Source organism: Streptomyces sp. NPDC058664, assembly GCF_042716635.1.
Classification (GTDB): Bacteria; Actinomycetota; Actinomycetes; order Streptomycetales; family Streptomycetaceae; genus Streptomyces.
This window is the reverse complement of record NZ_JBHXRW010000001.1, coordinates 1-110,717: the sequence shown is the minus strand read 5'-3', so window position 1 is coordinate 110,717 and position 110,717 is coordinate 1. Positions and strand designations below refer to the sequence as shown.

The following is a 110,717-nucleotide window of genomic DNA, read 5'->3' as shown; positions in this document are numbered from 1 at the left end:
ACGCCCCCGAGACGCTGTACGCGGGGGTGACCAGCGTCGAGTCGTACGTACCGGAGAAGGTCTTGTCGGCCCACTCGTCGGAGTCGGCGACGGCGAAGACGCCCCGGGCGCGCACGTTCAGCTCGCGGGACTGGTCGCGCTGGGTGCGGGACCAGAACTCGTCGGTGGCGAAGGACCAGCCGCGCCACTCGGTCATGCCGCCGGTGCCCATGGCGCTGTTGATGACGGACCAGCCGCTGGGCGCGGTGTGGGTGAAGCCGAGGACGCCGACGGGGATGCCGGTCTCGTCGACGCGGCCGGAGAGGGATCCGTAGAGCGCGTCGAAGGGGTCGGTGGAGCGTTGCTGTATCGGCTTGCCGTCGAGGCCCCAGGACGGGTCGGGGGTGATGCCGAGCTGGTGGAAGACGGTGGCGGCGACGTCGACGAGCCGGGTGTCGATGGGGCGGAGGCCCGCGGCGATGCCGGGGCCCTGGGCGAGGACGAAGGTGCGGCGCTCCTCGATGGCGGAGCCGCCGTGGCCGCCGGCGTCGGTGTGGCCGTGGTCGGTGGTGACGATGACGGTCCACCGCTCGGTGGCGTACCCGGGGCGGGCCTTGATCGCGGTGAGGAGCCGGCCGAGGTAGGCGTCCTGGACGTCGATGGCGTCGAGGTACTTCTGGCTGGCGGCGCCGTAGTTGTGGCCGATCTCGTCCGTCTCGCCGAAGTAGACGAAGAGGACGTCCGGGTTCTGGTTGCGCAGGATGTCCTCGGTGATGTCGGTGATCACGAGGTCGTTGACGACGTAGTTGTTGTTGTAGACGATCTTGGCGTCGGCGCCGGCGGTGACGGTGCCGTGGGTGTCGAGCTCGGGCCAGTCCACGGCGGCGAAGAGGGAGAGCCCGGGGCGGATCTGGTGCAGCCGGGCGAGGAAGCCGGGGTACTGGCCGTAGTTCTTGCCGGTGAAGCTGTTGTCCTTGACGCCGTGCTTGTCGGGCCAGACGCCGGTGGAGATCGTGGACCATCCGGGGCCGGAGGAGGTCGCGGCCATCGGGTTGGCGTAGAGCAGGGAGCGGCCGTAGGTGCCGTTCGCCATCAGGGACTTGAGGTTCGGGGCCTTGGCGGCGTCGATCCGGTCGTACCGCAGGCCGTCCATGCCGACGACGAGCACCTTGTCCTTGCTGGTGCCGACCGGAAGCGTGGGCGAGGCGGCCGCCCGGGCGGCGGGGGCGGTGGCGAGTCCGGTGGCGGCGACGGCCGCGGTGGCACCGGCGGCGGCGAGCACGGTGCGGCGGGAGATGCCGGTGATCGGCATGTCGGAGTCCTCCGTGGAAGTCCGTGTACGGAAAGGGAAAGGGGGTGCAGGCACGGCAACGCCCCTGATTTCTCAGGGGCGTTGGTCCGTACCCGTTATCCTTCCGCGATGTACGGAGGTGTTCCAGAGTCGTGCGGTGAACTCTTGGTGCCGATCAGCCGATCAGCCGATCAACCGATCAGCTTCCGGTCGCGGACTTCCAGGCGTCCACGTACGTCTTGAGGTTCTTGTCGATGTCGGCCCAGTCCGGCTCGAAGACCTCGACGCCCTCCATCAGCTCGGCGAGTTCGATGGCGTTGGCGTCGGTGGCCTTGACGTCCTTGCGGGCCGGGAAGCCGCCGCCGATCGCGCTGACCTCGCGCTGGGCGCCCTCGCTCAGCATGAAGTCGAGGAGCTTCTTGCCGTTCTCGGTGTGCGGGGCCTTGTCCACCAGGCCGGCCGCGTACGGCAGGGCGAAGGTGGTCGGCCTGCCCGTGCCCTTGGCCGGGAACCAGATGCCGAGGTTCGGCATGGACTTGGACTGGGCGAAGTTCATCTGGACGTCGCCGTTGGCGACGAGGAGTTCGCCCTTGTCCACCTTGGGGGCCAGCTTGGAGGTGGAGGACGACGGGCCGACGTTGTTGGCCTGGAGCTTCTTCAGGTACTCCATGGCCGGCTCCTGGCCGCCGAAGTCGTGCATCGCCTTGATGAGGACGGCGGTGCCGTCGCCCGCGACACCGGGGGTGGAGTACTGGAGCTTGTTCTTGAACGTGGCGTCGAGCAGCTCCTCCCAGCTCTTCGGGGCCGTGGGGAGCTCCTTCTTGTTGTGGATGAAGCCGAAGTAGTTGTTGACGACGGAGGTCCACTTTCCGTCGCCGGACTTGTCACCGCCGTCGACCTGGTCGGCGCCCTGGGGCTCGTACTTCTGGAGCAGGCCCTTGGAGTCCGCCTGCTGGATGAACGGCGGCAGGGTCACGATCACGTCGGCCTGGGTGTTGCTCTTCTCGCGGAGGGCGCGCTGCACCATCTCCCCGGAGCCGCCCTCGACGTACTTGACCTTGATGCCGGTCTTCTTCTCGAAGTCGGCGAAGACCTTGTCGTACCAGCCGTCCCCCGCCTCGCCCTTGAGGCCGTCGGCGCTGTAGACGGTGACGGTCTTCTCGTCGGAGGCGGCGGAGGAGCCGCCGCAGGCGGTGAGGGTGGCGGCGAGGGCGAGGGAGCCGGTGACGGCGGCGATCGGCTTGGCGTACGTGCGCATGACGTCGTTTTCTCCTGGCGGAAGGAAGCGGAAGGGAAGCAGGGGCTCTAGCGGTACGAGGCCTTGGTACGGATGCGGGAGACGGCGAGCAGCGCGAGGAGGGTCGCGGCCATGAGGACCACGGCGAGCGCCGAGCCGGTGAACAGGGAGCCCCGGTCGGTGGCGGTGAAGATCAGCACCGGAAGCGGCAGCCAGTCCGGCGGGTAGAGCATCATCGTGGCGCTCAGCTCACCCATGGACAGGGCGAAGCAGAGCCCGGCGGCGGCGTTCAGGGACGGCAGCAGGAGCGGCAGCTTCACCCGGAGCAGGACGTACGAGGGGCGGGCGCCGAGGCCGGCCGCCGCCTGCTCGTACATCGGGTCGAGCCGCGTGACGGCGGCCGAGACCGACTGGTGGGCGAAGGCCGTGACCAGGACGGTGTGGGCGAGGATCACGATCCAGCGGGTGCCGTTGAGGAGCACCGGCGGCTGTGAGTACGCGACGAGGACGGCGAGGCCGACGACCACGGACGGCACGGCGACCGGCAGCATGAACAGGGCGTCGAGGACCCGCTTGCCCCGCTTCCCCAGGGCGGCCCCGGCGAGCGCGGCCCAGGTGCCGACGGTCAGCGCGATCAGGCTGGCGGTGACGGCGGTGACCAGGCTGGTGGTGAGCGCCTGCAGGGACTCCCCGCGTACGGCCGCCGTGTAGTGCTCGGTCGTCGGCCCGGAGGGGAAGGCGCCGGACCAGTTCGTGGAGAACGAGGCGGCGACGATGACGAGGAGCGGCAGGGCGAAGAGCGGGACGGAGAGGACGGCGAACCCGGCCCACGCCGTCCACCTGCCCGTACGGCTATGCACCAGCACGGCGGCTCACCCCCCGGTAGAGGACGTAGAGGCCCACGGAGAGCGCGACGTTGACGACGGCGACGACACAGGCGGCGGCGTAGTCGGATTCGAGGATCGCCTTGCCGTAGACGAGCATCGGAAGGGTCGTGACCCCCTTGGCGCCGGTGAAGAGGACGATCCCGAACTCGTTGAGGCACATGACGAGGACGAGGCTGCCGCCGGCGGCGAGCGCGGGCAGCGCCTCGGGCAGGATCACCTGCCGGACGATCCGCAGCGGCCTGGCGCCGAGCGAGGACGCCACCTCCAGCTGGGCCGTCTCCATCTGCGAGAAGGCGGCGAGGAGCGGCCGCATCACGAACGGGGTGAAGTACGTGATCTCGGCGAGGAGGACGCCCCACGGGGTGGTGAGGAACTGGAAGGGGCCCGAGGGGTCGCCGGTGACGTCCGTCCAGACGCCGTTGGCCATGCCGACCGTGCCGTAGAGGAAGAGCAGGGCGAGCGTGATCAGGAAGGACGGGAAGGAGAGGAAGACGTCGATGAACTTCGACACCGCCTTCCCGCCGGGGAACGGCACGAACGCGATCACGACCGCCAGCACGAAGCCGAGGACCAGACAGCCGGCGGTGGACGCGACGGCGAGCCACACGGTGGTGACGAGGGCCTCGCGGAAGGACGTGGAGGCGAGGACGTCGGCGTAGGCGCCGGGGGCCAGGGACTCCTGGACGACGAGGGCGAGCGGATAGAGGAAGACGACGGCGAGGACGGCGACGGGCGGCAGGGCCCACACCCAGGTGGGGACCGCGCGTCGCGCCTCCGGGGCGGGCGTCGGCTCCTCCGGGGCGGAGCCGGTGGGCAGGACGCCCGGTGCGGGGTGCTCCTCGACGAGAGCCGGGGCTCGACTAGCCATCGGTCACCCCCGCGGCGAGCAGCACGGCGTCGTCCGGCGCGAAGTGCAGCGTCACCTCGGCCCCGAGCCGCGGCGTCTCCCGCAGCTCCCGGACGTCCGCCTTCACCCGGTGCCCGCCGACCTCGACGTACAGCCGGTGCGTGGAGCCCCGCCACTGGACCTCGGCGATCCGGCCGCGCAGCGCGTTCGGGCCCTCGCCGAGGCCGACCAGGTGCGGGCGTACGCACAGGGTGGCGCTCGCACCGGAGGCGACACCGTCCGTGGCGACCTTCAGCTCGGTCCCCTCGAAGGCGACGCCGTCCGTGCCGACCGTCACCGGCAGCAGGTTGGCGTTGCCGACGAACGACGCCGTGAACTCCGTACGCGGCCTGCGGTACAGGTCCTGCGGGGTGCCGCAGTCCTGGAGCCGGGCCTTGTCCATGACGGCGATCCGGTCGGCGAGGGTCAGCGCCTCGACCTGGTCGTGCGTGACGTACAGGATCGACACGTCCGGCAGCTCCCGGTGCAGACGCGCCAGTTCGGCCAGCATCCCGGAGCGCAGCTGGGCGTCGAGCGCGGAGAGCGGCTCGTCGAGGAGGAGGACCTCGGGCCGGATGGCGAGCGCCCGCGCGATGGCGACGCGCTGCTGCTGACCGCCGGAGAGCTCCCGGGGGTACCGGTGGGCGTAGGCCGCCATGCCGGTCATCTCCAGGGCCTCGGCGACCCGGCCGGGGATCTCGTCCTTCGGCGCCTTCCGGGCCTTCAGGCCGAAGGCGACGTTCGCCTCGACCCGCAGGTGGGGGAAGAGGGCGTACTGCTGGACGACCATCCCGATCCCCCGCTTGTACGGCGGGAGACCGGTGACGTCGCGGTCGCCGATGAGCACCCGCCCGGAGACCGGCCGCACGAATCCGGCGACGGCCCGCAGCGCGGTCGTCTTGCCGGAGCCCGAGGGCCCGAGGAGGGCCATCACCTCGCCGGGTTCGACGGTCAGGTCGAGACGGTCGAGGACGGTGGTGCCGCCGTACGCGACGGACACGGCGTCGAAGCGGATGCCGCTGGTCATGCCTCGTACTCCTGGAGCAGCGCGGGAAGTGCGGCGACGGAGGCGAGGACGCGGTCGGCGCCGTGCTCGGCGAGCGCGGTCTCGCCGTGGGCGCCGGTCAGGACGCCCGCCACGAGCCCGGCACCGGCGCGGACGCCGCTGAGCATGTCGTACGAGGTGTCGCCCGCGACCACGATCCGGCGGACGTCGTCGACGGCGCCGGTGCGGAGGAAGGCGGCGAGGACCATGTCGGGGTACGGGCGGCCCCGGCCGCCGGCGTCGGCCGGGCAGAGGGTGAGGCCGACGAGGTCGCGCCAGCCGAGGGCGTCGAGGATGGCGTCCTGGGTGACCCGGGCGAAGCCGGTGGTGAGGACGACGGTCCTGCCCTGCTCCTCGAGCGCGGCGATGGTCTCGGCGGCGCCGGGGATCGGGGCGATGCGGCCGTCGGCGACGAGTTCGCCGTACGCCTCCTCGAAGGCGAGGTTGGCCTGCCGGGCCCGGTCCTCGTCGCCGCCGAGGAGGTGGCGGAAGACGGAGATCTTGGACTCGCCCATGGTGGCGCGGACGTGGTCGATCATCGTGGCGGGGTCTTCGCCGAGGCGCTCGGCGGCGACGGTGAAGGCCTGCTCGACGAGACCGTCGTCGGCGACGGTGGTGCCGGCCATGTCGAGGACGACGAGGTCGTGCGTGCGCTTGCTCGTGTTCGTGTTCGTGGAGGTCATGTGGTTCACCAGCCCAGTTCGTTCGCGGTCGTCTCGGCGACGGCGGGCGAGCAGGTCATGCCCCGGCCGCCGGGCCCGGTCACCAGCCACACGCCGTCGCGGACCCGCTGGCGGTGCACGACCCGGCTGGTGTCGACGCACTGCGCGTACACCCCGGCCCAGCGCCGCCTGACCTTCGGCAGCGGGCGGCCGAGGAAGGACTCGACGACACGGGTGAGGTGCTCGTAGGGGTCTTCGAGGGTGTCGAAGGCGAAGGGGTGCTCGTACTCGTGGGTGTCGCCGATGGTCAGTCCGCCGTCGAGGCGCTGCACCATGAGCAGCTGCATCTTGTGGGCGGCGGCGGTGGGGTCCTGCGGCTGCCCTGCCCGGAGCGCGTCGAGCGCCTCGGAGGCGTAGGCCGGGTAGTAGCGGAAGGAGTCGGCGTCGGCGACGGAGGTGGTGAGCGGCTCGCCGAGGGGCTCGGTCTGCATCATCTGGAGCCGGACGCGGCGGACGGGTATCTCGCCGGCGACCTCGCGGACGAGGCCGGAGAGCCAGGCGCCGGTGCACAGGACGACGGCGTCGCCGGTATGGACCTCGCCCCGGTCGTCGCGGACGGCGTTCTCTCCGACGACGTCCCGCACCTCGCGGTTCGGCAGGAAGGTGTACTTGCCGGTGGCGAGGAGCGCCTCGCGGAGGGCGAGCTGCGCGAGGCGCGGCTCGACGGCCGCGTCCCGCTCGCACCAGAGCGCGGCCTCGAACGCGCCCCGCAGGGCCGGGTTGACCGCGCGGGCCTCGTCGGCCGTGAGCAGCTTGTAGCCACGGGCGGCGGCGTCGGGACGGGCGACGGCGGCCTCGGCGACGGCGAGCTCCAGCTCGTTCCGTACGGGGGTGAGGGAGCCGATGGGCCGGAAGCCGAGACCGGGGACGCGGGCCCCGATGCCCTCCCAGAGTTCGCGGGCGCGCAGGGCGGTGTCGAGTTCCTCCCCGCCCGCCCGTCCGCTCACCCAGATCTGGCCGAAGTTGCGGAGGGAGGCTCCGCGTGCCTCGGCCTCGCGCTCGATGTGTACGACCTCATGGCCGCGTTCCACTGCGTGCCAGGCGTGCATGGTTCCCACCACGCCGGCTCCTACGACGATCACCTTCATGCCGTCGACGGTCGCGGCGACGGGTGACCCGGACGGGGCGCGTGAGCGACGGGACGGTGAACGAACCGACAAACTTGGCCCAGACCCGTTACCAATCTGTTACCACACGGGGTTCGGGACGGCTTCCTCCTCGTCAGCCCTGCTCCCCCAGACGGGCGGTGAAGCTGAAGCGGTCCCCCCGGTAGAGGGTGCGGACCCGCTCGAGCGGGCGCCCCGAGGTGTCCCGGGAGACACGGTGGAGCAACAGCATCGGGAGCGCGGGCGGAGTACCGATGAGCAGGGCCTCGCGCGGGGTCGCGAGCACCGTCTCGATGCGCTCGTCGGCGGTGCCGAACGAGATGCCGAGCCGGTCGTGGAGATAGGCGTAGAAGGAGGAGTCCGGGTCGAACTCGGCGTCCAGGCGCGGGGCGCGGGCCTCGGAGACGTACGTGCTCTCCAGGCCGACCCGCTCGTCGTCGGCGAGCAGCACCCGCTCCATGTGCCAGACGGGATCACCCGGTTCGGCGCCGACCTCGGGGGCGAGCGGCTCCGGGCAGGGGAAACGGTCGAGGGAGATCAGGCTGCGGCCGGGACGGCGGCCCTGACGGCGTACCCCCTCCGTGTAACTCGCGAGCGAGAGGGGCTGTTCGAGCTTCGGGCCCGCGACGACCGTGCCCCGGCCCTGGCGGCGCAGCCGCCCCTCCAGGAGGAGTTCGCGCAGCGCCTGCCGGACGGTCTCGCGGGACACCTCGTGGCGGGCGGCGAGGTCGCGCTCGGTGGGCAGCAGCCCGCCCTCTCCCAACTCGTCGATCAGCACCGCCAGTTTCGCCTTGACGGCGTAGTACTTGGGCACGCGGCCGTGCTCCGGGACGCCGGAGCGGACGGGGGCGCCGGGGGTGTTCTGGTAGTTCACCGGGGGATGGTCCCAGACGGGGATGAACGGGAAGGTGTACGTGGCATGACTCAGCGGTGCCGGGGCCTGCGGGTCCGGTGCGCCTGGGCCCGGTGTGCCTAGGCCCGGTGTCCGGGCTCGATTCGCCTGGGCCCGGTGCGCCTAGGCCCGGCGCGTCCTGGCCCGGCGCGCCCTGGCGAGGACGGCGCCGAGGTGTCCGGACCGGCGGCTCCGCACGAGGACGGCGCCGAGGAGGACGAGTGCGGCGGCGAGCGGGGCGAGGCGCTGCGCGTACGCCTCCGACTCCCTTCCGGTGCTGGCCAGTTCCCGGCCGGGCGGGTGGGCGCCGGGGTCCCTCGGGTCGGCGGTGAAACCGGGCGGACGCGGGACGGTGCCGGGCGGCCGGGAGGGGGCCGCCGGGGCGGACACGGAGGGTTCGCCGGGCTCGGCGGGGACGACGGGCCCGGTCGGCTCGGCGGGGACGACGGGCTCGGCAGGCTCGGCGCTTTCGGCCGGGGTCTCGGAGCCGGCCGGCCCGACGGTCAGACGGTAGTCGCCGGATTCCCCGACCCAGTCGCCGTCGGCACCGCGGCGCTGCACGACGGCGGCGTTGACGACGACCTCGTCGGGGACGGTCCCGGCGCGGAAGGCCAGCCGTACGGGCACGGTGAGGGTCTGGCCGGCGGGCACGGCGAAGCCGCCGAACCCGGTGAACGCGCCCACGTTCTCCGCCTCCTCGGTCACCTCGAAGGCCACCGGCCGCCAGCGCGCGGACCCGGCGTCGTAGAACTCGAACCGGATCTGCTCCGGGCGCAGCGCCCGCTCGCGGTCGGTGAGGACGAGCACCGGGTGAATGCCGGAGCAGGGCGCGGCGGTGGTGTTGGTGAGGTCGAGCTTCCACTCCTGCGGGGGTCCGCCGGCGGGGTAGTCGGCGGGGCCCCCGTGGAGCCGGGTGTCGAGGGGGAAGGCGGGTCCGGACGGGGTGCCGCAGGTGGGGGTGGGGGGATCGGGCGCGGGCGCGCGGGGGGCGGCGGCGGGGGTGGTGGCGACGACGGCGAGGGCCGGGGCGGCGGACGCGAGCCGCGGGAACGCGGACGGCGCTTCGGCCGCCAGGGCCGGGTTCGCCAAGGCCGGGTTCGCCAGGGCCAGGGTCGCCAGGGCCAGGTGGGCCGTGGCGGTGGCCGCCGTCGTCAGGGTGCGGGCGCTGCGCGGTCGCAGGGGGGCGGATGCCATGGGGCGGGGCCTTTGCTGCTCGCGGGCGTACGGGTCGGCCGCGACGCTGCCACGCCGGAGGGGGCGGGCCGGGCAGCGACACCGTGCGCGCCCCGAACGACCCGTCCGATCCGCCCGATCAGCCTATTTTCCGAAGATCGGAGCGAGGATGAGCCAGGCGGCCCCCACGGCCACCGCGTCCGTGTCGGTGGCCGCCTCCACCTCCGTGCTCGCCTCCACCTCCGCGTCCACTCCCACGTTCGTCCCCGCCGCAATACCCACCGGCGTCGGCAGACCGAGCCCCGCCAGGACCTCCCGCACCCCGTCCGCGAACGCCTCCGGCGCCGCGAGCACCACCCGCCCGCCCAGGAGGACCTGGTCGATGTCGAGGAGCCGTACGAGGTTGGCGGCGCCCGCGCCGAGGATGCGGGCGGCCACGGCGAGTTCGCCGCGCCCGACCGCCGCGAGGCACAGGACCTCCAGGCAACCGCGCCCGCCGCAGTCGCACGGGTCCCCGTCGAGCTGCACGGTCTGGTGGCCGAGCTCCCCCGCGCCCGTCCTGTCCCCGCGCAGCGGCGCGCCGCCGAGGACGAGACCGGCGCCCAGGCCCGTACCGAGGTGGACGTAGGCGAAGGAGCCGGGGGCGGACGGCCGGAGGGCGAGGCCGAGGGCGGCGGCGTTGGTGTCCTTGTCGAGGACGACGGGCAGTCCGATGCGCCGGGTCAGCTCCTCGCGGACGGGGTGACCGTCCCACTGCGGGAATCCGGTCACCCGGCCGGGCACGCCCGCGCGGTGGTCCAGGGGGCCGGGCATGGCGACCCCGACGCCGAGAACGCCCCGGGCGCCGCCCGCGCCCCCAGTGCCGGCCGCACCGCCCGTGTCGGCCCCTCCGCCCATGAGGAGGCGTACCTCCTCCGCCACCGCGTCGAGCACCGTCCCCGTCCCCGCCCCCAGGTCGAGCGGGCGGCGGCGCAGGGCCACCACCGTGCCCGCGAGGTCCGTGAGGAGCGTGGTCAGCTCGTCGCGGTCGAGGTGGACGCCGACGGCGTACCCGGCGGAGGGGACGAGGCGCAGGACCGTACGCGGCTTGCCGCCGGTCGAGGCGCGGTGGCCGGCCTCCGTGGCGAGGCCCTCCGCCCGGAGCCGGGCGGTGATCTTGCTGACGGCCTGCGGGGTGAGCCCGGTCCGCTCGGCCAGTTCGAGGCGGCTGATGCCCGGCTTCCCCGCCGTGCGCAGCAGGTCGAGCACGAGCGCCGCGTTGTGGCTGCGCAAGGCCGGTACGTTCACTCCACCCAGGTCCGTCTTCACCCGCCCATTGTGGCGGTCGCTTGCACTTTGGCAACACCGTTGCTTAAGTGGGCGGCATGACTGGCACCGGTCCCCGTACCCCCCTCCGCGTCGGACTCGTCGGCTACGGCCTCGCGGGCTCCGTCTTCCACGCCCCGCTGATCGCCTCCTCCGAGGACCTCGTCCTCGCCGCCGTCACCACCGGCAACCCCGAGCGGGCCGCCGAGGCCCGCGCCGCCCACCCCGGGGTCCGGGTCGTCGCCACTCCCGAGGAGCTGTGGGAGGAAGGGGCGGACGGTCTCGACCTGATCGTCGTCGCCTCCCCCAACAAGACGCACGTCCCGATCGCCACCGCCGCCCTGGAGGCCGGCCTCCCGGTCGTCGTCGACAAGCCGCTGGCCGGGACCGCCGCCGAGGCCCGCGCCCTCGCCGCCCTCGCCGAGGAGCGCGGCCTGCTGCTCTCGGTCTTCCAGAACCGCCGCTGGGACAACGACTTCCGCACCCTCCGCCGCCTCCTCGACGAGGACGCGCTCGGCGAGGTCCTGCGCTTCGAGTCGCGTTTCGAGCGGTGGCGGCCGCTCCCCAAGGGCGGCTGGCGCGAGTCCGGCGCGGCCGGGGAGATCGGTGGTCTCCTCTACGACCTGGGCAGCCACGTCGTCGACCAGGCCCTCGTCCTCTTCGGCCCGGTGGTCTCGGTGTACGCCGAGTCGGACGTGCGCCGGCCGGGCGCCGAGGCGGACGACGACACCTTCCTCGCGCTCACCCACGCGAACGGCGTCCGCTCGCATCTGTACGTGAGCGCCACCACCGCCCAGCTCGGCCCCCGCTTCCGGGTGCTCGGGCGGAACGCCGGCTTCGTGAAGTACGGGCTCGACCCCCAGGAGGCCGACCTGCGCGAGGGGCTGCGACCCGTACCGGGCGCGGCGTGGGGCGTGGAACCGGAGAGGCTGTGGGGCCGGATCGGCGCCGGCGAGTCGCCGCTGACCGGCGGCGGCACCCCGGTGGAGTCGCTGCCGGGTGACTACCCGGCGTACTACGCCGCCGTCACCGCCGCCCTGCGCGGCAACGGCGAGAACCCGGTCACGGCGTACGAGGCGGCGGCCGCGCTCGACGTCCTGGAGGCGGCGAAGCGGTCGGCCCACGAGAGGATCACGGTGACGCTGTGAGCAACGGAGAGATCTCCGAACTGGAGGCCCAGGAAGCACGCCTGGTCCTCCCCCGGTTCACGTACGAGGACGCCTGGACGCTCGGCACCCTGCTCGTCGGCATGGCCCGCGAGCGCGGGGCGCCCGTCGCGATCGACATCCGGCGGGGGCCGCAGCAGCTCTTCCACTGCGCGCTGCCCGGGTCGAGCGCGGACAACGACGCCTGGATCGACCGCAAGCGACGGGTCGTCGAGCGGTACGGCGTGAGCTCGTTCCTGGTCGGCGCCCGCTTCCGCGCCAAGGGGACGACCTTCGAGGCGTCCTCGCGCCTCGACTCCGACCGGTACGCCGCGCACGGCGGCGCGTTCCCGGTCGCGGTCGAGGGCGTGGGCGTGATCGGCTCGGTCACGGTCTCGGGGCTGCCGCAGGCCGAGGACCACGCCATGGTCGTCGAGGCGCTGGAGCGCCTGCTCGGCTCGTACGCCTCCGCCTCCACCGCCGGCTGAAAGACACGGGCGCGCCGCCGCCGGAGTCTCCGGGACCGGCAGAAGGGGCGGCGCCCCACGCGGGGCGCCGCCCCTTTCACCCACAGGCGTCCTGCCGGGATCAGGCGCCCTTCAGTTCCTGCCGCTGCCGGCCGAGACCGTCGACCTCCAGCTCGACGACGTCACCGGGGCGCAGGTACGGCTTGGGCTCCGGCTGCCCCATGGCGACGCCGGCCGGGGTGCCGGTGTTGATGATGTCGCCCGGGTACAGGGTCATGAACCGGCTGACGTACCGGACGACCTCCGCGACGGGGAAGATCTGGTCGGAGGTGTGGCCGTCCTGCCTGAGTTCGCCGTTGACCCAGAGCCGGAGGCCGAGGGCCTGCGGGTCGGGCACCTCGTCGGCGGTGACCAGCCAGGGGCCGAGCGGGTTGAAGGTCTCGCAGTTCTTGCCCTTGTCCCAGGTGCCGCCGCGCTCGATCTGGAACTCGCGCTCGGAGACGTCGTGGGCGACGGCGTACCCGGCGACGTGCGCGAGCGCCTGCTCGTCGGTCTCCAGGTAGCGGGCGGTGCGCCCGATGACGATGGCGAGTTCCACCTCCCAGTCGGTCTTCACGGAACCGCGCGGTACGAGCACGGTGTCGTCCGGGCCGACGACGGTGTCGGCGGCCTTGAGGAAGACGACGGGCTCGGCGGGGGTGGCCTGGCCGGTCTCGGCGGCGTGGCCGTGGTAGTTCAGCCCGATGCACACGACCTTGCCGATCCGGGCGACGGGCGGGCCGACGCGCAGCCCGGTGGCGTCGAGCGCGGGCAGCACACCGGCACCGGCGGCGGCCCTGATCCGGTCGAGGGCGGAGGCGTCGGCGAGCAGACTGCCGTCGATGTCGTCGACGAGGGCGGACAGGTCGCGGAGCGTCCCGTCCTGGTCGAGCAGGGCGGGACGCTCGGCTCCGGGCGGACCGACACGCAGCAGCTTCATGGACTTCTCCCTGTGGTCGAGGCGGGCCCGGTAAGGGCCCTGAGGTACCCCGGCCGATGGAGTGCGGCCATCGGAGGATTGGCCGATCCTCCAAGACAACGGGTCACTCTGCAAGACCCCGTTCACGCAGTGGACCCTTACGCGCGAGTAGCAACGGGCTCGGGGCCCTTCTCCTCGCGGAAGAGGAAGGCACGCTCGGCGGCGGCCCAGGTGGTGCTGGTGACCACGTAGAGGGCGGCGGCGAGCGGGACGACGGCGACGGTGATCAGGGTGGCGAAGGAGAGCAACGGCATGACCTTGGCGACGGCTCCGGCGCCCGGGGTGGGCTGCCCGAGGTCGAGGGGCTGGGCGGCGAGCTGCCGCTTCGTACGCCGGTACGTGAACGTGGCGACGGCGGCGACGAGCGCGAAGAGGACGAGGTAGACCGTCCCGGCCGGGCCGAGGACGCCGCCGTGGGCGAGGGCGTCGGCCCATCGGTCGCCGAGCGGGGCGGCGAGGAGGGTGTGCCCGGCCATCCGGCCGTCGGTGAACAGGTGGTACATGAGCAGGAACGCGGGCGCCTGGAGGAGGGCGGGCAGGATGCCGGCGAAGGGCGAGACCTTCTCCCGCGCGTGCAGCTCGGTGATCGCCTTCCTCAGCCGCTCGGGGTTCTTGGCGTGCTTCTTCCGCAGCGCGGCGAGCTGCGGCGCGATCCGGGTGCGGGCCTTCTGGCCACGGGCGGAGGCCCGGGACAGCGGATGGATCGCGAGCCGGACGAGCAGGGTGAAGAGGACGATCGCGGCGGCTGTGGCGGTGGTGCCGAAGAGCGGCTGGAGCAGGTCGGCGAGCCGCTCGACCAGGGAAGCGAAGACGGACAGGAAGTCGGACAAGGGGAGCCCTCCGTGGGTCTCGTCGTGCCGGGGAGATGGGGTTTCTCGGCATGACGGATCCGCGTGAGGAGCCTGAAGGGTTGCGCGGGGTTCCCCCGGAGGCGCTCGGGGTGTCCGGAGCGTCCGGTGTGGTGTGTGCGGGTGCTCCCTACGCGGCCGTCGGGAGGGGACGGCCGGGAGCGCGGGGTCTGCGCCGGCCGGCGGCGTCGGGGTCGCGCTGGGGCAGGAAGGCGGTGCGCCGCTCGCGGTCGCGGATGGCCGTACGGACGGCGGTGGGCGGCACGGCCGGGGCCGTACGGGCTCCGAACAGGGCGCAGACGACGGTGGTGGCGGCGAGGGCGAAGGCGGCGGAGACGCCACCGCCGTCGGAGAGGAGCAGGTCGGCGAGGGCGAGCAGGAAGAACAGCGGCGCGACGAACCGCAGGACCAGGGCCCTGACCGTCATACCGCCACCTCCCCCGCCGTGCGCGTCGCGCGGTCTCTCACCGGATCACGCGGTCTCTCACCGACTTGGACGCGCGGGCCCCCTCAGGAGTTCCCGCCCCTCAGAGGCTCTTGTCGGGCGACGGGTCGTGGAGGGGTACGAGGAGGCGGCGGGCCCCGAGGAGCGCGCGGCCGACCGGATCGCCGGGGTCCCGGTCGAGCCCGGCGCCGGGGCGCATCTCGACGTCGGCGGGCGGGACGGGGACGCGGCAGGCCGGGCATTCGCCGTACGGGCCGAGTTCGGTGCCGCAGTCGGCGTGGTGGAAGTGGCGTGCCGGTACGGCTCCGGGGACCTCGGCCCCGCCCCAGGCGCCGAGCGAACGCAGCACGGGCCAGAGGGCGAGACCGCGTTCGGTGAGGACGTACTCGTCGCGCGGGGGCGACTCCTGGTAGCGCCGCCGGTCGAGGACACCGGCCTCGACGAGGGCCTGGAGGCGGGCGGCGAGGACGGCGCGGGGGGCGCCGAGGTGGACGAGGAAGTCGTTGTAGCGGCGGACGCCGTAGAAGGCGTCGCGGACGACGAGCAGGGTCCAGCGTTCGCCGACGACTTCGAGCGCGCGGGCGACGGAGCACTGCTGGTGGGCGTAGTCCTTGCCGAGGGCCATGGGGCCCATCGTACCCACCCAAGGTTCACTGACCGAACCCACCTGCTACGGTGACCGCCTACTCACTGAGTTCATTCACCGAACCGACAGGTGGAGGTTTCCGCCGTTCCCCAGCTCGCACCCGCCGCCCACTCCTCCGCCCCACCCCGCGGCGCCCGCCCAGGGGCCGCCCTCGCCGTCACCGCCGCGGCCACCGCCGTCGCGCTGATGAACTACACGGCCCCCATGCTCACCCTCCCCGACATGGCCGCCGCCTTCGCGACCCCGGCCTCCGCCCAGGCCTGGCTCCTCAACGGCACCCCGCTCGGCCTCGCCGTCCTCCTCCTGATCGCCGGCAGCCTCGCCGACGCGCACGGACGCCGCCGGGTCTTCCTCCTCGGCACCCTCGCCCTCGGCCTCACCACCGCCCTCGGCGCCCTCGCGGGCTCCACGCTCACCTTCACCGCGGCGCGGATCGCCCAGGGCGCGGCGAGCGCGGCGGTCCTCGCGGGCAGCCTGGGCCTCCTCGCCCACGCGTACCCGGCGGGCCGGGACCGGATCAGGGCCACCGGGATCTGGGGCGCGTCCGTCAGCGGCGGCATCGCCCTCGGCCCGCTGCTGGCGGGCGTGCTGAGCCTGGCGGACTGGCGGCTCGCGTACGGGGTGCTGGGAGCGGCTGCACTGGTGACGGCGGCGGCGGGAACGAGGCTGCTGCCGGACGACGGGCCGAAAGAGAAGCCCCATCCCCGCCCCGACATAGCGGGAGCGGCGGCTCTCGGCCTGGCCCTGGCGGCGCTGCTCACCGCACTCACCCTGGGCAGGGACGGCTGGCTGCGCCCCCCGGTGGGCCTCCTCCTTCTGACCTCCGCGGCCCTCACGGCGGTGTTCGTGGCGGTCGAGCGCCGGAGCCGTACGCCCATGGTGGACCTGGCGCTGCTGCGGCGGCCGGCGTTCCTGGCGTCGACGCTGGGGGCGCTGTTCACGGGCCTGGCGGTGATCGGACTGTTCAGCGTGGTGCCGGCGCTGCTCCAGGGCGGGGCCGGAATGTCACCGCTGGGGGCGGCCTGGCTGTTCGTGCTCTGGTCGGGCACGGCGTTCGTGGTGGCCCTCCAGGCGCGCCGCCTCCCGGGCCGGCTCTCGGCCCCGTACCAGCTGGCGCTGGGATTCGCCCTGTCGGCGGCGGGGACCCTGGCCCTGCTCGGAGGCGTGGAGGAGGGCCCCTGGCCCCGTCTTCTCCCCGGCCTCCTCGTGGCGGGCGCGGGCAGCGGGCTCCTGAACGCGGCGCTGCCCCGGCTCGCGGTCGACTCCGTCCCGCCGGAGCGCGCGGCGATGGGCTCGGGCGCCAACAACACCGCGCGCTACATCGGCTCGTCGGCGGGCGTGGCCCTGACGCTGGCGCTGACGCCGGCGGGACCGGACACGGCGGTGCTGGCCTCGGCGGGCCTGGCGCTGACCGGGGCCGTGCTCATCCTCGTACTGGCGCGGGGTCACCGGTCGGGGACGAGCCTGGCCCAGACGACGAGCCGGTAGGCGCTGCTGAACTCGGGGGTGCAGGTGGTGAGGGTGAGGTAGGCGCCGGGAGTGTCGTACCCGTACGAGGGCTTGACGACGGACCGGGGGACGGCCCGGATGACCCCCACGTCACGGGGCGCGGTACGGGGCAGGACCTGGTCGACGCGATAGGTGTACGTGGCGTCCCGGGTCCGTACGGAGATCTCGTCCCCGGGCACGAGCCGGTTGATGTACCGGAAGGGCTCGCCGTGGGTGTTCCGGTGCCCGGCGAGGGCGAAGTTCCCGGCCCGGCCGGGGGCTGCGGTGCCGGGGTACTGCCCGACGTACCCCTTGTCGAGGACGGACCGCTTGGAGACGCCGTGGGCGACGGGCGCGGTGAGACCGATCCGGGGGACGCGAAGAACGGCGAAGGCGGCGGAGGGCTCGGGGGCGGCGGGCCGGGGGCGGCTCGGCACGGGGGAACGACCACCGTCGGACGACACACCACCGGAACCGCCCGAGCCGCCGCCGGAAGGAGCGACGGAGGGACCAGAGGAAGGCTCGGAGGGAGGCCCGGCAGTCACGGAGGCGGGGGGAGAGATGCCCCACTCACGCTCGAGGACCCGCACCTGTTGACGGGCCTCGGCACGGGCCTGCTGATTGGTCCACCACAGCTGGTGGACGACGAGGAGCAACAGGACGACGCCACAGGTGACGACGGTCTCGGCCCCCGCCCACAGCACCCGGGCACTCCTGCGGCGCCGCCCCCGCGACTGGACGACGACCGGCACCCGAAGCCCCCGCCGTCGCACCCGCTGCCCCACCCTGGCCCGCACGCGGGGCACGATAAGCGCTGGGGCGCCAACTCTCCAGGCTCGCACCGCAGTACGGTGGAGCGCATGCGCCCCGACACGCCTGCCGCCCACACCGCCGAAGCCGAGCGCCTGCTGCGCACCGCCGCGCAGTACCCGGAGGACCGGGAGCCCCTGCTCCTCCAGGCCGCGGCCCATCTGGAACTGGCGGGCGACCGCCCCGCGGCGACGGCCCTCTACGACTCCCTCCTGTCCCCGGCGCCGGCGAACCCGCACCTGATCAGGGCGCTGAAGGCGGCGAACCTGTGGGAGTACGGGCACGAGGCCGAGGCCCGGGCGATCATCGACGGCCTCCGCGGCGCGCGGCCCTCGGACGCGGCCCCGTGGGAGATCACGGCGGAGACGCTGGAGGCCCACGACGAGCTGGAGGCGGCGGAGTCGACGCTGACGGAGGCGGCGGAACTCCTGGCCACGTCGGAGGACCTCCCCCACGCGACCCAGTCCCTCCTGATCACCCGCCACCGGGTCCGCAGGATGCTGGCGCTGCCGCACGACGACTGGGACGTACTGGCGGACCGGCTGCACAGCGGGGCCGTCCCCCTGGACGAACTCCACGACCCGAAGCGCCTGTGGTCGCTGGGCTCCGAGGACCCGGCGGAGCTCCAGGCGGAGATCGACCGGCTCCGCTCGGAACTGGGCACCTACCGCACGGCCCTGTCCCGCCCGTTCCCGGTGGCGGTCCTGCACTGGCCCGAACCGGAACTGGACGAACTGCTGGCCGCGTACCCGGAACTGGAGGCCGAGTACCCCACGTACCGCGCCCACCTGACGGACATCGAGGCCTCCCTCCGCGAACTCTCCCAGGCCGGCACCCCCAACCTGGGCATCGTCCGCGCGACGGTCCCCTCCTACGAAGCCTTCGCCGCCTCGGAATCCACCCACCCGTCGAACGCGGACCTCCTCCCCCAGTACGCCACCACGCTGGCGGCCAGGGGTCGGGCGGCGGCTTGGCCGCCGGCACGTACCTCCCCCTGCTGGTGCGGGTCTTCTCGTAGCTACGGGGAGTGCCACGGGGGCGACTCCACCTAACCCGGCGCTACTCCGTCGTCATCCCCCAGTCCCGCGCACTGGGGGAACCCCCCCACCCGCCATCGGACCGCCAGACCGAAGCAATCCCCTGCTCCTCCAGGTACGGGGCGTACACGCCGATCTCCTCGGAGAAGAGGCCTACGAGGAAGGGCTCCGGCTGTTTCCGATAGAGGAAGTGACGGTACTCGTAGAGCTGCCCTAGAGCCTCGCGCACCGCCACCGTCGGGTTCCCGTGGCGGACAATCTTCGCTTCGACAAGCCACTCGTTTCCCGGCCCCTCAGAGACGTGCTGCTGTCGCAGAACCAGGTCTTTTGGGTGCTGTAGCCGCGTTATGGGGCTGTATCCACGATCTGCAACGTAGAGGCCGAAGTCCCTGACAAGGTCCTCGTGGCTTCGCTGCTTGACCTGTTGGCGGGCGCTGATCTGCGCCGTGTACTCACCGCTGTCCTTCGGCTGGAAGTCAGCGAGCGGATCGAAGTCAGCCACGGATTCAGTGGCCTGTCGAGCGTGGCTGCTCAGGTCGTAGGCAAGCTCGAGAGCGTCAGTGTCGTTACTCATCCACCAAACGCGATCGAACTCCTCAGCCCGCCGCAGAGATTGGATGCCGAGCAAGAGGTCTTCCAACAGCGCAACATCGCTCGGCAAGGCGGCGGTGTCGTACACCTTGGCAATCACGCTGGCCGCCTCATACGCCCTCGGGCGCGCCGCCGCATCCCTGAGGTCCGGTTCGTCTACCCAATCGAGGTTTTCCTGCCTCCTCACGGCCCGGCGGAGCCTCGCCGCGTGATGGCGAAGGTGCTCCTCGCGCGCTCTACCTTTCCCCAGCGCGTCTTCTAGCCAGGTAATCCCTTGCTGCAAGGTCAGGGTCACATTCTTCAGGTCAGCGCTGAAGATGTAGGCGAGATACAAGCCCTTCTTAGGGTCTCGCATCCCTTGCTCGTCAAAGACGCCGATCCACGGCGTCGCTGCCGGAGTGGTCTGACCTCCATGCCCCTTGGCTCTGAAACCCGGCGGAAGGGCGAGGTCCGTACGCCTCGCGACCCCCCGCAGCACCTGCTGCCCCTTGACTTCACGCCCCGAACCAGCCTTACGGTCGTACGTGCTTGCGACCTCGTTCAGCAAGTCTCGAATCCCCATGCGGAGAATCTAGATCAGAACGCCTCGTCGCAGATACGAGATCGTGCTACCTCGTCACGTTGCCCACGACGCTCACGCACCAGCCTCAAAGCGCACCTGGGCCGCATCCAGGGCATCATCGACGTCATACCCGTGGGCACCCATCCAGTGCAGGAGATCGACGATCACATCGATCGCGGCATCCTTGGCCACAGCCGTAGCGAGCCGACTCGCGTTGACCGCCCGGGGAGAAGCAATGGTGCCGTAGAGAGAGATCATGGCTTCCGCCCGCGTGACACGCATGCCACCACTGTGGCCATTGGGTGTCGTGAGGTCGGTCGCAATCTCACACCATGTGACCTTGCGGTCTGCTCCGAGCAGGACACCCCACCGATCCGTGATCCCGTCGACCAATGCCAAACCTCTGCCGGACTCGGCCTCAGGCCCAACGGTGGACATCGTCGGCAGCATGCGACATTCCGGATCGCAGACCTCGATCCGCAAGTAGGTGCCGTTCATCAACAGGCGGAGCGACGTCGGGGTGCCCACCCCCACGTGGCGAATCACGTTCGTGACCAGTTCAGTGACGCAGAGCTGAGCAGCTTCGATCTGCCGCACCAGTCCCCATAGCTTCAGGTGGAGTCTCACAACACGGCGAAGCCCAACCACTTCCTGCGGTTCCGCCAGGAACGAAAGCTCCCACGGCTTGCGCACCATGCATCCGTCATCGTTCACACCAACCTCCCAGATTCCCAAGCTTCTTGACATCCAGTGACGGATCATCAGAGTGGCGTCTACACATCCCTTCCTGCAATGTGCACAGAGAGATTCCCACTATCGAGCGATTGGCGGGCCACCGTCTGGTACGCAGACTGGACATCCGCTAGCGAGAGGAGATGGACATGGCTGGCTCACCCACCGCTCGCCGTCGACGACTATCGATCGAGCTGAAGAGGCTCCGCGAGGCGAGTGACTTCACCTGCGCGCAGGTCGGAGAGGCCCTGGACTGGAGTGGATCCAAGGTCAACCGCATGGAAACAGGCAGCGGCCGGGTCCAACCTTCCGACGTGGAAGCCCTCTGCCGGTTCTACGAAGTAGACGACGAAGTAAGGGACTTCCTCAAATCTCTGGCGAAGCAAGCCAAACAGAAGGGCTGGTGGCAATTTCATGGAAGCGGAGTTCCTTCCTGGTTCTCCAGCTACATCGGCTTGGAACAAGATGCCTCTACGTTTCGCCAGTACCAGAACGAGTTCATCCCTGGCCTCATGCAGACACCCACGTACGCGAGCGAGCTACATCGCGCGACCAACCACATGAGCGGTGAAGACATCCAGCGGGCCGTACAGGTCCGGATGGAACGCCAGGAAAGGCTTCGATCGCTCCAAGCACCAGATGCCTGGTTCGTGGTGCACGAGAGCGCGCTCCGGACCATCGTTGGAGACCATTCCCTCATGCGTGAGCAGTTGGAGGCCTTGCTCGAGACCGGTGAGCTTCCCAACGTCACTCTTCAGGTCATGCCCTTCGACGCTGGCCCCTACCCTGCAACAGGCGCCTTCACCATGCTGGGCTTCCCCGACCCCGAGGACCCGGACCTCGTGTATCGAGATGGCATCACCGACGCGATCTACATGGAAGGGCTCGAAGAGGTACGCGCGTACGCCAGAGCCTTCGACAATCTGCGAGCGGCGGCTGCAAGCCCGCACCGATCGATCCAGCTGATCAAAACCCTCATAAAGGAGAACGTGAGATGAAGAGCGTTACGAGCAAAACGTCCCCTCACCTTCACTGGAACAAGTCGTCCTACAGCAACGGCTCGGGCGGCGAATGCCTAGAGTGCGCACAAACAGAGACGAAGATTTTCATACGCGACTCAAAATCGATACAAGGACCCGCCATCTCTATGCACCCTGCCCCCTGGCAGACCTTCGTCGACTCGCTGTCCGCCCAAGAGTGAGCGACCTGACGGCCCGACGGAGGTAGACGCCCCAGGAAGCCGGCAATCTCGGGGACGGCACCATGCGGGCACATCTGGCTTCTGAGGTCCTTGGGGTGGGGGTGCCGTGTGGGCTTCTGGTGGGGCCGGGGTCACCGGATGCCCGGGCAGTGGTCGGGGTCGTCATGGGCCTGACCGGTTGGTGGGTGAGGGCTGGGTTCGCGGCGAGGGCCGGTGGGTGCGGTTCCCTCGCCTCGGGGTGCGCGGTCGTTGCAGGGGCGGCCGGGCTCCGGCTCGGCGTCTCATGGTCGGCTGATTGCCGGGCTTCAGGCCCCGCCGGTCACTCCCGGTGGGGGAAGGGTCGCGAGGGGCGGGTGCGTGGAGATAACTCCGCCCTACCGCTGGTAACACCCCTCGACAGAACGAATGAAAGGGATGAATCACCCTCGTTGGGCTATCGAGGTGCACGAAACCTTCGCCACCATCACCCCACCACCCACCGGCAATGACTAGCGGGGCCTGAAGCCAAGCCACCCCACCTCCGCAACTCGCCAAGCCCTGCCAGGCCGCCCCATGCAACAACCGCACACCCCGACTCGACCGAACCGCGCCCACCGGTCCCGACCGCGAACCCAGCCCCCACCCACCAGCCCGTCGGACGCTCTCCGACCCCGGACACTGCCCGGGCCCCCGTGGCCACGCCCCCGGCCGCCCTCCGAGTGCGAAAAGGCGGCCTCCACCGCCGCGTTAAGGGTGGGCGCAGCCCATCGCGCAGCGACACGACCGCAGGGAGCGCCCTTGACGCGGCGGCGGAGGCCGCCACACTCGGAAAGAGGGCGGCCGCGCCAGAAACTCGCCCGCTCCCCAACCCTGTTGGGCCTGCCCGTCACCCACATGAGCGCTCTTTACTCAAAGTGACCACTCGGACACAACCCGTACGGTACGTTCACGCAAAACGGCCCCCGTCGATGGCTGCAACCGTCAACGAGGGCCTGAACCACTAGTGGAAGCAACGGTCCACCGTGATCTACCGGCACTTTAACGCGCCCTCGCGCGCCTTCAGCCAGTTCTCGCACGAGCTCATCCGGCACCCCCGGCTCAGCTCCGACGCCGTCCGGCTCCTGACCTGGCAGCTCTCCCTGCCCCGGAGCGCGAGCGAATCCCTCTCCCGCACCGCCGAACGCGCCCGGATCGGGTCATGCGCCTTCGCCCGCGCCAAGCGGCAGCTCAAGGACGAAGGGTTTGTGCACGAGCGGCGTGTCCAGGGAGCCGGCGGCCGCTGGATCACCCAACAGCTCGTCTCCTCAACCCCGTTGACCACCGACCAGGCCGCCAAGCTCCTCGCCGGTGGCCCCGCGACCCCGCAGGCCGTACCGAGTCCCCGCAAACCGGCCGCCGGTCAGCCAACCACCCCGCCCACCGGCCGTCATCCAAAGAAACACCCGAAGGGAGACACCTCCAACCTTCCGGCGGAGACGGACGAGGCGGGCCAAGCCGTCGATCTCAACGGCCAAGCCGGGTCCGCCGACGCGACCGGATCCATCGACACGAACGAGCCCGCCGACCTCACGCCCACCAGCCCCCACCTCGAAGAAGCCCGCGCACTCGTCGGCACCCTGCACCTCCTCTCCCCCGCCCTCCGCCACATCCCGCCCGGCATGCGCGACGAACTCACCCGCCTCGCCACCCGCTGGCTCGACGCCGGACACACCCCCGCCGACATCCATGAGCACGTTCAGCGCGGCCTGCCCGGTGCGGGGACGCCCGTCCACCGGCCCGGCGGGCTTCTGCGCTACCTGCTCCGGGACGTACCGCCCCTCACCCTCCCGACCGCAGCCCCCGCCACCACCCCCGACCAGCTCTCCCCCCGCCTCCGAGGCACCCGCGAATGCGCAAGCAGCACCCACACCCAACCCATGCTCTTCCGGCCCCACACCGACGAAACCCTCTGCCCCGAATGCGCCGTGTCGGTGCCCGGCAGGGAGTTCGTACGCGTCCCCTCGTAGGCTCGGAGGAACGACCCGTACACACCAGGAAGGCCCGCCCCATGCCCCGTATCCCCTCCCCCGCCGTCGCCGCCGTCGGGCTCGTCGGTGGGTATGCCGTTGCCCGGTGGACCAAGAAGCGGCCCCTCGGTGGGGTCGTGCTCGCCGCGGCCGGGGGCGTGGCCGGTCGGGAGTGGCAGCGGGTGGGTGGGGGGAAGGTGGCCGCCGGGCTCGGTGCCGCCTATGTCGCCGCGTTCGCCGGGTCCCATCCGCTCGCCAAGAAGATCGGGGCCTGGCCCGCCGTGTTCTCCGTGGCGGGAGGGATGGCTGTCGCCTCCTGGGCCGTCACCCGTACCAAGGGCTGATCCTCAGCCGCCCACCCCGTGGCTCACCGTGTGGATCAGCAGGCCCGCCAGCGCTCCCACCACCGTTCCGTTGATGCGGATGAACTGCAGGTCGCGGCCGATGTTGGCCTCGATCTTCTTCGAGGTCTGGGTGGCGTCCCAGCCGGCGACCGTGTCGGTGATCAGGGACGTGATCTCGTGGCGGTACGTCGTGACCACGTACGCCGCCGCGTCCTCCGCCCAGCCCTCGACCTTGCCCTGGAGGCGGGAGTCCGTCGCCAGGCGGTTGCCCAGCGAGATCAGGGAGGCGCGGGCACGGAGGCGGAGCTGGCTGCGGTCGTCCTCGGCCGCCGCGATGATCAGGTTGCGGATCGAGGACCACGCCGAGGCGATGATGTCCTGGATCTCCGGGCGGGCCAGGAGGTCCGCTTTCAGGCGCTCCACGCGGGCGCGGGTGTCCGTGTCGGCCTGGAGGTCGGCGGCGAAGTCGGTGAGGAAACGGTCGATCGCGCCGCGCGCGGGGTGGCCCGGCATGTCCCGCATCTCGGTCACGAAGCGGAGCAGCTCCTTGTAGACGCGTTCGCCGATGCGGCGGTCCACGAAGCGGGGCGTCCAGCCGGGCGCTCCGCCCTGCACCGCGTCCATCACCGAGTCGCCGTGGGTGACCAGCCAGTCGTGGGCGCGGGTGCAGATCAGGTCGACGGCCCGGTGGTGCGCCCCGTCGGAGACGATCTTCTCCAGGGTCTTGCCCAGGCCCGGCGCGATCTCCACCGCCTCGGCCCGCCGGGTGATCGCCTCCCCGACGACCGCCTGGACGTCCGAGTCCCGGAGGACCGTCAGTGCGCCTCGCAGCGCCGTCGACGCCTCCGCCGTGACGCGGTCGGCGTGCGCCGGGTCCGCGAGCCACGCCCCGAGCCGGCCGCCGATGCCGAAGGCGTGCAGCCTGCCCCGTACGACGTCGGCGGAGAGGAAGTTCTCACCCACGAAGGTGCCCAGCGAGGCACCCAGCTGGTCCTTCTTCTTCGGGATGATCGCCGTGTGCGGGATCGGCAGGCCGAGCGGGTGCCGGAAGAGGGCCGTGACCGCGAACCAGTCGGCGAGCGCGCCGACCATCCCGGCCTCGGCCGCCGCCGCGACATAGCCCGCCCAGGTCCCCCAGCCCGCGTTCTCCGCCCAGGTGGCCAGGGCGTAGATCACGGCGACCACCGCGAGCAGGGACGTCGCCAGCGTCTTCATCCGCCGGACGCCCCTGCTCTTCTCCTCGTCGGCAGCCGTGTACGAGAAACTCACCATCAGTCGACCTCCTACCTCAGGGACTCCCGGCGCTCGTCCCGAGTTCCCCCGTACATCTTCGCGATCACCGACTCGATGTCCGGCTCCCGCACCGAGAGGTCGAGAAGCGGGTACTTCGCGGCCACCGCCGCCACCAGGGGCGCCGCCGATGCCGTGGCCGGGAAGGCGAGCCACTGGCGAGGCCCCTCCGACCGTACGTGACGCGCTCCCGGCACGTCGGCGATCGGCGGCAGCTCGCGCTCCAGGTCCACCACCAGGAGGCGTTCGCTCTCGCCCACGGCGTGCAGGCCGGCCAGCTCGCCGTCGTGCATGAGGCGTCCGTGGTCGATGACCATGACCCGTGAGCAGAGCTGTTCGATGTCCGTGAGGTCATGGGTGGTCAGGAGGACCGTGGTGCCCCGGGAGGTGTTCAGGTCGCGGAGGAACTCCCGCACCCTGGCCTTCGAGACGACGTCCAGACCGATCGTCGGCTCGTCGAGGTACAGCACCTCCGGATCGTGCAGCAGCGCCGCCGCGATGTCCCCGCGCATCCGCTGGCCGAGGGAGAGCTGCCGGACCGGTACGTCGAGCAGCTCGCCGAGCTCCAGGAGCTCCACGCAGCGGGCAAGGTTCTCGCGGTAGCGGGCATCCGGGATGCGGTACATGCGGTGCATCAGTCGGTACGAGTCCTTCAGCGGCAGGTCCCACCAGAGCGTCGTCCGCTGTCCGAAGACCACCCCCATCCGCTGGGCGAGCCGGGTCCGCTCGCGCGCCGGGTCGATGCCCGCGACCCGCAGCCGGCCGCCGCTGGGCGTGAGGATGCCGGTCAGCATCTTGATCGTCGTCGACTTCCCGGCGCCGTTCGGGCCGATGTAGCCGACCATCTCGCCCCGCTCGACGCCGAAGCTGATGCCGTCGACCGCCCGGACCTCCTTCTTCTCCCGACGGAACAGGCCTGCCTTCCGGCGGACCGTGAACGTCTTCTCCAGTGAATCCAGTTCGATGAACGGCACGGCCCTCTCCCTCAGCTTCCTGTCGAGCGGTACGAGCGGATCCCGGCCCGCCACGCACAGCCCGCCACCACGCAGCAGACCGCCGCCACCAGCGGCGAGGCGAACGCCGCCCACTCCGGCACGCCCGCCGGGGCCGGCCGGCCGAGCACGTAGAGGGCGGGCAGCCAGTTCACGAACGCCAGCGGTACGACGTACACGACACCCCGCACCAGCTCCTGCGCGAAGATCGTCGGCGGGTACCCGAGGAGGGTGTTCCCGCCGTACGTGAACGAGCTCGTCACCTCCGCCGCGTCCTGCATCCAGAAGAGCGCCGACGCGCCCAGCACCATCACGGCGGCGAAGATCACCGCCCCGCAGACCAGCGTCACCGGCAGCAGCACCACCTTCACCGGCGTCCACGCCACGTCGAGCAGGAGCAGGCCCCAGACGAGGACGAACAGGCCCTGCGCGACCCGGCCGAACCGCCGCAGCGCGAACTTGTCCGCCGCGACCTGGGCGAGGAGCGGCGCCGGGCGCAGCAGGAACATGTCGAGCGAGCCGTCCCTGACCCGCTTCCCCATCCGCTGCAGCGAGCCCATCGTGAGGTCCGCGATCCCGAACGACGTGCCCGCCGTCCCGTACAGGAGGGCGACCTCCGCGAAGGCGAAGCCGCCGAGGCCCTTCACCTGACCGAACATCAGGAGGATGACGACGAAGTCGAAGAAGGTGACGCAGAAGCTGGTGACGAGCGTGAGCACGAAGGACGAGCGGTACGTCAGGGTGGACCGGATCCACATGCCCGCGACCATCCGGTACGTGCGCCAGGAGTCGCCCAGCGGCTCGTACGCGCGCCCGTAGCCGCGTCTTCCCCGGGTACCTCTCTCATGGATACCGCCGGAATCCATACGGTGGATACCGCCGGACTCCATACCGCCGGAATCCGCGCCCACCCGAGTCGTCTCAGCCACCCTGCACCACCACCTTCCGCGTCGCCGCCGCCTGCACCAGCCGGCCCGCACCGAGCAGCGCCAGCGCCCAGCCGCCCTGGAAGGCGTACGCCCCCGCCAGCTCCCAGCCCTCGTACCTCCCCAGGTACACATCGGCGGGCACCTGGAGCAGCGACGCCCAGGGCAGCATCCGCGCGATCTCGCCGAGCGCGCCCGGGAACACGGTCAGCGGCAGCAGCATCCCCGAGAAGAACAGGCCGCTCAGCCACACCACCTGCACCACCCCCTGGCCGTCGAGCAGCCAGAACGCGCTCATCGCCGCCAGGTACCAGACCGCGAAGCCGACCGTCGAGCCGAGCGCCACCGACACCAGGAAGGCGAGCCAGGCGCCCGGCCCCGACGGCAGCGTGAAGCGGAAGGCCAGCGCCCCGACCACCATCGGAACGACCCCGCGGCCGAGCAGCTGGAAGGCGGACCTGCCCGCGTCGGCCGAGAACCACCAGAGCTGGAGGTCGGCCGGGCGGTACAGGTCGACGGCGATGTCCCCGGTCCTGATCCGCTCGATCAGCTCGTCCTCGAAGCCGCCGCCCATCAGCCCGCAGACGGCGATCAGCGCCTGTCCGATCCACACATAGGCGAGGGCGTCGTCCATCGAGTAACCGCCGAGCCGCGGCCGTTCGTCCCAGAGGGCGATGTAGGTGTACGACAGGATGAAGCCGAAGACGCTGTTGGTGAACACCCCCGCCGCCGTCGCCACCCGGTACGTGGCGTGGCGCCGGAAGCCGCCCGCGGCCACCGTCGCGTACAGCCGCAGCATGGGGCTCCCTTTCCGGCACGGATGACCGGCACGAATGACCCGGCACAGATGACAGCGAAGCGCACGACCCTAGCGGGGCGCGGCTCCGCACCGCGAGGGGATTTCTCGTCAGATTCGGGTCGCATACGGGACTTCGCTCACATTCCGGGCAATATGGGATGCCATGTCCCCTTCCACCGGCACGAGCGACGTTCCGAGCGACACCCCCCGGCCACCCCGCCCGGGCCCGGAGACAAGCTGGCAACCGAGGGACCCCACCCTCCCCCCGCCCCGCACGTCACGCGCGACCCGACGGTCCCGTCCCCGCCGCGTCCTGCGCGCCCTCCTCGGGCTGACCCTGCTCGGCACCCTGCTGCTCGCCGGCGCCCTCGTCGCCGGCTACCTCCTGGTGGACATCCCGCCCGCCAACGCCGCCGCCGTCGCCCAGTCCAACGTCTACCTCTACCGGGACGGCACCCCCCTCGCCCGCGACGGCGAGGTCAACCGCGAGAACGTCCGGCTCGACCGCGTCCCGCTCACCGTCCGGCAGGCCGTCCTCGCCGCCGAGGACCGCGACTTCCACACCTCCCGCGCCGTCGACCCCAAGGCGATGCTCCGCGCCGCCTGGAACACCGTCACCGGCAAGGGCCGCCAGTCCGGCTCCACCATCACCCAGCAGTACGTCAAGAACTACTACCTCGGCCAGGAGCAGACCCTCACCCGCAAGGCCAAGGAGTTCTTCATCGCGATCAGGCTCGGCCGCGAGAAGAGCAAGGAGGAGATCCTCCAGGGCTACCTGAACACCAGCTACTTCGGCCGGAACGCGTACGGCCTCCAGGCCGCCGCCCGCGCCTACTACGGCAAGGAGGTCGAACACCTCGACACCGCCGAGGGCGCCTACCTCGCCTCCCTCCTCAAAGCGCCCAGCGCCTACGACGTCACCACCCACCCCGAGAACCGCGCCAAGGCCCTCGCCCGCTGGAACTACGTCCTCGACGGCATGGTCACCGAGGGCTGGCTGACCCCCGTCGAACGCGCCGCCGCCCGCTTCCCCGTCCCGCAGACCGCCCGCCCCGCCACCGGCCTCTCCGGCCAGCGCGGCTACCTCGTCCAGGCCGTCGAGGAGTACCTGACCAGCCACGGCATCGTCGACGAGAAGACCCTCGCCGGCGGCGGCTTCCACATCACCACCACCCTGGAACCCGCCAAGCAGGACGCCCTCGTCCAGGCCGTCGAGGACCGCGTCACCTCCCGCCTCGACCCCGCGCGCGTCCCCGCCGACCGGTACGTCCGGGTCGGAGCGGCGGCCGTCGACCCGGCCACCGGCAAGGTCCTCGCCCTGTACGGCGGCGTCGACTACACCCGGCAGTACGTCAACAACGCCACCCGCCGGGACTACCAGGTCGGCTCCACCTTCAAACCCTTCGTCTTCACGGCGGCCGTGCAGAGCGGCGCGCAGACCCAGTACGGCGAACCGATCACCCCGTACACGCTGTACGACGGCAGCAACCGGCGCCCGGTCGAAGGCTGGACCGGCGCCCCGTACGACCCCGCCAACGAGGACGACGAGAGCTACGGGGAGATCGCCGTCGGCACCGCCACCGACCTCTCCGTGAACACCGTGTACGCCCAGATGGCCGTCGACGTCGGCCCCGGCCACGTACGCCGCACCGCCATCGCCCTCGGCCTGCCCGGCTCCACCCCCGACCTCACCCCCTCCCCCTCCATCGCGCTCGGCCCGGCCACCGCCAGCGTCCTCGACATGGCGACGGCGTACGCCACCCTCGCCGCGCACGGCCGGCACGGCGGGTACACCCTCGTCGAGCACGTCAGCAGGGACGGCCACGAACTCGCACCACCGGCCGCCCCCGCCCGGCAGGCGGTGAGCAGGGAGGCCGCCGACACGACCACGTCGATCCTGCGGAACGTCGTCGAGGCGGGCACCGGAACGGCCGCGCAGACCGCCGGACGCCCCGCCGCCGGCAAGACGGGCACCGCGGAGGACGACAAGGCGGCCTGGTTCGCCGGCTACACCCCGGAGCTCGCGACCGTCGTCGCGCTGATGGGCCAGGACCCCGAGTCGGGACGCCAGGAACCGCTGTACGGGGCTCTGGGACGCCCCCGGATCAACGGGGGCGGGCCGCCCGCCGAGATCTGGGGCCAGTTCACCCGGGAGGCACTGGCCGGGACACCGCCGAAGGACTTCGAGCTCCGGCTGATGCCCGGAGCGGAAGGGCTGCCACCGGTACCACCGATGCCGGAGGGGATGGAGGAGCTGGCGCCGCCGGAGGGGTCGGGGCGACCGGAAGGACCGGAGCGACCGGAAGGACCGGAGCGGCCGGAAGGAGGCGACGACTCCGCGGAGTCGTACGAGACGGGCGAGGAGGGCGAGACGGGCGAGACGGGCGAAGCGGGGCCGGGCGCCGTGGTCTCCCGCAGCCCCCAGCCCCCTCGTGCCGACGACCCTCGTACCGACGACCCCCGCGCCGACCCCGTACCGCCGCGCGTCAGTGACCCGACGTCGCCTTGAGCCCGACCACGGCCACAAGCAGCAGACACACGAAGAAGATCCGGGCGGCGGTCGCCGGCTCACCCAGCACCACCATGCCGAACACCGCCGCACCCGCCGCGCCGATCCCCACCCACACGCCGTACGCCGTCCCGATCGGCAGCGTCTTCGCGGCCTGCGACAGCAACACCATGGAGGCGACGATCCCGACGCCCGTGAACACACTGGGCCAGAGCCGGGTGAAACCGTCGGTGTACTTCATACCGATCGACCAGCCGACTTCCAGCAGACCCGCGACGAGAAGAAGAACCCAGGCCATGACGACGACACCTCCGCGAGACGGAACAACAGGAGTGCGTCGTCTTGTCGAAACCCGGTACGGCGCGTCTCGTCGGGTCCCACCAGACTAGCAAAAAACGCGCGAAAGCCCTGGTGACAGCCGTCACCAGGGCCTTTCACACCAGACGTCCCTACATCGGACGTCCTCTACAGGTACAGGCCGGTCGAGTCCGTCGCGCCCTGGAACCGGTCCGCGGCCACCGCGTGCAGATCCCGCTCCCGCATCAGGACGTACGCGACACCCCGCACCTCGACCTCGGCACGGTCCTCGGGGTCGTACAGCACCCGGTCACCGATCTCGACGGTACGGACGTTCTGACCGACCGCGACCACCTCGGCCCAGGACAGACGACGACCGACCGCGGCGGTCGCCGGAATCAGGATGCCCCCGCCGGAACGCCGCTCCCCCTCCGGGGAGTCGGTGCGGACCAGGACCCGGTCGTGAAGCATCCGGATGGGCAGCTTGTCGTGCGTGTTCTCGCTCACGGAGTGAACCTACCTGTCCGCGCGGCACACCCCCCTGCGGGAGGGGTCATCCCCTGCCCTTGCGGGAGGATCGGGAGGACCTGGCGAGCAGCCCGACGACCGCCACGACCACCAGCGCCACCGGCACCACGCGCTCCAGACGGGGCGCGCCGTCCTCATGGGTGAAACGTGCCTTCACATCCGAGACGACCCTGTTGACGGAGACGAAGGCACGTCCGGCGGTCTGGTCGACCGTCGAGGCGACCTTGGCCTTCGCGTCCCCGATGATCGTCTTCGGGTGCATCCGAATGCCGATCTCGTCGAGAGTGACGGCGAGCCGATCACGCCGACGGACGATGTCCGCCTCGATCTGAGCGGGGGTCCTGGACTCCGACACCGCACTGCCTCCGTAGTCGTATTCCGGTCGTTGACGGACAGTCTGTCAGCTCCGCCACCGATGGGCCGTCCCCGACCCCCATCAGTCTCCCCCCATTAGGCTCTCCTCGCGTACGCGAACCATCCCGAGGAGAGCCATGAGCGAGCGACTGCAGCCCGGCGACACCGCCCCCGCCTTCACCCTGCCCGACGCGGACGGCAACGACGTCTCCCTCGCCGACCACAAGGGCCGCAAGGTCATCGTCTACTTCTACCCGGCCGCCCTCACCCCCGGCTGCACGAAGCAGGCCTGCGACTTCACGGACAACCTGGACGTCCTGGCCGCCGCCGGCTACGACGTCATCGGCGTCTCCCCCGACAAGCCGGAGAAGCTGGCGAAGTTCCGCGAGAAGGAGAACCTCAAGGTCACCCTGGTCGGCGACCCGGAGAAGACCACCCTGGAGGCGTACGGCGCCTTCGGCGAGAAGAAGCTGTACGGCAAGACGGTGACCGGCGTCATCCGCTCGACCGTCGTCGTCGACGAGAACGGCAAGGTGGAACACGCCTTCTACAACGTCAAGGCCACCGGCCACGTCGCCAAGATCATCAAGGACCTGTCCATCGGGTCCTGAGACCCCTCCTGACGTGACGCACGTCCCAATCAGGGACGCGTTCCGTTTGTGAACGGCATGACCGTACAGAAGCCCTCCTTGGAGTGTCTCCCCCAGAGAGGACGTACGGTCATGCCGGCCACAGACCGCGATCCCGCGGCCGATCCCCAAGCCCGCAGACGTCATCCGCGCCTGTTCAGGGCCGTCACCCGGCGCCGGCAGCCCAAGCTGCGACGCACCGACATCACGGTGACGGACGAGGCGGCCGTGAAGCGTGCCGTCCGGGCAGCCTCCCTGGGCAACGCCATGGAGTGGTTCGACTTCGGCATCTACGCCTACCTGGCCGTCACCCTCGGCCACGTCTTCTTCCCGTCCGGCAACGACACGGTCCAGCTCCTGTCGTCGTTCGCGACGTTCGCGGTGGCCTTCCTGATCCGCCCGCTCGGCGGCATGGTGTTCGGCCCGATGGGTGACCGGCTGGGCCGAAAGAAGGTCCTCGCGCTCACCATGATCCTCATGGCGGTCGGCACCTTCGCGATCGGCCTGATCCCGTCGTACGCCTCCATCGGCTTCTGGGCACCGGTCCTCCTGATCCTCTTCCGGATGCTCCAGGGCTTCTCCACCGGAGGCGAGTACGGCGGCGCCTCGACCTTCATCGCCGAGTACGCGCCCGACCGCCGCCGCGGCTACTTCGGCAGCTTCCTGGAGTTCGGCACGCTCGCCGGCTACGTCGGCGCGGCGGGCCTGGTGACGGCGCTCACCACCTGGCTCGGCTCCGACACGATGGAGGCGTGGGGCTGGCGCGTGCCGTTCCTCGTGGCGGGTCCGCTGGGCCTGGTCGGCCTCTACCTGCGGCTGCGGCTCGACGAGACACCGGCCTTCCAGAAGCTGGAGTCCGACGTGACGAACGTCTTCGACGCGGCGGACCCGGTGGAGGCCACGACCAAGGGCGACCTGGCGAAGATCTTCCGGCAGCAGTGGCCGGCACTGATCCTGTGCGTCGCGCTGGTCGGCGCGTACAACATCACCGACTACATGGTCCTGTCGTACATGCCGACGTACCTCTCCGACGAGCTCGGCTACAGCGAGACCCACGGACTGCTGATCCTGCTGCTCGTGATGGTCCTGCTGATGCTGATCATCACTCAGGTCGGCCGTCTGAACGACCGCTTCGGACGCAAGCCGGTCCTGATGGCGGGCATGCTGGGCTTCCTCTTCCTGTCGCTGCCCGCGTTCCTGCTGATCGGCCAGGGCGGCGTGCCGGCGATCACGGCCGGCATGCTGATGCTCGGCCTGTCGCTGGTCTGCATGCTGGGCACGATGTCGGCGGCGCTCCCGGCGCTCTTCCCGACGGACGTGCGGTACGGCTCGCTGTCGGTGGGCTACAACGTGTCGACGTCGCTGTTCGGCGGTACGACTCCGCTGGTCATCACGGCCCTGATCGGCTGGACCGGCAGCAACCTGATGCCGGCGTACTACGCGATGGGCGCGGCGCTCGTCGGCGTGATCGCCGTGGCCTGCATGAAGGAGACGGCCCAGCAGCCCCTGGAGGGCTCACCCCCGTCGGTGGAGACCCCGGAGGAAGCGGCGGAACTGGTGATGGCCCGAGCCCCGGAACCGAAGTTCTGACCCCTCACCCCCTGAACGGCCCGCCCCGGACACCACCGGCGCGGGCCGTTCCGCGCTCCCCGCCGGTCGCGATATCCGTACGCGATATGACGTGACCGTCCGATATCCGGCTCGTTAGCCCGTACGAGGCCACGAACGGGTGGCCGGGTCGGAGGGGGTCCCATGGGGACGAGCGTGTACACGAGGGAACGGCTCGAGACGGCGGCGCGAGGGGCGCGGACGCTGACGGAGGCGCTGGAGCGGCTGGGGGTGGATCCGAGAAGCGGGTCCCGCCGGTACGTGCGCGACCGGATGCGGAAGCTGGGGGTGGACACGTCGCACTTCGAGCGGGAGGGGGTGCGGTGGACCCGGGAGGTCCTGGAGGAGACGGTGAGGGCGTCCCCGAGCATGTACGACGTGTTGCGCCGGCTGGGCGTGGAGGTCGTGGGCGGACAGCATGCCCACATCAGCCGACGCGTCAAGGCCTACGGCATCGACACCTCACACTTCACACCCTCGGTCCGGACAGAGAACATGCGGTTCAACCAGCGGCGGCGAACACCTGCGGAAGTGCTGGTCGAGAATGAGTCGCCTCATGCCCGACGCGGGCGAAGTGATCGCCTCAAGCACGCCATGCTGGAGGTCGGCGTCGAAAACCGGTGCGCAGAGTGCGGGAACGAGGGCGTGTGGCTGGACGCGCCCCTCCCGTTGGAGGTCGACCACATCGACGGCAACTGGCGGAACAACCGGATCGAAAACCTGCGGTTGCTCTGTCCCAACTGCCACTCCGCGACGGACACGTACCGAGGCCGCGCCAAGAGGCGGTCGGCATGACCCTCGGCATGGGATACACGCGTGAGCGGCTGGCCGAAGCCGCCGTACGCTGCTCAGACATCAAGGAAGTCGTGAAATACCTGGGGGCCGAGCCGTACAGCGCACTTCCCCGATACCTCATGAGGCGGTTCGCTCACTTCGGTATCGATGTCTCGCACTTCCCACCGTCCGGAAGACGCTGCCCTCCGAAGGCGTCCGAGTTGCGGGAGGCGGTCGCCGCGTCACGGTCACTCAGGGAGACCCTTCGCCGCCTGGACCGCCCGGACAACGGCGCGCAGCGCGCCAACCTGCGGCAGTGGATCACCGACGACGGGCTGTCGATCGCGCATTTCTTGGGGCAGGCCCATCAACGAGGCAAACCGAGCGCGACGGCCAAACGCCCTGATGAGGTCCTGGTGAGGCATGACAACAAACACCGGACGACCACCAAGCGACTGCGCCGCGCGCTGCACGAGGTCGGTGTACCCGAGCAGTGCACACGGTGTGGAACGGGACCCGAGTGGCTGGGCAAGCCGTTGACGTTGGAGATCGACCACATCAACGGGGACTGGCGGGACAATCGCGGCGAGAACCTGCGGTTGCTGTGCCCTAACTGCCATGCCGTCACCCGTACATGGTGCAGGGGAGGGCGAGGCGCCCGACCAGCCCCGGTACCATTGCAGGCGGCAAGCGGCGGTGGCGCAACGGCGACGCAGCAGACTTAGGATCTGTGGCCTTTGATCGGGCTTGAGGGTTCGAATCCCTTCCGCCGCACACGAACGGCCTGCGTATCGAAGGATCGATGCGCAGGCCGTTGCCATACGGGCCCTCAGCCCAGCAGCTCCCGCACCACCGGCACCAGTGCCCTGAACGCCTTGCCTCGGTGGCTGATCGCGTTCTTCTGCGCCGGGGTCAGTTCCGCGCAGGTCACGTCGTGGCCCTCGGGCTGGAGGATCGGGTCGTAGCCGAAGCCGTTCGTGCCCGTGGGGGTGTGGCGGAGGGTGCCCCGCATCTGGCCTTCGACCACGCGTTCCGTGCCGTCGGGGAGGGCCAGCGCGGCCGCGCAGGCGAAGTGGGCGGCGCGGTGTTCGTCTCCGATGTCGGAGAGCTGGGCGAGGAGGAGGTCCAGGTTGGCGCGGTCGTCGCCGTGGGTGCCGGACCAGCGGGCGGAGAAGATGCCGGGGGCGCCGTTCAGGACGTCGACGCAGAGGCCGGAGTCGTCGGCGACGGCCGGCAGGCCGGTGGCCTGGGCCAGGGCGTGGGCCTTGAGGAGGGCGTTCTCGGCGAAGGTGACGCCGGTTTCCTTGACGTCGGGGATCTCCGGGTACGCGTCCGCGCCGACGAGTTCCAGGTCGAGACCTGCGTCGGCGAGGATCGCGTGGAGTTCGGTGATCTTGCCCGCGTTGCGGGTGGCGAGGATCAGACGGGTCATGCCGTTGATTATCCGGGGTCAGCCAGGGGTGCAGACCTTCGCGACCTCGCCCGCCGCGTCCGTGATCGGCTGGATGTCCGGGGTCGTGTCGCCGTTCTTCACCGCCGTGCGGACGGAGTCGACGCCCTTCGTGAGGTCGTCCACCGCCTTCGCGAGGTCGGCGTTGTCGGTGGTGTTCTTGAGGTTGCCGAGCTCCGTGGAGATGGAGTTGAGGGATTCCTCGATCTGCGTGACGTCGTTCGAGGCGTTGGAGACGGCCTGCTGGAGCTTGTCGACCGACGTGGCTATCGCGTCGGCGGTCTTGACGCAGTCCATGGCGGTGTCGAGGGCCGAACAGCCGCTCAGGGCGGTGGTGAGTGCGGCGGCGGTGGCGACGGCGAGTGCGAGGCGGCGCTTCAAGGTGGGTCCTCCCCCGGGTACGTGAGGCGTGCGGGCGCACGGATCGTATCCGTGCGCCCGTGTGTCCGACAGGACGCGTCCAGGGGGTGGAGGGTTGCGACTACGGCGTTCCGACTACAGCGTGCCTTCGAGGGCCTTGCGCTGGATCTCGGCGAGTTCGGCGCAGCCGGCGGAGGCGAGGTCGAGGAGGGCGTTGAGTTCCTTGCGGTCGAAGGGCTCGGCCTCGGCGGTGCCCTGGACCTCGACGAAGCGGCCGTCGCCGGTGCAGACGACGTTCATGTCGGTGTCGGCGCGGACGTCCTCTTCGTAGCGGAGGTCGAGGAGGGGGGTGCCGTCGACGATGCCGACGGAGACGGCGGCGACGGTGCCGGTGAGGGGCTTGCGGCCGGCCTTGACGAGCTTCTTCTGCTGGGCCCAGGCGACGGCGTCGGCGAGGGCGACGTAGGCGCCGGTGATGGCGGCGGTGCGGGTGCCGCCGTCGGCCTGGAGGACGTCGCAGTCGAGGACGATGGTGTTCTCGCCGAGGGCCTTGTAGTCGATGACGGCGCGCAGGGAGCGGCCGATGAGGCGGGAGATCTCGTGGGTGCGGCCGCCGATCTTGCCGCGGACGGATTCGCGGTCGCCGCGGGTGTTGGTGGCGCGGGGGAGCATGGAGTACTCGCCGGTGACCCAGCCTTCTCCGCTGCCCTTGCGCCAGCGGGGGACGCCTTCGGTGACGGAGGCGGTGCAGAAGACCTTGGTGTCGCCGAAGGAGATGAGGACGGAGCCCTCGGCGTGCTTGCTCCAGCCGCGTTCGATGGTGACGGGGCGGAGCTGTTCGGGGGTACGGCCGTCGATTCGATCCATGGGTCGAGCCTAGCGGGACATGGCGAAGGGCCCGTTCCCCTGCCGGAACGGGCCCTTGACCGATGTGAGGGTGCTGGGGGGTCAGCTGCTCACATCATGTCTTCGATGTCGGCGGCGATCGGGTCGGCGTCGGTGCCGATGACGACCTGGATCGCGCTGCCCATCTTCACGACGCCGTGGGCGCCGGCGGCCTTGAGTGCGGCTTCGTCGACCAGGGCGGGGTCCACGACCTCGGTGCGCAGGCGGGTGATGCAGCCTTCGACCTCTTCGATGTTGTCGATGCCGCCGAGCCCGGCGACGATCTTCTCAGCCTTGCTGGCCATGTGTCTCTCCCTGTCCGTTCCGTTCGCGAGGATGCGAATCCCGGCGCACCTGCGGTCCGCTTTGTCACGGTAACTCACGGTTGGCCCAACTTCGCGAGCGAGTGCCACCGTTCTGTCGAATGATGACGATCACCGGCGGCCTGTCCTCAGCGGGCTCCCGGAGCCTACCGCAACTGGTCTACACCAGTGTGCAACGAGATGCGGACCCGGCTTGTTCCGGGCAGGGAGGACGCCGATGACCACCGACAGCGCCGCGGCGGCGCCGAGGAAGAAGTCCTGGGGGAGCGGGCTCTTCCAGGGGCTCCAGAAGATGGGCCGCAGCCTCCAGCTCCCGATCGCCGTCCTTCCGGCCGCCGGCATCATCAACCGGCTCGGTCAGCCGGACGTCTTCGGCGCGGAGGGGCTCGGCTGGGACAACGTCGCCAAGGTGATGGCCGGCGCGGGCGGGGCGCTGCTCGACGGCAGCCTCGGCCTGCCGCTGCTGTTCTGCATCGGTGTCGCGATCGGCATGGCGAAGAAGTCGGACGGTTCGACGGCACTCGCGGCCGTCGTCGGCTTCCTCGTGTACTACACGGTGCTGCGCCAGTTCCCGAAGGACTGCCCCGAGGGGACGAAGGACATCGTCGGCGGCTGCCTGGGGGTCGACGACTCCTTCGCCGGTTACACGTACCAGAATCCCGGGGTGTTCGGCGGCATCATCATGGGCCTGCTGACCGCGTACCTGTGGCAGCGGTACCACCGGAAGAAGCTCGTCGACTGGCTCGGCTTCTTCAACGGCCGCCGGCTCGTGCCGATCATCATGACGTTCGTGGCGATCGCGTTCGCCGCGCTCTGCCTGTGGGTCTGGCCGCCGATCGGTGACGCCCTGGAGAGCTTCAGCGACTGGCTGGTCGGGCTCGGCGCGTGGGGTTCGGGCATCTTCGGCGTCGCGAACCGCGCCCTGCTCGTGATCGGCCTGCACCAGTTCCTGAACGTGCCCATCTGGTTCCAGTTCGGCAGCTACGAGAAGCCGGACGGCACGGTGGTCCACGGTGACATCCCCATGTTCCTCGCGGGCGACCCGAACGCCGGTCAGTTCCTGACGGGCTTCTTCCCGATCATGATGTTCGCCCTCCCGGCGGCGGCGCTCGCGATCACCCACTGCGCGAAGCCGCACCGGCGCAAGGAGGTCGGCGGTCTGATGCTGTCGGTGGCGCTGACGTCGTTCGTCACGGGCATCACCGAGCCGCTGGAGTACTCGTTCCTCTTCGTCGCGCCGGCGCTGTACGTGATCCACGCGGTGCTGACGGGCGTCTCGATGGCGGTGACGTGGGCGCTGGGGGTGAAGGACGGCTTCAGCTTCTCGGCGGGCCTGATCGACTACGGGATCAACTGGAACCTGGCGACGAAGCCGTGGCTGATCATTCCGATCGGTCTCGGTTTCGCGGTGGTGTACTACGTGATCTTCCGGTTCGCGATCACCAAGTTCAACCTTCCGACGCCCGGGCGCGAGCCGGAGGAGGTCGAGGAGGAGATGGAGCGGGACAACATCAAGTGACCGTGCGCCCGCCTGTCGGAACCTGACCGTTTCAGGGCTTTCGTCTCGTACGTGAGCCCCTGCGCGAGGCCCCTGAAAGGCCCCCGGACCTGGCCGTCCGGGGGCCTTTCGCCGTTCATTTCCGGCTATGGCCGAGTACACAAAATTCGCAGGTTCCTTATCTAAGTCTCACGTGCTACAACTGGTCTACACCACTCATTGGTGTAGACCACGCGGTCCAGACCACCGCGTTCCACGAGACGTCGCCGTCCCCCTTTCTCCTGTCCCCTGGCGGCGCCTTGCCTTACTGGAGGAAGTTGATGAGTACGGCCACCGCCCAGGCCGCCGCTCCCGCGAAGAAGCGCGGATCCGGCCTGTTCCAGGGCCTGCAGAAGGTCGGTCGCAGCCTGCAGCTGCCGATCGCCGTACTGCCGGCCGCGGGTATCTTGCTCCGTCTCGGCCAGGCCGACGTCCAGGAGAAGCTGAACCTGCCCGACAAGGTCACGGCAGTGTTCGCCACAGCCGGTGGCGCGATCTTCGACAACCTGCCCCTGCTCTTCTGCATCGGTGTCGCCATCGGCTTCGCCAAGAAGGCGGACGGCTCCACCGCTCTGGCCGCGCTCGTCGGCTTCCTGGTCTACAGCAACGTGCTGAAGGCGTTCCCCGTCGCCGAGGCGCAGATCCAGGCCGGGGCGGACGTCGCCGCGAAGTACAACAACCCTGGTGTCCTCGGCGGCATCCTGATGGGTCTGATATCGGCCGTCCTGTGGCAGAAGTTCCACCGCACCAAGCTGGTGGACTGGCTCGGCTTCTTCAACGGCCGCCGTCTCGTCCCGATCATCATGGCCTTCGTCGGCACCGCGGTCGGCGTCGTCTTCGGCCTGGTCTGGGAGCCGATCGGTGAGGGCATCTCCAGCTTCGGCGAGTGGATGACCGGCCTCGGCGCCGGTGGCGCCGGCCTCTTCGGCCTCATCAACCGCGCGCTGATCCCCGTCGGCATGCATCAGTTCGTGAACACCGTCTCCTGGTTCCAGATCGGTGACTTCACCAACGCCGCCGGCGAGGTCGTCCACGGTGACCTCAACCGCTTCTTCGCCGGTGACCCGAGCGCCGGAATCTTCATGTCGGGCTTCTTCCCGATCATGATGTTCGGCCTCCCGGCCGCCGCGATCGCCATCGCCCACGCCGCTCGTCCCGAGCGCCGCAAGGCCGTGATGGGCATGATGGTCTCCCTCGCGCTGACCTCCTTCGTCACCGGCATCACGGAGCCGATCGAGTTCACCTTCATGTTCATCGCGCCGGTCCTGTACGCGATCCACGCCGTCCTGACCGCCATATCCATGGCCGTCACCTGGGCCCTCGGTGTCCACGCGGGCTTCACCTTCTCGGCAGGCCTGATCGACTACGGCCTGAACTGGAGCCTCTCGACCAAGCCCTGGCTGATCATCCCGATCGGTCTCGTCTTCGCAGTGATCTACTACGTGGTCTTCCGCTTCGCGATCACCAAGTTCAACCTCCCCACCCCGGGCCGCGAGCCCGACGAGGAGCTCGAGGACCTCACCAAGGCGTGAGCCCCGCCTGAGCCTCGCCCGCATCGAAGAGGGGCCCCGGAACCGTACGGTTCCGGGGCCCCTCTCGTCGTTTCAGACCTCGTACACCGCGCCCGGTCTCGCCAGCTCCGACGGCCCCGCGTACACCTCGCGCGCGTCCGCCAGGTTCCGTTCGCCGTCGGTCCACGGCGGGATGTGGGTGAGGACGAGCCGGCCGACCGCCGAGCGGGACGCCTCCGCGCCCGCCTCCCGGCCGTTGAGGTGGAGCGCCGGGATGTCCTCCTTGCCGTGGGTGAAGGACGCCTCGCAGAGGAAGAGGTCGGTGCCCCGGGCGAGGTCGTGGAGCGACTCGCAGACCCCGGTGTCGCCGGAGTACGTCAGCGAACGGCCGCCGTGCTCGATCCGGATGCCGTACGCCTCGACCGGGTGGCACACCTTCTCCGTACGGACGGAGAACGGGCCGATCTCGAAGGCGCCCGATTTCAGGGTGCGGAAGTCGAAGACCTCGCTCATCGAGGTGGGGGACGGGGTGTCCGCGTACGCCGTGGTCAGCCGCTGTTCGGCGCCCTCCGGGGCGTAGACGGGGATCGCGTCGCAGCGTCCGCCCTCGTGCCGGTAGTAGCGGGCGACGAAGTACCCGCACATGTCGATGCAGTGGTCGGCGTGCAGGTGGCTGAGGAAGATCGCGTCGAGGTCGTACAGACCGATGTGTCGCTGCAGCTCGCCCAGGGCGCCGTTGCCCATGTCGAGGAGCAGCCGGAAGCCGTCGGCCTCGACGAGGTAGCTCGAACAGGCCGAGTCCGCGGACGGGAACGACCCGGAGCAGCCGACGACGGTGAGCTTCATGGAGCGGGAACCTCCGTGGACGGATACGGAAAGCGCGCTGGGGAGGGGAGGCTGTGCGGTCTGTCGAGCGTAAGGCGCTCCCGGGCCTGTCGCTCCTTCGTGGTGGCCCGTTGTGGGCGAACTCACGGGCTCTGTCACCGGTTCGGATGGATGGCGGGCCGCCTCGGCGGAGTGAGGCACGCGCCGGTACCGTCTTGGGGTATGGACACGTCGTGGTGGCCCGCGCTGGTCGCGGTCGTGGTGATCGCGCTGGTCGTGGCGCTCGCCGACGGACGGAAGCGTTCCGTACGCCGGCCCACGCGCCGCCCTCCGGAGCGGACGCGGCCGCCGGGCCGGCCCGCCGGGCCCCGGAAGGCGCCGTCGCGGTTGCCGAGGCCGGCGGAGATCTGGTGGGCGGACGTGCCGTTCGAGGACGGGCCCGGTTCGAAGGACCGGCCGTGTCTGGTGCTGTCGCTGCGCGGGGACACCGCGCTGGTCGCCAAGATCACCAGCAAGTACCACGACGAGCGGCCGGGGGTGATCGCGCTGCCGCCGGGGGCGGTGGGCGACGCGCAGGGGCGGCCGAGCTTCCTGGAGACGGACGAGCTGCGGGAGGTGCCCGTGGCGGACTTCCGCCGGAGAGCGGGAACGGCGGACCCGGTCGTGTGGGACCGGGTCCGCCATCTGGCGCGGTAGCGCGGGTTACGGAGCCGGGTGCGGGTGCTCTTCGCGGCGCCCGGCTGCCGGTGCGGGTCCAGGCGCGAGAGCCTGGGTCCGGCAGGGGGCGCCGTCCGTTGTGCCCACCCGTTCCGCCCCAGCGGAACGAATGCCCACGACTACAACGACACCTACGCCCAGAGTTGGCCCTGGACCGTTGCGATCGCTTCTTCCGTCGTCTTCGCCGTGTAGAGGCCCGTCGACAGGTACTTCCAGCCGCCGTCGGCAACGACGAAGGCGATGTCCGCGCTCTCGCCGGCCTTGAGCGCCTTGTTGCCGACGCCGATGGCGGCGTGCAGGGCGGCGCCCGTGGAGACGCCCGCGAAGATGCCCTCCTGCTGAAGGAGTTCGCGGGTGCGGGTGACCGCGTCGGCGGAGCCGACGGAGAAGCGGGTGGTGAGGACGGAGGCGTCGTACAGCTCCGGTACGAAGCCCTCGTCGAGGTTCCGGAGGCCGTAGACGAGGTCGTCGTAGCGCGGTTCGGCGGCGACGATCTTGACGTCGGGCTTCTGTTCGCGCAGGTAGCGGCCGACGCCCATGAGGGTTCCCGTCGTGCCGAGGCCGGCCACGAAGTGGGTGATCGAGGGCAGGTCGGCGAGGATCTCGGGGCCGGTGGTGGCGTAGTGGGCGCCCGCGTTGTGCGGGTTGCCGTACTGGTAGAGCATCACCCAGGAGGGGTTCTCGGCGGCGAGTTCCTTGGCGACGCGTACCGCCGTGTTCGATCCGCCCGCCGCGGGGGACGAGATGATCTCGGCGCCCCACATGGCGAGCAGCTGGCGGCGCTCCTCGCTGGTGTTCTCGGGCATGACGCAGACGATGCGGTAGCCCTTGAGCTTGGCGGCCATGGCGAGGGAGATGCCGGTGTTGCCGCTGGTCGGCTCCAGGATGGTGCAGCCGGGGGTGAGACGGCCGTCCTTCTCGGCCTGCTCGATCATGTGGAGCGCGGGGCGGTCCTTGACCGAGCCGGTCGGGTTGCGGTCCTCCAGCTTCGCCCAGATGCGGACGTCGTCCGAGGGCGAGAGCCGGGGGAGGCGGACCAGCGGCGTGTTGCCGACCGCCGCCAGCGAGGAGTCGTAGCGCATGTGCTCAGACCATGCCACCGGCGACGGCCGGCAGGATCGTGACGTTGTCGCCGTCGGTGAGCTTGGTGTCGATGCCGTCGAGGAAGCGGACGTCCTCGTCGTTCAGGTAGACGTTGACGAAGCGGCGGAGCTTGCCGCCGTCGACGATGCGGGCCTCGATCCCGGTGTGGCGGGACTCCAGGTCGGCGAAGAGCTCGGCAAGGGTCGCGCCGCTGCCCTCGACGGCCTTCTCCCCGTCGGTGTAGGTGCGGAGGATGGTCGGGATGCGGACCTCGATGGCCATGGCGTGGGCTCCTGTCGGAAGTGGCGTGGTGGGCGCGCGGCTGGGGCCCCCGCGCGGAGGGGGGTCGTACGGAGGTGCGCTCGGCCGGTCGCTCAGAGCGCAGCGCGGGACGGACAGATCGCGCTGGCGAGGCGGCACAGGTCGACGTGCAGGCGGCCTACGAGCATGACTGTGCTCGGAGTCTCTTCGCTCACGTCGTGGGAAACCATGGGCTCATCGTATCGATTCCCGGTCCGGGTTTCGGAATGTGATCTCACATGGTGGATGATTCCTGCCCGCCTGCCGGACGGGACCCCCGATTGACCTCGTTCTCCGCCCTTTCCTTCACTCGGGCCAGGCGGAGTTCCGGATGGTCGTCACGAAGTCGCCGGGCGTGAAGCCGGGGACGTAGTGGCGCAGGACGTCGGCCTTCACGTTGCCGAAGGTGGTGTCCGGCCTGGGGGCGACGCCCTCGGCGAAGGCCTCCAGGATCCGCCGCTTGAAGTCGGGGCGGGGGTGGGCGGCGACGATCTCGGCCCGGTCCTCGGGGGTGACGGCGGTGGGGTCGTCGTAGCCGATGCCGAGGACGTCGTACTCGACGCCGGCCGTGACGAGGGCGATCTCGGGTTCCATGAACTCGGGGATCCCGGGGGTGGTGTGGAGGGCGATCGCGGTCCAGACGCGGCGGACGGCGTCCTCGTCCGCGCCCTGCGCGCGGAGGAAGGCGGCGGCCCCCTCGGCGCCGTCGACCTCGAAGCGGCGGCCGCTCGACCGGTGGGCCTCCCCCAGGCCGAGGTCGTGGAACATGGCGCCCACGTAGAGGAGTTCGGGGTCGAAGGCGAGGCCGCGGGCGTGGCCCCTGAGGGCGCCGAAGAGGTAGACGCGGCGGGAGTGGTGGTAGACGAGGTCGCTCGCCGTGTCGCGGACGAGTTCGGTGGCGGCGGTGGCGAGCTTGCTGTCGGGGATCAGCGCGAGTGCGTTCATGCGTGTGTTCATGCGGACCAGCCTCGTCGCCGGGGCCACACCCCCGCCATGTCCTCGGAGACAGGGATCCCACAGAATCGGACACATGTCTCTCCACTGCGTGACGGTGCTGGCCTTCGACGGGGTCCGGCTGCTCGACGTCTCCGCGCCCCTCGAGGTGTTCTCCACGGCCGGGCCGGGTTACGGGGTACGGGTCTGCTCGCCCGGCGGGCGGGACGTCCGGGCCTCGTGCGGGCTGCGGATCGGCGCCGACCTCGCGGCCGAGGAGGTGTCGGGCGCGGACACGCTGATCGTGCCGGGGGCCGTGGACGTGGAGCTCTGCGCGGCGCTCGCGCCGACGGTGGCGGCCCTGGCGGCGCGCTCGCGGCGGGTGGCGTCCGTCTGTACGGGTGCCTTCGCGCTCGGGGCGGCGGGGCTGCTCGCGGGGCGGCGGGCGACGACGCACTGGGAGCACGCGGCGGAGCTCGCCCGGCGCCATCCGGACGTGGAGGTGACGGCGGACGCGATCCACGTGCGGGACGGCGAGGTGTGGAGTTCGGCGGGGGTGACGGCCGGGATCGACCTGTGTCTGGCCCTGGTGGAGGAGGACCGGGGGCCGGCGGCGGCGCGCGCGGTGGCGCGGGACCTGGTGGTCTTCCTCCAGCGGCCGGGCGGGCAGTCGCAGTTCTCGGCGGTCTCGCGCACTCCCCCGACCGGTCATCCGGTGGTCCGCCCGCTCCTTGACGCGGTGGCGGCGGATCCGGCGGCGGACCACAGCGCGTCGGCGCTCGCGCGGCGGGCGGGGATCAGCGCCCGGCATCTGGCCCGGCTGTTCCGGGAGCAGATCGGGGCGACCCCGGCGGCGTACGTGGAGCGCGTACGGGTGGAGGCGGCGCGGATGCTGCTCGAGGGCGGGGCGAGTGTGACGGGGGCGGCGGCGCGGAGCGGGCTCGGGAGTGACGAGAGTCTGCGGAGGGCGTTCGCCCGGCATTTCGGGGTGACGCCCTCCGCCTATCTGGCCCGGTTCCGTACGGCTTCGGGCGCGCCCTGCGCGTTCGTGGCGCGCCCTGCGCGTTCGTAGCGCGCCTTACGCGTCGTAGGCCTCGACGACCTTGATCTCTTCCTCGGTCACCACGCCCTCGACGATGGTGAAGGAGCGGAACTGGAAGGGGCCGGCGCCGTCGCTGTCGGCGGTGGAGACGAGGACGTAGTGGGCCTGGGGCTCGTTCGCGTACGAGATGTCCGTGCGGGACGGGTAGGCCTCGGTCGCGGTGTGCGAGTGGTAGATGACGACGGGCTCCTCGTCCCGGTCGTCCATCTCGCGGTAGAGCTTGAGCAGGTCCGCGGAGTCGAACTCGTAGAACGTGGGCGAGCGGGCCGCGTTGAGCATCGGGATGAAGCGCTCGGGACGGCCGCTGCCGGCCGGGCCCGCGACCACGCCGCAGGCCTCGTCGGGGTGGTCCTCGCGGGAGTGTTCCACGATCTGGTCGTACAGGGCCCGGGTGATGGTCAGCATGCCGACAGGATAAGCAGACGGGCCGCCCGGTACCGAGGAGTGGTACGGGACGGCCCGGATGCTGGGACGGGGGAGGTCAGGACCGCTTGGCGAAGGCCGCGCCCTCGGGGTTGCGGGACTTCAGGACCAGGTAGGAGACGCCGAGGATCAGGCCCCAGACCGGTGCGGCGTAGAGGGCGGTGCGGGCGCCTTCGTCGACGCCCATCATCACGATGACCATGCCGATGAAGAGGAGCGCGAACCAGCTGGTGTACGGGGCTCCCGGGGCCTTGAAGGTGGACTCGGGGAGCTCGCCGCGGTTCGCCTTGGCGCGGTAGCGGATCTGGCAGACCAGGATCATGATCCAGGCCCACATGCCGGAGATGGTGGCGAAGGAGACGACGTACTCGAAGGCCTTGCCGGGGGCGACGTAGTTGATCCAGACGCCGACGAGCATCAGCGAGGCCGAGAAGGTCAGGCCGAGCAGCGGGGTGCCGCTCTTGGTGAGGCGGGTGAAGACCTTCGGGCCCTGGCCGTTGAGGGCGAGGTCGCGCAGCATGCGGCCGGTGGAGTACATGCCCGAGTTGCAGGAGGACAGGGCGGCGGTCAGCACCACGAAGTTGACGATGGCGGCGCCGACGCCGAGGCCCATCTTCTGGAAGGCGGCGACGAACGGGGAGACGCCCGGCTGGAACTCGGTCCACGGGACGACCGACAGGATCATGATCAGCGCGCCGACGTAGAAGACGGCGATGCGCCACGGCACGGTGTTGATGGCCTTGGGCAGGACGGTCTTCGGGTCCTTGGACTCGCCCGCGGTGACGCCGACGAGCTCGACGGCGAGGAAGGCGAACATCACGATCTGCAGGGTCATCAGCGTGCTGCCGATGCCGTTCGGGAAGAAGCCGCCCTGGTTCCACAGGTGCGCGACGGTGGCGGTGTCGCCGGCGTCGGAGAAGCCGATGGTGAGGATGCCGGCGCAGATCAGGATCATGCCGATGATGGCGGTGACCTTGACCATGGAGAACCAGAACTCCAGCTCGCCGAAGAGCTTCACGGAGATCAGGTTGGCGCCGTAGAGGACGACCGTGAAGACGAGTGCGGAGATCCACTGCGGGATGTTCCACCAGTACGTCATGTAGGTGGCCGCGGCGGTGACCTCGGTGATGCCGGTGACGACCCAGAAGAGCCAGTACGTCCAGCCGGTGACGAAGCCCCAGAACGGGCCGACGAACTCGCGTGCGTACTCGGCGAAGGAGCCGGACACGGGGCGGTACATGAGCAGTTCGCCCAGGGCCCGCATGATGAAGAAGATGACCAGGCCGGCGATGGCGTACGCGAGGATCAGGCTGGGGCCCGCCTTGGCGATGGCCTTGCCGGCGCCGAGGAACAGGCCGGTGCCGATGGCACCGCCGATCGCGATCATCTGGATCTGCCGGGCGCCGAGGCCTCGCTGGTAGCCCTCGCCGCCGTCCACGGCCCCGTCGGTGCCGTCGTGCTGCTTGTCGACCTGCACAGAGGTCATGGTGGTGCGCCTTTCTCCATGCTGATCCGCGCGACTGCGAGTGCGTCTGCCGCGGATCAGATCCTGATCCCCCCGGATGTGGATGGAGTGCCACCGGCGGTCAGCCGGTCCGAGCGCCCTCGGGAACAGGGGTGGCGTCCCCGAGCGGTCGTGAAGATTTATCACGGGGTGGGGCGTGATCGAGGGAGTCGCGCGTGGCGCACGTCACAGAAAACGGCGGGCGAAAGGGATTCAAGACGACAAAGCGGACGCTCTGATAACGCATTCGTTATCCGGATTTGAGCGTCCGCTGAGCGAACACCGCGTGGCGGGGAGGCGTCGGGAAAGCGGTGGGGGACGGCGGGGTTACGGCATCAGGGTCTCGACGAGGGACTCCTGGAGCGCCCCCAGCCAGAGGTACGCCATCACCATCGGCTTGCGCGGGTCGGAGTCCGGCAGCCGGTACAGCTGCTCGCTCTCCTCGTCGTCGGTGACGTCGAGGCGGGTGCCGATGGTCAGCCGCAGGTCGTTGAGCGCGCCGAGCCACGCCCGGGACTCGCCCGCGGTCAGCTTGAGGACCGCGCCGCCCTCGCTCGCCGCGTCCGCGGAGAGCGCGTCGAGGGCGCGCACCACCACGAGGGCGTCCTCGCGCTTGCGGGCCCGCAGGTCGTTCTCGGTGTAGCGGCGGAAGTCGGAGGCGGCCGTCCGCAGCTCCTCGCTGTCGTCCCCGTACGCGTCGGGGAAGAGCCGCCTGAGGGCGGGGTCGGACGGCGGCTTGCTGGGGCCCTCGGCGAAGAGCGCGGCGAGCGGGTCCTCGTCCTTCGCGGGCTCGTCGCCCGGTCCGATCAGCTCCATGAGCTGGACGGCGAGGGAGCGGAGGATGGAGATCTCGACGTCGTCGAGGGCGACGGCGGCGCCACCGCCGGGCAGGGCCTCGAAGTGGCCGGCCATCAGCCGCGGTCCTGGGTGAGGGTCGCCCAGAGGCCGTAGCCGTGCATCGCCTGCACGTCGCGCTCCATCTCCTCGCGGGTGCCGCTGGAGACCACCGCGCGGCCCTTGTGGTGCACGTCGAGCATCAGTTTGTGCGCCTTGTCCTTGGAGTATCCGAAGTACGCCTGGAAGACGTAGGTCACGTAGCTCATCAGGTTGACCGGGTCGTTGTGCACGAGGGTCACCCACGGCACGTCCGGTTCGACGACCGCGGAGACCTCCTCGGCCGATTCCGTACGTTCGATCTCAATAGGCGCGACGCTCACTCACCCCATGCTGCCACTCCAGGGGCCCCGTCGCACAAACGGGTCACCCTTTCACGCGCGGACGGACCACCCGCTCGGCCCACGGTTCGTCACGACCCGCCACCCCTATTCGTCACTCTGACGATTTCTGCGCTAGCATCGTTGGCATGAACGCTGCGGACCTTGGGCTTCCGGTGGACGTGCCGTCGACCGCGCTCTTCACCGATCAGTACGAGCTGACCATGCTCCAGGCGGCCCTCCGGGCCGGCACCGCCGACCGGCGCTCGGTCTTCGAGGTCTTCACCCGGAGACTGCCCGAGGGGCGGCGCTACGGCGTCCTCGCGGGCGTCGGCCGGGTCCTGGACGCCGTCGAGAACTTCCGCTTCGACCCCGCCGTCCTGAGCTTCCTGCGCGAGCGCGGCATCGTCGACGAGCCGACCCTCGAATGGCTGGCCCGCTACCGCTTCTCCGGCGACATCTGGGGCTACCCCGAGGGCGAGGTGTACTTCCCCGGCTCCCCCGTCCTGCGCGTCGAGGGCTCCTTCGCCGAGTGCGTGCTCCTGGAGACGGTGATCCTCTCGATCCTCAACCACGACTCGGCCATCGCCGCCGCCGCCTCCCGCATGTCGGCCGCGGCCGGCGGGCGCCGCCTGATCGAGATGGGCGCCCGGCGCACCCACGAGCTGGCGGCCGTCGCCGCCTCCCGTGCCGCGTACGTCGGCGGCTTCGACTCGACCTCGGACCTCGCGGCCGGGTTCCGCTACGGCATCCCGACCGTCGGCACCTCCGCGCACGCCTTCACCCTCCTCCACGACAGCGAGCGGGACGCCTTCCGGGCGCAGGTGGAGTCCCTCGGACGCGGTACGACCCTGCTCGTCGACACGTACGACGTGGCCGAGGCCGTCCGTACCGCCGTGGAGGTGGCGGGGCCCGACCTCGGCGCCGTCCGCATCGACTCGGGCGACCTGCTGCTCGTCGCGCACCGGGTGCGGGCGCAGCTCGACGAGCTGGGCGCGCGGGACACGAGGATCGTCGTCACGTCGGACCTCGACGAGTACGCCATCGCCTCGCTCGCGGCGGCCCCGGTCGACGCGTACGGGGTGGGTACGCAGCTGGTCACCGGCAGTGGTCACCCGACCTGCTCGATGGTCTACAAGCTGGTGGCACGGGCCGCCTCGGCCGATCTCAGGGCACCGCTCGTGCCGGTGGCGAAGAAGTCGCTGGGCGGCAAGGCCTCGGTCGGCGGGCGCAAGTGGGCGGCGCGCCAGCCCGACGCGTACGGGGTCGCGGAGGCGGAGGTCGTGGGCACGGGACCCGTGCCGCCGGAGCTGGCCGACCACCAGCTCCTGGTGGAGCTGGTCAAGGGCGGCGACGTGGTGGCCAGGGAGCCGCTCGAGGCCGCCAGGTCCCGGCACATCGCGGCCCGTGCCGGGCTGCCGATGTCGGCGATCCAGCTGTCCCGCGGCGAGCCGGTGCTGCCGACGGAGTACATGTAAGGCGTCGGCGATGCCCCCTCCCGGTGACGGGGGGAAGTCTCTAGGCTCGAACCCACCCCTCCCCGACCCGCTAAGGACACCCGCCATGCACCGCGCATTGATCGTTGTGGACGTGCAGAACGACTTCTGCGAGGGGGGCAGCCTCGCGGTGACCGGCGGCGCGGACGTCGCCGCCGCCATCACCGACCTGGTCGGCCAGACGGCGGGCACCTCCTACCGGCACGTGGTCGCGACCCGCGACCACCACGTCGACCCGGGCGGGCACTTCGCCCCGGCGGGTGAGGAGCCGGACTACGTCACCTCCTGGCCGGTGCACTGCGTGGCCGGTACGGAGGGGGTGGGCTTCCACCCGAACTTCGCGCCGGCCGTCGCCAGCGGGGCGATCGACGCGGTCTTCGACAAGGGCGCGTACGACGCGGCGTACAGCGGCTTCGAGGGCCGCGACGAGAACGGGCGGACGCTCGCGGAGTGGCTGCGCGAGCGGGACGTCACCGAGGTCGACGTGGTGGGCATCGCCACCGACCACTGCGTCCGGGCGACGGCCCTGGACTCGGCCCGTGAGGGTTTCCGCACCCATGTGCTGCTCGACCTGACGGCGGGCGTCGCGAAGGAGACGACGGACCGGGCCCTGGAGGAGCTGCGGGCGGCGGGCGTGGAGCTGACGGGCAGGCCGGCGGTCGCGTAGGGCACGTCTCCGGGGTCAGGCGGCCGGTTCCCTGGGGAGGGACCGTACGGGGTGCCAGAGCTCCTGGGCGGTGCCCGGGGTGGATCTCCACAGCAGGCCGTCGGGGTGGTGCAGGACGGCCGTGACCTCGTCCGGGGTGGGGGGCTCGCTGTTGCCGCGGAGGTAGACCGCCCGCAGCCCCAGGTTCCGCAGCCGGGTGAGGGCGCGGGCCCGGTTGGCCGCGTGGACCAGGAAGCGGACGGTGACGCCGTCGCGGGCCGGGCTCGGCAGCCCTATGGCGACGACCACGCTGCCTCCCGGCAACTTGCAGAACCCTCCGTTGGGCATGCGGAACCACTCCCCCGTGGATCGAACGTCAATAAGAAAATCGTCAGACGCACCTAAACACGATCGGCCGCCGCCCGCTAGAGGGCGACGGCCGATCATGCTTTGACCTGCGGTTTTACCGATTACTTGACAGACGGGCCCACGCGGACCGTGATCGTCTGGCCGTTGAGCGGCTCCTTGACGACCTCGATCTTGGTGTTGGTGTCAGTTACCTGGACACCGGCGCGCTGGGTCTCGGGGTACCAGTAGGTGCCCTTGCGGTCGTCGAAGACCGGGTTGCCGCGCTGCGAGTGCACCCACGTCGGGACGTCCGCCTTGTGGAGCAGGAGGGAGTCGGTCCGGTAGGTGCCGAAGGTGGAGTCGTACGCCTGGACGCGGTTGCGCATCAGGGTGCCGTCCTTCCACTTCAGCGGGGTGGCGTGGGCGTCGACCGGGAGGATCAGACCCTGGCCCGGGTGGACGGCCGTGTTGTTGTCCTTCTGGGAGAGGTCCCACTTCCAGATGAGCAGACCGTTCTGGTACGGGTAGTGCTCGACCCAGCTGGACTTCTCACCCGCGAAACCGAAGTTGTACGGGCCGACCTTGAGGGTGGCGTCGTACGAGACGTACTGGCGGTTCTCCGCGATGTAGTACTGCTCGTACTCCTTGGTGAAGCCCTTGCCGACCCGCGAGAAGCCCTTGGCGACCCAGCCGTTGTCACCGTTCTCGGCGTTGTCCGAGAAGAGGGCGGCACCGTCGGCGGTCAGGGTGATGGCGTCGGCGGTGAAGCCCTTGCCGCCCGCGCCGCCGTCCGTCTGGTAGCGGAAGCGGAGGTCGAACTTCTTGCCCGCGTAGGCGTCGAGGCCGTAGACGAGCTTCTTGTGGGTGCCGGAGACGTCGGTCAGCGCCGGGGCGCCGCTGGCGTCGCGCGGGAGCGCCTTGCCGTCGGCGGTGCCGTCCAGGGCCGTCCAGTTGGCGCCGCCGTCGGTCGACACCTCGGTGTAGAGGTAGTCGTAGTCGAGCTCGATGTCGTACCAGCCCTGGAGCTCCAGGGAGGCGGACGTCTTGCCCGTCAGGTCGACGGACCGGGTCAGGGTGTTCTTGAGGTCGTCACCCATGTTGCTCCACCACTGCGTGGCGCCTTCGGCGGGCGCGACGACGTCGGTGGTGACGGCCTTCTTCGGCAGCTCGACGAGGAGCGCCTGCGGGTTCTTGGTGTTGTACTCGGCCACGCCCAGCTTGTGCGTGGAGTTCCACGCACGGGCCTCGTTCGCCACCTTGGTGTAGTTGAGCCAGCCGAGCTGCAGCTTGTCCCAGGCGTTCATGTCGCCGGGCAGGTCGCCGATGGCGTCCTTGCCGCGGCCGAGCCAGGAGCCGGAGGACATGAGCGACCAGAAGCCGGTGGAGTTCTCGGCGCCGGGCATGCCGGAGGTGTCGTACAGGTCCGGGAGGCCGAGGTCGTGGCCGTACTCGTGCGCGAAGACGCCGAGGCCGCCGTTCTCGGGCTGCATCGTGTAGTCGCCGACCCAGATGCCGGAGTCGCCGATCTGGGTGCCGCCGGCCTTGTTGTTCGCCGGGCCGGTCTTGCCGGCGTTGGTGCCGTACGCGTACCAGCGGTGGGCCCACAGGGCGTCGCCGCCCTGGGCGCCGCCGCCCGCCGACTCGTCCTCGCCCGCGTGGACGATCTGGAAGTGGTCGATGTAGCCGTCGGGCTCGTTGAAGTTGCCGTCGGCGTCGAAGTCGTACCGGTCCCAGAGGTCGTACTGGGCCATGTCGGCCTTGATCTGGGCGTCGGTGCGGCCCTTGGCCTTCTGGTCGGCGACGAAGGCGGTGACGCCGTCGCGGACCGCGTCCCAGACGTTGGCGCAGTTGCTGTTGCCGCAGTAGTTCGAGCCGTAACGGGCCTCGTTGTACTCGACCTTGACCCAGTCGGAGACGCCGCCCTCGACCGAGTAACGGCCGGACGAGGTCTTCTCGTAGTAGGTCTTCAGCGACTGCTTGGGCTGTCCTTCGGCGTCCTTGCCGGTGCCGAAGTACAGGTCCTGGAAGTGCTTCTGGTCGTAGTCCGCCTGCCAGGCCGTGGAGTTGTCCTTGGTGCGGTCCGGCTCGGCTATCTGGTTGTGCAGCGGGCCGGGCGTGCCGCCGAACTTCGGCTTCAGCTCGTCCGTGTCGTCGTCGGCGCGGTTGACCAGGGTGGTGGTGTCCACCTTGTCGCCGAACTCGACGAGGATCGTGAAGATCTTGTCGGTCTTCTCGCGGCCGAGCTCGACGTACTTCTTGCTGTCGAGCTTGACGACCTGCGAGCCGCCGCGGCGCTCGACCTTGGCCTCGCCGTTCAGCACCTGCTCCAGGGCGGCCTTGCGCTGCTGCTCCTGCTGCTTGCTGAACGGGCCTTCGAGGTCGTGGTCGACCGCCGTCTTGTCGACGCCGTGCCCGTGCCCGTCGCCGGGCGCCGGGTCGTGGCGGACGTCTGCCGACGTCACGTCGTGGTTGTCGGCCCAGGCGGTGGTGAAGGTCGAGGCGGTGGCGGCGGTAGCCGCGAGCGCCACGACGACTGCGGACGTTCTGATCGCCCGTCGTCTGTTGGTCACTTGATGTAGTCCTCCCCGGCGCCCGCGCCTCGGACCGAAGGTGGGGTGTCCGTCCGGCGGGGGTCGCGCGTCACAAGTGACGACATTCGACCGGAGAGAGACAAGAAAAGACAGATCTTGACTTGCACAGACCAACTGCACTATGCGGGAGGCGAATTCCGATAATCGGACGGCGGTACGGCGCACAACCCGGAACAATGGGCGCCTTCGTGCCCCCGTGCGCCCCCCGTGCAACGGCACCGTGGGTAAGGTCACGCTTACTTCGCACCCGTCCCGGGCATCGAGCGTCGTAGAGTCGACCCGATTGTCCGGAGGGGACGGTATCCGTCATGCAGCGTCCGAACGCCGCGCAGCTCGCCTACGGTTCGGCCACCGTCGTCCTCGCGACCGTCGCCCTCCTGCTGCTCTCCCGCACGACGACCACGCTGGGCATCACGGTGATCAGCCTCGCCGGACTGCTGCTCGGACTGCTCGTGGCGGTGACGATGCCGGTGCGGGCGACGTCCGTCAAGGTCGCGGGGAGGGTGCCCGAGCACCTGGGGAACGAGGGGGGCGGGGGCGACGAAGAGATCCGGGTGCCGACCTCGCCCGTGGGCGCGGGGGCCGATACCCGGACCGGTTCGTGACGCTTCGTCCGTGACGTTTTGTCCGTGACTCTTCGTCCGTGATGCTTCGTCCGTCACCGCTCACCGCGGGACGGAGACCACCACCGTCTTCGCCGCCTTGTCGTGCAGACCCTGCTTGTACGGCTTGTCGACCAGGATCAGGATCAGGATCAGCAGCGGCCACAGACAGGCGCAGCAGATCAGCGCGGGCAGCCACAGGACGAGGGCGCGCAGCAGCGACTGGCTCATCGGGGGCGTCGAGCCGTCGTTGAGCATCGCGACCCGCAGCTTCATCAGCTTCTTGCCGATGGTCTGGCCGTTCCTGGCCGTCATCACCGTGTCGTAGGCGACGTACGCGACGATCGTGATGAGCTGGAAGACCAGCTGGCTGCCGCCGTTGAGGCTGTTGACCGTGTCGCCGAAGTCGCTGCCGTCCTCGGTCGCCCGCGTGTAGATGTCGAACGGGATGCCGATGACCGCCAGCGGGATCGCGATGATCACCCAGTCGATGATCCGGGCGAGGATGCGCTTGCCGGACTCGGCGAGCGGCGGCATCCCGGCGAGCGGATCCGCCCCGCCGTACCCGCCGCCGTAGCCGCCGTACGGGGGCGGCGGTACGCCGTTGTCGTACGGGGAACCGCCCGAGGGGCCGTAGGGGCTTCCGCCCGACGGCCCGTACGGACCACCGGGCGGAGGGCCTCCCGGCGGTGGCCCGGACGGGGGCGGCTGGCCGCCGGAGGAGGGCGGCGGGGGCTCCTGGGGCCCCTTGCGGAACGGGTCCTCGTCGGGCGGCGGACCGGGCGGCGGCTGGTCGGTGCTCATGGGGGCAGTGCATCCCGGGCACGGCGGCCCCGCAAGGAATCACCGCCCGTTCGGGGGACCCCCGGTCACCCGCCGCGGCTGACGCCGGCCGGCCGGCGCCGGATCAGCGCGCCACGAAGGTGCGGGCCGCCTTGTCGTGCCAGCACTGCCGCCAGGGGCGGTCGAACAGACACCACAGGACGTTGAACACGCCGATGACCAGGAGCCCGAGGACGCTGTAGACCAGCCAGCGGCGCAGGGACGCCCCGAACCGCGGCGGCTGGTGCGCCTCGATGTCCCGCACCTCGATCCCGCACAGCTTCTTGCCGAGGGTGCGGCCCCACTTGGCGGTGGGCAGCGCCTCGTACAGGACGCCGATGACGAACAGCGCGGCCAGCGCGAGGCCGAACTGGACGGAGGTGGTCCCGTCGAGCAGCCAGACCTGGACGGTGACGCCGGTCTGCCTGGCCGCCTCGATCTTGCCGTCGATGTGGTCGAGGGCGGCGGTCACGAAGGGGAACGAGGCGCCGCCGACGAGCGCGCCCAGGACCACGGTGTCGATCAGCCGGGCGAGCAGCCGCCTGCCGAGCCCGGCCGGACGCGCGGAGGCCTGCGCGCGGGCCGCCTGGACGAACAGGTCGTCGACGGGCGGCTTCCAGGGCACGACGGGCTGCCCCTGCCCCTGTCCCTGCTCCGGGGACTGGGGCTGGGCGGCGGGCTGGGCCTGGGCCACGGGCTGGGGCTGCTGGGCCCAGGAGGGCGTGGCGGGGGCGGAGGCGTGCTGCTGCACGGGAGCAGGCGCGGGCGACTGCTGTACGGGGGCGGGGGCCTGTGCCACGGGCTCGGGAGCCGGCTGGGGCCGCGCCGGGGCGGGCGCGGGGATCGGCGTGACCGGCATCCCGCCGAGCCGCGCCGCTCCCCCGGTCGCCCGGGGGTCGGCCGCCCGCGCGGGGGCGGCGGCCGGCGCCTCGGCGGGCTCGCTCGCACCGGCCACGGGCCACTCCGCGGGGGTACGCGGGTCGGGGGCCTGGGGCGCGCCCCAGGAGACCTTCTGGTCGCGGTCACCGCCGAAGCCGGTCTGGCGGGAACTGTCCGCCTGCCACGCGGAGGCGGGTTCCGGGTCGGCCGGCTCCTCGTCGAAGAAGACGGGCCCGGTCTCCTCCACCGCCGGTACGGGAGCCGGGGCGTGGGCCCGCGCGGACGCCTGGGCGGGCACGGAGGGTCCGGGCCGCACGGAAGCCGGAGCCGACCACGCCTGCTCGGGCGGGGTCTGCCGTACGGGCTCGGGACGGACGGGGTCGGGCCGGTCCTGCCGTACGGGCTCGGCGTGCGCCGGCTCGGCGTGCGCCGGCTCCGGCTGTACGGGTACGGGTGTGGGTGCCGCGACCGGCGCGGGGGCCGGGCCCGAGGCCAGGATCGGGCCGGCCGGGATCGCCGAGGCGGGCGGATGCGGCGGAACCTCGCCTTCCGTGGGCGCGGGCCGGCTCGTACCGGGAACCCAGGCGCCCCCGTTCCAGTACCGGATGTACCCGGGAATGGACGGGTCCGGGTAGTACCCCGCCTGCGGTACCTCTCCGCCGCCTCCAGGAGGAGTAGCCACTGCCCCGACTCCGTTCAGTCACAACGCCTTTGATCCGCGCGGCCGCGTGCCGGGCGTGCCGCGCCCAAGGAGGACAGTAACGAAGAACGTCCCCGAGGGGACAAGGAGCCCACGAGAAAGCCCCGCCTTCGGGCGACACGTAACGGAATCGATCACTCATGGTGATGTTCGGGCCGTCGCCTCCGTGCCCCGGTCCGGAACACCACCCGGAACACGCCCGGAAGGCGACCCGGAACACCGCCCGAACACCGCCCGGAAAAAACTTCTCGAAAAAACTTCCCGGAGTCGCGTAATGAGCCGCGGGTGCCCCGCTCTCTCCTGGTGAAGGCCCGTCCGGGGCCGGTCCGCGAGAGGAAGTACGGCCATGCAGAACACCGACAACACCACGGTCGAACGCGAGCTGGAGCTGAAGCTGGTGCTCTCGCCCGAGCGCGCCGTCCCCGTCCCCGCCCGGCTCGCCTACCGCACCGACGACCCGTACGCCGTCCACATCACCTTCCACATCGGCACGGACCACCCCGTCAACTGGACGTTCGCGCGCGAACTGCTCGTCGAGGGCGTCTTCCGCGCCTGCGGGCACGGCGACGTGCGGATCTGGCCCACCAAGGTCGACGGCCGCGGCGTCATCCTGATGGCGCTCTCCTCCCCCGACGGCGACGCCCTGCTCGAAGCCCCGTCCGCGCAGGTGTCCGCCTGGCTGGAGCGGACCCTGCGCGCGGTGCCGCCGGGCACCGAGTCCGAGCGGCTCGGCATCGACGACGGGCTCACCGAGCTCCTGGCGACCACCGTGGTCTCCGACGAGCTGTGGCTGCGCGACCCGTGGCCGTCGGACGAGTCGCAGGACGGCGAGCTGTGATCCGTCACCTGTCCCTCGTACCGGTGCCGTCAGAAGAGCTTTCCGGGGTTGAGGAGCCCCAGCGGGTCGAACGTCGCCTTGATGCCCCGCTGGAGTTCGAGGCCGACCGGCCCCAGCTCCCGCGCCAGCCACTCCTTCTTGAGGACGCCCACGCCGTGTTCACCGGTGATCGTGCCGCCGAGGGCGAGCCCGAGCGCCATGATCTCGTCGAAGGACTCCCGGGCGCGCCGCGACTCGTCCTCGTCGGTGTGGTCGAAGCAGACGACGGGATGGGTGTTGCCGTCCCCGGCGTGCGCGCAGACGCCGATGGTGAGCCCGTACTTCTCCGCGACGGCCGCCGTCCCGTCGAGCATCTCGGCGAGCCGCGTCCGCGGCACGCACACGTCGTCGATCATCGTCGCGGACTTGATGGTCTCCAGGGCGGTGAGGGAGAGCCGGCGTGCCTGGAGGAGGAGTTCGGACTCGGCGGCGTCCGCGGCCGGGACCACCTCGGTGGCGCCCGCCGCCGCGCACAGCTCCCCGACGGCGGCCAGGTCGGCGGCCGGGTCCGGGGTGTCGAAGGCACACAGGAGCAGCGCCTCCGTCGTGTCGGGCAGACCCATGCGCGCCAGCCTGTTGACCGCCTGGACGGTGGTGCGGTCCATGAGTTCGAGCAGCGACGGGGTGTGGCCCGCCTCCATGATCGCGCAGACGGCCGCGCAGGCGGCGGCCGCGGAGGGGAACTCGGCGGCGAGCGCGAGCTGCGCCGGAGGCTGCGGCCGGAGGGAGAGCACGGCCTTGACGACGATGCCGAGACTTCCCTCGGAGCCGACGAAGAGCCTGGTCAGGTCATAGCCGGCGACGCCCTTGGCGGTGCGGCGGCCGGTGGTCAGGAGCCGGCCGTCGGCGAGGACGACGTCGAGCCCGAGGACGTACTCGGCGGTCACCCCGTACTTCACACAGCACAGGCCGCCGGAGGCCGTGCCGATGTTCCCGCCGATGGTGCACGTCTCCCAGCTGGAGGGATCCGGCGGGTAGTACAGACCCTGTTCGGCGACGGCCCGTGAAAGGACCGCGTTGACGACACCCGGCTCGACGACGGCGATCCGGTCGACCGGGTCGATCTCCAGGACGCGGTCCATCTTGACCAGGGAGAGCACGATGCAGCCCTCGGAGGCGTTGGCGCCGCCGGACAGGCCGGTACGGGCCCCCTGAGGGACGACGGGCACGCGGAGTTCGGTCGCGGTCCGCATGACGTGCTGGACCTGTTCGACGGTGCGCGGCAGCACGACGACGGCGGGGGTGCCGGCCGTGCAGAAGCTCGCCATGTCGTTCGCGTAGGAGGCGGTCACGTCCGGGTCGGTGAGCAGCGCCTCGGCGGGGAGCCCGGCGCGCAGCCGCGTCAGAAGATCGTCCATGCGTCCAGCGTGGCATCCGGGGCCATCGGTGTGAACCCGCCGGGGCGGGCGCTTCGTGTGCTCTTCGTACAGGTGGGCGCGGGCGCACAGTGAGCGCCATGAAGACGCAGAACGTGTCGAGGACGGTCCTGGCGGCCGGAGTGGGCGCGGTGCTCGCGGCGACGGCGCTGCTGTACGTCCCCGAGCTCGTCGGCCAGGACCCGCCGCCCCCGCCGAGTCCGGCGCAGCGGGCGGTGATCGCGGCCCACGCGGGCGCGCAGGCCGCGCTGCCGGAGCTGGCCGCGCTGATCACCGACCGGGAGAAGTGGCTGCGCGCCCACCCGGACGACGACGCGTCCTGGGCGGAGCTGGGCGCGGCGTACACGGAGCGGGGGACGCGCCTCGGCGACGTACGGGACTTCCCGCGTGCCGAGCGGGCCCTGCGACGCTCCCTCGACGAACGGCCCGCCGCACGCGGCAATCTGACGGCGCAACTGGGCCTCGGGGCGCTCGCGGGGGCGCGCGGCGACTGGAGGACGGCGAAGGAGTGGGGTGAGCGGGTACGGAAGGCGGACCCGCGGCGCTGGCCGGTCTACCCGGTCCTGATGGACGCGTACAACGGCCTCGGGGAGTACCCGGCGGCGCGAAAGGCGATGGAGACCCTGGAGGAGCTCCACGCGGGCGCGGTGGTCCGCGCCCGGGCGTCCCAGACCTACCGCGACCGGGGCTGGCGCGAGGACGCCGACGCGGCGGCCCTCGACGCGGCGGCCCTCGCCGAGACGGACACGGACAAGGCGGCGGCCCTCGCGTGCCTCGGCGACCTGGCGTGGGAGCGGGGCGAGCCGGAGGAGGCACTGGCGCGGTACGGGTCGGCGCTGCGGCTCGTACGGGACCACGGGCCCTCACTCGCGGGCCGGGCGCGGGCGCTCGCGGCACTCGGCCGGACCGACGAGGCGCTGCGTGACTGGCGGGCCGCGCTGGCCAGGCTTCCGCTGCCGGAGTACGTCCTGGAGGCCGGCGAGCTGTACGAGTCACTGGGCCTCGCCGGGGACGCGCGGGCCCTGTACGAGCGGTTGCGGACCGGCACGTGGGCGCGGGGCGAGGTGACCCTGGCCCTCCTCGACGCGGACCACGGCGACCCGGCTGCGGCGGTGGCGCGGATGCGGGCGGAGTGGGCGCGCGGGCACCGCTCGGTGCGGGTCGCGGACGCGCTGGGCTGGGCGCTGTACCGGTCGGGGCAGCCTGAGGAGGCCCTGGAGTACGCGAAGCGGGCCACGGACGAGGGTGTGCGGAGTGCGCTGTTCTCGTACCACCTGGGCGAGATCGAACGTGCCCTGGAGCAGACGGGCCCGGCCCGCCGTCACCTGGCGGAGGCGCTGCGGATCAACCCCGGTTTCTCCCCCCTGCTCGCCCCGAGGGCGACGGACGCGCTGACGGCACTGGGCGAGCCGCCGGCCGAGCCGCCGAAGGAACTCCGGCGGGAGTCGCCGGGGGCGGCGGGGGCGGCGGGGACGAAGGCGGTGCCGGAGACGGAGACGGCGGGGGCCGAGCCGGACGAGGCGCGGGAGGCGGCGTCCGCGGAAGAGCCGGGGACGGCGGAGACGGGCCCGTCCACGAGCCCTCCGCAGCCGACACGACCGGCGAAGCCGTAAGGCAGGACCGGGCCCGCTCGGGGGCTCGGGGCTTGGTGGGGCTCGGGGCTCGGCGCCCGGGGCTCAGGGCTCGGCTTCCGGCGCTCCCGCAGGCCGGAGGGTGAGGCGTCCCGGGCAGGCCCCGTGTCCCGCCGGGACGCCTCTGGGGTGTCGGAAAGGACTCCGCCGGGTCGGGCGCGGTCCTCCCGGCACTCCCGGGGCCGGTTCGGGCGCTCCGTCGGCCGGGCGTCCGGGCCGGCCCGGTCGGTGGCGCGCGGCGAGGGGGCCCGGGTCGTGACCCGGACCCCCTCGCCGCGCGGTCGTGCGGACCTACAGGTTGCCGCGCTTCTCCTGCTCGCGCTCGATCGCCTCGAACAGGGCCTTGAAGTTGCCCTTGCCGAAGCCCATGGAGCCGTGGCGCTCGATCATCTCGAAGAAGACCGTCGGGCGGTCCTGGACCGGCTTGGTGAAGATCTGCAGCAGGTAGCCGTCCTCGTCGCGGTCCACGAGGATCTTCAGCTCGCGCAGGGTCTCGACGGGCACCCGGGTCTCGCCGGCCCACTCGCCGAGGGTGTCGTAGTACGAGTCGGGGGTGTCGAGGAAGGAGACGCCCGCGGCCCGCATCGCGCGCACGGTGGCGACGATGTCGTTGGTGGCGAGGGCGATGTGCTGGACGCCCGCGCCGCCGTAGAACTCCAGGTACTCGTCGATCTGCGACTTCTTCTTCGCGATCGCCGGCTCGTTGATCGGGAACTTCACCTTGAGGGTGCCGTCGGCGACGACCTTCGACATCAGCGCCGAGTACTCGGTCGCGATGTCGTCGCCCACGAACTCCTTCATGTTCGTGAAGCCCATGACCTTGTTGTAGAAGCCGACCCAGTCGTTCATCTTCCCGAGCTCGACGTTGCCGACGCAGTGGTCGATGGCCTGGAAGGTGCGCTTGGCCGGCGGCTCGACGATCGGGTTCGCGGCGACGAAGCCCGGGAGGTACGGGCCGTCGTAGCCGGAGCGCTCGACGAGGGTGTGCCGGGTCTTGCCGTACGTGGCGATCGCGGCGAGGACGACGGTGCCGTTCTCGTCCTTCACCTCGTGCGGCTCGGTGAGGCCGGTGGCGCCGTGCTCGACGGCGTACGCGTACGCGGCACGCGCGTCCGGCACCTCGATCGCCAGGTCGACGACGCCGTCACCGTGCTCGGCGACGTGGTCGGCGAGGAAGCGGCCGCGATCGGTGGAGACCTTGATGACGGAGGTGAACACGAACCGGGCGGCGCCGTTCGTCAGGACGTAGCTGGCGGTCTCGCGGCTGCCGTTCTCCGGTCCGGAGTAGGCGACGAGCTTCATGCCGAAGGCCGTGGAGTAGTAGTGCGCGGCCTGCTTGGCGTTGCCGACGGCGAAGACGACCGCGTCCATTCCCTTGACCGGGAAGGGATCGGCCTTGCGCGCGGTGGAGGGGGTGTGATCGATGGTCTCAGTCATGGGAGCAGCGTCGCGCCGTCCGGCAAGGTGCGCAATAGTTCGCTGAGAGGCTGGTCAATGTGTACAGCGATCCGGCAGCATCGGCGGGCGACTTGTACATGGTGACCATCGGGAGGCCCTCGTGGCGATCGATCATTTGGACGGCCGGCTGATCGTGCTGCTGGCACGGGAGCCGCGCATCGGGGTCCTGGAGGCCTCGCGCCGGCTCGGGGTGGCGCGCGGGACCGTGCAGGCGCGACTCGACCGGCTCCAGGCGAGCGGGGTGATCCGGGGTTTCGGTCCGCAGGTGGATCCGGCGGCGCTGGGCTATCCGGTGACGGCGTTCGCGACCCTGGAGATCAAGCAGGGGCAGGGCGCGGACGTGCGGGAGCACCTGGCGACGGTGCCGGAGGTGCTTGAACTGCACACGACGACGGGTCACGGCGACATGCTGTGCCGGCTGGTCGCCCGCTCGAACGCGGACCTCCAGCGGGTGATCGACAAGGTGGTGGCCTTCGAGGGGATCGTGCGGGCGTCGACGGCGATCGTGATGGAGAACCCGGTGCCGCTGCGGATCATCCCGCTGGTGGAGCAGGCGGCGGAGGACGTCGACTGAGGCGTCGGCCGGATTCCCGGCCGAGTTCCAAAGAAGTAGTTGCAAAGAAATCCTTGCAACTACTTCTTTGCAAGCCTACGCTGAGGACATGTCCGAACAAGAGGAGCGCGTCAGCCGCACGCTCGACCCGCGCTCGCTGCGCGGGCTCGCCCACCCGCTCCGCATCCAGCTGCTCCGCGCCCTGCGTCGCCACGGACCCGCCACCGCCTCCCAACTGGCCGAAAGGCTCGGTGAGTCCAGCGGCGCCACCAGCTACCACCTCCGCCAGCTCGCGGCCCACGGGTTCGTCGAGGACGATCCGACGCGCGGCAAGGGCCGGGAGCGGTGGTGGAAGGCGGCCCAGCAGGGCACGTCCGTCGACGAGTCGCTGTACCGGAACGCGGACCCCGAGGTCAGGGGGGCCATGGAGGTCTACCTGCACGAGATCGCGACCATCCACACCCAGGAGCTGAACACCTGGCTCGGCACGCGCCACGACTGGGAGGCGGTCTGGGCCGGATCCGCCGACATGAGCGACTTCACGCTGCGCCTGCCGCCCGCGCGGTTGCGCGAGCTCAACGCCAAGATCCACGAACTGATCGGCGAGTACAGCGAGACCGCCGACCCGGACGCGCCCGGCGCCGCCCGCGTACGGATGCACCTGCACGCGTTCCCCCAGCACGACGACTGAGCACACGCCCCTCGTCCGTCCACGGAAGGAAGCCGCACCATGCACTCCGACATCCATCACCGGCTGCACGCCCTGACCGCCGCCGAACTCCACCGCGCCGCCGGCCACTTCGCCGACGTCCCCGCCGTCACCACCCCGCCGCTCCGCGTCCAGCTGGGCTGGCGGCTGGTCGAACTGGGCCTGCGCCTGGCCACCCCCGCGGACCGCCGCCCGGTCACCCTGGCCGCATGACCGCTCCGGGGGGGGGGACAAACGGCCTCTGATCACCGTCCTGGCCGCCAACGCCGTATCGATCACCGGCAATTCGCTCACCCTCATCGGCGTCCCGTGGTTCGTGCTCGACATCACCGGAAGCCCCGGCAAGGCCGGGCTCGTCGCCTTCTGCGCCGCCCTGCCCGTCCTCCTCTCCGCGATCGCCGGCGGCCCGGTCATCGACCGGCTCGGCCGCCGCCGGGTCAGCATCGCCTCCGACCTGGTCTGCGGGCTCGCGCTCGCCGCGATCCCGTTGCTGCACCGGGCCGGGGTCCTGCAGTTCTGGACGCTGTGCGCCCTGATGGCGCTGGGCGGCCTCTGCCACGCGCCCGGGGAGATGGCCCGGCACGTCCTCGTCCCCGACCTCGCCCGGCGCGCGGGGACCCCGCTCCCCCGGGCGGCCGGACTGTACGACGCCGTGGCGCGCGGGGCCCGGATGGCGGGTGCGGCGACGGCGGGTCTGCTCGTCGCGTTCATCGGCGCCGAAACGGTCCTGCTCCTCGACGCGGCCACCTTCGGCGTCTCCGCGCTGCTCGTCGCCGCGGGCCTGCGCGGAGTGCCGTCGGCGGAGCCGGTACGGGACGGCCCCCGCCTCTCCCCGGCCCGTTACCGGGCCGATCTGCGCGAGGGGTACGCCTTCCTGTTCCGCGCCCGGCTGCTGCTCGGCATCACGGTCATGGTGATGGTGACCAACGGCCTGAACCAGAGCTGGAGCGCGGTCCTGCTGCCGCTCCACGCCCGGGAGGAACTCGGCGGCCCGGCCGCGCAGGGGCTGCTCGTCTCGGTCTTCGGCGGCTGCGCGCTCGTCGGGGCGCTGCTGTACGGGGCGTTCGGCGAACGCTTCCCGCGCCGGGCCGTGTTCACGGCGGGCTTCCTCCTCGGCGGCGCCCCGCTGTACGTGACGGCCGCGCTCACCGACACCACGGCACCGCTGCTCGTGACGGCGGTGGCGGCCGGGTTCGGCGTCGGCGTCCTCAACCCGATCCTCACCACCGTCATGTACGAGCGGGTGCCGGACGGTCTGCGCAGCCGGGTCATGGGCGCGAGCACCGCCGGGGTGCTGCTCACGACCCCGCTCGGAGGCCTGTCGGCCGGTCTCCTGGTCGAGCGGGTCGGCCTGACGGCGACGCTCCTCGGAATCGGCGCGCTCTACTTCCTCGCCACGCTCTCGCCGCTGGTCTTCCCCGCCTGGCGGGGCATGGACGGCCCGCCCGTGGACCACACCGCCGACGGAGCCGTCAGCAGGTCGGAACCTTCGACTCCTGGCCCTGTCCCAGGGCCCGGAGCGACGCCACCGCGTCGCTGAGCGCGGTGACGGGGACGAGCCGCAGCCCCTTCGGCAGCTCGGCCTCGGCCTCGGAGCACTCGGCCTCCGGTACGAGGAAGACGGTGGCCCCGTCCCGGGCCGCGGCCTGCGTCTTCAGGGACACCCCGCCGACCGCGCCGACGGCGCCGTCCACCTCGATCGTGCCCGTACCGGCGACGATCCGGCCGCCCGTGAGGTCCCCGCCGGCACCGTCGCCGGCCAGCTTGTCGACGATGCCGAGGGAGAAGAGCAGGCCGGCGCTCGGCCCGCCGATGTCGGCGAGGTGCAGGGTCACCTTCACCTCGGTGGGGTCCTTCTTCAGATAGCCGAGGGCCGCGAGCGTGGCGGTGTCCTGCGACTTCTTCATCTGGCCGAGGTTGTGCTTCTCGATCTCGGCGTCGGACTTGCCCGAGGGGTAGACGGAGTCGTGCGGGAGGACGGCCCGGTCGGTACGGAACCAGGCGTCGGCCACGTCCGCGAGGTCCACGTCCGTGGACGGCCCGGTCGCGACGATCGTCGTCATCCGCAGCTGCCCCTCGGTGGGGCGCACGGGGGCGCCGGTGATGGTGATGACCTCCCGCCCCTTGTCCTTGCCGAGCACGTCGGCGGTGGAGCCGGGCTGGGCGATCGCGTACGGCAGCGGCGCGAGCCCGGCGACGGCGAAGAGCGCGGCGACGGGCAGGGCGCAGAGGGCGAGCGCGCGGGGACGGGAGAGACCGGAGAGCACGCCCCCAATCTACTGGGACGTGAGCGGCCGCCGGCCCGGGGGCGCGTACGCCGGTACGGGCAGGTGGCGGGCGAAGAAGGACCGCAGGAGCCTCCGTACGGCGGGTACGGACGTCCCGGGAGCGATCGTGCCCACCATGTCGGCCCGGCCCCCGGCGGTCATCAGGCCGGCCTTCTGGAGCTGCGGGACCAGGGCCGCGTAGTCGGTGAAGACCCAGTGGCCGCTGGCGTCGAGCTGCCGCCGGACGACGGGACCGCCGTGCGCGAGCAGCGCCGACCAGGACCGGTCGAGCCGGTCGTCACGGAAACCGTCGGTGCCGGCGAGGAGCACGGGCCGGTCCACGCCGTCGCGGGCCACGGGCAGGAGTTCGCCGTCCGTCCCGTCCAGGTACCCCTCCAGGACGGCGGCCGCGGCGACCCGCCGGTCCTCGTGGAGGGCCTGGGCGACGGCGGTGCCGCCCGCGGAGTGCCCGTACAGGCCGACCCGCCCGAGACCGAGGGCGTCCAGGACGAAACGGAGGTCGGCGACGCGGGTGTCGACCATGGTGCGGAAGGTCGCCGCGTCGGGGTCGGGGCGCAGCGCGGTCTCCCGGACCCGGTCGCGTCCCGGCCGGGCGTCGGGGAACTCCACCTCGCTCGCGTCGCCCGGATGATCGACGGTGACGACGGTCCAGCCGTACGAGGCGAGGTCGATCGCCAGGGAGCTGCCCATGGCGCGGGAGTCCCCGCCCCCGGGGCTGTAGAGCAGCACGGGACGCCGGCCGGGCAGCGGCTTCGCTCCGGCACGGGCGTGCGTGAGGGTGGCCGCCCAGTCGACCCCCGTGCGCGGCAGGTGCGGGCGGATCAGCGGGCCGATGACGGAGAACAGCCCGGCGGCTCCGGGGGTGAGCTGCGGCATGCGCGGGAAGCCCCCGCCGGGGACGGCGGGCGTGAGGACGGTGACCATCAGCTCCCGTACGCCGATCGCGGGCACCCAGGGGTCGTTGCGGGTGGGGTCGACGAGGTGACGGGCCACGGCGCCGACGGGGTACGGGCCGGTGGGCGCGGGCAGCCGGAGAGCCGGGGGTCCCGGAGGGGCGGCGGTGGCGGGACCGGCGGTGGCACCGAGGAGCAGGGCGGCGGCGCCGGTGAGGGCGCCCTTGGTGACGGCACGGCGGCCGGGAGTGCGGGATGTCATGCACGGCATCCTGGAGGCGGGCGGGAGGCGCCGGCGACGCTTGGGGCCCTGCCCGAAAGGCTGGCGCCGGTCGGGAGGTTGTGCGGTGACACGGGTCCTTTTCACGGAGGGCGACTACACGCGGGTGCGGTTCGCGGCCCGTCCCTCGCCCGTGCCCGAACTCCACGCGGCCCTGCTGATGCTCGGCGCCCCCCACGAGGAACTGCTCTTCGGACGCTGGCGGGGCAGGCTCCTGCGGGCCCTGCCGGGCGCGGCGGAACCCCTCGCGGACCTGGTGCCGGGCGGGACCGCCCCCGCCTTCCTCGACGTGCTCGGCGAGACCCGGGAGGACGGCTTCGCACGGATCCGGTCGGCCTCGCCCGCGCTCGTACGGTCCGAGGTCGCGCGGGTGTACGCGGGGCGGCGGCGGGTTCCGGCCTGGGTGCGGGGCCTGCGCGAGGAGGACGGCGAGGCCTGGCGGACCCTGGAACGGGCCCAGCGGGCCGCGTACGAGACGGTCCTCGCGCCGGTGTGGCCGGTGGTCCAGGACCTGCACCGGGCGGAGTTCACCCGGCACGCGCTCGCCGTCGCCCGGGACGGCCTGGGCGCGGCCCTGACCGCCGTGGCGCCGGGCTCACGGCTGCGGGACGGCGTCTGGGAGTGGCCGGGGGGCGGCGGGCCCGGCGGGCGGGAGGTCCGGCTCGGTGGACGGGGGCTCGTCCTGCTGCCGACGTTCCACTGGCGTGGCGGCCCGCTCGTCCAGGACCTGCCGGACCGCCCGGTGGTGCTCGCGTACCCGGCGGGCCGGGGCCTGCCGCCGGCCCCGGACGGCGGAGGCGGTCCCGAGGCCCTCGCGGGGGTCCTCGGCCGCACCAGGACGGAGCTGCTGCGGACGCTGGCGGTGCCCCGTACGACCACGGAGCTGGCGCGGCGCACGGGCGTCAGCAACGCCACGGCGTCCGCCCACGCGTCGGCCCTGCGGGCGGCGGGCCTGATCACGACGACCCGCACGGGCCGCACGGTCCACCACGAACGCACCCCCCTGGGCACGCTCCTGACCTCGGACCCGCGCCCTCGGTGACCCGCGCGGCCGGCACCCCGGGGTCGCCGGGCAACGGCCCCACCACCGGCCCGGGTTGTGGGCAGGCGTTCCGCAGGGCGGAACGGGCGGGCACAGCCCACGACGGCGCCGCACCCGTGGTGTACGTTCAGGCCCGGAAGCCTGGGCCCGGCAAGGGGCACCGTCCGTTGTGCCCCCCCCTCCCCCAGACTTCGCCCGGGGGTGCCCCCACCGCCCTGCGGGACGATTGCCCACAACGGGGGCGGCCAGGCCCAGGGGTGAGGCCCCGGGCCAGGGGCCAAGCTACCGGTGCCGCGCGCTCTAACGCAGCGCGTCCGCGACCTCTCTCGCCGCGTCCACCACCCTCGGCCCCACCCGTTCCGGCACCGCGTCCGCGAGCATCACCACGCCGACGCTGCCCTCGACCCCGGTCACGCCGACGAGCGGCGCGGCGGCGCCGCTCGCGCCGGCCTCCAGTTCGCCGTGGGTCAGGGTGAAGCCCGGTTCGGTCAGTCCGCCCTGGCGGGCGGCGAGGATCGCGCGCCCGGCCGCGCCCCGGTCGAGGGGGTGGCGGAAACCGGCTCGGTAGGCGACGTGGTAGTCGGTCCAGGTCGGTTCGACGACCGCGACCGCGAGCGCCTCCGCCCCGTCGACCAGCGTCAGGTGGGCCGTGGCCCCTATGTCCTCGGCGAGCGAGCGCAGCGCGGGCAGCGCGGCCTCGCGCACCAGGGGGTGGACCTGGCGGCCGAGCCGGAGCACGCCGAGTCCGACGCGGGCGCGGCCGCCGAGGTCGCGGCGGACGAGGGCGTGCTGCTCGAGTGTGGCGAGCAGCCGGTAGACCACGGTCCGGTTGACGCCGAGTTTGTTGGACAACTCGGTGACCGTCAGGCCGTGGTCGGTGTCGGCGAGCAGTTTGAGGACTCTGAGTCCCCGGTCGAGCGTCTGGGAGGTCTCCGCGGTCACGACGCCCTCTCCTTCGGAGTGAGTGGTGGGCGGGACTCTCACGGGGTTCGCGTCGCCGGTCCCGTCGGCGACGCACGTCAGAGGCCGCCGGCAGGAAGGGGTACACCGGCTGCGCTCCGCGGCGGCGCTGCCACGGGGCGAATGCTTTTGAGCCGGGACAGTAGCGACCCGCTCCGCTCAGCGGAAGACCTCGTCCAGAATCCGGGCGTCGGCGACCGGATAGAGACGGTTCGGGACCTTCGTCGGTCACGCGCGGGACTTTGGCGGACAAGATCGGCTTTGTCGTGCCCGTAGCGTGGAAGCCGCCGGGAGGCCGACCGTGGGGGCCGGTCTCCGTGGCCGGTCCCGCCGACGGCTTCGCCGTCGCGGGACGACCGAGGCCCGTACGAACGCCGTCGTACGGGCCTCGGTCATCTGCCGTGCCGGGTCACCGCATCCGGGTGGCCCACTCCTGCACCTTCTTGATCCGTTCCCGGATCTGGCCGGCGGTGGCCTCCGCGCTCGGCGGCCCGCCGCACACCCGGCGCAGCTCGGTGTGGATCACGCCGTGGGGCTTGCCGGTCTGGTGGACGTAGGCGCCGACCATCGTGTTGAGCTGCTTGCGCAGTTCGAGCAGTTCCTTGTGGGAAACGACGGGACGCCGTTCCGCCGGAAGCTCCAACAGGTCCGCCTCGTCGTCCGGCTTCTTGCGGCTGTGCGCGATCTGCCGGGCCTGCCGCTTCTGCAGGAGGAGCTGGACCTGGTCGGGTTCGAGGAGGCCGGGGATGCCGAGGTAGTCCTGCTCCTCGGCGCTGCCGGGGTGGGCCTGCATGCCGAACTCGGCGCTGTTGTACAGCACGCGGTCGAAGACGGCGTCGGACTCCAGGGCCTCGAACGGCAGCATGTCCTGCTCGCCGGTGTCCTCGTCCTGCTCCCCCTCCGCCTCCGCCATCTCCTTCTCGGACTCGGCGTACGGGTCCTCCTCGCCCTCCTTCTTGGGCTTGTCGAGGACGTGGTCGCGCTCGACCTCCATCTCGTTGGCGAAGCCGAGGAGGCTGGGGATCGTGGGAAGGAACACGGAGGCGGTCTCGCCGCGCCTGCGGGAACGTACGAAACGGCCGACGGCCTGCGCGAAGAACAGCGGCGTCGAGATCGTCGTCGCGTACACGCCGACGGAGAGGCGGGGGACGTCGACGCCCTCGGACACCATGCGGACGGCGACCATCCAGCGGTCGGTGCTCTCACTGAACTCGTCGATGCGGTTGGAGGCGCCGGTGTCGTCGGAGAGGACGACGGTGGGCCGGGTGCCGGTGATCTCGCGGATCAGCTTGGCGTACGAGCGGGCCGAGTCCTGGTCGGAGGCGATGACGAGGCCGCCGGCGTCCGGGATGGACTTGCGGACCTCGGTGAGGCGCTGGTCGGCGGCGCGCAGGACGTTCGGCATCCAGTCGCCCTTGGCGTCGAGCGCGGTGCGCCAGGCCTGCGAGACGGCGTCCTTGGTCATCGGCTCGCCGAGGCGGGCGGCGATCTCGTCGCCGGCCTTGGTGCGCCAGCGCATGTTGCCGCTGTAGGAGAGGAAGATGACCGGCCGGACGACGCCGTCGCCGAGGGCGTTGCCGTAGCCGTAGGTGTAGTCGGCCGACGACCGCCGGATGCCGTCGTTCCCCTCCTCGTACGTGACGAAGGGGATCGGGTTGGTGTCCGACCGGAAGGGCGTACCGGTCAGCGCGAGGCGCCGGGTGGCGGGCTCGAAGGCTTCGAGGCAGGCCTCGCCCCAGGACTTGGAGTCTCCGGCGTGGTGGATCTCGTCGAGGATGACGAGGGTCTTGCGCTGTTCGCAGCGGTTGCGGTGGAGCATGGGCCGGACTCCGACGCCGGCGTAGGTGATGGCGACCCCGTCGTACTCCTTGCTGAGCGGCCCGGCGCTGTACTCCGGGTCCAGCTTGATGCCTATCCGCGCGGCGGCGGCGGCCCACTGCTTCTTGAGGTGCTCGGTGGGCGCGACGACGGTGATCTGCTGCACGACGTGGTGGTGCAGCAGCCACGAGGCGAGGGTCAGCGCGAAGGTGGTCTTGCCGGCGCCGGGGGTGGCGACGGCGAGGAAGTCACGGGGCTGCTCCTGGATGTACTTCTCCATGGCGCCCTGCTGCCAGGCGCGCAGCTTGCCGGCGGTACCCCACGGGGCCCGTCCGGGGAAGGCGGGAGAGAGGTGATGGGAGGAGGTGGTGGTAGTAGTCACGATCTCCGGGTTCGACGCTCGTCCAGATATGACAACCGGGCCACCTTACCGGCGGCCCGGCCCGATCCTCGTACGAAACGGGGCGGGGGCGGCCCGGTTGGGATCCAGCTCACGTCGGGGTCACATGGCTTCGTGCAGGCCCCGCAGACGTCGCGCGATCAGGGTGACGTCCTCCAGGCTGCCGGAAGCCACCTCGATGACCAGCTTGTACGCCTCTTCCTGGTCGATGTCGGCCATGTCCCGCCCGTTGAGGTCGAGGAAGACGACCGTACACATCCACGCCATGCGCTTGTTGCCGTCCACCAGGGGATGGTTCACAGCGAGCGACTGGAGCAGCGAGGCGGCCTTCTCGAAGAGGTCGGTGTACGCCTCGATCCCGTACATCTGCGACTGGGGGCGGTGCACCGCCGACTTGAGCAGACCAAGATCGCGTACGGCAATCTGCTGCCCGGCGCAGGCGAGCTCCGCCAGCTCGAGGACCTCCTCGGCTGTCAGGTACTTCATCTACTCCCCCAGCCGCTTCAGCAGGTCCGCGTGACGCAACGCGTACTTGGCGCCGAGCTTGCGCACAGCCTCCCGGTCGACCTCCTGTTCCAGGTAGCGATCGATCGCCTGAAGCACTATGGCGTGCATGCTGCGCCCCTCCTCCTCGGCGCGGAGCTTGAGGGCCTCTTGCTGGTCGTCACGGAGACGCAGGTTCATTGCCATACCCGCATGGTACCGATAATGGGGTCATTTCGGTACCACCTGGAATCATGCTCGCTCCGCCGCCGGCTCCAGCCGCGTGGCGACCCACGCCCCCACCGCCGCCACCGCCGCCATCGGCAGGAAGACCGCCGCGAAGGCCGCCGGGTGGGAGCCCGTGGACGTGTGGGAGGTGACCGCGTGGCCGACCGCGCCGCCGCCGAGGGCCGCGAAGGCCGCGCCGCCCGCGGCGAGGAGGAGGACGTTGGAGAGGCCGTCCGAGATCTGCAGGGCGGCCGAGTTCGCGCCGACCTCCTCGGGCGCGGAGAGCTTCATGAGCAGCACGCTCGTCGAGGAGATCACGGCCCCCATGCCGAGGCAGCCGACGCCCCAGGCCGCCGCGAGCACCCACACCGGCACCGCCGTGATCAGCACGCTCGGTGCCACCGCGATGGCCAGCGCCACGAGGACCATGCCGAGGACGACGAGCCGTTCCCGGTACGGCTCCGTCCAGGGCCGGGCCTGGATGTACGAGCCGAGCGCCCAGGTGAGGCCGCCCAGGGCCAGGGAGAGGCCGGCCAGGGTGGGGCTCAGGCCCCGCTGGGTGACCAGCATCAGCGGTACGAAGGACTCGGCCGCGATGAAGGCGCCGGCGGCGATGCCCCGCAGCAGGACGACGGACGGCAGGCCGCGGGCCGCCCGCCAGGTGCCGTGCGGCAGCAGACCGCGGACGGTGGGTACGAGCAGCGCGACGCCCACGGCGGCCGGGAGCAGGGAGAGCCAGCGCAGTTCCTGGCCGCCGTACTGGAGGAGCGCGGCGCCGGCCGAGAGGCCGAGCGCCAGCCGGATGCGGCGCCGGTCCCAGGGGGTGACGGGCGCGGTGGGGTCGGCGGGCCCCGAGGCGGTGCGGCGTATCGCGGGGAGGGCGAGGGCCAGCGGGAGGACGACGAGGGCGGGGATGCCGAGGAAGACCCAGCGCCAGCCGAGGTGCTCGGTGACCGTTCCGGAGGCGAGGGGTCCGACGACCGAGGGGACGACCCAGCTCGCGGCGAACGCGGCCATGATCGCGGGCCTGAGGTGTTCCGCGTAGGCCCGGCCGACGATCACGTACAGCGCGACGATGACGAGGCCGCCGCCGAGGCCCTGGACGGCCCGGCCGAGGATGAACAGCCACATGGCGCCCGCGGTCCCGGAGAGGAGCAGCCCGGCGGCGAAGGCGCTGATGCCGGCGGTGAGGGGCGCGAGGGGGCCCCGCCGGTCGGACCACTGTCCGGCGAGGACCATGCCGAAGAGGCTGGTGGTGAAGTACGCGGAGAAGGCGAAGGCGTAGAGGGAGACGCCGTTCAGCTCGCGGGCGGCGACGGGCATGGCGGTGCCGACGGCGGTCGCCTCGAAGGCGATGAGCAGGACGACGGAGACGATGCCGATGCTGAGCGCCCGGTGGGCCGGATCGAGGACGGACCCCTTGGTGTCGTCGTCTGCGGCACGGGGTCCGGGGCTGTCGGCGACGACGGCGTCGGCGTCGCGGGGTTCGAGGGCGCTCATTCCCCCAGGGTAAGAGGTGTAGCGCCGGATGACCCCTGTCAGGAGTCCGGTCCGCACTCAGCCCTTGGACGTACGACGAACGCACGCGGACGGACGACTGTGAACGGGGTGTGGCAGCGGTATGGCAGTCGCATGGCACGGCCCCCGGAACCCTTGAGCCCCCTCCCGGCCCCGCCTACGGTCGTACTCGTCACACCACACGACCGTGTGCCCGAGTGGTTGAGGGGCCGGCCTGCAAAGCCGGTTACGTCGGTTCGAATCCGATCACGGTCTCCGATCGATCCCCTTCGGGGATCTTCACAGTCGCCCACCGCGTGTGCGACAGTCCGCCGCATGAGCGATCAAGGCAGACGCAAGCTGGGCGTCCTCGTCGGCGTGGGCGCCGCCGGCGCCCTGCTGCCCGGCATCACCCTGGGCACGGAGACGGTCGACGCCGCCCTCTCCGTCCTCATGGCCACCCTGGTGATGGTGGTCCTCACCCAACTGATCCACATCGGCCCGACCGGCCGCGTCCCGCTCCCCCTCCTGGCCGCCTTCGGCCTCGCCGGCTTCGTCCAGGACGCCCTCATCTGGTGGCTGCTGTCCTGGCTGGGCCCGAAGATGTCGGAACTGCGGGTCGAGGGCGTCGCGACGATCCTCCTCGCGGCGCTGATCACCCGCGCGACGGTGCTGCTCCTGTCCCAGCTGACGCCGGCGGCCGCGACGGCGGAGGGCTGAGCCAGGAGGTCAGCGGGGCAGCAGCTGCTCCGGCACGGTGACCTTCTCGGCGCACCCGAGCAGCTCTCGGGTGCTCTCCGCAAGCGCCTTCAGCAGCTGATCCGTGGACACGGACCGGTCCGTGCGGTCCGTGTCGGCCACGGAGACCTGGAGCGGCAGCTCCTCGCCCTGTCCGGCCCGGGTGCCGGGGACCGTGCACGGCATGATGAGGGGGTGGCCGTCGAGCCCCTCCCGGCGGTCGAGGTAGACCCCCTTCGCCACCTCGCGGAAGTCGCGCGAGTGTTTTCCGTCGGTCACGAAGGTCACGTCGTACGTCGACCAGCCGACCGTGGCGTTGACCCAGGCTTCCTTCCCGTCGGCCCGGCCCTCGATCTGGCAGGGACGGAAGGTCGTTCGCGAGAGCTTGTCCGTATCGGGATCCCAGCCCTGTGCCTCCGCGAGCATCCGCTCCTTCATCTCGGTGAGCGAGCGGTCGTGCGGCTGGAAACCTTCCCCGAGGTCGGCCCGGAGCGCCTCGACGTTCCGCTCCCCGAACACCTGCTCGCAGTTCTTCAGGGCTCCCGGGGGCACGGCGGCCGCGCTTCCCTGCCGCTCTCCGTCCCCGTCGCCGTTACCGGAGCAACCGGTCAGGACCAGGGCTGCCGTCAAGGCGCCCGCGGCGATCCCTGACAGTCTCCGCGTCTTGCTCACTGTCCGCCGCCTCACTTGTTCGCGGTAAGGTCGTCGACGCTCTTCGCGCCCGTGTTGTACGAGTACTCGATCTCGCGGATCAGTTCCTGCCGCTCGGTCTGCGTCAGCCCCTGCATCTCGGCGACGTTGAGCGCGGGAACGACCACGGCGCGACGGCCTTCCTGGCGGGCGTCCACGACGGCGGAGTCCGCGTCGTCGTCGTTCTTGTACTCGTTGTCCTTGAGGTACTGCAGGGTGTCCGAGGCGTAGCCCGTGCTGATCGTGGAACCGACGGTCTCCATGATGATCGGGACCGCGGTCGCCGCCACGAGTCCCGCGGCGGGCCCGAGCACCACGGCGGAGCCGACGCCGACCACCGCGGCGACACCGCCGCTGACGGCGGACTTCCGCCACTCGGCCTGCTTCTCCATCTCCAGGTTCTTGGCCTCCTCCTGGTCCTTGAACTCCAGGGAGATGGCGTCGATTCGCGACTCGTCGAGGATGCCGTGCACCTTGGTCGAGTTGTGGAGGAGGGTGAGCTGGGAGTCCTTGTCCCCCTCCAGCGCCTTCAGACCGCCGGCCTCGAAGACCTGCTGTGCGGCGGAGAGCGTCTTGTACCCGTCTTCGTCGCCCGCGACGGCGTTCATGAACCGGAGGCTGGCGCCATCGCCGAAGTCCGTGCGGGAGCTTCCGTCGCTGCTCACGCCGAAGAGCTTGTCCCGGCCGAGGGCGTCGCCGGAATCCCCGAAGTTGTACGTCGAGTAGTTCAGGTCGTCGATGTACGCCGCGCCCATCCGGCCGAGACTGTCCATCAGCGGCTTGTGCTGCTCGCGCAGTTCGGTGTTCGTCCCGTACGAGTCGATGACCTGCTTCATGATCTCGGCGGACTTCTCGTCGCGGTGCAGCTGGGGGCTGGGGTCGTCCCAGCCGTGGCCCGTGGTCGCCGCCTCCAGGGCGTGGCCGAGGGCGTCCGGCATGTACTCGGCGGTCTTCTTCCAGTCGTCCGGGTTGTGCCCCTCGATGTCGGGGAAGAACTCGTACTCCTTGTTCTGGAAGTACTTCAGGTAGCCGTCGTTCTGGTTCCCGTCCTTCTTCGGGTCCAGGTCGATCGTGCCCCCGACGCTGCCGTCCTTGTTGTAGGACGTCGGCTCCTTGGAGAAGTACTCCTTCGACGCCTCCGGGCTGTGCCCCAGCGCCTCCAGCATCGAGACCATCGGGTCGAAGCCGGAGCCGTTGACGCCCGACGGGTTGTACTGGTTCTTGAGCCAGCCGCCGCCCATCGGCTTGCTGTCGGCGAACATGTACGGGTCCTTGGCGTGGAGCTGGGTGACGTGCTCCGCGATCGGGACCAGGAACTTCTTGTCGTAGTCGCCGTAGCGCATGATCCCGCCGAGCAACTGGTACCCGTAGGCCGGGTTGTTGTCGTACTTGACGAGCGGGATGCGTTCCGTGCCGAGCTTGCGCATCTCCGTGGACCACTTGTCGGTCCACGCGTCGCCGCCCTGCGTGGCCGTCGCCAGGTTCATGCCCAGGTTCCGCTGGAGGTCCTGGACGTCGGCGAGGCGCTGCTTGTCGACCTTCGAGTAGTCGTACGTGTCCGTGGACAGCTGGCCGAAGAACTCCAGCGCGCCCTTCGGCCCCATGCCGTCGTAGAAGGTCCGGGAGAACTCCTTCGAGCCGCTGTTGTCCTTCAGCAGCTCGTTGAGGCGCATCAGCTCCTCGTGGGAGATGTCCCGGCCCTTCTTCGCCAGGTCGACGGCGCGCTGCGCCTCCTCGGCGTCGAGACTCGTGTACTTCGGCGCGCTGAAGTCGTGCTTGTCGCCGGTGATGTTGGCCTTGAGGGCGTTGGAGCAGGCCACGTCCGCGTCGTCGCAGGTCTCCACGATCGCGTCGATCCGCCGCTGCATCGCCTCGATCTCGGCGCGCTCCTTGCGGACCATGTCCTGGAAGTCGGGGTCGTGCCGCATCCCCTGGTCCTTGGTCGAGGACAGCGGCTCCACGGCCTCGACCGTGCCGTTGGAGGTCACCCTGAAGCGTTTGGCCGGGGCCTCCGTCTCGACGATCTTCTTGAGGTCGTCCTTCGCCTTCTTGAAGGCGTTGTAGCCGTCCTCCAGGACCTTGTGGATGCCGTCGGCGGCCTTGGCCGCGTCGTCGAACTCCTTCGCGGTCTTGTCCACGAACGGCTTCGTGACCTCGGCGTTCACCCCGCGCCAGTAGTCGTCCTTGGCCTTCGCCGCCATCGTCGTACGGGCGTCCGCGGCGAGGGTTTCCAGCTTGCCCTTCATCGCGGACCAGTCGTCGGCCGCGGCCTTCATCTTGTCCAGGGGCGCCTGGTAGACGTTGTCATAGGTCAGCACAGCAGGTCCCCCGCCTACTTGAAGTACTCGTTGATCCTGGAGGCCGAGAAGGCCGCCGTGATGTCCGCCTCTTCCTTGGCGTGCGAAGCCGCGCTGTAGTCGAGGTGGTTGGAGATGTTGGCGCAGGCGTCGAGCAGCGTGTTCAGCTGCGATCTCCACGTCTCCTGCACGGTCGACATCGCGGAACCGGTGAGGAAGCCGTGGCTGGACATGCCCGTCGCCGCCTCCGTGGTGCTCGTACGGGCGTGGTTCCCGTCCTTGAGCAGCCGGCCGTGCAGCGCGTACGCGGCGCTGCCGATGGCTCCCAGCTTGTCCTGGTCGACGCCGAGGTCGGCGTTCCCGCCGCCTCCGCCGCCGGGCTCGGGAGCGACCTGGTTGAGCCTCATGCCCACGGTGTCCGTGGACGTGGACCGGACCGACGCCCACTCCTGATCGAACGACATGCTCTCCCCCGCGACGGTGATCGTTCCGGCTTCGCCTCAGCAAGTTCCGTGCCCACGGAAACACGGCGATCGTAAACCCCTGGGCCACCGTTCGAGCCACCCCCAGGGGGAATCACCGTCGCCCACGGCATCTTCACGGCCGCCGCACGCCGACTTCACCTTCGCAACCCGGACAGCCCGGACTTTCCCGGACCACACCGCGGCCCGGGCACCACGGAACACGTCCCCGCGGCCCTCCCGGGCACGGCCCCGTGCCCTCGCCTCGGTAGGCTCGGCCCGCCCCCGTCACCACGGGGCGCACGGACGACGGGGGGCAGTACCGGTGGAACAGTCGCGCACACAGCAGGAGTCCGCGCGGCGGATCGGCCCGTTCCGGCTGATCACCCGTCTCGACCCGCCCCACGCCGCAGCGCCCTGCCGCCGGTTCGTGGCCCGCACCGAGGACGGCACGCACACCGTGCTCCTGAGCACCCCGCTGCCCGGTACCGACCCCGCCCGGTTCACCGCCGAGGCCGACGCCGCCCGGCACCTCATCGGCCCCTGGGTCGCCCCGGTGACGGCCGTGGCAGGGCCCGGTGAAGCCCCCTGGTACGCGAGCCCGTACGTCCCGGCGCTCCCGCTCCCGGTGGCCCTCGCCGTCCACGGCGGCCCGTTGCCCGAGGCCACCGTCCGGGCCGTCGGCGCCACCCTCGCCGAGGCGCTCTCCGCCGCGCACGGCCAGGGCCTCACCCACGCCGGGGTGTCCCCCGCCGCCGTCCTGCTCACCGCCGACGGCCCCCGCCTCACCTGCTACGGCGCGGTGCGGGCCGCCTCGGCCGACGGCGAGCCCCGCGCCGGTCTGCCCGGCCTCGACCCCGGGGCGCTCGCCCCCGAGCAGGCCTCCGGGGGCCGTCCGCGGCCGCCGGGTGACGTCTTCGCGCTCGGCGCCGTCCTCGCGTACGCCGCCACCGGGCACACCGTCCCCGAGCGGGACGAGATCCCGCCCGCCCTGCGCACGCCGATCGCCGCCTGTCTGGCCCGCGACCCGGCCGACCGGCCCACGGCCGCCGCCCTGATGGCCTCGCTGGCCCCGCCGACCTCGCACGAGACGGTCCTGAACTCGGCCGGCTCGCTGCTGGCCCCCGGCTGGCTGCCGGGCCGGGTGGTCGCCGCGCTCGCCCGACAGTCCTCCGAACTCCTCGCCGCCGAACTCACCGAGCCGGCCCGGGTCTGAAGCCCCCGCTCTCCTCTCCTCTCCTCTCCGCTCCCTGGATCTGACGGACCTGACCTCATGCTGTCGCCCCTGACCCACGACGACCCGGCCGACATCGCCACGTACCGTCTCCTCGCCCGCCTCGGCTCCGGCGGCATGGGCACGGTGTATCTGGCGCGCACCCCCGGCGGCCGTACCGTCGCCCTGAAGACCGTGCACGCGCGGCTCGCCACCGACCCCGCCTTCCGGGCCCGTTTCCGCCTGGAGACGGACGCGGCGCGGATCATCGGCGCCCGGCACGGCGCGGCCGTCGTCGACGCCGATCCACTGGCCGAGACGCCGTGGCTGGCCACCGAGTACGTCCTCGGTCCGCCGCTCGACGACGCCGTCGCCCTCGGCGGCCCGCTCCCCGAGCCGACCGTCCGCGCGCTGGGCGCCGCGCTCGCCGGGGCCCTCGCCCAGCTGCACTCGTCGGACGTGGTCCACCGGGACCTGAAGCCGTCGAACGTCCTGGTCACCGCGTACGGCCCGAAGATCATCGACTTCGGCATCGCCCGCGCGGCCGGCGACGAGCGCCTCACCCGGACGGGGGCGGCGGCCGGCACGCCCGCCTTCATGTCGCCGGAACAGGCGAGCGGCCAGGAACACCCGCCCGCGGGTGACGTGTTCGCGCTCGCCGGCGTCCTCGTCTTCGCCGCCACGGGCCACGGCCCCTTCGGTACGGGCTCCCCCGCCGACCTCCTCTACCGCGTCCGCTATGCCGAGCCCGACCTCACCGGCGTACCGGAGACTCTTCTTCCGATCCTGACGGCCTGCCTCGCCAAGGACCCGGCCGGCCGGCCCACCACCGGCACCCTGATCGACCACCTCCACGACGGCCACGGCGAGTTCGCGGACCACCTCCCGCCCCTGCTCCTCACCGACATCGCCCGCCGCGCGACGGACGTCTGGCTGCACGCACCCCACCGCCTCCCGGCGCCGGCGGAGTCGGCGGTCGCGGAGACCACCCCGAACACCCCCCTCTCCCGCCGCCGCGCCCTCACCCTGGGCGGCGGCTCCCTGCTGGGCCTGGCTGGAGCGGGGGCGGGGGTGTGGGCGTGGCTGGGGTCGCGGGACACGGGCCGGTCCACCGGCGGTGCCCCGGCCCCGACGGGCCCCACCGCCGTCCCCGCCCCGACCTCCGCCGACGGATCCCCCGCGCCGCTGTGGCAGGACTCGGTCCTCGACCGCGAGGAGAAGACCACCCCGCTGCTCGCCGGTGACGACGTCGTGGGCTTCGCCGAGACCGTCTCGTTCCGCGCCGTCGACACGAAGACCGGCAGCGAGCTCTGGGAGGAGTCGGCCGTCATGGAACCTCACCAGATCACCACCGACGGCACGCACTTCTACCTTTCCGACGGCCCGTTCGAGGGTCCCGGTGCCCTCAAGATCCGCACGCTGGCGCCGCGCACCGGGAAGGAGGCCGCCCGGACGATCGTGCTGAAGGGGATCGACGGAACGACCACGGAGCTCATCACCGCGGGCGGCGGGCTCCTCTTCACCGCCTCGCGCCTGGGCAAGCGGGAGATCGACCCGGACGCGGACAACGTCGGCTGGCACCTGCTCGCCGTCGACCTGCGGACGGGCAAGGAGGCCTGGCGGCAGCCCTACGAGTGGGACGGCGTCCGGCCCTGGCTCGCCCAGATCGTCGGGGACCGGCTGATCCTCGGCAAGAACAGCGGCGACCTCGAGACCTTCCTCGTCCAGGCGCGGGACGCGCGCACGGGCTGGCAGCTGTGGAAGCGACGGCTCCCGCTGACGGCGTCCGACGGGTTCATCCCCGGCCATCTCACCCTCGACGACCGGCACGTCTACACGGGCGGCGACCGTCTCCGGGCGGTGCGCCTGACGGACGGGGCGATCGCCTGGGAGCACGGCACCGGCACCGACCCGCTGGGCTACGGGGTCCCCGTCGTCGCGGGCGGCCTCGCCTACACGAACGTGAGCGGGCAGGGTCTCGTGGCCGTCGAGACCACCTTCGGCATCGAGCGCTGGAGGGAGAAACCCGGGAGTCGTCCGCTGACCCCTCGCTCTCTCGTCAAGCCGGTGATCGGCACGAAGTACGCCTACGCCCCTGTACGGGGCGGTCTGAGCGCGGTCGACCTGACGACCAGAACCTCGGCCTGGGTCTTCCCCACGGACGCCACGCGCTACGTCGTCGACCAGGAGCGGAGCCGCATCATCGGGGCCGGGACGTCGTCCGTGATGGCGATCCCGTTCGAGTGAGCCCCCGCCCCCCAGCCACCACCGCCACCGCCACCGAACCGGAAAGCATCTCCTCGTGACCACGCAGCCCCTCGCCGTCGGCGATCCGCTCCGGCTCGGCCCGTACCGCCTGCTCGGCGTCCTCGGCGAGGGCGGCATGGGCAAGGTGTACGTGGGCCGGGACGGCTCCGGAACACCCGCCGCCGTCAAGGTCCTCCGCCCCGAACTCGCCCACGACCAGCACCTCGCCCAGCGCTTCGTCCGCGAGGCCGACATGGCGCGGGCCGTCACCAGCAAGGGCGTGGCCCGGGTCCTCGCGGCACAGACCGAAGGCGGACGGCCGTGGATCGCCGCCGAGTTCCTCGCCGGGCCGACACTCGACGAGGCCGTCCGCGCGTACGGGCCGATGGACGTGTCCACGGTCCGCGCCCTCGCCGCACAGCTCGCCCGCACCCTGCACGACATCCACGCCGCCGGGCTCGTCCACCGCGACCTCAAGCCCGCGAACATCGTGCTCACCTCGACGGGCCCGCGGATCATCGACTTCGGCATCGCCCGCCCCGAACACGGCCTGACCCTCACGACGACGGGCCAGATCCCGGTCACTCCGGGGTACGGGGCCCCCGAGCAGGTCCTCGGGCAGCGGGTCGGACCGGCGTCGGACGTCTTCTCTCTCGGCGCGGTCCTCGCGTACGCGGCGAGCGGCCGGCGCGCCTTCGACGGCGCGCACGTGGCGGCGGTCCAGTACGAGGTCGTGCACGGCGCCCCGGACCTGAGCCTGGTACCGCCGGAGCTCCAGGAGCTCATCGGGCCGTGCCTGGCGAAGGACCCCGCGTTCCGCCCGGCGCCCTCGGGGATCGCCGAGGCCTTCGCTCCGCCGAAGGGAGCCGACCGCGCCTGGCGCAAGGGGCCGCTCGCCGAGGACATCAAGCGGCGCGAGACGGCCACGAAGCGCCTGGCGGCACCCGCGGACACCGCCGTCCCCTCCTCCTCGCCGACCCGGCGGCGCTTCCTGACCGGCGCGGCCGTGGGCGTGGCGGTCCTGGGCGCGGGCGGCGGGGCGGGGGCCTGGTGGCTGAACCGGGAGGGTGTGGAGAAGTCACCGACCGCCGACGTGCCGCCCGCCGTGCCGACCCCCGAGGCGGCCTTCGTGTCGATCATCGACACCCCGTACGGCAAGGTCCCCGATCCCCTGTGGGGGCCCCGGCAGGTCGCCGCACCGAACGGCCCCGTGCCGTTCCCCGTAAGGGATGTGGTGATCATGGAGGCGGCGGAGGGCGGGCTGCTCGCGCTCTCCGTGACGGACGGCAAGGAGCGCTGGCGGGCCAAGGAGATCGACGCCGCCGCCGGTTTCGTCTCCGTCGACGACCGGCTCGTCGTGGGCGTGGACAAGAACGGCGTCGCGCACGCCTTCGTCGCCTCCACCGGGAAGCCCGTCTGGCAGAGCCAGAACGACGTCGACCACCTCCTGGCCGCCGACGACACCCACGTCTACCTGGTGACCCTGAAGAACGAACTCCGCGCGCTCGACGCCTGGACCCTCACCACGACCTGGACGCGCCCGATGCCGTCCCCCCGCTTCCCGACCGGCCCGGCGAAGGCCGCGGTGGGCAGGAAGCGGCTGGTGATCCACGGCAGGGACGGCCTCGTGACCGCGCTCTTCGCGGAGACGGGCGAGACGGACTGGTACGTCAGGAACCAGGGCACCGACGGCGAGACCCCCGTCCTCGGCGACAACATCGCCTACCTGGGCGGCCGTGTGCTCATGGCCCGCCGGCTCGACCGCGGCGACTACCTGTGGGACGAGGAGGCCACGGGCGAGGAGCCCTGGGAAGCGTTGGCCACGGACGGCGACTACCTCATCGCCGTCAGGGGCTACCAGGTCTACCGCTACAGCACGATGCGGGACACCCACTACCCGCTCTCCGACTGGACTGTGGTCATGGACGGTCTGGGCGAGAGCGCGGGTCCCCGCAACCCCCCTGCCGCGGCGGGCGCGACCATCTGGGTCAGCTCACCCGACAACAGCCAGGTCGAGGTCTTCCACGAGACCACCGAGGAGAGCCTCTTCACCGTGACGGTCCCGCGCGAGGGCCCCTACCAGCTGGCGGCCGCCGGCAACCGCGTCTTCATCGCCCGCGGCGGCCGGGTCTACGCCATGCCGGTATACGGCCAGTGAACCGGCTCACCGGTCGACGACCGGTGAGCCGGGCCCGTTCTGCCGTGTCAGGACGTCGGGTTCGCGGTCGGCGTGGGCACACCCGTCGCGAGCCCGTCCTCCTCGCAGCCCAGCTCCTTGGAAACCTTCCGGGCCGCCGCGTTGGCGAGGGTGATCTGCTCGTCCCTGATACCCGGGTGATCGGCCTCGTTCTCGTCCGCCCGCTCCAGCTCGACGTCGAGGATCATCTCGTGGGCCGGAGGCTTCATCCTGCACGTGAAGTAGATGGAGGCGTAGAGGTCGGACGAGGTCGCCAGCCGACCGGTGGAATAGGTCGTCGTGGACTGCTTCCCGGCATCGCCTGTGGGCACGGCGAGAGCCTCGCGAAGAGTGATGGTCAGGACGTTCTTCTCGTCCCCGGCCGTCTCCAGCGCGCAGAACGGAATACCTCGCGTCCGCTTCTTGCCGCTCTGCGGAGTCGTTGCCGCCTTCCGGAGGTCGGTGCGTACCTTCTCCGGCTCGGACCCGGCACTCGTCAGCGATGCGTCCTTGCCCGCGATGGCCTCCAGCGCGGAGGACACAGCGGGGTCCTTGGCGAATCCACCGCAGACCTCCGCTGCCGACTGCCCCTTGGGCCCTGCCTCGCCACCTGCGGAACAGGCCGAGGCGAGCACGGCGACGAGGAGGGAGCCGATCACCATGCCCCGCGAGCGGTTCACCCTCATGTGACCTTGCCGTCCTTCTTCTCGTCGTACGGATCGGGCAGAGAGTCGTCTCTGACGTGGCCGCGGCTGTCCTTGACGTACTTCGTCAGCTCCTCCTCCAGGAAGTTGCCGTCGTCCTCACTCCAACCGGGAGCCCTTGCGTAGGCCTGTCCAGGCATCAACGCATTGGTCTTGCCCGTATCCAGCGCCTCGTCCTTGAGGTCGTCCGACTTCTTCTTGAGCAGTTCGTCCTCTTCGTACTTCTTGGCGATGTCATCGGCTTCCATCCCGATGAGGGTGGTCACGGCCCCGCCGACGGTTTCGGCCGCCAGAGGAACGAGCACGGTTCCCGCCCCGCCGGTGGCCACCGCGATGCCGCCCGCGACCGTCGCACCGACTCCGAACTTGACCCAGTCCGTCGTCCGGCTGACAGCCTTCTTGTGCTCTTCGGAGTCGATCGCGTACTGCTGATCGATCTGACCCATCCGCGACTGGTCGAAGATGGCGTGCGTCTCGGCACCGATGCGCAGTGTGGTCTTCGCGTCGGTGAGATCGAGTTCGCGTGCGGGTCCCGAACCCGGCTTGGGGGCGACCTCGTCCATGACGCTTGTCGTGTAGATCGTCTGGGCGGTCGAGAGCTGGGCATGGCCGGTCTCGCTCTGCGCGACCGTCCCCAGGAAGTTGACGGCGTCGCCCCTGTTGAACAGCAGGGTCGACTCGAACTCCTTACCGAACCGGGGCTCGCCCTTCTCGTCCTTCCCCGCGCCGAACGGCGAGTTGGGCATCTCCTGCATCGACGTCTGGTTCTCCTGCTCCAGTGAGCGGTTGAACTCGTCGATGTACGCGGCCCCCATACGGCCCAGACTGTCGTCCATGCCGGGCTGCTGATGCATGAACTTCGGGTCGCTGCCGTACCGCTCGACGACCTTCTGCATGACCTCCGCGTTCTCCTTGGTCCGTACGTCCTTGAGGCCCTCGGCCTCGGCGTCGTACGGGTGGCCGGTGGTCGCGGACTCCAGGGCGTGGCCGAGCGCGTTGTAGCCGGGCTCCTTGGTCCCGTCACCCTTGTCGTTCAGCTCCTCGGGCCACTGGCGGTCCTTGGAGAAGTAGTCGAAGGGGTCGAGCTTCTTGTCGTCCTTGGTGTTCTCGGGCGTGACGTCGATGCTGCTGTTGAAGAAGTCCGTCGACGCCTTGGGGTTGTGCCCGAGCGCCTCCATGAAGCCGATCATGGGGTCCTTGCCCAGGTCGCCGCCCTGCCAGTTCAGGTGGCTCGGCATCCCGGTCATCTGCTGCCAGGCCCGGTCGGCGGGCAGCCGCCCGTCGTGGGTCATCTTCCGTTCGGTGACGACGAGACCGTTGCCGTAGTCCTTCAGGAACTTGTCGTCGTAGTCGCCGACCCGCATCAGGTTGCTCATGACCTGGAAGCCGTACGGGCTGGTGCCGCGCGTCTGGATCGGCTCGCTGCCGGCCTTGATGACGTCGGCCTTCCACTGCTCCATCTCGGGGCTCGTCGAGTGGGTCGCGGTGGCGAGCGTCAGACTCCAGTTCGTCTGGAGTTCCTTCAGCTTGTCGCGGTGGTCGATGCCGAGGCGCGAGCCGTCGCTGGGGTCGCCCATGTCGGCCCAGTACTCCATGCTGCCCTTCGGCCCGACCTCCAGGGCGAACTTCTCGGCGAAGTACGGGTCCTTCTGGTTGGCCTTGAACAGGGCGTTGAGCCTGTCGAGCTCCGCCGGGGTGGCGTCGTCGCCCTTCTTGTACAGCTCGTAGGCGGCGTGCGCGTCCTCGGCGTCCTGCGCCTTCGAGGCCGCCTTGAGGGAGTCGTACCTCGTGTCGGAGAAGTTGTTCTTGTCGTTGCCGACGAGTCCGCGCAGGGCGCGGGAGGCCACGTCGTCGGCGTTGTTCGCCCGGTCGATCGCGGCCTTGACCGCCGCGTTCATGGCCTCGAAGTCGGCCGGCTGGGGCTTGGGTCCGTCGTAGTCCTTGGAGCGGCTGTCGGGCCGGATGAGATGGCTGACGACGCCGCCCTGGTCGATGCGCATGCCCTTGCCCGGGGCCTCTTGGACGAGCTTCTCGAGCTCGGTCTTGGCGGCCTGGAACTCGCTCTCGGCGTCCCGCAGGATGTTGCGGATGCTGGTCGCCTCGGTCAGGGCGTCGCCGAACTCCTTGGCGGTCTTCCGGACGAACGCCTGGGTCACCCCGGCGTTCTCGCCCTTCCAATCGGCTTTGTCGGCCTTGCCCTGGAGGCCGGTCTCGGCCTTCTCCTTGGTCTTCTGCAGCTTGGACACCGTCTCCGACCAGACGGTGACGGCCTCCTTGAGGCTGCCGAGTCGGGCATGGAGGACCTGGTCGAACGTCAGCATCGGTTTCCCTCGTCAGCCCTCGCGGGCCGCGGATCAGTTGAAGTGCTTGTCGATCGTGGACATGGAGAAGTTCGTGACGAGCACTTCTTCATGGTTGGTGTGGCTGATGACGGTGTCCTCGAGGTGGTTGTGGATGTGCGCGCAGGCGCTGAGGAGCGTCTCGGCCTGGCCGCGCCAGGTGTCCCACATGGTCCACATCGCCGATCCGGTCAGGAACCCGTCGCCGTCGAGGCTCTTGGACGCGGTGCCGGTCTGGGCGCCGGCGTGGAAGGCGTCCCGCTCGAACCAGTGGAAGAGCTCCTGGGCCTCGTTTCCGATCGCCTTGAGCTCGGCGGACGTCACCTTGTAGTCGCTGGAGCCACCGCTGCCTCCACCGGGCTCGGCGGGCACACCGTTGAGCCTCATCGCCGCCGCCTGGCCGCGGGCTTGGCTCCACTCCTCGTCGAACGACATCTACTTCCCCATGCGTGAGTTACGGACGTCCAGCGGCAGGGCGTGGGTTCAGCCCCGGCGTGAACGGAGTACGGATACGGCGACGGCGGCGCCGATCAGGACGGCCGCGCCGATGCCGAGCCCGATCCACAGCCCGGTGTCGCCGCCCTCGTCGCTCGCGACGGGTCCGGGCGCGGGCGCCGCGGAGGAGGGCTCCACCGGCCCCGGGTCGGCCGAGGGCGGGTCGGCGGGACCGGAAGGCGTGGCGGTCGCCGCCTCGGTGAGGTCGTCGATGGGCCGGACGTCGGCCGGGCCGGGGTCACCGGGCGTCTTCAGCGTACGGAGCGGGCGGATGGCGCCGTACCCGACGAAGTCGCTGCGCTTCTCGCCCCCGGAGGGCTTGGCGATGGTGTTGAGCATGACCTTGAGGACCTGGTTGTTGGTCCAGTCGGGGTGCTTCGACCAGAGGAGCGCGGCGGCGGCGGAGGCGAGGGCGGTGGAGTCACTGCTGCCGGAGGACTTGCAGAGGCCGGTACCACCGCCGCAGGCGTGCACGGTGTCCTTGCCCGGGGCGACGACGTCGACCTGGTCGCCGTACTGGGACATGGGGATGCGCTTCCCCTTGTTGTCGACGGCGCCGACACCGACGACCCCGGGGGTCGCCCCCGGATACTCGACCTGATTGCCCTTGTCGCCGCTGTTCCCGACCGCCGCGAAGACGAGAGAACCCTTGTTCAGCGCGTACTTCACCGAGTCGGTGAGGGCCTGCGAGCCTGCGGTGGCTCCCAGCGAGATGTTGATGACCTTGGCGCCGGAATCAGCCGCGTACCTGATCGCCTGAGGGACGACGCGGTTGAACTCCTCGTCGGACTCGGCCACGCTGCCGTCGCCCGCATCGAGTCCCGGAACCCGCACCGGCAGGATCTTCGCGCCCGGCGCCAGGCCGTAGGCTCCGTTCCCACCGTCCCTTGCTCCGGTACCGGCGATCAGGCCGGCCATGCCCGTCCCGTGACCGAGGTAGTCGGTGAACTGATCGCCCGACTCCTCCGGCGCGAAGTCCTTGCCCTGAAGCACCCGACCACTAAGGTCCGGGTTGCTCTTCTCCACACCGGAGTCGATCACCGCGACAGTGACCCCCTCACCGGTGCTGTGCTGCCAGATCTCCTCCGCGCCGAAGGCGTCCAGGTGCCACTGACGGTCCCGGACGCCCGCCGCCTGCGCGGGCACGGAAGCGATGCCCACCAGCAGCATCCCCAAGGCGGCCGAGGCGGCCACTCGGGCACGACTCCGTCGAATACTGCTGGTACGCATCTGCTTCCTCGCGCTGATCAGTCGATGACGGGCGGCGCCGCGCGGCGGTTGCCCTGCTGCCAGGTCTCCTCGTCCTCGACAAGGTAGTCGGGACGCTCTCCGTTCTGCTCCTCGCGGTCGCGGCCGGCCGGCGTGGAGCCTCCGCGCACGAGGCCGGAGCCACCGGGCGTGAAGGGACGCGCGCCGCCGCCTACGGCACCTGCGGCGCCGGCGCGCTGCGCCTTGCCGCCGACGACTCCGCCGGTCTCGCCGGCGAGGCGGCGTCCGCCGCTGATGCCGTTCTGTCCGGCGCCCATGCCGCCGCCCATCGCGCCACCCATGCCGCCGCCCATCGGGCCGCGGCCCATGGCCGTTCCGTTGCGGCCGCCGGTCTCGGTGCCGATGACGGTGCTGCGCGGGATGCCCGTCGAAGGACGGCCCGTCTGGGGCACCTGACGGCCGCCGCTGATGCCCTCACGGGGACCGCCCATGGGGCCGGGCATGCCCGGGAGCCCACGCGGGCCGGTGGTCATCGGGTTGCGCGTGCCGCCGGTGACGGGGCCGGTGAGGCCCACCGGCTTCGGGCCGCCCTTCCCCGTGAAGGGCGGGATACCGGTGGTCGTCACGAACGGAGGCGTACCGCCGTCCGGCTTGGTGACCGGGGGCGGGCCGCCCGGGGTCTGCGTCGTCGGACCTGTCGTGGTCGGCGGCAGGGTGTCGACGCTGTCGATGCCGAGGTCCACCGGAGTCTCAGGCCGCACTTCCGGCCGGATCACATGGATCGGCCTGGTCGTGTCCTCGGACGGCGGGGTCACGGTCGAGTCGGGCGTGGTCCGCGAGTCGGTCGTGGTCCGCGAGTCCGGCTGCGACCGCGTGGACTGCGTCGTGTCCGTGCCCGTGGTCCGCCCGTCACTCTGCGGGGAGGAACCGATGTACTCGGAGCCGTCCCGGATGCCCCGGCTGTCCGGCACGAACGCCCCCGGCGGCGGCGGGAACGTCGGCGGCTTGTTGTTGTCCATGTGGAAGGTGGACCACTTGTACGCCTCCGAGAGGCGGTCCATCTCCTTCGCCGCCGCCTCCTTGTTCGCCGCTTCCTTGGCCTCGATGGCCGCGAGCTCCTCGCTCGCGGCCATCGAGGACCGGGCGTTGCCGGCGATCGTCCGGGAGTCGGGGTCGTTGCGGTACTTCAGCGCCGCTTCGAGGTTCTCCTTGGCGGAGGCGTGGGACGTGTACCGGGGCATGGCGCTCTGCGCCGAGGCGATGGCGATGGAGTTCTCCTCCATCCACTTCGCGCCGCCCTCGCTGTAGTCCGCGAGCGCCTTCGTCGAATTGGCCACGTTGGTGGCCCACTCGGCGAAGGCCTTCTCGGCCTCGCCCTCCCAGTCCATGCGCTCCATGCTGGACTTCAGCTCGGCGGCGATCTTCTCCAGCTGTGCCGCGACCGACTTCAGCCGGCTCGCCGCATCGCCCACGTAGTAGCTACTGGCCTCGTCCAGCCACGCCAACATCTGCTGATGCGACATGGCGCGGAAGTTGGTTCCGCCGCCTCCGCCGCCCTCTGCAGGCCTCATCCCTCGCCTCTTCCCCGTGTCCCCGAAATTCCGTCCGCTCCGGGCTACTTGTAGTCGCCGCCACCCTCGGTGGTCTCGCCGCCTTCACCGGCCGGCGCTCCATTGCCCGCTTCCTTCTCGGCCTTCTGCTTGGCCTCGTAGGTCCGCTGGTGGATCTGGATCATCTTGCGCTTGATGTCGTCGTCCATCTCCTCGAAGCCGTTCTTCGAGGCGACGACCGCGATCCCGAGGCCCTCCAGGCAGTCCTTGAGCAGGCCGGAGAGCTCCACCAGGCGGGAGAGAGTCCCGTCGTACGCCGCGTAGGCGCCCTGGGCCTCGCCCCAGGCGGCGCCGCCGCCGCCGAACTGGGGGCGGGACACCGGCTGGTCCTTCAGCTTCCCGGGACCGGCCTCCGATCCCTGGAGCTGCTCGATGAGGCCCTCGACGCCCTTCCGGAACGTCTCCATGGAGTCGGCGCTGTACTTCACGGCCTGCGCCCGCATCCCGGACGTCAGACCACCCATCTCAGGCAGCATGCTCGCGCTCCTCCCCCGTGAACCACCATGCCGTGTATCGCACACAAGTCTAGGAGTTCACTGTAGTTGGGAACGACGACAGTGCGCACCCCGGGGTTGCACAAGCAACGGACATCACATGATTACGAATTGGGCACGGCCACGGCCGCCTGCGGGCGGATCGGGAGGCGGTTGACCGGGCGTCCGGTCGCCGCACGTACCGCTGAGGCCACTGCGGCGGGTGAGGTGACGACGGGGATCGCGCTCGCCGCCTTGGCGCCGAAGGGGGCCACCACGTCGCGTTCCTCGACGAGTTTCACGATGCGAATGTCCGGGGCATCCAGGGATGTCGGGAGTGCGTAGCCCGTGAAGTCGGGGTGGCGGACCAGGCCGCGGGCGGTGCGGAGGTTCTCCGTGAGGGCCGCGCCGACGCCCTGGGTGACGCCCGCCTCGATGCGGGTGGCGAGCTGGGCCGGGTTGAGGACGCGTCCGACGTCCTGGGCGACGGCCATCTCCACGACGCGTACGGCGCCGAGTTCGATGTCCACGTCGACCACCGCGCGGATCGCACAAAACGCGAGCCCGACGAACGCGTCGCCCTGGCCCGAGTCGTCGAGCGGCTCCGTGGGGTGCGGGCGGCACTGGGCGGTGGCCCAGAGTTCCTTGCCGTCCAGCGCCTCGACGACCGTCGTCGAGAGGACCCCGTCGTACGAGGTGATCTTGCCGTCGGTGATCTGGAGGAGTTCCGTCGACATGCCGAACTGGTGGGCCAGCGGCTGGAGCAGCTGCGTGCGGACCATCTTCGCGGCCCGTTCCACCGCCCCGCCCGAGACCCAGGTGTGACGGCCGTGGGCGGCCGGTCCCGCCGGCGGCTGGTCGGTGTCGACGGGTGCGACGTGGACCTCGTCGATGCCGAGGGTGTCCTGCACGATCTGCCGGGCGAGCGTCGAGAAGCCCGAACCGGTGTCCACCGCCGAGCAGATGACCGTGGCCACCCCGTCCTGGACCCGTACGGTCGCGGTGGAGACCTCGTCGGTGCCTTCCGCGCCCAGCATGTGCACCATGCCGAGCGCGTACCCCACGCCCCGCCGCACCGCGCCGGGTTCGCCCGCGCCCTCCGGGCCGCCGGGGAGCAGCCACTCGCCCTCGGGGGTGTCCTTGGGGAGCGGAGGGAGGGGGAAGTCCCTTACCGCGGACAGGAGTTCGGCCACCGGTGCGGGGCAGGTCACCGTCTGTCCCGTGGGCAGGATGTCGCCGGTCGACATGACGTTCCGCATGCGCAACTCGGCCGGGTCCACGCCCAGTTTCGCCGCCAGTTTGTCCATCTGCGCCTCGTACGCCGCGCAGACCTGCATCGCGCCCTCGCCCCGCACATGGCCGGACGGCGGGTTGTTCGTACGGACCGCCCATCCTTCGACGAAGGCGTGCGGCACGACGTACGGGCCGCAGGCGAAGGCCACGGCCGCCGCGAGCGACTCGGACGAGGAGTCGGCGTACGCGCCCGCGTCGAGCAGGATCTGCGCCTCCACCTTCACCAGGCGCCCCTCCGCGTCCGCGTGGTGGCGGTAGCGCAGGAGGGTCGGGTGGCGGTGGGCGTGGCCGAGGAAGGACTCCTCGCGGGTGGCGGTGAGCTTGACCGGGCAGCCGGTGCGCAGCGCGAGCAGGCCCAGCGGGATCTGGAACCCCGGGTCCTCGCGGTCGCCGGTGGCGCCGGGGACGCCGGTGACGACCAGTTTGACCTGCTCGGGCGGCAGCCCGAAGCAGGCGGCGGCCAGGTCCCGGTCGGTGTGCGGGTCGGTCGACGCGGTGTACAGCTCCACACCGCCGTCCGGGCGCGGCACGGCGAGTCCCGCCTCCGCGCCGATCGGCGCCGGGTCCTGGCGGCCGATCCGGTACAGGCCCTCGACGACGATCTCACCCGTCGCGTCCGGGTCGCCGAAGCGCAGCGGGATGTGCCGGATCAGGTTCCCGTCGGGGTGCAGCGCCTCGGCCGCGAACGCCTTCTCCGGATCGGTCACCGGGTCGAGGAGCTCGTACTCGACGCTGATCGCGGCGGCGGCGAGCCGGGCCGTGTCGGGGTGGTCGGCGGCGACCGCCGCGAGCGCCTCGCCGTGGTGCCGGACCAGGTCCGACGCGAAGACGGGCCGGTCCGCGACCTGCCGGCCGTACGTCGCCGAGCCCGGCACGTCGGCGGCCGTCACCACGGCCCGTACGCCCGGCATCGCGGTCGCGGCGCTGGTGTCCACGGACACGATGCGCGCGTGCGGGTGCGGGGAGCGCAGGATCGCGGCCCAGAGCAGCCCCTCGGCCCACAGGTCGGAGGCGTACGGGAAGGTGCCCTCGGTCTTCGCCCGTGCCTCGGCCTGCGGGAGCGAGGTGCCGAGGCCGTGCGCGGACGGCTCCTGGCCCAGGGCCGCGGGGACGTCCGGTGCCGTGGGAACGGCGGTGGTCGCGTCGCTGCTCACGCCATGCCTCCGTCGTGCGGGTGCGGGATCTGGTGCGGTACACGGGGCTCGCCGGTGCTCTCGGGCGCGGTGGCCGTGGCGCTCGCCTCGCGCTCGGCGACGACGTCCCGTACGGCGTCGAGGACGCCCCGGTAGCCGGAGCAGCGGCACAGGTTGCCGGCGAGCGCCTGGCGGGTCTCCAGGTCCGTGGGGGCGTGGTTGCCCTCGAGCAGGTCGTGCACGGTCATGCACATGCCGGGGATGCAGAAGCCGCACTGGACGGTGCCGCACCTGGCCATGGCCCGCTGCACGTCGGAGGGTTCCCCGTCGACCGCGAGGCCCTCGACCGTCCGCACCTCGCTCCCGGCGGCGGTCGCCGCGGGGACGAGGCAGGAGGCCACGAGCCGGCCGTCGACCTGCACGTTGCACGCGCCGCACTCGCCCTGCGAGCAGCCGTCCTTGGCACCGGCGAGACCGAGGCGCTCCCGCAGGACGTAGAGCAGGGACTCGCCGATCCAGGAACCGGTGACGGGACGGTCGGCGCCGTTGACCCGGAGGGTGTACGAGGTGTGGGGGTGCTCGTCGCTGTCGGTGGAGGCGTGGACGCTCGCACCGGACACCGGCTCGGGGGCCTGGCCGGGTACGACGTCGGGAGCGGGGTCGGACACGTGGTCCGGGACGTGGCCGGGCCCCTCGTCCGGCGCGGGGTCGGGACCGTGACCCTGTACGAGGTCGGGACCGTGACCCTGTACGGGGTCGGCGGCGGGTTCCGGTGCGTGGTCCGGAACGGCCGCGGCCCGCTCCTCCTCCGGCCCGTCGCCCGGCGTCCCCGCCGGGGCCGCCGCCACGGCGGTGGCGGTCGGGTCGCCGACGGCCACCGCCGCCTCCCCGGCCCACTCCCCGTCCTGCTCCTCGCCCCGGGGCTCGGCCACGGCCTCCGCGACCGGCTCCTCCGGGAGCGCCCACGGCGCCGGGGCGCCGCCCGGCAGGGTCGCCGGGGCCTCGGCGTACGGCCTGACGGCCGAGGCGGCGAACCCGTCCGGTTCCCGCCCCGATTCCCCCGGCGCTCCCGACTCTCCCGGCGTGGTGATCTCCGCGGCCTCCGCCGTCTCCGGTACGACCGGAATCTCCCACTGGCCCGTGGCACCGGAGCCGGCGGCGGGCGCCGCCACTCCCGTGAAGCGCCACTCGGCCGTCGCCTGCGGGTCCTGCTCGACGTACTCGACAGGCTCGCCGTGCTCGCCGTGCCCGAACGGTGGCCCGGCCTGCTCGAAGGCCTCACCCGCCCCGAAGGCCCCGCCCGGCCCGAAGCTCTCGCCCCGCCCGAGGGTCCCGCCCTGCCCGAACTGCTCGGGCCGCCCGAACTGCTCGGGCCGCCCGTCGTACCCCGCCTGCTCGCCGTACTCGGCATGCTGCGGGTCGACGTACTCCGCCTGCTGCGGGAAGTACTGCTCCCCGCGCCCGAAGGACGGCGCGTCCTGTTCCCCGTACTCGCCGCCGTCGAAGTACTGCGTCTGCTCCGCCCGCGTCGGCGCGTGCACCGTCCACGGACCCGTCGTCGCCGGGTCCGTCGCCACCGGCGGGGTGAGCGGCTGGAGCGGGGTGATCATCGGCGGTACGTAGCCGTGGCCGGGCGCCTCCAGGGGGACGCCGTCCAGCATGAAGTCGGGCGGCAGCTGGACGAACGCGGTCGCGTCCCCGTCGTAGCCCTCGCTCTGCGGGATCGGCTCCCAGCCGCCGGAGTTCTGGTGCTGCTGGTCGTTGCTGCTCACGACAGTGCCCTCCCCAGTGCCCGTCGGGCGAGTGCGGCGACGGTGCGCCGCAGGTGCAGTACGGCAGGGGGCAACTGTTCGTCGCCCTGCGGGTCCGGGATGCAGGCGGCGGCGACGTACTCGCCGAACGCCGTGAGCGCCTCCGGCGCGAGCCCCCGGTCGTTGTCCCAGTCCACGAGCGAGGCGATCCAGCGCTCCGCCTCGAGGGGGCGCAGCGGCATCGGGGCGACCGCGCCGACCGCGCAGCGCACCCCGCGCCGGGCCGGGTCGAGGACGACGGCGACGGAGGCGGTGGCGCGGGCGGGGCCGGTGCGGCCGGTGGCCTTGACGAAGACCTGGGGGGCGTGGAGGAGCGGGACGCGGACGAAGGCGACGAGCTCGCCGGGGGCGAGCAGGTCGCGGCCGGCGAGCAGGTGGGAGACGGGGATCTCGCGGCTGCCGAGCGGGCCGAGGACGACCAGGTCGGCTTCGAGGGCGGCGAGGACGGGCAGCGAGTCGCCGGTGGGGGCGGCGGTGACGACGTTGCCGCCGAGGGTGCCCGCGTTGCGGATCTGGGGCGGTCCCGCGGCGCGGGAGGCGGCGGCGAGGGCGGGGATGAGGGCGGCGAAGTCGGGGCGGCCCATCCGGGCGTGGGTGAGGCCCGCGCCGAGGAGGGCGTGTCCGTCCTGGTACTGCCAGCCGCGGATCTCGTTGATGCGGCTCAGGCCGACGAGTCCGGCGGGGCGGAGCTGCCCCTTGTTGACGGCGGCCATCAGGTCGGTGCCGCCGGCGACGGGGACGGCGGCCGGCATGGCCGTGAGCGCCGCCACGGCCTCGTCGAGCGAGGCGGGCAGCGTCACGGACTGCGCCGTCTGTGGTGCGTGCGTGGTCAACCCGCTGCCCCTTCCCGGTGTCCCGGTGGTCCCCGACTGTGCCCGGCGGTCGCGCCTGCGTGTGGGCGTACCGTACGTGCTCACAGGCCGGACGTGGCAACTCTGGCACATCTTCCGAGCGGTCCGGCGCGAGGGTCCGCGAAGGACCGTTCCCTCCGGGGCACCCCGCGGAACGACGGTAACTTCCGTTTCGGCGCTGTCGGGTGAAGGGGGGACGTCGGGTCTCTCACACGGGGGACGGCGGGTGTCTCACACGATCGGGGGCGTGCCTTCGAGCGGACGACCGAGAACCCCCGGTCGCCGCTGCCGGGGACGGGGGCCCGCGGGTGGCCGGTAGTCGACGCCGAGGGCGTCGAGCCGCCGGTAGTGGGTGCGCATGCGGCGCTCGAAACCGGCGTGGTCGCGCGCCTCCGGCGCGGGCAGCACGGACCAGGCGACCTCGGCGAAGGCGGCGAGACGCGGGAAGACCTGGTAGTCGATCCGGTCGCGGTTCTGCATGACCTCGGTCCAGACGTTGGCCTGGGTTCCCAGGATGTGGGCGACGGCCTCCGGGGCGAGCCCCGGCGGGACGGGCTCGAAGCGGTAGACGTCCGCCAGGGTGCGGACGTATCCGATGGGCATCGGCTCGTCCTCGCCCGGGGCCTGACGGTGGTCCAGGTACACCTGCTGCTCGGGGCACATGACGACGTCGTGGCCGGCCTCGGCGGCGGCGGTCCCGCCCGCGTACCCGCGCCAGGAGGAGACGGCCGCGCCCTCGGCGAGGCCGCCCTCCAGGATCTCGTCCCAGCCGATGAGGCGCCGTCCGCGGGCGGTGAGCCAGCGGTCGAAGTGGCGGACGAACCAGGACTGGAGCTCGTCCTCGCCGGAGAGTCCCAGTTCCTCGATGCGGGCCCGGGCGGTCGGGGAGGCCTTCCACTGGTCCTTGGGGCACTCGTCGCCGCCGATGTGCACGTAGGTGGAGGGGAAGAGGTCGAGGACCTCCTCGAGAACGCCCTCGTAGAAGCGCAGGACGGTCTCGGTGGGGGCGAGGACGTTCGGGTTGACGCCCCAGGTGTCCCAGACGGTGAGGGCGGCGGTGTCGACGACGTCGGTGTTGCCGAGTTCGGGGTACGCGGCGATGGCGGCCTGCGAGTGGCCGGGGAGGTCGATCTCGGGGACGACGGTGATGTGCCGCTCGGCGGCGTACGCGACGATCTCGCGGATGTCGTCCTGGGTGTAGAACCCGCCGTGCGGGGTGTCGTCCCAGAGGGGCGAGGCACGGTGTCCCCACTTGCTGCGGGCCCGCCAGGAACCGACCTCGGTGAGCCCGGGACGGCGCTTGATCTCGATGCGCCAGCCCTGGTCGTCGGTGAGGTGGAGGTGGAGGACGTTGAGCTTGTGGGCGGCGAGGAGGTCCAGGTACCGCAGGACGTCCTCCTTGGGCAGGAAGTGCCGGGAGACGTCGAGGAGGAGTCCGCGCCAGCCGAAGCGGGGGGCGTCCTCGACCGTCACGTACGGGAGGTCCCGTCCCCCGTCCCCCACGGGCGCCCTGCGGTACGTCTCGGGACCGAGCAGTTGTCGCAGGGTCTGGACTCCCCAGAACACGCCGGCGGGTCCGCCGCCCTCGATGACGACGGCGGCGCCGGGGCTCTCGGTGGTCAGGCGGTATCCCTCCGGGCCGTGCCGCCGTGCCACCTCCTCGCTGATCCGCAGGCGTACGGCGTGCTCGCCGCTTCCGTCGGCGAACGGCAGCCCGGTGGCGGCGCCCAGGGCGGAGCGGAGCAGGCGGGCGGTGGACCCGGTGCCGGGTCCGGCGTCGAGCGTGGTCCGCTCGTCGAGCGAGAAGCGCCCGGGGGCGCCGCTCCGGCACTCGGCCGACAGGGGCGCGGGGATCAGGTCCATGGGCCGGGTCATCGTGTCGGTCCTTCGCCGTCGTGCCGGATGCTCTCCACGTACATGCGTTGCGTTGCAGCATGCGCAACGGGCGTTTTGCCCCGCACAACACGTGTGAGGTTAGGCGCGCCCCGTCCGGTCGGCAAGAGGTCTGGACCACATCGGTCACGAGGACGGCGGCCACGAGGACGGCGACACGGACCGGAACGCGGGACGGCCCCCGTCGCACGTACCGGAGTACGCGCGACGGGGGCCGTCCCCGGCGTCAGGACCCGCCTACTTGTCCTTGCCGCCCTTGCCCTTGTCCTTGTCGCCGCCGCCGGCGCCCATGGACTCGTAGATCTCCTTGCACATCGGACAGACCGGGTACTTCTTGGGGTCGCGCCCCGGCACCCAGACCTTTCCGCACAGCGCCACGACGGGCGTGCCGTCCAGGGCGCTCGCCATGATCTTGTCCTTCTGGACGTAATGGGCGTAGCGCTCGTGGTCGCCGTCACCGTTGGACACCTGCGGCGTCGGCTCGACGAGGGTCCCCGTACCTGCCCCGCGCTCGGGCTCGAGAGTGCTCATAACCGCCAAGGGTACTGAAAGCCGGGGCCCTCAGTTGAGGGACGGGTCGTCGGGGTACGTCGCGATCATCGCGAGCTCGCCGCGCTGCCGCCGGAGCACCTGCCGCCAGAGCGTCTCGGGCCGCGGCGAGGAGACGTCGCCGGGCTCGGACTCGACCACGTACCAGGCTCCGTCGCCGAGCTCGGTCTCCAGCTGACCGGGGCCCCAGCCGGCGTATCCGGCGAAGATCCGCAGCGAGCCGAGGGCCGGGCCGAGCAGCTCGGGCGGGGTCTCCAGGTCGACCAGGCCGATCGCCCCGTACACCCGCCGCCAGCCGAGGGGGCCCTCGTCGCCGGGGATCACGGCGACGCCGAGGGCCGCGTCGAGGGAGACGGGGCCGCCCTGGAAGACGACGCCGGGTTCGCCGGCGAGCCCGGCCCAGGGGGCGAGGATGTCGCCGACGGTCACCGGCGTCGGCCGGTTGAGGACCACGCCGAGCGAACCCTCGTCGTCGTGGTCGAGCAGCAGGACCACCGCGCGGTCGAAGTTCGGGTCCGCCAGCGCGGGGGTGGCGACGAGCAGTCGTCCTGTGAGCGAGGACACCTCGGTCATGCGACACATGATCCCGCATCTTCGGCGTTCACGGGGGCCGACGGGGGGCGTCGGACCGGAGATGGCGGGAAGACGGAGACCACCGCAGTTCAGATCGGTGACCAGCACGACACGGAAGGGCCCATGAGCGTCCCGGCCATGGAAGCGGACGGTAACACTCCGCAAGATCACGGGAACAGAGGGTGTTGTGCCGAATTCATTACATCTGCCAGGCCCCCCGGGGCACCCAAGAGAGGTCTCATGGCCCCTTACCCTTTTCACTGGCCACCCGACCGACCCACTCCGGAACGCGAGATTCATGACCGGCACAGACGATGTCCTGCTTGTCCACGGCGGAACCCCGCTGGAGGGCGAGATCCGCGTTCGCGGCGCGAAGAACCTCGTGCCCAAGGCGATGGTCGCCGCCCTGCTCGGCAGCGGCCCGAGCCGCCTGCGCAACGTTCCCGACATCCGTGACGTCCGCGTGGTCCGCGGACTCCTCCAGCTGCACGGGGTGACGGTCCGTCCGGGCGAGGAGCCCGGCGAGCTCGTCCTCGACCCGACGCACGTCGAGTCCGCGAACGTCGCCGACATCGACGCCCACGCCGGCTCGTCGCGCATCCCGATCCTCTTCTGCGGCCCGCTGCTGCACCGCCTCGGCCACGCCTTCATCCCGGGCCTCGGCGGCTGCGACATCGGCGGCCGACCCATCGACTTCCACTTCGACGTGCTGCGCCAGTTCGGCGCCACCATCGAGAAGCGGGCCGACGGGCAGTACCTGGAGGCCCCGCAGCGCCTCCGCGGCTGCAAGATCCGGCTGCCGTACCCCTCGGTCGGCTCGACCGAGCAGGTGCTGCTGACGGCGGTGCTCGCCGAGGGCGTCACCGAGCTGTCGAACGCCGCCGTGGAGCCCGAGATCGAGGACCTGATCTGCGTCCTGCAGAAAATGGGCGCGATCATCTCCATGGACACCGACCGGACCATCCGGATCACCGGTGTCGACCGCCTCGACGGCTACACCCACCGGGCGCTCCCGGACCGCCTGGAGGCGGCCTCCTGGGCGTCCGCGGCGCTCGCCACCGAGGGCAACATCTACGTGCGCGGCGCCCAGCAGCGCTCGATGATGACCTTCCTCAACACGTACCGGAAGGTGGGTGGCGCCTTCGAGATCGACGACGAGGGCATCCGCTTCTGGCACCCGGGCGGCTCGCTCAACGCGATCCACCTGGAGACGGACGTGCACCCCGGCTTCCAGACGGACTGGCAGCAGCCGCTGGTCGTGGCCCTGACGCAGGCCTCCGGCCTCTCCATCGTCCACGAGACGGTGTACGAGTCGCGGCTCGGCTTCACCTCCGCGCTGAACCAGATGGGCGCGCACATCCAGCTGTACCGCGAGTGCCTCGGCGGCTCCGACTGCCGCTTCGGCCAGCGGAACTTCCTGCACTCGGCGGTCGTGTCGGGCCCGACCCGGCTCCAGGGCGCCGACCTGGTCATCCCCGACCTGCGCGGCGGCTTCTCGTACCTGATCGCGGCGCTCGCGGCCCAGGGCACCTCCCGGGTGCACGGCATCGAGCTGATCAACCGCGGCTACGAGAACTTCATGGAGAAGCTCGTCGAGCTCGGCGCCAAGGTCGAGCTGCCGGGCAGCGCGCTGGTGTAAGGCGTCACGGGCCCCTGTGGGCCCGTACAGGGCACAGGAAAGGGCGGCCACCCCCTGACAGGGTGGCCGCCCTTTCCGCGCCTCTAGGCCGCTTTACGTGCCTCGGCGGTACTGCTCACCTCGGTCGCACCGCGTGTCTCGGCCGTCTTACCGGCCTCGGCCGCGCCGCGTACCTCGGCCGCCCTACTCGCCTCGGCTGCCTTACTTGCCCTTGGCGGCTTCCTTGAGCTTCGAGCCCGCGGAGACCTTCACGCTGTAGCCGGCCGGGATGTCGATCGGGTCGCCGGTCTGCGGGTTACGAGCGGTGCGAGCGGCACGGTGGGTGCGCTCGAAGGTCAGGAAGCCGGGGATGGTGACCTTCTCGTCGCCCTTGGCGACGACCTCACCGACGGTCTCGGCGAGAGCGGCCAGCACGGCGTCGGCGTCCTTGCGGGTCACCTCGGCGCGGTCGGCCAGGGCGGCCACCAGCTCACTGCGGTTCATGTTGTTACTCCCGTGTTCTTCTTGCCTGTGAGGCGTGCCACGCGGCGGAAGCCGCGTGATTGGGTACAGCGAAGCCGATGCTGCCAGGGCCTTCGGACAGTCCCCGGACCCGGGTCTAATGACAGACCCTCGCGCCCAAACACGCATCCTGCCCCCACCAGCGGCGGGAACGCCAATCCGGCACCCCCTGGGGTCACACGAAAAGCGCCAGATCCCCGTGGTGGTGACGTTCTGTCGACTCCACGAAAACGAAGCGGAGCCGAAAAGACACCCTAAAGGCGGGTTTACGGCTCCGCTCATCGCGACGCGCCGTCAGCGCCCGGTCGTCACCGAGCCCGCGACCGCCGCCTTCGCCGCGTTGCGCACGGCTCCGGCGACCGCGCCCGCGACCTTGTCGTTGAAGACCGACGGGATGATGTAGTTCGGGTTCAGCTCGTCCTCGGTGACGACGTCGGCGAGGGCCGTGGCGGCCGCCAGCATCATCTCCGTGTTGACCGTACGGGAGTGGGCGTCGAGGAGGCCGCGGAAGACACCGGGGAAGACCAGCACGTTGTTGATCTGGTTCGGGAAGTCGGAGCGTCCCGTGGCGACGACGGCGGCCGTCTGGCGGGCGGCGGCCGGGTCGACCTCCGGGTCGGGGTTCGCGAGCGCGAACACGATCGCGCCCTCCGCCATGGCGGCGACGTCCTCCGCGCCAAGGAGGTTCGGGGCCGACACGCCGATGAACACGTCCGCGCCGACGACGGCCTCCTTGAGGGTGCCGGTGACGCCCTCCGGGTTGGTGTTGTCGGCGATCCAGCGCAGCGGCGAGTCCGCCGGGGCCTCCACCAGGTCCTCGCGGCCCGCGTGCACGACACCCTTGATGTCGGCGACGACGGCGTGCTTGACACCCGCCGCGATCAGCAGCTTCAGGATGGCCGTACCGGCGGCGCCGGCGCCGGACATGACCACCCGCACGTCGCCGACGCCCTTGTTCACCACGCGCAGCGCGTTGGTGAGGGCGGCCAGGACGACGATGGCGGTGCCGTGCTGGTCGTCGTGGAAGACGGGGATGTCGAGGGCCTCGCGCAGCCGGGCCTCGATCTCGAAGCAGCGGGGCGCGGAGATGTCCTCCAGGTTGATGCCCGCGAAGCCGGGGGCGATGGCCTTGACGATCGCGACGATCTCGTCGGTGTCCTGCGTGTCGAGGCAGATCGGCCAGGCGTCGATGCCGGCGAAGCGCTTGAAGAGGGCCGCCTTGCCCTCCATGACCGGCAGGGCGGCCATCGGGCCGATGTTGCCGAGGCCGAGGACGGCGGAGCCGTCGGTGACGACCGCGACGGAGTTGCGCTTGATGGTGAGGCGGCGGGCGTCCTCGGGGTTCTCGGCGATCGCCATGCACACCCGGGCGACGCCCGGGGTGTAGATCATGGAGAGGTCGTCACGGTTGCGGATGGGGTGCTTGGACGCCATCTCGATCTTGCCGCCGAGGTGCATCAGGAACGTACGGTCGGAGACCTTGCCGAGGGTGACGCCCTCGATGGTGCGCAGCTGCTCGACGATCTCGTCGGCGTGCGCGGTGGACGTCGCGGCGATGGTGACGTCGATGCGGAGCTTCTCGTGGCCGGAGGCGGTCACGTCGAGGCCGGTGACGGATCCGCCGTGGGACTCCACCGCCGTGGTCAGCTGCGAGACTGCGGTCCCGCTCGCGGGAACCTCCAGCCGGACCGTCATCGAGTACGAGACGCTGGGCGCCGTTGCCATGGCCGACTTCCTCTGCTTTCCCTGAGCTTCGTTGCTACGCCGGCCCGGCTGGTTGCCCGGCGGCGCCCTCCGATGGTCGCACCTACCTGCCGGTAGCAGGTAATACGGTCATTTTGTTTTCGGAAAGTAGTTTCCACCATACGAGAAGTGCTGAGGGAACAGAAGAGGCTCCAGCCACGAGAGGTGACTGGAGCCTCAACTTCGTACGTACGTCTAAGTGGCACCGACCCGCCATGCTCGCCTCGCGGCAAGTGGTCCCTCTGAGGGACGAAGGTTGGGCCCGGGGGCTTGGATCGAGCCGGTGCCACGACAAGGCTAACAAACCAGCCTGCCCGGTGATTCCAGCGCCACAGGTTGACCTGAAATCAGCCCCTGGCGCCGGGTCGGCTCAGTCCCGGAGCAGGTCCGGCACCCCCGCCTCGTCCGGCATGTCGCTCGCTCCCGCGACCACCGTGAGCTGCTGCGTCGCCCGGGTCAGAGCCACGTAGAGCACCCGCAGACCGGCCGGGGACTCGTCCGCGATCTCCGCCGGCGAGACGACCACCGTGGCGTCGTACTCCAGGCCCTTCGCCTCCAGGGAGCCGAGCGCCACCACCCGGTCGCCCAGGTCGGCGAGCCAGCGGGCCGCCTCGGCACGCCGGTTCATGGCGACGACGACGCCGACCGTGCCCTCCACCCGCTCCAGGAGCAGGCGCGCCTCCGACCGTACGGTTTCGGCCAGATCGGCTTTCTCCTGTACGGCGACGAAGCGGGGCTCGACTCCCGTCGAGCGGACCGCGCGCGGCGACTCCTTGCCCGGCATGGCGAGGGCGAGCACCTTGGCGGCGAGCTCGGCGATCTCCGCCGGGTTCCGGTAGTTCACCGTCAGCTCGAAACGGCGCCGCGGCCGGGAGCCGAGGGCCTCGTCGCGGGCCTCGGCGGCCTCGTCCGGATCCGACCAGGAGGACTGCGCCGGGTCGCCGACGACCGTCCAGGTGGCGTGCCGGCCGCGCCGCCCGACCATCCGCCACTGCATGGGCGTGAGGTCCTGCGCCTCGTCGACGATCACGTGCGCGTACTCGGTGCGCTCGGCGGCGAGCCGCTCGGCCCGCTCGCGCTGCGTCTCCTCCCGTACGGGCATGAGCTCTTCCAGGCCCGTGAGCTGGTCCAGCGGGTCGTACTCCCGGCGCTTCCTCGGCCTCGTCGGGGCCCCGACGAGGGTGTGCAGCTCGTCGAGGAGGGCCACGTCGTGGACGGACAGTTCCTCGCGGCGCAGCGAGCGGGCGAGCCGCCGCACCTCGCCCGGGTTGAGGATGCGGCGGGCCCAGCGGCCGAGCCGCCGTTCGTCGGCCATCGCGTCGAGGACCCGGCGCGGGGTGAGCTCGGGCCACCAGGCGTCGAGGAAGGAGAGGAAGGAGTCCTCCGTGGACACGTCCTCGTCGAAGGAGGAGCGCAGTTCGGCGGCGAGCTCGGGGTCGCTGTGCCGGCCGACGGCGCCCGACTTCGAGTACAGCGCGTCGAGGAGCAGCCGACGGGCGCGCGGGCGGAGCAGGTTGACGGGGGCGGTGCCGCCGAGGACGTTGTGGCGGATGCGCCGCAGCTCGTCGGCCTCCAGCTCCAGGCGGCGGCCGAAGGCGACGACACGCAGGCGCGTGGGCGTGCCCGCGGGCACGGGGGTCTCGTCGTCCTCTCCCAGTTCGGGCTGGCTGTTCCTGGGCGCCGGGGTCTCCAGGGCGCCGCGGGCCGCCTTGCGCAGCACGTGGAGCATCCGGGAGGAGCCCTTGATCCTGGCCACGGCCGGATCGTCGTAGGCGGTGGCCTCGACGCCGTCGACGAGGCTGCCGACGGCCCGGATGGCGACCTGGCCCTCCTCGCCGAGGGAGGGCAGGACGCCCTCGGTGTACGAGACGAGGAGCGGGGTCGGCGAGACGATCAGGATGCCGCCCGCGTACCGCCGCCGGTCCTGGTAGAGGAGGTACGCGGCCCGGTGCAGGGCCACGGCGGTCTTGCCGGTGCCGGGGCCGCCCTCCACATAGGTCACGGAGGCGGCGGGCGCGCGGATGACCATGTCCTGCTCCGCCTGGATGGAGGAGACGATGTCCCGCATGGTGTGGCTGCGGGCCTGGCCGAGGGCGGCCATCAGAGCGCCGTCGCCGATCACGGGCAGCTCGCGCCCGTCGAGGGTGGCCCGCAGCTCCGGACGCATCAGGTCGTCCTCGACGCCGAGGACCTGGCGGCCCTTGGAGCGGATGACGCGACGGCGCACGACCCGGCCGGGGTCGACCGGCGTGGACCGGTAGAAGGGCGCGGCGGCGGGCGCGCGCCAGTCGATGACCAGCGGCGCGTAGTCGGAGTCGAGGACTCCGATGCGGCCGATGTGGAGGGTCTCGCCGATCTCGGCCGTGTTGTCGGACCGTACGGCGTCCTCCGCGGGCTCGACGGAGGTGTAGGCCCCGTCGGGACCCTTCTTCCCGTCCTTCCCGTAAAGAAGGTCGATCCGGCCGAAGAGGAAGTCCTCGAACTCGTTGTTGAGCCGGTTGAGGTGGATGCCGGCCCGGAAGACCTGGGCGTCGCGCTCGGCGAGGGCGCCGGGCGTGCCGACCTGGCCCCGCTGGGCGGCGTCGTTCATCAGGAACTCCGCCTCGTGGATCTTCTCCTCCAGCCGGCGGTAGACGTGATCCAGATGTTCCTGCTCGACACCGATCTCACGGTCTCTGACCGTGTCCACGGCTTCCTGCGCGGCCACCTAAGGCCCCCTTCTGACGTGCACTGGGCAGCCGTCGAGCGTACGCCACCGGAAGGCACCGTGTCAGGCGCGATCACCGTTCGGGGTCCGGTCGCCCGGAACTCCCGGCGGCGGGTCGTCGTGCAGGATGCGCTGGAAGAGGTGGTGGTCGCGCCAGTCCCCGGCGATGTGGAGGTAGCGGGGCGCGGTCCCGATGCGCGTGAAGCCGCTCTTGACGAGGACCCGTTGGGAGGCGTGGTTGTCGAGCATGGTCCCGGCCGAGACCCGGTGCAGACCGAGCTCGTCACGGCCGGCCCGGCAGGCCTCCGCGACGAGCGCGGTGGCGAGACCGCGGCCGGTGTACGCGTGGTCGACCCAGTAGCCGAGGGAGGCGCTGCAGAGGGGCCCGAGGGTGATGCCGGACATGATGGCGGACCCGACGATCGTGTCGCCGTCGACGACGAACCACCGCACCCCACCGTCCGCGAGCCGCTCGGCCTGCGCCTCGGCGGTGTAGTACCGCTCGGGCCGGTAGGGCTCCCGGGGCTTCATGTGGTCCCGGTTGCGGATCAGCGCGTCGGCCAGGGCGGCGGCGTCGCCGGGGACGGCGGGACGGATACGAAGGGGACCGGAGATCATCCACGTACGCTACCGCCGCGCCCCCGCGCACCGTCGGCCGTTGCCCGCCCTGACCGTCGGCCGTTGCCCGCCCTAACTGTCGTACTTCGCGTCCGCCGACGGGTCCAGCGCCAGCCTGTACCCCCGCTTCACCACCGTCTGGATCAGCTTCGGGGCCCCGAGCGCCGCCCGCAGCCGCGCCATCGCCGTCTCCACCGCGTGCTCGTCCCGCCCCGCCCCCGGCAGCGCCCGCAGCAGGTCGGCCCGGGACACCACCCAGCCGGGCCGGCGGGCGAGCAGCCCCAGGAGGGCCATCCCGGCGGGCGGGACGGGCCGCAGGGCGCCGTCGACGAGGACGGCGTGGCCGCGGACCTCCACCCGGTGCCCGGCGACCGGCAGGACCCGCGAGCGGGCGGGCAGTTCCTTGCAGAGGAGCTGGACGAGCGGGCCGAGCCGGAACCGCTCCGGCTGGTACGTGTCGATGCCCTCGGCCTGGAGCGGCAGCGCCGTCACGGGGCCGACGCACACCGCGAGCACCTGGTGCCGCAGCGCCGCGACGAATGCGTCCCGTACGCCCTTCTCCTCGGCCCGGGAGAGCAGCGACGCGGCGGCCGGGGCGCTGGTGAAGGTGACGGCGTCCAGGGTGCCGGCGAGGACCGCTTCGAGGAGCCGGTCGAGGGGGCCGGTGTCCTCGGGGGGCATCCAGCGGTAGACGGGGACGCCGACGACCTCGGCGCCGGCGGCGGTGAGCGCCTCCACGAAGCCGGGCAGCGGCTCCCCGTGCAGCTGGAGCGCGATCCGGCGCCCGGTGACGCCTTCGGCGAGGAGCCGGTCGAGGACCTCGGCCATGGACTCCGAGCCGGGCGACCAGGACTCGGTGAGTCCGGCGGCCCGTACGGCTCCCTTGACCTTGGGTCCCCGGGCGAGGAGTTCGACGTCCCGCAGGACGGTGAGGAGTTCCTCGCCGTACCCCCAGCCCTCGGCCGCCTCGACCCAGCCCCGGAAGCCGATCGCCGTGGTGGCGACGACGACGTCCGGGGCGTGGCCGATGAGTTCCTTGGTGGCGGCGAGGAGTTCGGTGTCGTCCGCGAGGGGCACGATCCGCAGGGCGGGGCCGTGGACGACGGCCGCACCGCGCCGGCGCAGCAGCGCGATGAGCTCGTCCGCGCGGCGCGCCGCGGTGACGCCGACGGTGAAGCCGGCGAGGGGGCCGTGTTCTTGCTCGTCCATGAGGCCCGAGCCTGACGGGGACGCGTGACAGACTCGGTTCGCCCGTATTTCCTGGCCGTTACGGTCCGCGCCGGGCACCGGACATCACACCTTCGCGTAGCCGGGCCGGGGCTCCGACTCGGTGACCGTCTCGGCGGTCTCGGGGACGGTGGTGGGGCGGCGAAGGTATACCGCCCAGGTGACGACCATGCAGGCCGCGTAGAAGGCGAGGAAGGCGACGAAGGCCCCGGTGCCGGTGCCGGCGGTCTGGAAGGACTGGCGGAAGGCCAGGTTGATGCCGAGTCCGCCGAGCGCGCCGACCGCTCCGATGAGGCCCATGGCGGCGCCGGAGAGACGGCGTCCGTAGGCTTCCGCGGCGTCTCCCGCGAGCCCCTTGCGGTGCCCCTGGGCGAGGAAGATCGCGGGGATCATCTTGTACGTGGAGCCGTTGCCGAGGCCGCTGAGGACGAAGAGTCCGATGAAGCCGACGAGGAAGACGGCGAGCGACTGGATGACGGAGGCGTAGATCACCACTCCGGTCGCGGCGGCCATCGCGGCGAAGGTCCACAGGGTGATGCGGGCGCCGCCGTGCCGGTCGGCGAGGGAGCCGCCGACGGGCCGGATCAGGGAGCCGAGCAGCGGGCCGATGAAGGTGAGCGAGGCGGCCTGGAGCGGGGTGCGTCCGAACTGGGTCTGGAGCACGAGGCCGAAGGCGAAGCTGTAGCCGATGAAGGAGCCGAAGGTGCCGACGTACAGGAAGGCCATGATCCAGGTGTGGCGGGCCCGGACGGCCTCCTTCGCGGCCCCGGTGTCGTTCTTGACGGGGGCGAGGTTGTCCATGAAGAGCGCGGAGCACACGGCGGCGACCACGATCAGGGGGAGGTAGACGCCGAGCACGATCCTCGGGTGCATGGCACCGGCGGTGCCGATGACGAGGAGGCCGACGAGCTGGACGACGGGGACGCCGATGTTGCCGCCGCCCGCGTTGAGGCCGAGCGCCCAGCCTTTCTTCCGCAGCGGGAAGAAGGCGTTGATGTTGGTCATCGAGGAGGCGAAGTTGCCGCCGCCGACGCCGGTGAGCGCCGCCACCAGGACGAACGTGGTGTACGAGGTGCCGGGCTCCATCACCGCGAAGGCGAGGCCGGTGGGCAGCAGGAGCAGCAGGGCGCTGAAGACGGTCCAGTTGCGGCCGCCGTAACGGGCGACGACGAAGGTGTACGGGATCCGGATCAGCGCGCCGACGACGGTCGCGGTCGCGATCAGGAAGAACTTGCCGGCCGGGTCGACGCCGTACTGCGGCCCCATGAAGAGCACCATGACCGACCACAGGCTCCAGATCGAGAAGCCGATGTGCTCGGAGAGCACCGAGAAGATCAGGTTCCGCCGGGCGATCCGCTCCCCTTTCTCGCGCCAGAAGGTCTCGTCCTCCGGCTCCCACTGTTCGATCCACCGGCCGCCGCCCATGTCGTACCTCCGCGGGTGTCGGGTCCTGGGGCGTCCACAGCCCCGGTCCACCTGCCACAGACGCTAGGGAGGCCGCGTTTCGGCCCGGTGCCGTGAGGTGACGGGAACGGAACCTTGCTCTCACCCGGCGCGCGGGGTGTGTGTGAGCGCTCCCCCTTTTTTGGGGCTCGGTTCCCCTCCGGGGCGCTGGAGCCGGACTCACAGGGCTGGCCGTGCTCGCCTCCCTCGCTCCTCGGAAGGCTCCGCGCTCGGCCCTGTTCCCCCGGCGCGCCCCTTCGGCTCACTCGCCGGTCCTGGCGGCGCCCGTCACGTCCCGCTCACGGCGCTCCCGGTTCGTTCTCCGGCAGCCAGGAGCCGGGTGGGCGTTCCAGCCAGCCCTCGGCGGCGCCGAGCTCCGCGGCGGCGGCCCGGAGGGCGTCGAGGCCCGGGTGGCGCAGGCCCTTGCGCCAGACCAGGCTCACGGGTGACAGGGGTACGGGGTCGACGAGCGGCCGCAGGACGCAGCCCGGCATGGGCGGGAAGTCGACGACGGCGAGCACCGGGTTGCGGTGCTTGGCCATGATGCGGCGGAACTCCTCGTGGCCGACGGCGAGCGGCGCGGGCGGGGCGACGTGGATGCCGCGCCCGGCGAAGAGCCGGGCGGCGAGGTCGGTCCACTCGGCCGTGCGGTCGTTCCCCGCGCCCGCGTAGACCCGTTCCCCGGCGAGACCGGCGAGCGGCACCTCGGGCAGGCCGGCGAGCGGGTGGTCGTCGGGGAGGATCACCGCCATCCGTTCGTACCGCACGAGCTGGGAGCCGAGCCGGGCCCGCAGCCCGGCGTCAAGGCCTCCGTACCGGCCGAAGGAGGTGTCGAGCCGTCCGGTGAGGATGTCGCGCACGGCGCCGGTGAGTCCGCTCTCGTAGCGGGCCATCAGCTCCTGCTCCGGGGCGAGTTCGCGGGCCCGGCGCAGGACGCGTTCCTGGACGAGGCCGGGGGTGTTGAGGTCGGCGAGGAGGGGCCGGGGCGCGGCGCGGAAGGCCTCGGTCAGCTCGTCGTGGGCGGCGAGGACCCGGCGTGCGTACGGGAGGAGGCGCTCGCCGTCCGGGGTGAGGGCGACCTGCCGGGTGGTCCGTACGAAGAGCTCGGCGCCCAGCTCGCGCTCCAGGCGCCGGATGTCACGGCTGAGGGCCTGCTGGGCGACGTAGAGGCGGGCGGCGGCGCGGGTGAAGTGCAGCTCCTCGGCGACGGCGGTGAAGGCGCGCAGGAGGCGGGGGTCGGTGTCGTACGGGGACGGGGCGGAGGCGGAGGCAGGGGGCACCGCCGCATTTAACAACACAGGTGCGTGAAAAGTCACCGAACAGGTGTTGGACCGCCCGGCCCGCTCCCCCGAGCCTTGATCCATGCCGCAACCGGAGCTCACCCCGACCCCGGCGGGCCCGGCCCTCGCCCCCCGCCACCACGAACGACCACCCGCCCCTCCCCGCGACGACGACGGCGGCGACCTGCCGCCCCTCACCCCCCGCAACCCCTACCTGCGCCTCTTCACCGTCCCCGGCACCCGCGCGTTCACCGCCGGCAATCTGATCGCCCGGCTGCCCATGGGCATGTTCGGCGTCAGCGCCGTGATCATGATCGCGGCGGCGTACGGCTCCTACGCCCTCGCCGGCGCGGTGACCGCCACCAGCATGGCCGCCGGGGCCTTCACCGCCCCCTGGATCGCCCGGCTCGTCGACCGGTACGGCCAGGCGCGGATCGCGGTCCCCGCCACCGCCCACGCGGTCCTCGGACACCTCGTCCTGCTGGCCTGCGTCCACCAGAAGGCGCCGGTCTGGGCCCTGTTCGCCACGGTCGCGCTCACCGCCACGAGCCCCAACACGGGCGGCATGTCCCGGGCCCGCTGGGCCCATCTCCTCCGGGGCGACCGCGACGCCCTGCACACCGCCAACGCCTTCGAGCAGGCCGCCGACGAGCTCTGCTTCATGCTCGGCCCGGTCGTCGCCGCGCTCCTCTGCTCGACCCTCTTCCCCGAGGCGGGCACCCTGGTCGCCGCCGTCCTCTTCCTCTGCGGGGTCCTGGTCTTCGCCGCCCAGCGCTCCACCGAACCGCCGGTCGCGCCGCGCACCGCCGCGGGCTCCCCGCTGCGGGTCCCGGGCATGGCGCCCCTCCTGGCGGCCTTCCTCGCCACCGGGGCGGTCTTCGGTTCCATGGAGGTGGTGACCCTCGCGTACGTGGACGGCCCCCTCGCGGGACCCGTCCTCGCCCTCCAGGCCGCCGGTTCCTGCGCCGCGGGCCTCCTCTACGGCCGCGCCCGGCGCACCGCCCGGCTGCGGACCTGTCTGGCCGCGATGGCCGCCCTCATGACGCTGCCGCTGCTCGCCGCCTCGACCGGATCACTGCCCGCCCTCGCCGCCGGGCTCCTCCTGGCGGGCATGGCGACGGCCCCGACGATGGTGACGGGCATGGGCCTGGTCCAGCGCCTGACCCCGGCCTCGCAGCTCAACGAGGGCATGACCCTGGCGGTGACCGCCCTCCTCGGCGGCATCGCGGCCGGCTCCGCCACCGGCGGCTGGGCCGCCGACCACGCCCCCTTCGCCGCCTTCGGCTTCCTGATCCCGGTCACGGCGGCGACCCTGGCCCTGACGCTCTGCGCTGCGACCGGGGTCGGCGGACGCTCCGGACGCCGGACATGACAGAGGCCCGGGCGGCGGGGGGGGGGGCGGGCGGGGGCCCCCCCGGAGGGGTGTTAAAAATTTCCGGCGGGGTCTTATAAACAAAAGAAGCGGGCCCCGCGAGGGGGGGGGTTGTTATGGGTGGGGGGGGGGTGAATAAA

Annotated in this window: 105 protein-coding genes, 2 tRNA genes and 1 riboswitch (1 of these 108 running past the window's edge); of the genes, 35 read left to right on the top strand and 72 right to left on the bottom strand. The window is 71.5% G+C overall.

Annotated features, from left to right (window positions below):
- From ACFWUY_RS00535 to ACFWUY_RS00490, 10 genes are all read right to left on the bottom strand, one after another.
- Nucleotides 1–1,291: the 5' portion of an alkaline phosphatase family protein gene (locus ACFWUY_RS00535; protein ID WP_384100381.1), read on the bottom strand. The gene continues 248 nt to the left of window position 1, outside the view; only the first 1,291 of its 1,539 coding nucleotides appear in the window; it begins with the start codon at nt 1,289–1,291; its stop codon lies beyond the left edge, outside the window.
- Nucleotides 1,292–1,469: 178 nt separating this feature from the next.
- Nucleotides 1,470–2,528, bottom strand: a complete 1,059-nt coding sequence (locus tag ACFWUY_RS00530) for a 2-aminoethylphosphonate ABC transporter substrate-binding protein (RefSeq protein WP_384100379.1) — start codon at nt 2,526–2,528, stop codon at nt 1,470–1,472.
- A 47-nt stretch (nt 2,529–2,575) separates the two neighbouring features.
- Nucleotides 2,576–3,373: an ABC transporter permease gene (locus tag ACFWUY_RS00525; RefSeq protein ID WP_384100377.1), complete on the bottom strand. Its 798-nt coding sequence runs from the start codon at nt 3,371–3,373 to the stop codon at nt 2,576–2,578.
- Nucleotides 3,360–4,262: a 2-aminoethylphosphonate ABC transporter permease subunit gene (locus ACFWUY_RS00520; RefSeq protein WP_384100375.1), complete on the bottom strand. Its 903-nt coding sequence runs from the start codon at nt 4,260–4,262 to the stop codon at nt 3,360–3,362. Before ACFWUY_RS00520 ends, ACFWUY_RS00525 begins: the two co-directional genes overlap by 14 nt.
- Nucleotides 4,255–5,307, bottom strand: coding sequence for an ABC transporter ATP-binding protein (locus ACFWUY_RS00515; RefSeq protein ID WP_384100373.1), 1,053 nt, complete (start codon nt 5,305–5,307; stop codon nt 4,255–4,257). The genes ACFWUY_RS00520 and ACFWUY_RS00515 overlap by 8 nt, the downstream gene beginning before the upstream one ends.
- The gene (locus ACFWUY_RS00510) at nt 5,304–6,008 is read right to left on the bottom strand and encodes a phosphonatase-like hydrolase (protein ID WP_384100371.1); all 705 of its coding nucleotides are present in this window, start codon (nt 6,006–6,008) and stop codon (nt 5,304–5,306) included. Before ACFWUY_RS00510 ends, ACFWUY_RS00515 begins: the two co-directional genes overlap by 4 nt.
- A 5-nt stretch (nt 6,009–6,013) precedes the next feature.
- Nucleotides 6,014–7,135 (bottom strand): TIGR03364 family FAD-dependent oxidoreductase, encoded by a 1,122-nt coding sequence (locus ACFWUY_RS00505; protein WP_384100369.1) that lies wholly within the window; start codon nt 7,133–7,135, stop codon nt 6,014–6,016.
- Between the two features lie 133 nt (nt 7,136–7,268).
- Nucleotides 7,269–8,027, bottom strand: coding sequence for a GntR family transcriptional regulator (locus tag ACFWUY_RS00500; protein WP_384100367.1), 759 nt, complete (start codon nt 8,025–8,027; stop codon nt 7,269–7,271).
- Nucleotides 8,028–8,168: 141 nt separating this feature from the next.
- Complete coding sequence (locus tag ACFWUY_RS00495) at nt 8,169–9,239, bottom strand: hypothetical protein (protein WP_384100366.1); 1,071 nt, start codon at nt 9,237–9,239, stop codon at nt 8,169–8,171.
- Between the two features lie 123 nt (nt 9,240–9,362).
- On the bottom strand, nt 9,363–10,526 hold the full coding sequence (locus ACFWUY_RS00490) for an ROK family protein (RefSeq protein WP_384100364.1): 1,164 nt from the start codon (nt 10,524–10,526) through the stop codon (nt 9,363–9,365).
- A 56-nt stretch (nt 10,527–10,582) separates the two neighbouring features.
- Here ACFWUY_RS00490 and ACFWUY_RS00485 point away from each other — a divergent pair, with 56 nt between their 5' ends.
- The gene (locus ACFWUY_RS00485; protein ID WP_384100362.1) at nt 10,583–11,671 is read left to right on the top strand and encodes a Gfo/Idh/MocA family oxidoreductase; all 1,089 of its coding nucleotides are present in this window, start codon (nt 10,583–10,585) and stop codon (nt 11,669–11,671) included.
- Nucleotides 11,668–12,156, top strand: a complete 489-nt coding sequence (locus ACFWUY_RS00480; protein ID WP_384100360.1) for a heme-degrading domain-containing protein — start codon at nt 11,668–11,670, stop codon at nt 12,154–12,156. The genes ACFWUY_RS00485 and ACFWUY_RS00480 overlap by 4 nt, the downstream gene beginning before the upstream one ends.
- 100 nt (nt 12,157–12,256) lie before the next feature.
- On the opposite strand, the gene ACFWUY_RS00475 is transcribed toward ACFWUY_RS00480, so the two are convergent.
- From ACFWUY_RS00475 to ACFWUY_RS00460, 4 genes are all read right to left on the bottom strand, one after another.
- Entirely contained in the window at nt 12,257–13,114 is an 858-nt protein-coding gene (locus ACFWUY_RS00475; protein WP_384100358.1) for a fumarylacetoacetate hydrolase family protein, read from the bottom strand.
- A 137-nt stretch (nt 13,115–13,251) separates the two neighbouring features.
- Nucleotides 13,252–13,983 carry a YidC/Oxa1 family membrane protein insertase gene (locus tag ACFWUY_RS00470; RefSeq protein ID WP_384100356.1) on the bottom strand — a complete coding sequence of 244 codons (732 nt, stop codon included), beginning with the start codon at nt 13,981–13,983 and terminating at the stop codon, nt 13,252–13,254.
- Nucleotides 13,984–14,131: 148 nt separating this feature from the next.
- Nucleotides 14,132–14,428, bottom strand: a complete 297-nt coding sequence (locus tag ACFWUY_RS00465; protein WP_384100354.1) for a DUF6412 domain-containing protein — start codon at nt 14,426–14,428, stop codon at nt 14,132–14,134.
- Between the two features lie 100 nt (nt 14,429–14,528).
- Complete coding sequence (locus ACFWUY_RS00460; RefSeq protein WP_384100352.1) at nt 14,529–15,071, bottom strand: winged helix-turn-helix transcriptional regulator; 543 nt, start codon at nt 15,069–15,071, stop codon at nt 14,529–14,531.
- Between the two features lie 90 nt (nt 15,072–15,161).
- Between ACFWUY_RS00460 and ACFWUY_RS00455 the strand changes: the two genes are divergently transcribed.
- A complete protein-coding gene (locus tag ACFWUY_RS00455; RefSeq protein ID WP_384100350.1) occupies nt 15,162–16,580 on the top strand; it encodes an MFS transporter in 1,419 nt (472 codons plus the stop codon).
- Here ACFWUY_RS00455 and ACFWUY_RS00450 read toward each other — a convergent pair.
- A complete protein-coding gene (locus ACFWUY_RS00450; protein ID WP_384100348.1) occupies nt 16,538–17,377 on the bottom strand; it encodes a class E sortase in 840 nt (279 codons plus the stop codon). The two genes, ACFWUY_RS00455 and ACFWUY_RS00450, sit on opposite strands and share 43 nt — an antisense overlap.
- A gap of 63 nt (nt 17,378–17,440) precedes the next feature.
- Here ACFWUY_RS00450 and ACFWUY_RS00445 point away from each other — a divergent pair, with 63 nt between their 5' ends.
- Nucleotides 17,441–18,442 carry an SEC-C metal-binding domain-containing protein gene (locus tag ACFWUY_RS00445; RefSeq protein ID WP_384100346.1) on the top strand — a complete coding sequence of 334 codons (1,002 nt, stop codon included), beginning with the start codon at nt 17,441–17,443 and terminating at the stop codon, nt 18,440–18,442.
- Nucleotides 18,443–18,449: 7 nt separating this feature from the next.
- Here the strand turns inward: ACFWUY_RS00445 and ACFWUY_RS00440 are convergent, their stop codons facing one another.
- Both ACFWUY_RS00440 and ACFWUY_RS00435 read right to left on the bottom strand, forming a co-directional pair.
- A complete protein-coding gene (locus ACFWUY_RS00440; RefSeq protein WP_384100344.1) occupies nt 18,450–19,580 on the bottom strand; it encodes an MrcB family domain-containing protein in 1,131 nt (376 codons plus the stop codon).
- Nucleotides 19,581–19,652: 72 nt separating this feature from the next.
- The gene (locus ACFWUY_RS00435; protein WP_384100342.1) at nt 19,653–20,294 is read right to left on the bottom strand and encodes an ATP-binding protein; all 642 of its coding nucleotides are present in this window, start codon (nt 20,292–20,294) and stop codon (nt 19,653–19,655) included.
- 167 nt (nt 20,295–20,461) lie between these two features.
- On the opposite strand from ACFWUY_RS00435, the gene ACFWUY_RS00430 reads away from it, so the two are divergent.
- The 4 genes from ACFWUY_RS00430 (at nt 20,462) to ACFWUY_RS00415 (ending at nt 23,842) form a co-directional block, all read left to right on the top strand.
- The gene (locus ACFWUY_RS00430) at nt 20,462–21,310 is read left to right on the top strand and encodes a helix-turn-helix domain-containing protein (RefSeq protein ID WP_384100340.1); all 849 of its coding nucleotides are present in this window, start codon (nt 20,462–20,464) and stop codon (nt 21,308–21,310) included.
- A complete protein-coding gene (locus ACFWUY_RS00425) occupies nt 21,307–21,513 on the top strand; it encodes a DUF397 domain-containing protein (protein WP_384100338.1) in 207 nt (68 codons plus the stop codon). Before ACFWUY_RS00430 ends, ACFWUY_RS00425 begins: the two co-directional genes overlap by 4 nt.
- Before the next feature lie 1,001 nt (nt 21,514–22,514).
- On the top strand, nt 22,515–23,498 hold the full coding sequence (locus ACFWUY_RS00420; protein ID WP_384100336.1) for a hypothetical protein: 984 nt from the start codon (nt 22,515–22,517) through the stop codon (nt 23,496–23,498).
- 41 nt (nt 23,499–23,539) lie between these two features.
- Nucleotides 23,540–23,842, top strand: a complete 303-nt coding sequence (locus tag ACFWUY_RS00415; RefSeq protein ID WP_384100334.1) for a hypothetical protein — start codon at nt 23,540–23,542, stop codon at nt 23,840–23,842.
- 3 nt (nt 23,843–23,845) lie between these two features.
- Here the strand turns inward: ACFWUY_RS00415 and ACFWUY_RS00410 are convergent, their stop codons facing one another.
- Genes ACFWUY_RS00410 through ACFWUY_RS00395 form a run of 4 tightly spaced genes read right to left on the bottom strand, consistent with a single transcriptional unit; the run spans nt 23,846 to nt 27,846 of the window.
- Nucleotides 23,846–25,114 carry a DUF445 domain-containing protein gene (locus tag ACFWUY_RS00410; RefSeq protein WP_384100332.1) on the bottom strand — a complete coding sequence of 423 codons (1,269 nt, stop codon included), beginning with the start codon at nt 25,112–25,114 and terminating at the stop codon, nt 23,846–23,848.
- A gap of 11 nt (nt 25,115–25,125) precedes the next feature.
- Nucleotides 25,126–26,106, bottom strand: a complete 981-nt coding sequence (locus ACFWUY_RS00405; protein WP_384100330.1) for an ATP-binding cassette domain-containing protein — start codon at nt 26,104–26,106, stop codon at nt 25,126–25,128.
- An 11-nt stretch (nt 26,107–26,117) separates the two neighbouring features.
- Entirely contained in the window at nt 26,118–26,990 is an 873-nt protein-coding gene (locus ACFWUY_RS00400) for an ABC transporter permease (protein WP_384100816.1), read from the bottom strand.
- A gap of 55 nt (nt 26,991–27,045) precedes the next feature.
- Nucleotides 27,046–27,846: an ABC transporter permease gene (locus tag ACFWUY_RS00395; RefSeq protein WP_384100814.1), complete on the bottom strand. Its 801-nt coding sequence runs from the start codon at nt 27,844–27,846 to the stop codon at nt 27,046–27,048.
- Nucleotides 27,847–28,012: 166 nt separating this feature from the next.
- On the opposite strand from ACFWUY_RS00395, the gene ACFWUY_RS00390 reads away from it, so the two are divergent.
- The gene (locus tag ACFWUY_RS00390) at nt 28,013–30,358 is read left to right on the top strand and encodes a transglycosylase domain-containing protein (protein ID WP_384100328.1); all 2,346 of its coding nucleotides are present in this window, start codon (nt 28,013–28,015) and stop codon (nt 30,356–30,358) included.
- Here the strand turns inward: ACFWUY_RS00390 and ACFWUY_RS00385 are convergent.
- The 3 genes from ACFWUY_RS00385 to ACFWUY_RS00375 form a co-directional block, all read right to left on the bottom strand.
- Complete coding sequence (locus ACFWUY_RS00385; protein WP_384100326.1) at nt 30,336–30,656, bottom strand: DMT family transporter; 321 nt, start codon at nt 30,654–30,656, stop codon at nt 30,336–30,338. The two genes, ACFWUY_RS00390 and ACFWUY_RS00385, sit on opposite strands and share 23 nt — an antisense overlap.
- A gap of 33 nt (nt 30,657–30,689) precedes the next feature.
- A riboswitch (guanidine-III (ykkC-III) riboswitch) is annotated at nt 30,690–30,754 on the bottom strand.
- Nucleotides 30,755–30,823: 69 nt separating this feature from the next.
- Nucleotides 30,824–31,162: a co-chaperone GroES gene (locus ACFWUY_RS00380; RefSeq protein ID WP_017237090.1), complete on the bottom strand. Its 339-nt coding sequence runs from the start codon at nt 31,160–31,162 to the stop codon at nt 30,824–30,826.
- A gap of 46 nt (nt 31,163–31,208) precedes the next feature.
- On the bottom strand, nt 31,209–31,538 hold the full coding sequence (locus tag ACFWUY_RS00375; protein WP_384100324.1) for a DUF3618 domain-containing protein: 330 nt from the start codon (nt 31,536–31,538) through the stop codon (nt 31,209–31,211).
- A gap of 136 nt (nt 31,539–31,674) precedes the next feature.
- Between ACFWUY_RS00375 and bcp the strand changes: the two genes are divergently transcribed.
- From bcp to ACFWUY_RS00350, 5 genes are all read left to right on the top strand, one after another.
- A complete protein-coding gene (bcp, locus tag ACFWUY_RS00370; RefSeq protein WP_384100322.1) occupies nt 31,675–32,148 on the top strand; it encodes a thioredoxin-dependent thiol peroxidase in 474 nt (157 codons plus the stop codon).
- A gap of 111 nt (nt 32,149–32,259) precedes the next feature.
- A complete protein-coding gene (gene proP, locus ACFWUY_RS00365; protein ID WP_384100320.1) occupies nt 32,260–33,756 on the top strand; it encodes a glycine betaine/L-proline transporter ProP in 1,497 nt (498 codons plus the stop codon).
- Between the two features lie 162 nt (nt 33,757–33,918).
- Nucleotides 33,919–34,569 carry an HNH endonuclease signature motif containing protein gene (locus tag ACFWUY_RS00360; RefSeq protein ID WP_384100318.1) on the top strand — a complete coding sequence of 217 codons (651 nt, stop codon included), beginning with the start codon at nt 33,919–33,921 and terminating at the stop codon, nt 34,567–34,569.
- Nucleotides 34,566–35,273: an HNH endonuclease signature motif containing protein gene (locus ACFWUY_RS00355; protein WP_384100316.1), complete on the top strand. Its 708-nt coding sequence runs from the start codon at nt 34,566–34,568 to the stop codon at nt 35,271–35,273. Before ACFWUY_RS00360 ends, ACFWUY_RS00355 begins: the two co-directional genes overlap by 4 nt.
- Nucleotides 35,239–35,322 (top strand) — tRNA-Leu (locus tag ACFWUY_RS00350). Before ACFWUY_RS00355 ends, ACFWUY_RS00350 begins: the two co-directional genes overlap by 35 nt.
- A 55-nt stretch (nt 35,323–35,377) precedes the next feature.
- Here ACFWUY_RS00350 and rdgB read toward each other — a convergent pair.
- The 4 genes from rdgB to ACFWUY_RS00330 form a co-directional block, all read right to left on the bottom strand.
- Nucleotides 35,378–35,980: an RdgB/HAM1 family non-canonical purine NTP pyrophosphatase gene (gene rdgB / locus ACFWUY_RS00345; protein WP_073807863.1), complete on the bottom strand. Its 603-nt coding sequence runs from the start codon at nt 35,978–35,980 to the stop codon at nt 35,378–35,380.
- Between the two features lie 18 nt (nt 35,981–35,998).
- Complete coding sequence (locus ACFWUY_RS00340; protein ID WP_384100314.1) at nt 35,999–36,379, bottom strand: hypothetical protein; 381 nt, start codon at nt 36,377–36,379, stop codon at nt 35,999–36,001.
- Between the two features lie 114 nt (nt 36,380–36,493).
- Complete coding sequence (rph, locus tag ACFWUY_RS00335) at nt 36,494–37,225, bottom strand: ribonuclease PH (protein ID WP_384100312.1); 732 nt, start codon at nt 37,223–37,225, stop codon at nt 36,494–36,496.
- A gap of 89 nt (nt 37,226–37,314) precedes the next feature.
- Complete coding sequence (locus ACFWUY_RS00330; protein WP_384100310.1) at nt 37,315–37,548, bottom strand: glucose PTS transporter subunit EIIB; 234 nt, start codon at nt 37,546–37,548, stop codon at nt 37,315–37,317.
- A gap of 235 nt (nt 37,549–37,783) precedes the next feature.
- Here ACFWUY_RS00330 and ACFWUY_RS00325 point away from each other — a divergent pair, with 235 nt between their 5' ends.
- Complete coding sequence (locus ACFWUY_RS00325; RefSeq protein ID WP_384100308.1) at nt 37,784–39,085, top strand: PTS transporter subunit EIIC; 1,302 nt, start codon at nt 37,784–37,786, stop codon at nt 39,083–39,085.
- A gap of 299 nt (nt 39,086–39,384) precedes the next feature.
- Nucleotides 39,385–40,635: a PTS transporter subunit EIIC gene (locus ACFWUY_RS00320; RefSeq protein WP_384100306.1), complete on the top strand. Its 1,251-nt coding sequence runs from the start codon at nt 39,385–39,387 to the stop codon at nt 40,633–40,635.
- Between the two features lie 72 nt (nt 40,636–40,707).
- On the opposite strand, the gene ACFWUY_RS00315 is transcribed toward ACFWUY_RS00320, so the two are convergent.
- Nucleotides 40,708–41,460: an MBL fold metallo-hydrolase gene (locus ACFWUY_RS00315; protein ID WP_384100304.1), complete on the bottom strand. Its 753-nt coding sequence runs from the start codon at nt 41,458–41,460 to the stop codon at nt 40,708–40,710.
- A 201-nt stretch (nt 41,461–41,661) separates the two neighbouring features.
- On the opposite strand from ACFWUY_RS00315, the gene ACFWUY_RS00310 reads away from it, so the two are divergent.
- Nucleotides 41,662–42,135, top strand: a complete 474-nt coding sequence (locus ACFWUY_RS00310; protein WP_384100302.1) for a type II toxin-antitoxin system PemK/MazF family toxin — start codon at nt 41,662–41,664, stop codon at nt 42,133–42,135.
- A gap of 152 nt (nt 42,136–42,287) precedes the next feature.
- On the opposite strand, the gene ACFWUY_RS00305 is transcribed toward ACFWUY_RS00310, so the two are convergent.
- The 4 genes from ACFWUY_RS00305 to ACFWUY_RS00290 form a co-directional block, all read right to left on the bottom strand.
- The gene (locus ACFWUY_RS00305) at nt 42,288–43,238 is read right to left on the bottom strand and encodes a PLP-dependent cysteine synthase family protein (RefSeq protein WP_384100300.1); all 951 of its coding nucleotides are present in this window, start codon (nt 43,236–43,238) and stop codon (nt 42,288–42,290) included.
- Nucleotides 43,239–43,242: 4 nt separating this feature from the next.
- Complete coding sequence (locus tag ACFWUY_RS00300) at nt 43,243–43,521, bottom strand: MoaD/ThiS family protein (protein ID WP_073807888.1); 279 nt, start codon at nt 43,519–43,521, stop codon at nt 43,243–43,245.
- A gap of 92 nt (nt 43,522–43,613) precedes the next feature.
- Nucleotides 43,614–43,730 (bottom strand): putative leader peptide, encoded by a 117-nt coding sequence (locus tag ACFWUY_RS00295; protein WP_384100299.1) that lies wholly within the window; start codon nt 43,728–43,730, stop codon nt 43,614–43,616.
- Between the two features lie 115 nt (nt 43,731–43,845).
- Nucleotides 43,846–44,496, bottom strand: coding sequence for an HD domain-containing protein (locus ACFWUY_RS00290; RefSeq protein ID WP_384100297.1), 651 nt, complete (start codon nt 44,494–44,496; stop codon nt 43,846–43,848).
- Nucleotides 44,497–44,569: 73 nt separating this feature from the next.
- Here ACFWUY_RS00290 and ACFWUY_RS00285 point away from each other — a divergent pair, with 73 nt between their 5' ends.
- Nucleotides 44,570–45,544: a GlxA family transcriptional regulator gene (locus tag ACFWUY_RS00285; RefSeq protein ID WP_384100295.1), complete on the top strand. Its 975-nt coding sequence runs from the start codon at nt 44,570–44,572 to the stop codon at nt 45,542–45,544.
- A 6-nt stretch (nt 45,545–45,550) separates the two neighbouring features.
- On the opposite strand, the gene ACFWUY_RS00280 is transcribed toward ACFWUY_RS00285, so the two are convergent.
- The 4 genes from ACFWUY_RS00280 to clpS form a co-directional block, all read right to left on the bottom strand.
- Nucleotides 45,551–45,979: a Mov34/MPN/PAD-1 family protein gene (locus tag ACFWUY_RS00280; RefSeq protein WP_384100293.1), complete on the bottom strand. Its 429-nt coding sequence runs from the start codon at nt 45,977–45,979 to the stop codon at nt 45,551–45,553.
- A 76-nt stretch (nt 45,980–46,055) separates the two neighbouring features.
- Complete coding sequence (locus ACFWUY_RS00275; protein WP_384100291.1) at nt 46,056–47,483, bottom strand: amino acid permease; 1,428 nt, start codon at nt 47,481–47,483, stop codon at nt 46,056–46,058.
- Between the two features lie 345 nt (nt 47,484–47,828).
- Nucleotides 47,829–48,413 carry a DUF2017 domain-containing protein gene (locus ACFWUY_RS00270; RefSeq protein ID WP_384100289.1) on the bottom strand — a complete coding sequence of 195 codons (585 nt, stop codon included), beginning with the start codon at nt 48,411–48,413 and terminating at the stop codon, nt 47,829–47,831.
- Nucleotides 48,413–48,718 carry an ATP-dependent Clp protease adapter ClpS gene (gene clpS, locus ACFWUY_RS00265; protein ID WP_030222252.1) on the bottom strand — a complete coding sequence of 102 codons (306 nt, stop codon included), beginning with the start codon at nt 48,716–48,718 and terminating at the stop codon, nt 48,413–48,415. The genes ACFWUY_RS00270 and clpS overlap by 1 nt, the downstream gene beginning before the upstream one ends.
- A 146-nt stretch (nt 48,719–48,864) precedes the next feature.
- On the opposite strand from clpS, the gene ACFWUY_RS00260 reads away from it, so the two are divergent.
- On the top strand, nt 48,865–50,193 hold the full coding sequence (locus tag ACFWUY_RS00260) for a nicotinate phosphoribosyltransferase (protein WP_384100287.1): 1,329 nt from the start codon (nt 48,865–48,867) through the stop codon (nt 50,191–50,193).
- Nucleotides 50,194–50,278: 85 nt separating this feature from the next.
- Complete coding sequence (locus ACFWUY_RS00255) at nt 50,279–50,878, top strand: nicotinamidase (protein ID WP_384100285.1); 600 nt, start codon at nt 50,279–50,281, stop codon at nt 50,876–50,878.
- Between the two features lie 15 nt (nt 50,879–50,893).
- Here the strand turns inward: ACFWUY_RS00255 and ACFWUY_RS00250 are convergent, their stop codons facing one another.
- Together ACFWUY_RS00250 and ACFWUY_RS00245 are read right to left on the bottom strand one after the other, a co-directional pair.
- Nucleotides 50,894–51,205, bottom strand: coding sequence for a hypothetical protein (locus ACFWUY_RS00250; RefSeq protein ID WP_384100283.1), 312 nt, complete (start codon nt 51,203–51,205; stop codon nt 50,894–50,896).
- Between the two features lie 122 nt (nt 51,206–51,327).
- The gene (locus ACFWUY_RS00245) at nt 51,328–53,775 is read right to left on the bottom strand and encodes an immune inhibitor A domain-containing protein (protein ID WP_384100281.1); all 2,448 of its coding nucleotides are present in this window, start codon (nt 53,773–53,775) and stop codon (nt 51,328–51,330) included.
- Nucleotides 53,776–54,104: 329 nt separating this feature from the next.
- Here ACFWUY_RS00245 and ACFWUY_RS00240 point away from each other — a divergent pair, with 329 nt between their 5' ends.
- Entirely contained in the window at nt 54,105–54,401 is a 297-nt protein-coding gene (locus tag ACFWUY_RS00240) for a hypothetical protein (RefSeq protein WP_384100279.1), read from the top strand.
- A gap of 60 nt (nt 54,402–54,461) precedes the next feature.
- On the opposite strand, the gene ACFWUY_RS00235 is transcribed toward ACFWUY_RS00240, so the two are convergent.
- A complete protein-coding gene (locus tag ACFWUY_RS00235; RefSeq protein ID WP_384100277.1) occupies nt 54,462–55,202 on the bottom strand; it encodes an RDD family protein in 741 nt (246 codons plus the stop codon).
- A 103-nt stretch (nt 55,203–55,305) separates the two neighbouring features.
- A complete protein-coding gene (locus ACFWUY_RS00230; protein WP_384100275.1) occupies nt 55,306–56,781 on the bottom strand; it encodes an RDD family protein in 1,476 nt (491 codons plus the stop codon).
- Nucleotides 56,782–57,145: 364 nt separating this feature from the next.
- On the opposite strand from ACFWUY_RS00230, the gene ACFWUY_RS00225 reads away from it, so the two are divergent.
- Nucleotides 57,146–57,637, top strand: coding sequence for an SsgA family sporulation/cell division regulator (locus ACFWUY_RS00225; protein ID WP_384100273.1), 492 nt, complete (start codon nt 57,146–57,148; stop codon nt 57,635–57,637).
- A gap of 29 nt (nt 57,638–57,666) precedes the next feature.
- On the opposite strand, the gene ACFWUY_RS00220 is transcribed toward ACFWUY_RS00225, so the two are convergent.
- A complete protein-coding gene (locus tag ACFWUY_RS00220) occupies nt 57,667–59,034 on the bottom strand; it encodes an FAD-binding oxidoreductase (protein WP_384100271.1) in 1,368 nt (455 codons plus the stop codon).
- A 98-nt stretch (nt 59,035–59,132) separates the two neighbouring features.
- Here ACFWUY_RS00220 and ACFWUY_RS00215 point away from each other — a divergent pair, with 98 nt between their 5' ends.
- Nucleotides 59,133–60,665 carry a tetratricopeptide repeat protein gene (locus ACFWUY_RS00215; protein WP_384100269.1) on the top strand — a complete coding sequence of 511 codons (1,533 nt, stop codon included), beginning with the start codon at nt 59,133–59,135 and terminating at the stop codon, nt 60,663–60,665.
- A 309-nt stretch (nt 60,666–60,974) separates the two neighbouring features.
- On the opposite strand, the gene hppD is transcribed toward ACFWUY_RS00215, so the two are convergent.
- Nucleotides 60,975–62,120 carry a 4-hydroxyphenylpyruvate dioxygenase gene (hppD, locus tag ACFWUY_RS00210; RefSeq protein WP_384100267.1) on the bottom strand — a complete coding sequence of 382 codons (1,146 nt, stop codon included), beginning with the start codon at nt 62,118–62,120 and terminating at the stop codon, nt 60,975–60,977.
- Nucleotides 62,121–62,241: 121 nt separating this feature from the next.
- Here hppD and ACFWUY_RS00205 point away from each other — a divergent pair, with 121 nt between their 5' ends.
- From ACFWUY_RS00205 to ACFWUY_RS00190, 4 genes are all read left to right on the top strand, one after another.
- Nucleotides 62,242–62,715, top strand: a complete 474-nt coding sequence (locus ACFWUY_RS00205) for an Lrp/AsnC family transcriptional regulator (RefSeq protein WP_384100265.1) — start codon at nt 62,242–62,244, stop codon at nt 62,713–62,715.
- An 88-nt stretch (nt 62,716–62,803) separates the two neighbouring features.
- Entirely contained in the window at nt 62,804–63,385 is a 582-nt protein-coding gene (locus ACFWUY_RS00200) for an ArsR/SmtB family transcription factor (protein WP_384100263.1), read from the top strand.
- A gap of 39 nt (nt 63,386–63,424) precedes the next feature.
- Nucleotides 63,425–63,616 carry a hypothetical protein gene (locus tag ACFWUY_RS00195; RefSeq protein WP_384100261.1) on the top strand — a complete coding sequence of 64 codons (192 nt, stop codon included), beginning with the start codon at nt 63,425–63,427 and terminating at the stop codon, nt 63,614–63,616.
- 28 nt (nt 63,617–63,644) lie between these two features.
- A complete protein-coding gene (locus ACFWUY_RS00190) occupies nt 63,645–64,943 on the top strand; it encodes an MFS transporter (protein ID WP_384100812.1) in 1,299 nt (432 codons plus the stop codon).
- Here ACFWUY_RS00190 and ACFWUY_RS00185 read toward each other — a convergent pair.
- Together ACFWUY_RS00185 and ACFWUY_RS00180 are read right to left on the bottom strand one after the other, a co-directional pair.
- Nucleotides 64,876–65,670, bottom strand: a complete 795-nt coding sequence (locus tag ACFWUY_RS00185; protein ID WP_384100259.1) for a S16 family serine protease — start codon at nt 65,668–65,670, stop codon at nt 64,876–64,878. The two genes, ACFWUY_RS00190 and ACFWUY_RS00185, sit on opposite strands and share 68 nt — an antisense overlap.
- A 9-nt stretch (nt 65,671–65,679) precedes the next feature.
- Nucleotides 65,680–66,846: an alpha/beta fold hydrolase gene (locus tag ACFWUY_RS00180; RefSeq protein WP_384100258.1), complete on the bottom strand. Its 1,167-nt coding sequence runs from the start codon at nt 66,844–66,846 to the stop codon at nt 65,680–65,682.
- Nucleotides 66,847–66,931: 85 nt separating this feature from the next.
- Here ACFWUY_RS00180 and ACFWUY_RS00175 point away from each other — a divergent pair, with 85 nt between their 5' ends.
- The gene (locus ACFWUY_RS00175) at nt 66,932–67,906 is read left to right on the top strand and encodes an ArsR/SmtB family transcription factor (RefSeq protein ID WP_384100256.1); all 975 of its coding nucleotides are present in this window, start codon (nt 66,932–66,934) and stop codon (nt 67,904–67,906) included.
- A gap of 300 nt (nt 67,907–68,206) precedes the next feature.
- Here ACFWUY_RS00175 and ACFWUY_RS00170 read toward each other — a convergent pair whose 3' ends face one another.
- The 5 genes from ACFWUY_RS00170 to ACFWUY_RS00150 form a co-directional block, all read right to left on the bottom strand.
- Nucleotides 68,207–68,848: an IclR family transcriptional regulator gene (locus tag ACFWUY_RS00170; protein WP_041129456.1), complete on the bottom strand. Its 642-nt coding sequence runs from the start codon at nt 68,846–68,848 to the stop codon at nt 68,207–68,209.
- A gap of 427 nt (nt 68,849–69,275) precedes the next feature.
- Nucleotides 69,276–71,066 carry a DEAD/DEAH box helicase gene (locus ACFWUY_RS00165; RefSeq protein ID WP_384100253.1) on the bottom strand — a complete coding sequence of 597 codons (1,791 nt, stop codon included), beginning with the start codon at nt 71,064–71,066 and terminating at the stop codon, nt 69,276–69,278.
- A gap of 120 nt (nt 71,067–71,186) precedes the next feature.
- Nucleotides 71,187–71,570: a type II toxin-antitoxin system death-on-curing family toxin gene (locus ACFWUY_RS00160; protein WP_384100251.1), complete on the bottom strand. Its 384-nt coding sequence runs from the start codon at nt 71,568–71,570 to the stop codon at nt 71,187–71,189.
- Nucleotides 71,571–71,768, bottom strand: a complete 198-nt coding sequence (locus tag ACFWUY_RS00155) for an Arc family DNA-binding protein (protein ID WP_361862868.1) — start codon at nt 71,766–71,768, stop codon at nt 71,571–71,573.
- A gap of 51 nt (nt 71,769–71,819) precedes the next feature.
- Complete coding sequence (locus tag ACFWUY_RS00150; RefSeq protein ID WP_384100249.1) at nt 71,820–73,295, bottom strand: MFS transporter; 1,476 nt, start codon at nt 73,293–73,295, stop codon at nt 71,820–71,822.
- A 201-nt stretch (nt 73,296–73,496) separates the two neighbouring features.
- Here ACFWUY_RS00150 and ACFWUY_RS00145 point away from each other — a divergent pair.
- Nucleotides 73,497–73,568, top strand: a tRNA-Cys gene (locus ACFWUY_RS00145).
- A gap of 60 nt (nt 73,569–73,628) precedes the next feature.
- Nucleotides 73,629–74,012 carry a hypothetical protein gene (locus ACFWUY_RS00140; protein WP_384100247.1) on the top strand — a complete coding sequence of 128 codons (384 nt, stop codon included), beginning with the start codon at nt 73,629–73,631 and terminating at the stop codon, nt 74,010–74,012.
- A gap of 9 nt (nt 74,013–74,021) precedes the next feature.
- Here the strand turns inward: ACFWUY_RS00140 and ACFWUY_RS00135 are convergent, their stop codons facing one another.
- The 3 genes from ACFWUY_RS00135 to ACFWUY_RS00125 are packed head-to-tail and all read right to left on the bottom strand — an operon-like array spanning nt 74,022 to nt 77,481.
- Entirely contained in the window at nt 74,022–74,660 is a 639-nt protein-coding gene (locus ACFWUY_RS00135) for a hypothetical protein (protein ID WP_384100245.1), read from the bottom strand.
- Nucleotides 74,661–74,713: 53 nt separating this feature from the next.
- Nucleotides 74,714–77,038, bottom strand: a complete 2,325-nt coding sequence (locus ACFWUY_RS00130; RefSeq protein WP_384100243.1) for a hypothetical protein — start codon at nt 77,036–77,038, stop codon at nt 74,714–74,716.
- 14 nt (nt 77,039–77,052) lie between these two features.
- Nucleotides 77,053–77,481, bottom strand: coding sequence for a hypothetical protein (locus tag ACFWUY_RS00125; RefSeq protein ID WP_384100241.1), 429 nt, complete (start codon nt 77,479–77,481; stop codon nt 77,053–77,055).
- 322 nt (nt 77,482–77,803) lie between these two features.
- Here ACFWUY_RS00125 and ACFWUY_RS00120 point away from each other — a divergent pair, with 322 nt between their 5' ends.
- The 3 genes from ACFWUY_RS00120 to ACFWUY_RS00110 are packed head-to-tail and all read left to right on the top strand — an operon-like array spanning nt 77,804 to nt 83,096.
- A complete protein-coding gene (locus ACFWUY_RS00120) occupies nt 77,804–78,694 on the top strand; it encodes a serine/threonine protein kinase (RefSeq protein ID WP_384100239.1) in 891 nt (296 codons plus the stop codon).
- Nucleotides 78,695–78,751: 57 nt separating this feature from the next.
- Nucleotides 78,752–80,938: a PQQ-binding-like beta-propeller repeat protein gene (locus ACFWUY_RS00115; RefSeq protein ID WP_384100237.1), complete on the top strand. Its 2,187-nt coding sequence runs from the start codon at nt 78,752–78,754 to the stop codon at nt 80,936–80,938.
- A 55-nt stretch (nt 80,939–80,993) separates the two neighbouring features.
- Nucleotides 80,994–83,096 (top strand): protein kinase, encoded by a 2,103-nt coding sequence (locus ACFWUY_RS00110; protein ID WP_384100234.1) that lies wholly within the window; start codon nt 80,994–80,996, stop codon nt 83,094–83,096.
- A 47-nt stretch (nt 83,097–83,143) separates the two neighbouring features.
- Here the strand turns inward: ACFWUY_RS00110 and ACFWUY_RS00105 are convergent, their stop codons facing one another.
- The 12 genes from ACFWUY_RS00105 to ACFWUY_RS00050 all read right to left on the bottom strand — a co-directional run bounded on the left by ACFWUY_RS00105 (nt 83,144) and on the right by ACFWUY_RS00050 (nt 98,047).
- Entirely contained in the window at nt 83,144–83,800 is a 657-nt protein-coding gene (locus ACFWUY_RS00105) for a hypothetical protein (protein ID WP_384100231.1), read from the bottom strand.
- Nucleotides 83,797–86,139: a hypothetical protein gene (locus ACFWUY_RS00100; RefSeq protein WP_384100229.1), complete on the bottom strand. Its 2,343-nt coding sequence runs from the start codon at nt 86,137–86,139 to the stop codon at nt 83,797–83,799. Before ACFWUY_RS00100 ends, ACFWUY_RS00105 begins: the two co-directional genes overlap by 4 nt.
- A gap of 33 nt (nt 86,140–86,172) precedes the next feature.
- The gene (locus ACFWUY_RS00095) at nt 86,173–86,592 is read right to left on the bottom strand and encodes a hypothetical protein (RefSeq protein WP_384100227.1); all 420 of its coding nucleotides are present in this window, start codon (nt 86,590–86,592) and stop codon (nt 86,173–86,175) included.
- 48 nt (nt 86,593–86,640) lie between these two features.
- Nucleotides 86,641–87,822, bottom strand: coding sequence for a type VII secretion-associated serine protease mycosin (gene mycP / locus ACFWUY_RS00090; RefSeq protein WP_384100809.1), 1,182 nt, complete (start codon nt 87,820–87,822; stop codon nt 86,641–86,643).
- A gap of 77 nt (nt 87,823–87,899) precedes the next feature.
- Entirely contained in the window at nt 87,900–89,384 is a 1,485-nt protein-coding gene (locus ACFWUY_RS00085) for a WXG100 family type VII secretion target (protein WP_384100225.1), read from the bottom strand.
- A gap of 92 nt (nt 89,385–89,476) precedes the next feature.
- Nucleotides 89,477–89,947: a hypothetical protein gene (locus tag ACFWUY_RS00080; RefSeq protein WP_384100223.1), complete on the bottom strand. Its 471-nt coding sequence runs from the start codon at nt 89,945–89,947 to the stop codon at nt 89,477–89,479.
- A gap of 122 nt (nt 89,948–90,069) precedes the next feature.
- Nucleotides 90,070–92,391, bottom strand: coding sequence for a xanthine dehydrogenase family protein molybdopterin-binding subunit (locus ACFWUY_RS00075; protein WP_384100221.1), 2,322 nt, complete (start codon nt 92,389–92,391; stop codon nt 90,070–90,072).
- Nucleotides 92,388–94,142 (bottom strand): 2Fe-2S iron-sulfur cluster-binding protein, encoded by a 1,755-nt coding sequence (locus ACFWUY_RS00070; RefSeq protein WP_384100219.1) that lies wholly within the window; start codon nt 94,140–94,142, stop codon nt 92,388–92,390. Before ACFWUY_RS00070 ends, ACFWUY_RS00075 begins: the two co-directional genes overlap by 4 nt.
- Nucleotides 94,139–95,014, bottom strand: coding sequence for an FAD binding domain-containing protein (locus tag ACFWUY_RS00065; RefSeq protein WP_384100217.1), 876 nt, complete (start codon nt 95,012–95,014; stop codon nt 94,139–94,141). The genes ACFWUY_RS00070 and ACFWUY_RS00065 overlap by 4 nt, the downstream gene beginning before the upstream one ends.
- A gap of 249 nt (nt 95,015–95,263) precedes the next feature.
- On the bottom strand, nt 95,264–96,907 hold the full coding sequence (locus ACFWUY_RS00060) for a beta-N-acetylhexosaminidase (RefSeq protein ID WP_384100215.1): 1,644 nt from the start codon (nt 96,905–96,907) through the stop codon (nt 95,264–95,266).
- 255 nt (nt 96,908–97,162) lie between these two features.
- Nucleotides 97,163–97,456 (bottom strand): DUF3039 domain-containing protein, encoded by a 294-nt coding sequence (locus ACFWUY_RS00055; protein ID WP_384100213.1) that lies wholly within the window; start codon nt 97,454–97,456, stop codon nt 97,163–97,165.
- Nucleotides 97,457–97,486: 30 nt separating this feature from the next.
- Nucleotides 97,487–98,047 carry a YqgE/AlgH family protein gene (locus ACFWUY_RS00050; protein WP_056558191.1) on the bottom strand — a complete coding sequence of 187 codons (561 nt, stop codon included), beginning with the start codon at nt 98,045–98,047 and terminating at the stop codon, nt 97,487–97,489.
- Nucleotides 98,048–98,345: 298 nt separating this feature from the next.
- On the opposite strand from ACFWUY_RS00050, the gene murA reads away from it, so the two are divergent.
- Complete coding sequence (gene murA, locus ACFWUY_RS00045) at nt 98,346–99,686, top strand: UDP-N-acetylglucosamine 1-carboxyvinyltransferase (protein ID WP_055600231.1); 1,341 nt, start codon at nt 98,346–98,348, stop codon at nt 99,684–99,686.
- 201 nt (nt 99,687–99,887) lie between these two features.
- On the opposite strand, the gene ACFWUY_RS00040 is transcribed toward murA, so the two are convergent.
- The 7 genes from ACFWUY_RS00040 to ACFWUY_RS00010 form a co-directional block, all read right to left on the bottom strand.
- Nucleotides 99,888–100,169, bottom strand: coding sequence for an HU family DNA-binding protein (locus ACFWUY_RS00040; RefSeq protein WP_015033921.1), 282 nt, complete (start codon nt 100,167–100,169; stop codon nt 99,888–99,890).
- 312 nt (nt 100,170–100,481) lie between these two features.
- Nucleotides 100,482–101,912: an NAD-dependent malic enzyme gene (locus tag ACFWUY_RS00035; RefSeq protein WP_384100211.1), complete on the bottom strand. Its 1,431-nt coding sequence runs from the start codon at nt 101,910–101,912 to the stop codon at nt 100,482–100,484.
- 388 nt (nt 101,913–102,300) lie between these two features.
- The gene (locus ACFWUY_RS00030) at nt 102,301–104,637 is read right to left on the bottom strand and encodes a HelD family protein (protein ID WP_384100209.1); all 2,337 of its coding nucleotides are present in this window, start codon (nt 104,635–104,637) and stop codon (nt 102,301–102,303) included.
- A gap of 63 nt (nt 104,638–104,700) precedes the next feature.
- Entirely contained in the window at nt 104,701–105,255 is a 555-nt protein-coding gene (locus ACFWUY_RS00025; protein WP_384100207.1) for a GNAT family N-acetyltransferase, read from the bottom strand.
- Between the two features lie 72 nt (nt 105,256–105,327).
- A complete protein-coding gene (locus tag ACFWUY_RS00020; RefSeq protein ID WP_384100205.1) occupies nt 105,328–106,464 on the bottom strand; it encodes a uroporphyrinogen-III synthase in 1,137 nt (378 codons plus the stop codon).
- 84 nt (nt 106,465–106,548) lie between these two features.
- Nucleotides 106,549–107,907 (bottom strand): nitrate/nitrite transporter, encoded by a 1,359-nt coding sequence (locus ACFWUY_RS00015; protein ID WP_384100203.1) that lies wholly within the window; start codon nt 107,905–107,907, stop codon nt 106,549–106,551.
- Between the two features lie 317 nt (nt 107,908–108,224).
- Entirely contained in the window at nt 108,225–109,241 is a 1,017-nt protein-coding gene (locus ACFWUY_RS00010; protein ID WP_384100807.1) for a LysR family transcriptional regulator, read from the bottom strand.
- 46 nt (nt 109,242–109,287) lie between these two features.
- Between ACFWUY_RS00010 and ACFWUY_RS00005 the strand changes: the two genes are divergently transcribed.
- Nucleotides 109,288–110,577 carry an MFS transporter gene (locus ACFWUY_RS00005; protein WP_384100201.1) on the top strand — a complete coding sequence of 430 codons (1,290 nt, stop codon included), beginning with the start codon at nt 109,288–109,290 and terminating at the stop codon, nt 110,575–110,577.
- The last annotated feature ends 140 nt before the right edge of the window (nt 110,578–110,717 follow it).

Excerpts from the sequence above, each read along its gene's own strand:
- ACFWUY_RS00025 (WP_384100207.1), bottom strand. The coding sequence starts at position 105,255 with ATGATCTCCGGTCCCCTTCGTATCCGTCCCGCCGTCCCCGGCGACGCC.
- ACFWUY_RS00270 (WP_384100289.1), bottom strand. The coding sequence starts at position 48,413 with ATGGCCGGCCACTTCGAGGCCCTGCCCGGCGGTGGCGCCGCCGTCGCC.
- ACFWUY_RS00260 (WP_384100287.1), top strand. The coding sequence starts at position 48,865 with ATGAACGCTGCGGACCTTGGGCTTCCGGTGGACGTGCCGTCGACCGCG.
- ACFWUY_RS00285 (WP_384100295.1), top strand. The coding sequence starts at position 44,570 with ATGTCTCTCCACTGCGTGACGGTGCTGGCCTTCGACGGGGTCCGGCTG.
- ACFWUY_RS00040 (WP_015033921.1), bottom strand. The coding sequence starts at position 100,169 with ATGAACCGCAGTGAGCTGGTGGCCGCCCTGGCCGACCGCGCCGAGGTG.
- ACFWUY_RS00430 (WP_384100340.1), top strand. The coding sequence starts at position 20,462 with ATGGCTGGCTCACCCACCGCTCGCCGTCGACGACTATCGATCGAGCTG.
- ACFWUY_RS00140 (WP_384100247.1), top strand. The coding sequence starts at position 73,629 with ATGAGCGATCAAGGCAGACGCAAGCTGGGCGTCCTCGTCGGCGTGGGC.
- ACFWUY_RS00125 (WP_384100241.1), bottom strand. The coding sequence starts at position 77,481 with ATGTCGTTCGATCAGGAGTGGGCGTCGGTCCGGTCCACGTCCACGGAC.
- ACFWUY_RS00310 (WP_384100302.1), top strand. The coding sequence starts at position 41,662 with ATGGACACGTCGTGGTGGCCCGCGCTGGTCGCGGTCGTGGTGATCGCG.
- proP (WP_384100320.1), top strand. The coding sequence starts at position 32,260 with ATGCCGGCCACAGACCGCGATCCCGCGGCCGATCCCCAAGCCCGCAGA.
- ACFWUY_RS00510 (WP_384100371.1), bottom strand. The coding sequence starts at position 6,008 with ATGACCTCCACGAACACGAACACGAGCAAGCGCACGCACGACCTCGTC.
- ACFWUY_RS00160 (WP_384100251.1), bottom strand. The coding sequence starts at position 71,570 with ATGAAGTACCTGACAGCCGAGGAGGTCCTCGAGCTGGCGGAGCTCGCC.
- ACFWUY_RS00400 (WP_384100816.1), bottom strand. The coding sequence starts at position 26,990 with ATGGATTCCGGCGGTATCCATGAGAGAGGTACCCGGGGAAGACGCGGC.
- bcp (WP_384100322.1), top strand. The coding sequence starts at position 31,675 with ATGAGCGAGCGACTGCAGCCCGGCGACACCGCCCCCGCCTTCACCCTG.
- mycP (WP_384100809.1), bottom strand. The coding sequence starts at position 87,822 with ATGCTGCTGGTGGGCATCGCTTCCGTGCCCGCGCAGGCGGCGGGCGTC.
- ACFWUY_RS00095 (WP_384100227.1), bottom strand. The coding sequence starts at position 86,592 with ATGTCGTTCGACGAGGAGTGGAGCCAAGCCCGCGGCCAGGCGGCGGCG.
- ACFWUY_RS00220 (WP_384100271.1), bottom strand. The coding sequence starts at position 59,034 with ATGGACGATCTTCTGACGCGGCTGCGCGCCGGGCTCCCCGCCGAGGCG.
- ACFWUY_RS00460 (WP_384100352.1), bottom strand. The coding sequence starts at position 15,071 with ATGGCCCTCGGCAAGGACTACGCCCACCAGCAGTGCTCCGTCGCCCGC.
- ACFWUY_RS00330 (WP_384100310.1), bottom strand. The coding sequence starts at position 37,548 with ATGGCCAGCAAGGCTGAGAAGATCGTCGCCGGGCTCGGCGGCATCGAC.
- ACFWUY_RS00105 (WP_384100231.1), bottom strand. The coding sequence starts at position 83,800 with ATGAGGGTGAACCGCTCGCGGGGCATGGTGATCGGCTCCCTCCTCGTC.
- ACFWUY_RS00180 (WP_384100258.1), bottom strand. The coding sequence starts at position 66,846 with ATGACATCCCGCACTCCCGGCCGCCGTGCCGTCACCAAGGGCGCCCTC.
- ACFWUY_RS00485 (WP_384100362.1), top strand. The coding sequence starts at position 10,583 with ATGACTGGCACCGGTCCCCGTACCCCCCTCCGCGTCGGACTCGTCGGC.
- hppD (WP_384100267.1), bottom strand. The coding sequence starts at position 62,120 with ATGACTGAGACCATCGATCACACCCCCTCCACCGCGCGCAAGGCCGAT.
- ACFWUY_RS00495 (WP_384100366.1), bottom strand. The coding sequence starts at position 9,239 with ATGGCATCCGCCCCCCTGCGACCGCGCAGCGCCCGCACCCTGACGACG.
- ACFWUY_RS00035 (WP_384100211.1), bottom strand. The coding sequence starts at position 101,912 with ATGGCAACGGCGCCCAGCGTCTCGTACTCGATGACGGTCCGGCTGGAG.
- ACFWUY_RS00195 (WP_384100261.1), top strand. The coding sequence starts at position 63,425 with ATGCACTCCGACATCCATCACCGGCTGCACGCCCTGACCGCCGCCGAA.
- ACFWUY_RS00320 (WP_384100306.1), top strand. The coding sequence starts at position 39,385 with ATGAGTACGGCCACCGCCCAGGCCGCCGCTCCCGCGAAGAAGCGCGGA.
- ACFWUY_RS00325 (WP_384100308.1), top strand. The coding sequence starts at position 37,784 with ATGACCACCGACAGCGCCGCGGCGGCGCCGAGGAAGAAGTCCTGGGGG.
- ACFWUY_RS00280 (WP_384100293.1), bottom strand. The coding sequence starts at position 45,979 with ATGCTGACCATCACCCGGGCCCTGTACGACCAGATCGTGGAACACTCC.
- ACFWUY_RS00425 (WP_384100338.1), top strand. The coding sequence starts at position 21,307 with ATGAAGAGCGTTACGAGCAAAACGTCCCCTCACCTTCACTGGAACAAG.
- ACFWUY_RS00115 (WP_384100237.1), top strand. The coding sequence starts at position 78,752 with ATGCTGTCGCCCCTGACCCACGACGACCCGGCCGACATCGCCACGTAC.
- ACFWUY_RS00515 (WP_384100373.1), bottom strand. The coding sequence starts at position 5,307 with ATGACCAGCGGCATCCGCTTCGACGCCGTGTCCGTCGCGTACGGCGGC.
- ACFWUY_RS00005 (WP_384100201.1), top strand. The coding sequence starts at position 109,288 with ATGCCGCAACCGGAGCTCACCCCGACCCCGGCGGGCCCGGCCCTCGCC.
- ACFWUY_RS00150 (WP_384100249.1), bottom strand. The coding sequence starts at position 73,295 with ATGAGCGCCCTCGAACCCCGCGACGCCGACGCCGTCGTCGCCGACAGC.
- ACFWUY_RS00530 (WP_384100379.1), bottom strand. The coding sequence starts at position 2,528 with ATGCGCACGTACGCCAAGCCGATCGCCGCCGTCACCGGCTCCCTCGCC.
- ACFWUY_RS00250 (WP_384100283.1), bottom strand. The coding sequence starts at position 51,205 with ATGCCCAACGGAGGGTTCTGCAAGTTGCCGGGAGGCAGCGTGGTCGTC.
- ACFWUY_RS00295 (WP_384100299.1), bottom strand. The coding sequence starts at position 43,730 with ATGGTTTCCCACGACGTGAGCGAAGAGACTCCGAGCACAGTCATGCTC.
- ACFWUY_RS00055 (WP_384100213.1), bottom strand. The coding sequence starts at position 97,456 with ATGAGCACTCTCGAGCCCGAGCGCGGGGCAGGTACGGGGACCCTCGTC.
- ACFWUY_RS00300 (WP_073807888.1), bottom strand. The coding sequence starts at position 43,521 with ATGGCCATCGAGGTCCGCATCCCGACCATCCTCCGCACCTACACCGAC.
- ACFWUY_RS00240 (WP_384100279.1), top strand. The coding sequence starts at position 54,105 with ATGCAGCGTCCGAACGCCGCGCAGCTCGCCTACGGTTCGGCCACCGTC.
- ACFWUY_RS00360 (WP_384100318.1), top strand. The coding sequence starts at position 33,919 with ATGGGGACGAGCGTGTACACGAGGGAACGGCTCGAGACGGCGGCGCGA.
- ACFWUY_RS00305 (WP_384100300.1), bottom strand. The coding sequence starts at position 43,238 with ATGCGCTACGACTCCTCGCTGGCGGCGGTCGGCAACACGCCGCTGGTC.
- ACFWUY_RS00385 (WP_384100326.1), bottom strand. The coding sequence starts at position 30,656 with ATGGCCTGGGTTCTTCTTCTCGTCGCGGGTCTGCTGGAAGTCGGCTGG.
- ACFWUY_RS00275 (WP_384100291.1), bottom strand. The coding sequence starts at position 47,483 with ATGACCTCTGTGCAGGTCGACAAGCAGCACGACGGCACCGACGGGGCC.
- ACFWUY_RS00520 (WP_384100375.1), bottom strand. The coding sequence starts at position 4,262 with ATGGCTAGTCGAGCCCCGGCTCTCGTCGAGGAGCACCCCGCACCGGGC.
- ACFWUY_RS00080 (WP_384100223.1), bottom strand. The coding sequence starts at position 89,947 with ATGCTGCCTGAGATGGGTGGTCTGACGTCCGGGATGCGGGCGCAGGCC.
- ACFWUY_RS00475 (WP_384100358.1), bottom strand. The coding sequence starts at position 13,114 with ATGAAGCTGCTGCGTGTCGGTCCGCCCGGAGCCGAGCGTCCCGCCCTG.
- ACFWUY_RS00315 (WP_384100304.1), bottom strand. The coding sequence starts at position 41,460 with ATGAAGCTCACCGTCGTCGGCTGCTCCGGGTCGTTCCCGTCCGCGGAC.
- ACFWUY_RS00235 (WP_384100277.1), bottom strand. The coding sequence starts at position 55,202 with ATGAGCACCGACCAGCCGCCGCCCGGTCCGCCGCCCGACGAGGACCCG.
- ACFWUY_RS00410 (WP_384100332.1), bottom strand. The coding sequence starts at position 25,114 with ATGGTGAGTTTCTCGTACACGGCTGCCGACGAGGAGAAGAGCAGGGGC.
- murA (WP_055600231.1), top strand. The coding sequence starts at position 98,346 with ATGACCGGCACAGACGATGTCCTGCTTGTCCACGGCGGAACCCCGCTG.
- ACFWUY_RS00415 (WP_384100334.1), top strand. The coding sequence starts at position 23,540 with ATGCCCCGTATCCCCTCCCCCGCCGTCGCCGCCGTCGGGCTCGTCGGT.
- ACFWUY_RS00355 (WP_384100316.1), top strand. The coding sequence starts at position 34,566 with ATGACCCTCGGCATGGGATACACGCGTGAGCGGCTGGCCGAAGCCGCC.
- ACFWUY_RS00445 (WP_384100346.1), top strand. The coding sequence starts at position 17,441 with ATGCGCCCCGACACGCCTGCCGCCCACACCGCCGAAGCCGAGCGCCTG.
- rdgB (WP_073807863.1), bottom strand. The coding sequence starts at position 35,980 with ATGACCCGTCTGATCCTCGCCACCCGCAACGCGGGCAAGATCACCGAA.
- ACFWUY_RS00015 (WP_384100203.1), bottom strand. The coding sequence starts at position 107,907 with ATGGGCGGCGGCCGGTGGATCGAACAGTGGGAGCCGGAGGACGAGACC.
- ACFWUY_RS00465 (WP_384100354.1), bottom strand. The coding sequence starts at position 14,428 with ATGACGGTCAGGGCCCTGGTCCTGCGGTTCGTCGCGCCGCTGTTCTTC.
- ACFWUY_RS00100 (WP_384100229.1), bottom strand. The coding sequence starts at position 86,139 with ATGCTGACGTTCGACCAGGTCCTCCATGCCCGACTCGGCAGCCTCAAG.
- ACFWUY_RS00255 (WP_384100285.1), top strand. The coding sequence starts at position 50,279 with ATGCACCGCGCATTGATCGTTGTGGACGTGCAGAACGACTTCTGCGAG.
- ACFWUY_RS00050 (WP_056558191.1), bottom strand. The coding sequence starts at position 98,047 with ATGACCGAGGTGTCCTCGCTCACAGGACGACTGCTCGTCGCCACCCCC.
- ACFWUY_RS00225 (WP_384100273.1), top strand. The coding sequence starts at position 57,146 with ATGCAGAACACCGACAACACCACGGTCGAACGCGAGCTGGAGCTGAAG.
- ACFWUY_RS00020 (WP_384100205.1), bottom strand. The coding sequence starts at position 106,464 with ATGGACGAGCAAGAACACGGCCCCCTCGCCGGCTTCACCGTCGGCGTC.
- ACFWUY_RS00505 (WP_384100369.1), bottom strand. The coding sequence starts at position 7,135 with ATGAAGGTGATCGTCGTAGGAGCCGGCGTGGTGGGAACCATGCACGCC.
- ACFWUY_RS00085 (WP_384100225.1), bottom strand. The coding sequence starts at position 89,384 with ATGTCGCATCAGCAGATGTTGGCGTGGCTGGACGAGGCCAGTAGCTAC.
- ACFWUY_RS00290 (WP_384100297.1), bottom strand. The coding sequence starts at position 44,496 with ATGAACACACGCATGAACGCACTCGCGCTGATCCCCGACAGCAAGCTC.
- rph (WP_384100312.1), bottom strand. The coding sequence starts at position 37,225 with ATGGATCGAATCGACGGCCGTACCCCCGAACAGCTCCGCCCCGTCACC.
- ACFWUY_RS00440 (WP_384100344.1), bottom strand. The coding sequence starts at position 19,580 with ATGGGGATTCGAGACTTGCTGAACGAGGTCGCAAGCACGTACGACCGT.
- ACFWUY_RS00200 (WP_384100263.1), top strand. The coding sequence starts at position 62,804 with ATGTCCGAACAAGAGGAGCGCGTCAGCCGCACGCTCGACCCGCGCTCG.
- ACFWUY_RS00215 (WP_384100269.1), top strand. The coding sequence starts at position 59,133 with ATGAAGACGCAGAACGTGTCGAGGACGGTCCTGGCGGCCGGAGTGGGC.
- ACFWUY_RS00390 (WP_384100328.1), top strand. The coding sequence starts at position 28,013 with ATGTCCCCTTCCACCGGCACGAGCGACGTTCCGAGCGACACCCCCCGG.
- ACFWUY_RS00060 (WP_384100215.1), bottom strand. The coding sequence starts at position 96,907 with ATGACCCGGCCCATGGACCTGATCCCCGCGCCCCTGTCGGCCGAGTGC.
- ACFWUY_RS00155 (WP_361862868.1), bottom strand. The coding sequence starts at position 71,768 with ATGAACCTGCGTCTCCGTGACGACCAGCAAGAGGCCCTCAAGCTCCGC.